This is a genomic window from Streptomyces sp. NPDC051214 (genome assembly GCF_040682375.1).
Lineage (GTDB): Bacteria > Actinomycetota > Actinomycetes > Streptomycetales > Streptomycetaceae > Streptomyces.
On sequence record NZ_JBFBAT010000016.1, the window covers coordinates 1 to 108961 of the forward strand.

Annotated in this window: 117 protein-coding genes (1 of these 117 cut by a window edge); 59 read left to right on the top strand and 58 right to left on the bottom strand. The window is 70.7% G+C overall.

From position 1 onward, the window contains the following. The 3 genes from AB0M70_RS34030 to glgB form a co-directional block, all read left to right on the top strand. Window positions 1-368 (top strand): alpha-glucosidase C-terminal domain-containing protein (locus AB0M70_RS34030; protein ID WP_365826231.1); only part of this gene is annotated, 368 nt, incomplete at its 5' end. 14 nt (window positions 369-382) lie between these two features. Further along, on the top strand, window positions 383-1729 hold the full coding sequence (locus AB0M70_RS34035; RefSeq protein ID WP_365826233.1) for a maltokinase: 1347 nt from the start codon (window positions 383-385) through the stop codon (window positions 1727-1729). A 59-nt stretch (window positions 1730-1788) separates the two neighbouring features. After that, window positions 1789-4086, top strand: coding sequence for a 1,4-alpha-glucan branching protein GlgB (gene glgB, locus AB0M70_RS34040; RefSeq protein WP_365826235.1), 2298 nt, complete (start codon window positions 1789-1791; stop codon window positions 4084-4086). Here the strand turns inward: glgB and AB0M70_RS34045 are convergent. The 4 genes from AB0M70_RS34045 to AB0M70_RS34060 form a co-directional block, all read right to left on the bottom strand. Next, window positions 4037-4639 (bottom strand): hypothetical protein, encoded by a 603-nt coding sequence (locus AB0M70_RS34045; RefSeq protein ID WP_365826237.1) that lies wholly within the window; start codon window positions 4637-4639, stop codon window positions 4037-4039. The genes glgB and AB0M70_RS34045 overlap by 50 nt on opposite strands. Window positions 4640-4693: 54 nt before the next feature. Continuing rightward, window positions 4694-5101, bottom strand: a complete 408-nt coding sequence (locus AB0M70_RS34050; protein WP_365826239.1) for a RidA family protein — start codon at window positions 5099-5101, stop codon at window positions 4694-4696. A 173-nt stretch (window positions 5102-5274) separates the two neighbouring features. Next, entirely contained in the window at window positions 5275-6378 is a 1104-nt protein-coding gene (locus AB0M70_RS34055; RefSeq protein ID WP_365826241.1) for a winged helix DNA-binding domain-containing protein, read from the bottom strand. A gap of 88 nt (window positions 6379-6466) precedes the next feature. After that, a complete protein-coding gene (locus tag AB0M70_RS34060) occupies window positions 6467-7057 on the bottom strand; it encodes a DinB family protein (protein ID WP_365826243.1) in 591 nt (196 codons plus the stop codon). Between the two features lie 102 nt (window positions 7058-7159). Here AB0M70_RS34060 and AB0M70_RS34065 point away from each other — a divergent pair, with 102 nt between their 5' ends. Next, window positions 7160-8206 carry a WYL domain-containing protein gene (locus AB0M70_RS34065; protein WP_365826245.1) on the top strand — a complete coding sequence of 349 codons (1047 nt, stop codon included), beginning with the start codon at window positions 7160-7162 and terminating at the stop codon, window positions 8204-8206. 38 nt (window positions 8207-8244) lie between these two features. Here the strand turns inward: AB0M70_RS34065 and AB0M70_RS34070 are convergent, their stop codons facing one another. After that, window positions 8245-9396 (bottom strand): hypothetical protein, encoded by a 1152-nt coding sequence (locus AB0M70_RS34070; protein ID WP_365826247.1) that lies wholly within the window; start codon window positions 9394-9396, stop codon window positions 8245-8247. Between the two features lie 264 nt (window positions 9397-9660). Here AB0M70_RS34070 and AB0M70_RS34075 point away from each other — a divergent pair, with 264 nt between their 5' ends. Beyond that, window positions 9661-10272, top strand: a complete 612-nt coding sequence (locus AB0M70_RS34075; RefSeq protein ID WP_365826249.1) for a dihydrofolate reductase family protein — start codon at window positions 9661-9663, stop codon at window positions 10270-10272. A gap of 24 nt (window positions 10273-10296) precedes the next feature. On the opposite strand, the gene AB0M70_RS34080 is transcribed toward AB0M70_RS34075, so the two are convergent. After that, entirely contained in the window at window positions 10297-11520 is a 1224-nt protein-coding gene (locus tag AB0M70_RS34080; RefSeq protein ID WP_365826251.1) for a hypothetical protein, read from the bottom strand. Window positions 11521-11856: 336 nt separating this feature from the next. Between AB0M70_RS34080 and AB0M70_RS34085 the strand changes: the two genes are divergently transcribed. After that, window positions 11857-12309, top strand: coding sequence for a hemerythrin domain-containing protein (locus AB0M70_RS34085; RefSeq protein WP_365826253.1), 453 nt, complete (start codon window positions 11857-11859; stop codon window positions 12307-12309). A gap of 123 nt (window positions 12310-12432) precedes the next feature. Here the strand turns inward: AB0M70_RS34085 and AB0M70_RS34090 are convergent, their stop codons facing one another. Next, a complete protein-coding gene (locus AB0M70_RS34090) occupies window positions 12433-12591 on the bottom strand; it encodes a hypothetical protein (RefSeq protein ID WP_365826255.1) in 159 nt (52 codons plus the stop codon). A gap of 124 nt (window positions 12592-12715) precedes the next feature. Further along, window positions 12716-13699 carry a helix-turn-helix domain-containing protein gene (locus AB0M70_RS34095; RefSeq protein ID WP_365826633.1) on the bottom strand — a complete coding sequence of 328 codons (984 nt, stop codon included), beginning with the start codon at window positions 13697-13699 and terminating at the stop codon, window positions 12716-12718. 78 nt (window positions 13700-13777) lie between these two features. Between AB0M70_RS34095 and AB0M70_RS34100 the strand changes: the two genes are divergently transcribed. After that, window positions 13778-14734 carry an NADP-dependent oxidoreductase gene (locus AB0M70_RS34100; RefSeq protein WP_365826257.1) on the top strand — a complete coding sequence of 319 codons (957 nt, stop codon included), beginning with the start codon at window positions 13778-13780 and terminating at the stop codon, window positions 14732-14734. A gap of 106 nt (window positions 14735-14840) precedes the next feature. Here AB0M70_RS34100 and AB0M70_RS34105 read toward each other — a convergent pair whose 3' ends face one another. Beyond that, window positions 14841-15878, bottom strand: coding sequence for a Gfo/Idh/MocA family oxidoreductase (locus AB0M70_RS34105; RefSeq protein ID WP_365826259.1), 1038 nt, complete (start codon window positions 15876-15878; stop codon window positions 14841-14843). Window positions 15879-15994: 116 nt separating this feature from the next. Then, on the bottom strand, window positions 15995-16249 hold the full coding sequence (locus AB0M70_RS34110; RefSeq protein ID WP_365826261.1) for a DUF6479 family protein: 255 nt from the start codon (window positions 16247-16249) through the stop codon (window positions 15995-15997). Window positions 16250-16519: 270 nt separating this feature from the next. On the opposite strand from AB0M70_RS34110, the gene AB0M70_RS34115 reads away from it, so the two are divergent. Next, complete coding sequence (locus AB0M70_RS34115) at window positions 16520-17320, top strand: VOC family protein (RefSeq protein WP_365826263.1); 801 nt, start codon at window positions 16520-16522, stop codon at window positions 17318-17320. Between the two features lie 15 nt (window positions 17321-17335). Here AB0M70_RS34115 and ligD (AB0M70_RS34120) read toward each other — a convergent pair whose 3' ends face one another. Both ligD (AB0M70_RS34120) and AB0M70_RS34125 read right to left on the bottom strand, forming a co-directional pair. Further along, window positions 17336-18247 (bottom strand): non-homologous end-joining DNA ligase, encoded by a 912-nt coding sequence (gene ligD / locus AB0M70_RS34120; RefSeq protein ID WP_365826265.1) that lies wholly within the window; start codon window positions 18245-18247, stop codon window positions 17336-17338. A gap of 55 nt (window positions 18248-18302) precedes the next feature. After that, window positions 18303-19184 (bottom strand): SDR family oxidoreductase, encoded by an 882-nt coding sequence (locus AB0M70_RS34125; RefSeq protein WP_365826267.1) that lies wholly within the window; start codon window positions 19182-19184, stop codon window positions 18303-18305. 296 nt (window positions 19185-19480) lie between these two features. On the opposite strand from AB0M70_RS34125, the gene AB0M70_RS34130 reads away from it, so the two are divergent. Beyond that, a complete protein-coding gene (locus AB0M70_RS34130) occupies window positions 19481-20176 on the top strand; it encodes a DNA polymerase ligase N-terminal domain-containing protein (protein ID WP_365826269.1) in 696 nt (231 codons plus the stop codon). Continuing rightward, window positions 20173-21177, top strand: coding sequence for a non-homologous end-joining DNA ligase (ligD, locus tag AB0M70_RS34135; protein WP_365826271.1), 1005 nt, complete (start codon window positions 20173-20175; stop codon window positions 21175-21177). The genes AB0M70_RS34130 and ligD (AB0M70_RS34135) overlap by 4 nt, the downstream gene beginning before the upstream one ends. Here the strand turns inward: ligD (AB0M70_RS34135) and AB0M70_RS34140 are convergent. Together AB0M70_RS34140 and AB0M70_RS34145 are read right to left on the bottom strand one after the other, a co-directional pair. Continuing rightward, on the bottom strand, window positions 21161-22312 hold the full coding sequence (locus AB0M70_RS34140; RefSeq protein WP_365826635.1) for a DUF6596 domain-containing protein: 1152 nt from the start codon (window positions 22310-22312) through the stop codon (window positions 21161-21163). The genes ligD (AB0M70_RS34135) and AB0M70_RS34140 overlap by 17 nt on opposite strands. 8 nt (window positions 22313-22320) lie before the next feature. Beyond that, window positions 22321-22728, bottom strand: coding sequence for a YciI family protein (locus AB0M70_RS34145; RefSeq protein ID WP_365826273.1), 408 nt, complete (start codon window positions 22726-22728; stop codon window positions 22321-22323). A gap of 148 nt (window positions 22729-22876) precedes the next feature. Here AB0M70_RS34145 and AB0M70_RS34150 point away from each other — a divergent pair, with 148 nt between their 5' ends. The 4 genes from AB0M70_RS34150 to AB0M70_RS34165 all read left to right on the top strand — a co-directional run bounded on the left by AB0M70_RS34150 (window position 22877) and on the right by AB0M70_RS34165 (window position 26140). Then, window positions 22877-23605, top strand: a complete 729-nt coding sequence (locus AB0M70_RS34150; protein WP_365826275.1) for an alpha/beta hydrolase fold domain-containing protein — start codon at window positions 22877-22879, stop codon at window positions 23603-23605. Between the two features lie 28 nt (window positions 23606-23633). Next, a complete protein-coding gene (locus AB0M70_RS34155; protein ID WP_365826277.1) occupies window positions 23634-24098 on the top strand; it encodes a hypothetical protein in 465 nt (154 codons plus the stop codon). 141 nt (window positions 24099-24239) lie between these two features. Next, window positions 24240-25181 carry a VOC family protein gene (locus tag AB0M70_RS34160; RefSeq protein WP_365826279.1) on the top strand — a complete coding sequence of 314 codons (942 nt, stop codon included), beginning with the start codon at window positions 24240-24242 and terminating at the stop codon, window positions 25179-25181. Between the two features lie 35 nt (window positions 25182-25216). Beyond that, the gene (locus tag AB0M70_RS34165; RefSeq protein ID WP_365826281.1) at window positions 25217-26140 is read left to right on the top strand and encodes a SigB/SigF/SigG family RNA polymerase sigma factor; all 924 of its coding nucleotides are present in this window, start codon (window positions 25217-25219) and stop codon (window positions 26138-26140) included. 104 nt (window positions 26141-26244) lie between these two features. On the opposite strand, the gene AB0M70_RS34170 is transcribed toward AB0M70_RS34165, so the two are convergent. From AB0M70_RS34170 to AB0M70_RS34185, 4 genes are all read right to left on the bottom strand, one after another. Then, window positions 26245-26751 (bottom strand): SRPBCC family protein, encoded by a 507-nt coding sequence (locus AB0M70_RS34170; protein ID WP_365826283.1) that lies wholly within the window; start codon window positions 26749-26751, stop codon window positions 26245-26247. A gap of 81 nt (window positions 26752-26832) precedes the next feature. Beyond that, a complete protein-coding gene (locus tag AB0M70_RS34175) occupies window positions 26833-27339 on the bottom strand; it encodes a DUF3291 domain-containing protein (RefSeq protein WP_365826285.1) in 507 nt (168 codons plus the stop codon). Between the two features lie 32 nt (window positions 27340-27371). Continuing rightward, window positions 27372-28049 (bottom strand): helix-turn-helix domain-containing protein, encoded by a 678-nt coding sequence (locus AB0M70_RS34180; protein WP_365826287.1) that lies wholly within the window; start codon window positions 28047-28049, stop codon window positions 27372-27374. Between the two features lie 73 nt (window positions 28050-28122). Next, complete coding sequence (locus AB0M70_RS34185; RefSeq protein ID WP_365826289.1) at window positions 28123-28701, bottom strand: hypothetical protein; 579 nt, start codon at window positions 28699-28701, stop codon at window positions 28123-28125. 263 nt (window positions 28702-28964) lie between these two features. Between AB0M70_RS34185 and AB0M70_RS34190 the strand changes: the two genes are divergently transcribed. Continuing rightward, entirely contained in the window at window positions 28965-30050 is a 1086-nt protein-coding gene (locus AB0M70_RS34190) for a DUF5937 family protein (protein ID WP_365826291.1), read from the top strand. Here the strand turns inward: AB0M70_RS34190 and AB0M70_RS34195 are convergent. Next, window positions 30047-31492, bottom strand: a complete 1446-nt coding sequence (locus AB0M70_RS34195) for an amidase (protein WP_365826293.1) — start codon at window positions 31490-31492, stop codon at window positions 30047-30049. The genes AB0M70_RS34190 and AB0M70_RS34195 overlap by 4 nt on opposite strands. Before the next feature lie 136 nt (window positions 31493-31628). On the opposite strand from AB0M70_RS34195, the gene AB0M70_RS34200 reads away from it, so the two are divergent. From AB0M70_RS34200 to AB0M70_RS34210, 3 genes are read left to right on the top strand one after another with little or no spacing between them, the layout of a single operon-like run. Beyond that, entirely contained in the window at window positions 31629-32228 is a 600-nt protein-coding gene (locus AB0M70_RS34200; protein ID WP_365826295.1) for a helix-turn-helix domain-containing protein, read from the top strand. 52 nt (window positions 32229-32280) lie between these two features. After that, entirely contained in the window at window positions 32281-32781 is a 501-nt protein-coding gene (locus AB0M70_RS34205) for a hypothetical protein (protein ID WP_365826297.1), read from the top strand. Window positions 32782-32837: 56 nt separating this feature from the next. Continuing rightward, on the top strand, window positions 32838-33275 hold the full coding sequence (locus AB0M70_RS34210) for a glutaredoxin domain-containing protein (protein WP_365826299.1): 438 nt from the start codon (window positions 32838-32840) through the stop codon (window positions 33273-33275). 241 nt (window positions 33276-33516) lie between these two features. Here AB0M70_RS34210 and AB0M70_RS34215 read toward each other — a convergent pair whose 3' ends face one another. Next, window positions 33517-33933 (bottom strand): CBS domain-containing protein, encoded by a 417-nt coding sequence (locus tag AB0M70_RS34215; RefSeq protein ID WP_365826301.1) that lies wholly within the window; start codon window positions 33931-33933, stop codon window positions 33517-33519. Between the two features lie 324 nt (window positions 33934-34257). Here AB0M70_RS34215 and AB0M70_RS34220 point away from each other — a divergent pair, with 324 nt between their 5' ends. Continuing rightward, window positions 34258-35154, top strand: coding sequence for a GAF and ANTAR domain-containing protein (locus AB0M70_RS34220; RefSeq protein WP_365826303.1), 897 nt, complete (start codon window positions 34258-34260; stop codon window positions 35152-35154). A gap of 30 nt (window positions 35155-35184) precedes the next feature. On the opposite strand, the gene AB0M70_RS34225 is transcribed toward AB0M70_RS34220, so the two are convergent. Further along, entirely contained in the window at window positions 35185-36066 is an 882-nt protein-coding gene (locus tag AB0M70_RS34225; RefSeq protein ID WP_365826305.1) for an NAD(P)-binding domain-containing protein, read from the bottom strand. Window positions 36067-36114: 48 nt separating this feature from the next. Between AB0M70_RS34225 and AB0M70_RS34230 the strand changes: the two genes are divergently transcribed. From AB0M70_RS34230 to AB0M70_RS34250, 5 genes are all read left to right on the top strand, one after another. After that, window positions 36115-36522 (top strand): MerR family transcriptional regulator, encoded by a 408-nt coding sequence (locus tag AB0M70_RS34230; protein WP_365826307.1) that lies wholly within the window; start codon window positions 36115-36117, stop codon window positions 36520-36522. A 205-nt stretch (window positions 36523-36727) separates the two neighbouring features. Continuing rightward, window positions 36728-38077 carry an AMP-binding protein gene (locus AB0M70_RS34235; RefSeq protein WP_365826309.1) on the top strand — a complete coding sequence of 450 codons (1350 nt, stop codon included), beginning with the start codon at window positions 36728-36730 and terminating at the stop codon, window positions 38075-38077. 83 nt (window positions 38078-38160) lie between these two features. Then, window positions 38161-38643 carry a MarR family transcriptional regulator gene (locus AB0M70_RS34240; RefSeq protein ID WP_365826311.1) on the top strand — a complete coding sequence of 161 codons (483 nt, stop codon included), beginning with the start codon at window positions 38161-38163 and terminating at the stop codon, window positions 38641-38643. Beyond that, complete coding sequence (locus tag AB0M70_RS34245) at window positions 38640-39110, top strand: MarR family transcriptional regulator (protein WP_365826313.1); 471 nt, start codon at window positions 38640-38642, stop codon at window positions 39108-39110. The genes AB0M70_RS34240 and AB0M70_RS34245 overlap by 4 nt, the downstream gene beginning before the upstream one ends. Before the next feature lie 527 nt (window positions 39111-39637). Then, window positions 39638-40039 carry a nitroreductase family deazaflavin-dependent oxidoreductase gene (locus AB0M70_RS34250; protein WP_365826315.1) on the top strand — a complete coding sequence of 134 codons (402 nt, stop codon included), beginning with the start codon at window positions 39638-39640 and terminating at the stop codon, window positions 40037-40039. 98 nt (window positions 40040-40137) lie between these two features. On the opposite strand, the gene AB0M70_RS34255 is transcribed toward AB0M70_RS34250, so the two are convergent. Both AB0M70_RS34255 and AB0M70_RS34260 read right to left on the bottom strand, forming a co-directional pair. After that, window positions 40138-40917 (bottom strand): NAD(P)-binding domain-containing protein, encoded by a 780-nt coding sequence (locus AB0M70_RS34255; protein ID WP_365826317.1) that lies wholly within the window; start codon window positions 40915-40917, stop codon window positions 40138-40140. Window positions 40918-40937: 20 nt separating this feature from the next. After that, a complete protein-coding gene (locus tag AB0M70_RS34260; protein ID WP_365826319.1) occupies window positions 40938-41891 on the bottom strand; it encodes an alpha/beta hydrolase in 954 nt (317 codons plus the stop codon). A 77-nt stretch (window positions 41892-41968) separates the two neighbouring features. Between AB0M70_RS34260 and AB0M70_RS34265 the strand changes: the two genes are divergently transcribed. Further along, window positions 41969-42550, top strand: a complete 582-nt coding sequence (locus AB0M70_RS34265) for a TetR/AcrR family transcriptional regulator (RefSeq protein ID WP_365826321.1) — start codon at window positions 41969-41971, stop codon at window positions 42548-42550. Window positions 42551-42582: 32 nt separating this feature from the next. Here AB0M70_RS34265 and AB0M70_RS34270 read toward each other — a convergent pair whose 3' ends face one another. Beyond that, window positions 42583-43227: a DNA alkylation repair protein gene (locus tag AB0M70_RS34270; RefSeq protein WP_365826637.1), complete on the bottom strand. Its 645-nt coding sequence runs from the start codon at window positions 43225-43227 to the stop codon at window positions 42583-42585. Window positions 43228-43667: 440 nt separating this feature from the next. On the opposite strand from AB0M70_RS34270, the gene AB0M70_RS34275 reads away from it, so the two are divergent. Beyond that, window positions 43668-44036 carry an STAS domain-containing protein gene (locus AB0M70_RS34275; RefSeq protein WP_365826323.1) on the top strand — a complete coding sequence of 123 codons (369 nt, stop codon included), beginning with the start codon at window positions 43668-43670 and terminating at the stop codon, window positions 44034-44036. A gap of 34 nt (window positions 44037-44070) precedes the next feature. Here AB0M70_RS34275 and AB0M70_RS34280 read toward each other — a convergent pair whose 3' ends face one another. Continuing rightward, window positions 44071-45447: an FAD-linked oxidase C-terminal domain-containing protein gene (locus tag AB0M70_RS34280; protein WP_365826325.1), complete on the bottom strand. Its 1377-nt coding sequence runs from the start codon at window positions 45445-45447 to the stop codon at window positions 44071-44073. Window positions 45448-45678: 231 nt separating this feature from the next. Here AB0M70_RS34280 and AB0M70_RS34285 point away from each other — a divergent pair, with 231 nt between their 5' ends. Together AB0M70_RS34285 and AB0M70_RS34290 are read left to right on the top strand one after the other, a co-directional pair. Further along, window positions 45679-47499: a GAF domain-containing protein gene (locus AB0M70_RS34285; RefSeq protein ID WP_365826327.1), complete on the top strand. Its 1821-nt coding sequence runs from the start codon at window positions 45679-45681 to the stop codon at window positions 47497-47499. Window positions 47500-47509: 10 nt separating this feature from the next. Then, complete coding sequence (locus AB0M70_RS34290) at window positions 47510-47908, top strand: VOC family protein (RefSeq protein ID WP_365826329.1); 399 nt, start codon at window positions 47510-47512, stop codon at window positions 47906-47908. 139 nt (window positions 47909-48047) lie between these two features. On the opposite strand, the gene AB0M70_RS34295 is transcribed toward AB0M70_RS34290, so the two are convergent. Beyond that, window positions 48048-49181, bottom strand: coding sequence for an alpha/beta hydrolase (locus tag AB0M70_RS34295; protein WP_365826331.1), 1134 nt, complete (start codon window positions 49179-49181; stop codon window positions 48048-48050). A gap of 94 nt (window positions 49182-49275) precedes the next feature. Here AB0M70_RS34295 and AB0M70_RS34300 point away from each other — a divergent pair, with 94 nt between their 5' ends. Next, a complete protein-coding gene (locus AB0M70_RS34300) occupies window positions 49276-49842 on the top strand; it encodes a TetR/AcrR family transcriptional regulator (protein ID WP_365826333.1) in 567 nt (188 codons plus the stop codon). 1 nt (window position 49843) lies between these two features. On the opposite strand, the gene AB0M70_RS34305 is transcribed toward AB0M70_RS34300, so the two are convergent. After that, window positions 49844-50248, bottom strand: a complete 405-nt coding sequence (locus AB0M70_RS34305; RefSeq protein ID WP_365826335.1) for a hypothetical protein — start codon at window positions 50246-50248, stop codon at window positions 49844-49846. 213 nt (window positions 50249-50461) lie between these two features. On the opposite strand from AB0M70_RS34305, the gene AB0M70_RS34310 reads away from it, so the two are divergent. Continuing rightward, complete coding sequence (locus AB0M70_RS34310) at window positions 50462-51562, top strand: polyprenyl synthetase family protein (protein WP_365826337.1); 1101 nt, start codon at window positions 50462-50464, stop codon at window positions 51560-51562. A gap of 12 nt (window positions 51563-51574) precedes the next feature. Here the strand turns inward: AB0M70_RS34310 and AB0M70_RS34315 are convergent, their stop codons facing one another. Together AB0M70_RS34315 and AB0M70_RS34320 are read right to left on the bottom strand one after the other, a co-directional pair. Continuing rightward, complete coding sequence (locus tag AB0M70_RS34315; RefSeq protein WP_365826339.1) at window positions 51575-52714, bottom strand: winged helix DNA-binding domain-containing protein; 1140 nt, start codon at window positions 52712-52714, stop codon at window positions 51575-51577. A 2-nt stretch (window positions 52715-52716) separates the two neighbouring features. Further along, entirely contained in the window at window positions 52717-53940 is a 1224-nt protein-coding gene (locus tag AB0M70_RS34320) for a helix-turn-helix domain-containing protein (protein WP_365826341.1), read from the bottom strand. Window positions 53941-54047: 107 nt separating this feature from the next. On the opposite strand from AB0M70_RS34320, the gene AB0M70_RS34325 reads away from it, so the two are divergent. The 6 genes from AB0M70_RS34325 to menC all read left to right on the top strand — a co-directional run bounded on the left by AB0M70_RS34325 (window position 54048) and on the right by menC (window position 60136). Then, a complete protein-coding gene (locus tag AB0M70_RS34325; RefSeq protein ID WP_365826343.1) occupies window positions 54048-54908 on the top strand; it encodes an SGNH/GDSL hydrolase family protein in 861 nt (286 codons plus the stop codon). Between the two features lie 29 nt (window positions 54909-54937). Next, window positions 54938-55891 carry an acetylxylan esterase gene (locus AB0M70_RS34330; protein WP_365826345.1) on the top strand — a complete coding sequence of 318 codons (954 nt, stop codon included), beginning with the start codon at window positions 54938-54940 and terminating at the stop codon, window positions 55889-55891. 117 nt (window positions 55892-56008) lie between these two features. Beyond that, window positions 56009-57046 carry a membrane dipeptidase gene (locus tag AB0M70_RS34335; RefSeq protein WP_365826347.1) on the top strand — a complete coding sequence of 346 codons (1038 nt, stop codon included), beginning with the start codon at window positions 56009-56011 and terminating at the stop codon, window positions 57044-57046. Then, the gene (locus AB0M70_RS34340; RefSeq protein WP_365826349.1) at window positions 57043-58179 is read left to right on the top strand and encodes a M20 family metallopeptidase; all 1137 of its coding nucleotides are present in this window, start codon (window positions 57043-57045) and stop codon (window positions 58177-58179) included. Before AB0M70_RS34335 ends, AB0M70_RS34340 begins: the two co-directional genes overlap by 4 nt. After that, the gene (locus tag AB0M70_RS34345) at window positions 58176-58994 is read left to right on the top strand and encodes a GNAT family N-acetyltransferase (RefSeq protein WP_365826351.1); all 819 of its coding nucleotides are present in this window, start codon (window positions 58176-58178) and stop codon (window positions 58992-58994) included. Before AB0M70_RS34340 ends, AB0M70_RS34345 begins: the two co-directional genes overlap by 4 nt. Window positions 58995-59035: 41 nt before the next feature. Continuing rightward, window positions 59036-60136: an o-succinylbenzoate synthase gene (menC, locus tag AB0M70_RS34350; protein WP_365826639.1), complete on the top strand. Its 1101-nt coding sequence runs from the start codon at window positions 59036-59038 to the stop codon at window positions 60134-60136. 30 nt (window positions 60137-60166) lie between these two features. On the opposite strand, the gene AB0M70_RS34355 is transcribed toward menC, so the two are convergent. From AB0M70_RS34355 to AB0M70_RS34370, 4 genes are all read right to left on the bottom strand, one after another. Further along, the gene (locus tag AB0M70_RS34355; RefSeq protein ID WP_365826353.1) at window positions 60167-61819 is read right to left on the bottom strand and encodes a helix-turn-helix domain-containing protein; all 1653 of its coding nucleotides are present in this window, start codon (window positions 61817-61819) and stop codon (window positions 60167-60169) included. Between the two features lie 104 nt (window positions 61820-61923). Further along, complete coding sequence (locus AB0M70_RS34360; protein ID WP_365826355.1) at window positions 61924-62610, bottom strand: GNAT family protein; 687 nt, start codon at window positions 62608-62610, stop codon at window positions 61924-61926. Next, complete coding sequence (locus tag AB0M70_RS34365; protein WP_365826357.1) at window positions 62607-63470, bottom strand: class I SAM-dependent methyltransferase; 864 nt, start codon at window positions 63468-63470, stop codon at window positions 62607-62609. Before AB0M70_RS34365 ends, AB0M70_RS34360 begins: the two co-directional genes overlap by 4 nt. Before the next feature lie 161 nt (window positions 63471-63631). Further along, window positions 63632-65221: an MFS transporter gene (locus AB0M70_RS34370; protein WP_365826359.1), complete on the bottom strand. Its 1590-nt coding sequence runs from the start codon at window positions 65219-65221 to the stop codon at window positions 63632-63634. A 348-nt stretch (window positions 65222-65569) separates the two neighbouring features. Between AB0M70_RS34370 and AB0M70_RS34375 the strand changes: the two genes are divergently transcribed. Together AB0M70_RS34375 and AB0M70_RS34380 are read left to right on the top strand one after the other, a co-directional pair. After that, the gene (locus AB0M70_RS34375) at window positions 65570-66196 is read left to right on the top strand and encodes an XRE family transcriptional regulator (protein ID WP_365826361.1); all 627 of its coding nucleotides are present in this window, start codon (window positions 65570-65572) and stop codon (window positions 66194-66196) included. 127 nt (window positions 66197-66323) lie between these two features. After that, complete coding sequence (locus AB0M70_RS34380) at window positions 66324-67187, top strand: class I SAM-dependent methyltransferase (RefSeq protein ID WP_365826363.1); 864 nt, start codon at window positions 66324-66326, stop codon at window positions 67185-67187. Window positions 67188-67367: 180 nt separating this feature from the next. Here the strand turns inward: AB0M70_RS34380 and AB0M70_RS34385 are convergent, their stop codons facing one another. Beyond that, the gene (locus tag AB0M70_RS34385; RefSeq protein WP_365826365.1) at window positions 67368-68033 is read right to left on the bottom strand and encodes a histidine phosphatase family protein; all 666 of its coding nucleotides are present in this window, start codon (window positions 68031-68033) and stop codon (window positions 67368-67370) included. Window positions 68034-68187: 154 nt separating this feature from the next. Further along, window positions 68188-69321, bottom strand: a complete 1134-nt coding sequence (locus tag AB0M70_RS34390; RefSeq protein WP_365826367.1) for a PQQ-dependent sugar dehydrogenase — start codon at window positions 69319-69321, stop codon at window positions 68188-68190. 400 nt (window positions 69322-69721) lie between these two features. Between AB0M70_RS34390 and AB0M70_RS34395 the strand changes: the two genes are divergently transcribed. Beyond that, window positions 69722-71038, top strand: a complete 1317-nt coding sequence (locus AB0M70_RS34395) for a phosphatase PAP2 family protein (protein ID WP_365826369.1) — start codon at window positions 69722-69724, stop codon at window positions 71036-71038. Window positions 71039-71084: 46 nt separating this feature from the next. Here AB0M70_RS34395 and AB0M70_RS34400 read toward each other — a convergent pair whose 3' ends face one another. Together AB0M70_RS34400 and AB0M70_RS34405 are read right to left on the bottom strand one after the other, a co-directional pair. Then, a complete protein-coding gene (locus tag AB0M70_RS34400) occupies window positions 71085-71534 on the bottom strand; it encodes a DinB family protein (protein ID WP_365826371.1) in 450 nt (149 codons plus the stop codon). A gap of 4 nt (window positions 71535-71538) precedes the next feature. After that, a complete protein-coding gene (locus AB0M70_RS34405; RefSeq protein ID WP_365826373.1) occupies window positions 71539-72264 on the bottom strand; it encodes a class I SAM-dependent methyltransferase in 726 nt (241 codons plus the stop codon). 130 nt (window positions 72265-72394) lie between these two features. Between AB0M70_RS34405 and AB0M70_RS34410 the strand changes: the two genes are divergently transcribed. After that, entirely contained in the window at window positions 72395-72991 is a 597-nt protein-coding gene (locus AB0M70_RS34410; protein ID WP_365826375.1) for an XRE family transcriptional regulator, read from the top strand. 33 nt (window positions 72992-73024) lie between these two features. Here the strand turns inward: AB0M70_RS34410 and AB0M70_RS34415 are convergent, their stop codons facing one another. Next, complete coding sequence (locus AB0M70_RS34415) at window positions 73025-74056, bottom strand: Ku protein (RefSeq protein WP_365826377.1); 1032 nt, start codon at window positions 74054-74056, stop codon at window positions 73025-73027. A gap of 163 nt (window positions 74057-74219) precedes the next feature. On the opposite strand from AB0M70_RS34415, the gene AB0M70_RS34420 reads away from it, so the two are divergent. Next, entirely contained in the window at window positions 74220-75062 is an 843-nt protein-coding gene (locus tag AB0M70_RS34420) for a restriction endonuclease (RefSeq protein ID WP_365826379.1), read from the top strand. A 51-nt stretch (window positions 75063-75113) separates the two neighbouring features. Here the strand turns inward: AB0M70_RS34420 and AB0M70_RS34425 are convergent, their stop codons facing one another. The 3 genes from AB0M70_RS34425 to AB0M70_RS34435 all read right to left on the bottom strand — a co-directional run bounded on the left by AB0M70_RS34425 (window position 75114) and on the right by AB0M70_RS34435 (window position 77407). Beyond that, on the bottom strand, window positions 75114-75374 hold the full coding sequence (locus AB0M70_RS34425) for a GlsB/YeaQ/YmgE family stress response membrane protein (RefSeq protein WP_365826381.1): 261 nt from the start codon (window positions 75372-75374) through the stop codon (window positions 75114-75116). Between the two features lie 80 nt (window positions 75375-75454). Then, window positions 75455-76714 (bottom strand): cation:proton antiporter, encoded by a 1260-nt coding sequence (locus AB0M70_RS34430; RefSeq protein ID WP_365826383.1) that lies wholly within the window; start codon window positions 76712-76714, stop codon window positions 75455-75457. Between the two features lie 93 nt (window positions 76715-76807). Next, complete coding sequence (locus AB0M70_RS34435; protein ID WP_365826385.1) at window positions 76808-77407, bottom strand: NAD(P)H-dependent oxidoreductase; 600 nt, start codon at window positions 77405-77407, stop codon at window positions 76808-76810. 258 nt (window positions 77408-77665) lie between these two features. Here AB0M70_RS34435 and AB0M70_RS34440 point away from each other — a divergent pair, with 258 nt between their 5' ends. Then, window positions 77666-77794 (top strand): LPFR motif small protein, encoded by a 129-nt coding sequence (locus AB0M70_RS34440; protein WP_263973004.1) that lies wholly within the window; start codon window positions 77666-77668, stop codon window positions 77792-77794. 30 nt (window positions 77795-77824) lie between these two features. On the opposite strand, the gene AB0M70_RS34445 is transcribed toward AB0M70_RS34440, so the two are convergent. Continuing rightward, complete coding sequence (locus AB0M70_RS34445; protein ID WP_365826388.1) at window positions 77825-79036, bottom strand: aromatic acid exporter family protein; 1212 nt, start codon at window positions 79034-79036, stop codon at window positions 77825-77827. A 112-nt stretch (window positions 79037-79148) separates the two neighbouring features. Continuing rightward, complete coding sequence (locus AB0M70_RS34450; protein ID WP_363206802.1) at window positions 79149-79304, bottom strand: DUF6131 family protein; 156 nt, start codon at window positions 79302-79304, stop codon at window positions 79149-79151. Between the two features lie 294 nt (window positions 79305-79598). On the opposite strand from AB0M70_RS34450, the gene AB0M70_RS34455 reads away from it, so the two are divergent. The 3 genes from AB0M70_RS34455 (at window position 79599) to AB0M70_RS34465 (ending at window position 81890) form a co-directional block, all read left to right on the top strand. Further along, window positions 79599-80252, top strand: coding sequence for a YceI family protein (locus AB0M70_RS34455; protein ID WP_365826389.1), 654 nt, complete (start codon window positions 79599-79601; stop codon window positions 80250-80252). A gap of 100 nt (window positions 80253-80352) precedes the next feature. Continuing rightward, window positions 80353-81009, top strand: coding sequence for a maleylpyruvate isomerase N-terminal domain-containing protein (locus AB0M70_RS34460; RefSeq protein ID WP_365826391.1), 657 nt, complete (start codon window positions 80353-80355; stop codon window positions 81007-81009). A gap of 170 nt (window positions 81010-81179) precedes the next feature. Next, window positions 81180-81890, top strand: coding sequence for a hypothetical protein (locus tag AB0M70_RS34465; protein ID WP_365826393.1), 711 nt, complete (start codon window positions 81180-81182; stop codon window positions 81888-81890). A gap of 21 nt (window positions 81891-81911) precedes the next feature. Here AB0M70_RS34465 and AB0M70_RS34470 read toward each other — a convergent pair whose 3' ends face one another. Continuing rightward, window positions 81912-83633, bottom strand: coding sequence for an ABC-F family ATP-binding cassette domain-containing protein (locus tag AB0M70_RS34470; protein ID WP_365826395.1), 1722 nt, complete (start codon window positions 83631-83633; stop codon window positions 81912-81914). Between the two features lie 3 nt (window positions 83634-83636). Then, window positions 83637-84119, bottom strand: coding sequence for a hypothetical protein (locus AB0M70_RS34475; protein ID WP_365826397.1), 483 nt, complete (start codon window positions 84117-84119; stop codon window positions 83637-83639). A gap of 285 nt (window positions 84120-84404) precedes the next feature. On the opposite strand from AB0M70_RS34475, the gene AB0M70_RS34480 reads away from it, so the two are divergent. After that, window positions 84405-85022 (top strand): GNAT family N-acetyltransferase, encoded by a 618-nt coding sequence (locus AB0M70_RS34480; protein ID WP_365826399.1) that lies wholly within the window; start codon window positions 84405-84407, stop codon window positions 85020-85022. Window position 85023: 1 nt separating this feature from the next. Here the strand turns inward: AB0M70_RS34480 and AB0M70_RS34485 are convergent, their stop codons facing one another. From AB0M70_RS34485 to AB0M70_RS34520, 8 genes are all read right to left on the bottom strand, one after another. Further along, window positions 85024-85665, bottom strand: coding sequence for a class I SAM-dependent methyltransferase (locus AB0M70_RS34485; protein ID WP_365826401.1), 642 nt, complete (start codon window positions 85663-85665; stop codon window positions 85024-85026). Window positions 85666-85676: 11 nt separating this feature from the next. Beyond that, window positions 85677-86123 (bottom strand): response regulator, encoded by a 447-nt coding sequence (locus AB0M70_RS34490; protein WP_365826403.1) that lies wholly within the window; start codon window positions 86121-86123, stop codon window positions 85677-85679. Further along, window positions 86120-87691 carry a CHASE3 domain-containing protein gene (locus AB0M70_RS34495; RefSeq protein WP_365826641.1) on the bottom strand — a complete coding sequence of 524 codons (1572 nt, stop codon included), beginning with the start codon at window positions 87689-87691 and terminating at the stop codon, window positions 86120-86122. Before AB0M70_RS34495 ends, AB0M70_RS34490 begins: the two co-directional genes overlap by 4 nt. A 70-nt stretch (window positions 87692-87761) precedes the next feature. After that, the gene (locus AB0M70_RS34500; protein WP_365826405.1) at window positions 87762-89033 is read right to left on the bottom strand and encodes a fused response regulator/phosphatase; all 1272 of its coding nucleotides are present in this window, start codon (window positions 89031-89033) and stop codon (window positions 87762-87764) included. Between the two features lie 343 nt (window positions 89034-89376). After that, window positions 89377-89946 carry a DUF664 domain-containing protein gene (locus AB0M70_RS34505; protein ID WP_365826407.1) on the bottom strand — a complete coding sequence of 190 codons (570 nt, stop codon included), beginning with the start codon at window positions 89944-89946 and terminating at the stop codon, window positions 89377-89379. Between the two features lie 32 nt (window positions 89947-89978). Next, window positions 89979-90365, bottom strand: coding sequence for a VOC family protein (locus tag AB0M70_RS34510; RefSeq protein ID WP_365826409.1), 387 nt, complete (start codon window positions 90363-90365; stop codon window positions 89979-89981). Continuing rightward, on the bottom strand, window positions 90362-90655 hold the full coding sequence (locus AB0M70_RS34515) for a metalloregulator ArsR/SmtB family transcription factor (protein WP_365826411.1): 294 nt from the start codon (window positions 90653-90655) through the stop codon (window positions 90362-90364). Before AB0M70_RS34515 ends, AB0M70_RS34510 begins: the two co-directional genes overlap by 4 nt. A 77-nt stretch (window positions 90656-90732) precedes the next feature. Further along, the gene (locus AB0M70_RS34520) at window positions 90733-91578 is read right to left on the bottom strand and encodes an IclR family transcriptional regulator (protein ID WP_365826413.1); all 846 of its coding nucleotides are present in this window, start codon (window positions 91576-91578) and stop codon (window positions 90733-90735) included. Between the two features lie 119 nt (window positions 91579-91697). Here AB0M70_RS34520 and AB0M70_RS34525 point away from each other — a divergent pair, with 119 nt between their 5' ends. From AB0M70_RS34525 to AB0M70_RS34535, 3 genes are all read left to right on the top strand, one after another. Then, window positions 91698-92657 (top strand): 5-dehydro-4-deoxyglucarate dehydratase, encoded by a 960-nt coding sequence (locus AB0M70_RS34525; RefSeq protein ID WP_365826643.1) that lies wholly within the window; start codon window positions 91698-91700, stop codon window positions 92655-92657. A 68-nt stretch (window positions 92658-92725) separates the two neighbouring features. Beyond that, complete coding sequence (locus AB0M70_RS34530; RefSeq protein ID WP_365826415.1) at window positions 92726-94063, top strand: gluconate:H+ symporter; 1338 nt, start codon at window positions 92726-92728, stop codon at window positions 94061-94063. Between the two features lie 54 nt (window positions 94064-94117). Next, window positions 94118-95449, top strand: a complete 1332-nt coding sequence (locus AB0M70_RS34535) for an enolase C-terminal domain-like protein (protein ID WP_365826417.1) — start codon at window positions 94118-94120, stop codon at window positions 95447-95449. A 9-nt stretch (window positions 95450-95458) separates the two neighbouring features. On the opposite strand, the gene AB0M70_RS34540 is transcribed toward AB0M70_RS34535, so the two are convergent. Then, window positions 95459-96361: a GntR family transcriptional regulator gene (locus tag AB0M70_RS34540; RefSeq protein WP_365826420.1), complete on the bottom strand. Its 903-nt coding sequence runs from the start codon at window positions 96359-96361 to the stop codon at window positions 95459-95461. A gap of 115 nt (window positions 96362-96476) precedes the next feature. On the opposite strand from AB0M70_RS34540, the gene AB0M70_RS34545 reads away from it, so the two are divergent. The 5 genes from AB0M70_RS34545 to AB0M70_RS34565 all read left to right on the top strand — a co-directional run bounded on the left by AB0M70_RS34545 (window position 96477) and on the right by AB0M70_RS34565 (window position 101521). Beyond that, complete coding sequence (locus AB0M70_RS34545; RefSeq protein WP_365826422.1) at window positions 96477-98081, top strand: MFS transporter; 1605 nt, start codon at window positions 96477-96479, stop codon at window positions 98079-98081. Between the two features lie 219 nt (window positions 98082-98300). Further along, the gene (locus AB0M70_RS34550) at window positions 98301-98873 is read left to right on the top strand and encodes an HPP family protein (protein ID WP_365826424.1); all 573 of its coding nucleotides are present in this window, start codon (window positions 98301-98303) and stop codon (window positions 98871-98873) included. A 99-nt stretch (window positions 98874-98972) separates the two neighbouring features. After that, the gene (locus tag AB0M70_RS34555; RefSeq protein WP_365826426.1) at window positions 98973-99806 is read left to right on the top strand and encodes an aldo/keto reductase; all 834 of its coding nucleotides are present in this window, start codon (window positions 98973-98975) and stop codon (window positions 99804-99806) included. A 105-nt stretch (window positions 99807-99911) separates the two neighbouring features. After that, a complete protein-coding gene (locus AB0M70_RS34560; protein ID WP_365826429.1) occupies window positions 99912-100109 on the top strand; it encodes a DUF6479 family protein in 198 nt (65 codons plus the stop codon). Window positions 100110-100120: 11 nt separating this feature from the next. Beyond that, window positions 100121-101521: an NADP-dependent succinic semialdehyde dehydrogenase gene (locus AB0M70_RS34565; RefSeq protein ID WP_365826431.1), complete on the top strand. Its 1401-nt coding sequence runs from the start codon at window positions 100121-100123 to the stop codon at window positions 101519-101521. Here AB0M70_RS34565 and AB0M70_RS34570 read toward each other — a convergent pair. Then, the gene (locus tag AB0M70_RS34570) at window positions 101515-102195 is read right to left on the bottom strand and encodes a TetR family transcriptional regulator (RefSeq protein ID WP_365826433.1); all 681 of its coding nucleotides are present in this window, start codon (window positions 102193-102195) and stop codon (window positions 101515-101517) included. The two genes, AB0M70_RS34565 and AB0M70_RS34570, sit on opposite strands and share 7 nt — an antisense overlap. A gap of 152 nt (window positions 102196-102347) precedes the next feature. Here AB0M70_RS34570 and AB0M70_RS34575 point away from each other — a divergent pair, with 152 nt between their 5' ends. After that, window positions 102348-103475 carry an NAD(P)/FAD-dependent oxidoreductase gene (locus AB0M70_RS34575; protein WP_365826435.1) on the top strand — a complete coding sequence of 376 codons (1128 nt, stop codon included), beginning with the start codon at window positions 102348-102350 and terminating at the stop codon, window positions 103473-103475. A gap of 25 nt (window positions 103476-103500) precedes the next feature. On the opposite strand, the gene AB0M70_RS34580 is transcribed toward AB0M70_RS34575, so the two are convergent. The 3 genes from AB0M70_RS34580 to AB0M70_RS34590 all read right to left on the bottom strand — a co-directional run bounded on the left by AB0M70_RS34580 (window position 103501) and on the right by AB0M70_RS34590 (window position 105940). Continuing rightward, entirely contained in the window at window positions 103501-103923 is a 423-nt protein-coding gene (locus AB0M70_RS34580; RefSeq protein WP_365826437.1) for a hypothetical protein, read from the bottom strand. A gap of 121 nt (window positions 103924-104044) precedes the next feature. Then, window positions 104045-105010, bottom strand: a complete 966-nt coding sequence (locus AB0M70_RS34585) for an LLM class F420-dependent oxidoreductase (protein WP_365826439.1) — start codon at window positions 105008-105010, stop codon at window positions 104045-104047. Window positions 105011-105112: 102 nt separating this feature from the next. Further along, window positions 105113-105940, bottom strand: a complete 828-nt coding sequence (locus AB0M70_RS34590) for a glycoside hydrolase family 16 protein (RefSeq protein WP_365826441.1) — start codon at window positions 105938-105940, stop codon at window positions 105113-105115. Between the two features lie 341 nt (window positions 105941-106281). On the opposite strand from AB0M70_RS34590, the gene AB0M70_RS34595 reads away from it, so the two are divergent. The 4 genes from AB0M70_RS34595 to AB0M70_RS34610 all read left to right on the top strand — a co-directional run. Next, window positions 106282-107097, top strand: a complete 816-nt coding sequence (locus AB0M70_RS34595; protein ID WP_365826443.1) for an SAM-dependent methyltransferase — start codon at window positions 106282-106284, stop codon at window positions 107095-107097. A gap of 140 nt (window positions 107098-107237) precedes the next feature. Then, window positions 107238-107771 (top strand): 2Fe-2S iron-sulfur cluster-binding protein, encoded by a 534-nt coding sequence (locus AB0M70_RS34600; protein ID WP_365826445.1) that lies wholly within the window; start codon window positions 107238-107240, stop codon window positions 107769-107771. Next, window positions 107768-108763 (top strand): xanthine dehydrogenase family protein subunit M, encoded by a 996-nt coding sequence (locus AB0M70_RS34605; RefSeq protein WP_365826447.1) that lies wholly within the window; start codon window positions 107768-107770, stop codon window positions 108761-108763. Before AB0M70_RS34600 ends, AB0M70_RS34605 begins: the two co-directional genes overlap by 4 nt. A gap of 39 nt (window positions 108764-108802) precedes the next feature. Then, window positions 108803-108961, top strand: the 5' portion of a protein-coding gene (locus AB0M70_RS34610) for a xanthine dehydrogenase family protein molybdopterin-binding subunit (protein WP_365826449.1). The gene runs 1938 nt beyond the window's last position; the window shows 159 of its 2097 coding nt (coding positions 1-159); its start codon is at window positions 108803-108805; its stop codon lies off the right edge, out of view.

Below are 108961 nucleotides of genomic sequence, written 5' to 3' on the forward strand. Positions count from 1 at the left end.
AAGCCTCCATGTCATCGCCCTCCTCCCTCCTGCACTGGACCCGCAGGATGATCGAGATCCGCAAACAGAACCCCGCCTTCGGACTCGGCTCCTACCTCGAGCTCGCCTCCTCCAACGCCGCCGTCCTCGCCTTCCTGCGCGAGTACAAGGACGACCTGGTCCTGTGCGTGCACAACTTCTCCCGCTTCGCGCAGCCCACCGAACTCGACCTGCGGGCCTACGACGGCCGCAGCCCCGTCGAGCTCATGGGCGGCGTCCGCTTCCCCGCCATCGGCGAACTTCCCTATCTCCTGACCCTCGCCGGGCACGGCTCCTACTGGTTCCGACTCTGCGAAAGAGCGCCTAGGACCGTGCGTTCCACAAAGTGATCGGACGTGACGTCATGTCTTCGCCCCTGCTGCTGTCGTACGGCACCAAGCCTCATCCGCTCGCCGGCCCCACGCTGGCGACCCTGCTGAGTCGCTGGCTGCCACGGCAAAGATGGTTCGCCCACCGGGAGCGTGCCGTGACCGGCGTCTCCGTGACGGCCGCGACGGAGCTGACCCCCGACGTCTTTCACCTGCTGGTGCGGGTCGAACAGACCGGACTCCCCCAGGACACCGCCTGTTACCAACTGCTGCTCGGCGCCGTCACCGACCTGCCGCCCCGCCTGAAGGACTGCCTCCTGGGCCGCATGGAGGGCTCCCAGGGACAGGATCTGTGGGTCTACGACGCGCTCTACGACCCCCGGGCCACGATCCTGCTCCTCGACCGGATCCGGCGCGGCGGCGTCATGGGGGACCTGCGCTTCGAGTCCTTCCCCCGCTCAGCGGTCCCGGCGGGTCTCATGCCGCGCGTCCTGGACGTCGAGCAGTCGAACACATCCATCGTGTACGGCGACGAGATCATCCTGAAGCTGTTCCGCCGCATCCAGCCCGGCATCAACCCCGACCTGGAGATTCCAGGGGTGCTGGCCCGGCACGGGTACACCCGCGTTCCCGAGCCCGTCGCCTGGTTCCACACCTCCCAGCCGTTCTGGGGCACCTTGGGCGTCGTGCAGCGCTTCCTGCCCGGGGCGACGGACGGCTGGACCCTGGCCATGCAATCAGCCGTCGCGCAGGGCAACTTCTCCGACCAGGCATACGAACTGGGCTGCCTGACGGGCGAGTTGCACGTGGCGCTCGCCGAGTCGTTCCCGGTGGCCGAGCCCACCGCGGACCACCACACGCGGCTGGCCGACCAGATGACCCACCGGCTTCTGCAGGCGGCGGCCAGCGTGCCGGCCCTGCGCTCGCACGTGTCGGGCCTGCGGGAGGTCTTCATCAGGCTCGCCGCGACGGACGGCGGTCTGCACCTGCAGCGCATCCACGGCGACCTCCATCTGGGGCAGGTGCTGCGGGCCGACGGCCGCTGGCATGTCGTCGACTTCGAGGGCGAGCCCGCCAAACCCCTGGCGGAACGGCGCGCCGACCGCTCCCCGATCCACGACATCGCCGGCATGCTGCGCTCCTTCGACTACGCCGCCCACGTCGAGAAGGCGGCGCGCCCGGAGTGGGCCACGCGCTGCCGCACCGCGTTCTGCGACGGATACGGCGCGACGGGCCTCTTCGATCCGCAGGACATCCCGGTGCTGCTGCACGCACACGAGGCGGACCGGGCCGTCTACGAGGTTCTCTACGAGGCGACGCACCGCCCCGACTGGATCACCGTCCCTCTCCGGGCCGTCGCCCGGCTCGCCCGTCACCACTGATCGCCCCCACCACTGATCACCCGCCACGGTTCGTCCGCCGGGTTCGAGGAGCAGTACATATGTCCGTCACCGAGGTGTCCCCAGCCGCCACCCCCGCAGCAGCCGTCCGCGGGGCATGCGCGCTGCCCCCACTGGCCGCCGACGACCGGGCCCGGCTGTTGCGCGGCGCACATCACGACCCGCACGCGGTCCTGGGTGCGCATCCCGTGCCCCACGGCGTACACCTGCGCTGCCTGCGCCCCGGCGCCCAGGCCGTGTGCGTGGTGCTGGACGACCTGGTGTGGGAGCTGCACGACGAAGGGGACGGCCTGTTCTCGGGCGGCATCCCGGTGCAGCCGACCGCTCCCCACCAGCTGCGGGTGCGCTACCCCGAGGCCGTCGTGGAGACGGAGGACCCCTACGCCTTCCTTCCCACCCTGGGCGAACTGGACCTGCATCTCATCTCCGAGGGCCGCCACGAGGAGCTCTGGACGGCCCTGGGCGCACACGTCAGTGAGCACCAAGGGGTACAGGGCACTCGATTCGCTGTATGGGCCCCGAACGCGATCGGCGTGCGCGTCTGTGGCGACTTCAACCACTGGGACGGAACATCGCTGCCCATGCGATCCCTGGGGTCATCGGGCATCTGGGAACTCTTCGTGCCCGGCCTGGGCGAAGGGGCCATGTACAAGTTCGAGATCACCCGGGCCGACGGCTCCCGGACGCAGCGCGCCGACCCAATGGCGCGCGCCACCCAGACCCCTCCGGCGACGGCTTCCGTGGTGACACACAGCCACCACGTGTGGGGCGACGCCCACTGGATGGAACACCGGGCCGACCGCCCGACCCACGCGGCCCCCATGTCCGTCTACGAGGTCCACCTCGGCTCGTGGAGACCTGGCGCCACCTACCGTGAGCTGGCGGTGGAACTCACCGACTACGTACGCATGTTGGGCTTCACGCACGTCGAGCTGATGCCCGTGGCCGAGCACCCCTTCGGCGGCTCGTGGGGCTATCAGGTCACCGGGTTCTACGCCCCCACGGCCCGCCTCGGCACACCCGACGACTTCAAGTACCTCGTCGACACACTGCACCAGGCGGGCATCGGCGTCCTCCTCGACTGGGTCCCCGGCCACTTCCCCCGCGACGACTGGGCGCTGGCCGCGTTCGACGGCCAACCCATGTACGAGCCGCAGGATCCGCGGCAGGCCGAGCACCCCGACTGGGGCACCCTCGTCTTCGACTACGGGCGCAAGGAGGTGCGCAACTTCCTCGTCGCCAACGCGACGTACTGGTGCCAGGAGTTCCACATCGACGGCCTGCGCGTCGACGCCGTCGCCTCGATGCTGTACCTGGACTACTCCCGCGAGGACGGCTCCTGGTCACCCAACGCCCATGGCGGACGCGAGAACCTGGACGCGGTGGCTTTCCTCCAGGAGATGAACGCCACCGTCTACCGTCGCTGTCCGGGCGTCGTCACCATTGCCGAGGAGTCCACCGCGTGGGACGGGGTCACCCGGGCCACGGATGACCCCTCGGCGGCCGGGCTCGGCGGCCTGGGCTTCGGGCTCAAGTGGAACATGGGCTGGTCCCATGACTCCCTGGGCTACATCGCCCATGAACCCGTGCACCGCAAGTATCACCATGACGAGATGACGTTCTCGATGGTGTACGCCTACAGCGAGAACTACGTCCTGCCGCTCTCGCACGACGAGGTCGTGCACGGCAAGCAGGCACTGGTGTCGAAGATGCCCGGCGACTGGTGGCAGCAACGCGCCAACCACCGCGCCTACCTGGCCTACATGTGGGCGCACCCGGGCAAGCAACTCCTTTTCATGGGGCAGGAGTTCGCCCAGGGCGCCGAGTGGTCGGAGGCCGAGGGACCCCAGTGGTGGGTGCTGGAGGAGAACAACCCCGCCCACCTGGAACACCGCGCGATCCAGCACCTCGTGGCCGACCTGAACCAGCACTACCTCGCGGCACCGTCCCTGTGGGAGCAGGACACCTCCCCGTCCGGCTTCCGCTGGATCACCGCCGACGCCGCCGAGGACAATGTCCTCGCCTTCCTGCGCCACGCCTCCGACGGCAGCCCGCTCCTTGCCGTCTTCAACTTCTCGCCGGTGGTGCGCCACGACTACCGGCTCGGCGTACCCCCCGAGGCGGGCGAGGCCTGGGAGGAGATCCTCAACACCGACGCGTCACGCTACGGCGGAAGCGGCATCGAGAACGCCGCGCGCCCGCAGGAATCCCAGGCGGGCCACGGCTTCGCCGCGTCCATCAGCCTGACGCTCCCGCCCCTGACGGCCCTGTGGCTGCGGCCGGTCGCGGCTACTCCTGTGGCTCCTGCCCCTGCGGATCCTCGCTCAGGAACTCCGTGACCAGCTCGGGCGGGTTCGCGGCACGCGTCAGGGCGAACATCGCGTCGCGGTCGACCATGTCGTAGAGGATCACGGGCACGGGCCGCCCGAGGACGCCGACGAGCCGGCCGTCGGCGTGGAGGCCGCGGGCGAGGTCGACGCAGAGCTCGTGGAACTGTTCGGCGAGCGCCTCGCCTCGCTCGTCCTCCTCCTGCTCGGTGAGGTCGTCCTCGTACCAGAGGCCTTGGGCCACCGACTCGGCCCGGTGCAGCTCGGAGCCGGCCGGATCGTGCGCGGGATCGTGGCCGATGACGCGGATACCGTCCAACCCCACGGGCCCGAAGTAGGCGTAGTGCCAGCGGCTCTCCCATGGCTCCGTGCCACCCCCCTGGGCGAACTCCCGGGCCACGTCGATCTCGGTGTTGTAGCCGATCGCCAGGTACGGGAACCTCGGGTCCTGGTCGACGCTGTCGATCCGGAACGTGACCGCGTAGATCTCGGCGGTCACCTCCTGCGAAAACTCCGCCAGGGCACGCGCTGCCATCTCCGTCATGTGCTGCCGGAAGGTCGTCAACGGCTCTTCTCCTCACCGGGAACTCCTGCCGATCACCCTAGTTCAGCAGGTGGTTCAGTCGATGACCGCGGTGGCCTCGACCTCCACCAGGTGCTCGGGGACATCCAGGGCCGCCACGCCGATCAACGTGCCCGGCGGCACCGGCGTGACCCCCAACTTCGCGGCGGCCCTGGCCGCCCCCTCCAGGAAGACGGGCATCTTGTCGGGGGTCCAGTCGACGACGTACACGGTCAGCTTCGCCACGTCGTCGAAGGAGGCACCGACTCCGGCGAGGGCGGTGGCGACATTCAGATAGCACTGCTCGACCTGGGCGGCGAGGTCGTCTTCGCCGACCGTGACTCCCTCGGCGTCCCAGGCGACCTGCCCGGCGAGGAACACCAGCTTCGAGCCCGTCGCGACCGACACCTGCCGATAGGCGTCAATCTTCGGCAACCCGTCGGGATTCACCAGAGTGATGGCCATGATGTGCTCGCTCCTCATCCTTGGAAACTGGGGGATTGATGCCACCGGGGCGCCGCGTCCTCGCTCTCCGGTGGTTACTTGAGAACCCTAGGAGAGTGAACGCTGACGTGGAAGAACGCACTTTCCGGTGACTGAGGAACCCTTTGGTTACCAAGGAGTTCGCGCTGCCTGCCTCACTGCGGCGGACCCGCGGCCGAGATCCGTACGCGGTCGCTCGTGTTGCCGGAGAGGAACGCCGCAAGGGCCTGCCCCTCCTCGGTGACCGCGACGCGCTCGGCGCGCGAGAAACGGCGCAGCGGGACGACCGTCACCGTGTCCGCCTCCACGGTCCAGGTGGCGGCGACCCGGCCGTCCACCAGGACGACGCGGGCTCCGGCAACCGACAGGCCGCGGTGGGCGTCGTCGATGATGCGGGTGCGGTCCTGAAAGCCGAGGATCGCGTTGTCGAAAGCGGGCAAGAAACGCACCGGTGCCGGCGTCTCGGGGTCCGGGCGCGGCGCGTCGGGCAGGTCGAGCAGCTCCCTGCCCCGCTCGTCCCTGAAAGTGATCAGCTCCCCGCGCAGCGCGGCCACAGCCGCCGGCAGTCCGGCAAGGCCGCACCAGGCGCGCAGGTCAGCCGATGCGGCGGGTCCGAACGCCGCCAGGTAGCGGCGCAGCAGCGCCTGCCCCACGGGGTCGGAACCGTCCGGGGACAGCGGGGCGACCTCGCGCTCCAGCCACGCCGACAGCGGAACGTTGCGCACCCCCGCCTTCGTCCGCCACAGCCCTCGCGGCGGCAACTGCACCATGGGCACGACGGCCATCAGCATCTCCCCCAGCGCCCGCGGCCCCGGCTGCGGCCAGCGCTCGGCGAGGGCACGCGCGAGCTGGGTCAGGGAGCGCGGCTCACCGTCGGCCATGACCGCCCGGCCCGCTGCCGCGAGCTCGTCGAGGTCCGTCCCTTCGAGCTCGCCGCGGTAGACGCCGAGGACCCGTTGGCGCAGCATCGTGTCGTGGCGGGCGCGCCAGACCAGGGCGTCGTCGGCGGTGACGAGGTGGACGGTGCGGCGCATGAGGTGGGTGCGCACCACGCGCCGCCGTAGAAGGTGCTCGGAGAGCTCCGCCGGGTCGAACGCCCGCAGCCGCGACCAGAGGCCGAAGAACGGCTCCTGCGGCTCCTGCGCCTGCAGACCGCCGAGGTGCGCGACCGCGTCGAGGACCGGTGTGTCGGCCCGCTCCAGCAGCAGCTGCCGGGCGAGTGTCGCCCGGTTGAGCGCTCTGGTGTCGAGAACGGTCATCGGAGGCCTCCTGCGGCGGGTCTTGACGGTCACGCCGTTCCCTTCGGTCGGTTTCATCCTGCACCCGCGTCCCTCGTGCGGCCCTCGCTCAACTCGCCGTCCGACCGTCGAGCGCCTCGCGCAGGATGTCCGCGTGCCCGGCGTGCTGGGCGGTCTCGGCGATGACGTGCAACAGCACCCCACGCACGCTGCGTACGGCTCCCGGCTCGTGCCAGGGGGCTTGGGGCAGGGGGTGCGTGGCCGAGAGGTCGGGCACGGAGGCGATGATCTCCTCGCTGCGGGCGGCGACTTCCTCGTAACGCGCCAGGATCGCGGCCAACGTCTCGCCGGGCAGCATCCGAAAGCCGTGTCGGTGGTCGATCGCCCACTGCGGGTACTCGCGGGCGGTACCGGCGGCGAGGTCCTCCCAGGTGACACCCTCGGGCAGGTCGTAGCGCAGCGCCGACGGGCCGTCGAGGACGAAGCGCAGCCAGCCCTCCTCGACGGACGCGAGGTGCTTGACGAGCCCGCCCAGGCACAGTGCGCTGACGGTCGGCTGCCGTCCCGCCTGCTCGTCGCTGAGCTCACGCACCGTGTCGATCAGGGCGGTTCGCGCGCCGGCGAGTCCGGCGAGCAGGTCGGTGCGCTCGGCGTCGAGAGTCGAGGTGGGGGTGCTGGATGTGGTGGGCGTGGTGGTCACAGTCGTCGCGCCTTCCGGTCGGTGGTGCTCGTGGTCTGGCAGGTCCGACCCTCGCAAGAGAAGCGGTCAGTTTGTGGCCTCTTCTCGGGGCACCATGGAGACATGCCGAAAACCTCGGGGCGACTGCTCGCGCTGCTCTCTCTGCTCCAGGCGCGGCGGGACTGGCCAGGGGCGCTGCTGGCGGAGCGCCTTGGCATCAGCCCGCGCACCGTACGCCGGGACGTCGACCGTCTGCGTGAGCTCGGCTACCCCGTCGCGGCCGTCAAGGGACCCGACGGGGGCTACCGCCTCAACGCGGGCGCGGACCTGCCGCCGCTGCTGTTCGACGACGAGCAGGCCGTCGCCCTCGCCGTGGCCCTCCAGATCGCCACCACTTCCGGCGCCGGCATCGAGGAGGCCGCGGCGCGCGCGCTGACCACGGTCCGCCAGGTCATGCCCGCCCGGCTGCGTCGCCGCATCGACACCCTCCAGGTGACCGCCGTCGAGCGGCCGTCCGTCGCGCCGAACCCTCAGGTGGCCGGTCATGTGTTGATGGCGCTCAGTGCCGCCGTGCACGCCCGCGAAGTACTGCGCTTCGACTACGCCCCCGTGACACCGCCCGGAGCCGTCGGCGCCGACCCCGCCGGGCTCCCTCCTCGCCGGGTGCAACCCCACCACCTCGTCACCTGGGGCGCGCGCTGGTATCTCGTCGCCTGGGACCTCGACCGCGAGGACTGGCGCACCTTCCGCGCCGACCGGATCACCCCGCGCACTCCCACGGGCCCCCGCTTCACGCCGCGCGAGGTGCCCGGCGGTGACGTGGCCGCCTTCGTCGCCGGCAGGTTCCAGGGCTTCGACGGCTCGGGCGACTGGCCCTGCCGCGGCGAGGTGATCCTTGACCTGCCCGCGGCCGAGGTGTCGCGCTACAGCCGCGAGGGGATCGTCGAGGAACTCGGCCCCGACCGCTGCCGACTCGTCCTCGGCTCATGGTCATGGGCCGCGCTGGCCGCCGCCATCGGCAGGTTCGATGCCGACATCGAGGTCATCGGCCCGCACGAACTCAAGTCCGCCTTCGCCCACTTGGCCCACCGCTACGCCAACGCCGCCTCCCCCGCACCCAGTTGCGAAGCCCCGCCCGCCTCCGGCGGACAGGGGCAGCGGCCAGGGTGACCTCCGGAGGCACCGGCGGGGACCGACGCCGCCGGTGCCTACTTGTTCGGGTCCCGGAAGCGGCCGAACGCCTTCGTCAGGGCGCTCAGCGGTGAGCCGTCCGCCTTGACGTGACCCGGCGCCGAAGGCCGGGGCACACCGTCGCCGCCGGTCACCTCGGCCAGCGCGGCCTGCGCCGCCTCGGCCGCCTGCTGGTACAGGTCACGGGAGGTCGTCATGGCCTCGAGGGCCTCGGCGTACCTGGTGACCATGCCCTGGGCGTGGGTCAGCTCCTCGTCCGGGGTGAGCAGGTGCCAGCCTTGGCGCAGCCGGGTAAGGGCCTGCTCGGCCTCGGCGCTCAGCGGTCGCGGCAGCGCCGCGAACTCCTTGATCCTGTCGAGGAGTTCGGTCGGTTCCGAGCCGTCCAGGAACACGGTGCGCACCGTGAAGCGCTCCGCGTCGTAGTCCGGGCTCTGCGGCGCCGTGGGCAGCACGACGGCGCCGCCGCGCGGCATGCGCACGCTCAGCTCCCGCTTCATCGCGAAGTCGGCGATCTGTGCCTGTTCGGGTGTGCCCCGGTGCTCGACCACCTGGTGGCGCAGGCTCGGCGGCAGGAACACGGACAGCGGCCGCTCCCCAATGGCGTCCGGCGTCATCGCCTCGTGCACCACGAGATGGATGAACCAGCTCTGCCGGGTGCAGTCACGAAGCCGGTGGCGCAGCTCGTCGTCGTCCTTCGGCAGGTGGTTCGCCGTCCGCAGGCGCACACCCGCCGCCGTGTCGTGGTCCCAGGCGACCCGGTCGCTGTCCGGCCAGAACATGAGGGCGGGCGACGGCCAGTGCATGTCCCACACCCCCTCCGCCTCGGCGGCGAGGACCCAGGTGACGCCCTCGGCTTCCTTGCGGCGGCTCTCGGGGTCGTACAGGGTCAGCTGCGCGCGCACCGTGACATCGTCGGCCACCCGCCAGCGGGCCTCGAAGAGGCGGCGGGCCGAGGGGCCGGGGTCGGCGGACTCGTCCCGCGGGTGCAGGACGGTGGAGCGGGCCGCGTCGACGGGGTCGAGGTCCAGGAAGTCGTCGAGCACCCCGGCCGCCTTGAGGGCGATCAGGTTGCGCCGGACGTCCTGCTCGGGCTCGGGCCCGATGTGGCGCCCGCGCCCCAGCCACGCGGTGTCGGGGACGGTGGTCGAGGAGCTGCTTTTCTTGGCCATAAAGTCGTTCTGTGAGTGATCGGGGCCCGACCAGTATGGCCCTTGAGGCTCAGAGGGGAAGCGGGACCCCGCCTGCGGCCGTGTCACGCCGGACGGACCGTACGTAAGGCGCCAAGCCGCTCCGAACCCGCCATCGCAGGTCAAACAGGGGCGTGCACTTCTCGAGAACCAGACCGGTGTCGCCCTGACCGATGAGTCCTCGTGCGGCACGCTGTCTGAAGGGTGAGAGGGACGGACGGTCCCCGATCACGAAAGTGGTGCGCGATGAGGTTGGTACTGCAGCAATTCCTGTCGCTCGACGGTGTGTACCAGGGCCCGGGGGCGCCGGACGAGGACACCAGTGACGGGTTCACCCGGGGCGGCTGGTTCGTGCCGCATCTCGACGAGGAGTTCGAACGGCTGGCGGGTACATGGCTCGGTCAGGCCGACGCGTTCCTGTTCGGCCGCCGTACGTATCTGAACTTCGCGCGGGACTGGCCCAAGATGACCGAGCACCCGGCGGCCGCCATCCTGAACGGCCTGCCGAAGTACGTGGCCTCCCACAGCCTGACCACCGCCGAGTGGGACCCGACCACCATCCTGTCCGGCGACATCCCCGCCCAGGTCGCCGAGCTGAAGCGACGGCCCGGCCGCGAGCTGCAGATCCACGGCAGCGGGCGGCTCGGCCAGTCCTTGCTGGCCGCCGGCCTGGTCGACGAACTGCGCCTGGCCGTCGCGCCCGTGGTCGTGGGGACGGGCCGCCGCCTGCTGCCGGACGGTGGCGCACCGGCCGGCCTGCGGCTCCTGAGCAACGAGACGACGCCGGGCGGACTGGCGATTCAGATCTACGAAACGACGGGACGACCGGAGTACGGGACGTACGGCGCCGACGCGTAGCCCCCGGCGACACCGCTCCCTCGGTCAGCCGGCTCGCTTCAGACGTACGACGACGGGGGCGCCGAAGGGGTCTCCCGACTGGTTGACCTGGACGTGCCCGGCGCCCAGCCACTCGTCGGTGCCCGGCACCCGGTGGATCTCCTTCAGCCACAGCGACTGGTCGGACTCCTTGCGGGCTCCCGTCGACAGCGGCAGGCGTTGACGCTTGATCTTCACGCAGCGGCCTCCATCGGTCATGTACCAGTTGCCGTCGAGGAACAAGCCCTTGTCGTCCTGACCCATCGGGGTCCGCAGCTCGCACCCGCCGGGCGCGGCCTTCTGCTCGGCCCATTTCGAGCCGTCCCAGCGCAGCCGGATGTACTGCTCCGCGGGTTCGTTCTCGACCTCGCCGTGGTTGAAGGAGTTGATGCCGTACGCGCGCACCTCACCGCTGTCGAGCGCGAAGACCTGGCTGAGGCCGGCGCCGGGCTCCGGCGGGAGCGGCTCCTCGAAGCGGGACTGCGGAGTCTCCACCGCCTTCCAGGAGGTGCCGTCCCAGTGCATCGACGCGGGCTGGCTGTACCCGTCACCGGAGCCTCCCAGCTCCGTGCCCGGCCCGGTCGAGCGGCTGCCGACGGCCCAGACGTCGTCCGGTCCCACCACGGCGAGGTCGGACGCCTCGTACGGCATCCGGGTCGCGACCCAGCGGGTGCCGTCCCAGTGCTGGGCGGTCCGCTCGCCGCCGAGGGCCCAGATGTCGTCCGGGCCCGAGGCATCGAGCTCCCCAGGGTTGCCCGGCGCGGGATCGGCCATCGCTGACCAGCGACTGCCGTCCCACTTGGCCCAGCGGTTCACGGCGGAGGCATCCTCCGAGGTCTGCGGCCGCAGCCAGAGTTCGTCCCCTCCGGCCTCTTCGAGCAACGGCGGGTAAACGCTGTCGCCGAGAGCATCGGGAAGCGGCTCGCGCTTCCACGTCGAACCGTCGTAGTGCAGCAGGCGGGCGTTGGCCTCGCCGTTGTTCTCGCTCCCGACGGCCCAGATGTCGTCCTCGGCCAGGACAGCGACATCGGAGAGCTCGCCACTGAAGTCCGCGATGTGCTCGAACTCCCAGGCAAGCGAGCCCTTGGGCCGGTCACCTTCCCCGGCAGAGCCCGTACTCCGCGACGCACCGGGCTCGGCTCCTGCCCCACACCCCGCAGCCCCGAACACAACGGCCAGCACGAAACCGACCGCCACTCCCCTGCTGCCGATACCCCTGATCCCCACCACGCCGCGAATGATCGCTCCCCCTCGTCGTCCCACCTCAGCGACCGGGCAGCCTACCGGGTCACCCTCCGACCGGTGTCAGCCCGTCACCCAGTCGGTCATCCAGTCGAGGAGGTCCCACACCCGGGACAGGGCACCGCCCTTTCGCCGATGCTTCCGGCAGCAGTAGCGGCGCTTGCGCCAACGACGCGTCTGCTCGACCCCCACCCCACACCAGCCACACGGCCGCACCCCACCCACACGCCTGCCCCACCCGACCCACCCCATGGCGCGACGCTAGTTGCCCGGCACGCGCGTGGCGCCCCTCGATCCCGGCCGAGGCTCGTTTAGAAACAGCCCATGTGCCACTACTGCGGTTGTCGAGAGATTCCCCTGATCAAGGAGTTCATCGCCGAGCATGAGCGCGTCACCGATGCGGCGGGGGACGCGGTCCGGGCTCTGGAGCGAGGGGACACCGATCGGGCGCGCACGCTCGTGGATCTCATGGCCCGCGAACTGGAGACGCACTGGCGGGGCGAGGAGAACGGGCTGTTCGCGGTGATGCGCAAGGACCCCGAGTACGCCGGCTACATCGCGAACCTGGAGCGCGAACACCGCGAGCTGGCAGCCCTGTTGCCCGCTCTCGACCTGTCCGATCCCGACGACGTACGCACCCTCGTCGAAGCCGTCGACGAGCTGCACCGGCACATCGCCAAGGAGGAGGACGGTCTGTTCCCGGCCTCGCTCACCGCGCTGGACGGCGAGGAGTGGAACCTCTCCATGGCGGCCTGGCGCGAGGCGCACCCCGCCTGAGCGTCGCAGGAGGCGGGTTGGTCCCTGGCGGGCTAGGGGGCCGGCTCTGGTCGCCGTGAGGTGCGGCGCCCCACCGAACCCCTCGGGAGTTCAAGTGAGGCGCCGCGTCCAGGCCCTGGGGGCCTAGAAGTCCATGTCGCCGCCCGGCTTGCCGCCGCGTTCGGGGCGTCGCCCCTCGACCCTCTCGACGTCGGTCTGCTCGTCCTGCCTGCGGGGCTGCTGCTTGCTGCGCTCCTGGTCGCGAGCGCGGCGCTTGTCCCGGGGAGACTGACGTTTACCCATGGCCGATCCTTACTTTCGGTGCACGCACCCTTGCGTGCGGTAGCCATTCCAGTGCAACCCCACGCCTGACAGCTGGCCGTTACATGTACCGCACCGGACGGAGATCGGCGCCTATCAGTGCTGGTCAGGGCCTCGCGTCGCCCGCGACCGCTCCCGCCTGGAACGTCTTCCGGTACACCTGCGGCGACACCCCGATCGCCGCGTGCAAGTGCTGCCGCAACGACGTGCCGGTGGCGAAGCCCACCTCCGCCGCGATCCGGTCGACCGGCAGGTCACTGGACTCCAGCAGGTGCCGGGCCCGGTGCACCCGCTGCTGGATCAGCCACCGGCCGGGGCTCGTGCCCGTCTCCTCCTGGAAGCGGCGGGCGAAGGTGCGCGGGCTCAGCCGGGCATGCGCGGCCAGCTCCCGCAGGGCCAGCGGCCTGTCGAGGTGCTCCAGGGCCCAGGCGCGGGTGGCGGCGGTGCCGGTGGCGCCCTCGTCCGGGATCGGCTGCTCGATGTACTGGGCCTGGCCGCCCTCCCGCCACGGGGGCACGACACAGTGCCGGGCGACCCGGTTGGCGACCGCGCTGCCGTGATCGGAGCGCACGACGTGCAGGCACACGTCGACCCCGGACGCGGCCCCCGCGGAGGTGAGGACGTCGCCGTCGTCGACGAACAGCACGTCGGGGTCCAGGTCGACGTCGGGGAACATCTTTCGGAAATGGTCCGCGAGCGCCCAGTGCGTCGTCGCGGGCCGCCCGTCGAGGAGCCCGGCCGCGGCGAGCGTGAACGCCCCCGTGCAGATGGAGACGAACCGCGTGCCCGGCCTGATCCGCGCGAGCGCGTCGCGCACCGGTTCCGTCAACTCGGCGGTGATGCGCCGCAGGTCGTACGGCGGCAACACCACCGTGTCGGCGCTCGCCAGTGCCTCCGGACCGTGCCCGACGGTGATGGTGAAGTCGGCGTCGGTGGCCACCGTGCGGTCGTCCGTCGCCGTACAGGTCACCACCTCGTAGGCCCCGGGGACCAACGGAAAGACCCTGTTCGCGATGCCGAGCTCGAAGGGGTAGACGCCGTCGAGGGCGAGCACGACCACGCGGTGCGGGCGACCGGGGAGAAAGTCCATCGAAGCCATGGCACGATTCTATCGCTTAATGGCAATCTTGCCATGGCCCAGGTCAGGCACTTGCCGCACGCTGGAGTCATGACCAACGACACCGTGACCATGAAGGCCATCAGCCAGGACGCCCTGGGTGACCCCGACGTACTCAAGGAGATCGAGGCCGCCCGCCCCGAGCCCGGCGTCGGCCAGATCCTCGTCGCCGTGCACGCGGCGGGCGTGAACCCGACCGACTGGAAGCACCGCAGGTTCGGCGCCTTCCTGGGACAGCCGCCGTTCACACTCGGCTGGGACGTGTCGGGCGTCGTCGAGGCGGTCGGCATCGGCGTCTCGCTGTTCGAGCCGGGCGACGAGGTGTTCGGCATGCTGCCCTACCCGTACGGGGCCGGTTCGCACGCCGAGTACGTGACCGGCCCCACCCGCGCCTTCGTGCCCAGGCCCGCGGGGTTGAGCCACGTCGAGGCGGGCGCCCTGCCGCTGGTCTCGCTGACCGCCTGGCAGGCCCTGGTCGACAACGCGCAAGTAGAAGCCGGCCAGCGGGTGTTGGTGCACGCGGCGGCCGGTGGCGTGGGCCATGCGGCGGTGCAGATCGCCAAGGCGCGCGGCGCCCATGTCATCGGCACGGCCTCGGCCGCCAAGCACGACTTCGTGCGCGGCCTGGGCGCGGACGAGGTCATCGACTACCGCACCGCAGACTTCGTCAAGGAGGCCCGCGACATCGACGTCGTCCTCGACCCGCTGGGCGGCGAGGACCGGCTGCGCTCCCTGGAGGTGCTGCGGCCGGGCGGCATCCTGGTCTCGATCCTGCCCGGCAACTTCGGTGAAGTGGCCGAGCGCGCAGCCGAGTTGGGCGTACGCGCCACGGACATGCTCGTGGAGCACGACCAGGCGGGCATGAAGGCCGTCGCCGCGCTCGCCGAGTCCGGGCAGCTGCGGGTCCACGTGTCGCAGACGTACCCGCTCGCCGAGGCCGCCAAGGCACACGCGGAGGGGGAGACGGGCCGCGTCACGGGGAAGCTGGTGCTCACCGTCCGCCCGTAGGCGCACCCGATCTGATCGGCACGACGGCCCTACAGGGCACGAAGGCGGGGTGGGCGGGCACCGGATCGGTGCCGCCCACCCTGCCTCGCCACTCAGTCCCCTCCCCTCAGTCCCGCCGCACGGCCTGCCCGTAGAACTCCGGGCGTTCGACCAGCTCCACCTCGACGCGGCCGCCCTCCCGCTGGGACACGACGCCCGCCTCGCACACCGCCGCGGCCGCATAGCCGTCCCAGGCGCTCGGTCCCGTGACCTCGCCCCTGCGGGTGGCGTCCACCCAGGCCTGCACCTCACGGTCGTAGGCGTCCTCGAAACGCTCGACGTAGTCCGGGGGAACATGGCCTCCCCACCGGCCGTCGACGCTCACCCGGGGCCCTTGTTCGTCACCGATGCGCACGGTTCCCCGCTCACAGACCGCCTCGGCCTGGACCTGGTAGCCGTAACCGCAGTGGCCGAAGATCTCGACGTCGACGAGCGCGCCCGCCGCGGTCTCGAACAGGACGAGCTGGGGATCGTTCATGCCGGCCGGGGCGAGCGACGACGGCGCCGGCTTGTGCACGGTGACCGCCACAATCTCCTGGTCGAGCAGCCAGCGGGTCGCGTCCACCTCGTGGGCGACCGAGCTGGTGATGAGCATGTCGTCGGTGAACCCGGGCGGCATGGCCAGGTTGCGGTGGCGCTGGTGCAACATCAGCGCCCGGCCCAGCTCACCGCTGTCGAGCATCGCCTTGAGCTTCACGTACTCGGAGTCGTAGCGCCGCATGAAGCCCACCTGGATGCGCCGGTGCCCGTGCCGTTGCTCCGCCTCCAAGATGCGCAGGGAGGAAGCCGTGTCCGGAGTCATCGGCTTCTCGCACAGCACCGGCAGGCCATGGCCGAGCGCCTCGATCAGGGCCGCCTCGTGGGCAGGACCGGGAGAGGCGATGAGTACGGCGTCCACCTCTCCCGACGCCATGGCGGCCGCCGGATCCGTATAGGCCGTGCAGCCGTCGATCGTGGCGGCCAGGGACTTCGCCCGCTCCGCCTCGATGTCGGCGACGGCCGCCACCCGCGCCCCGCTGATCACGTCGTGGAGCCGGCGGACATGATCCGCGCCCATCTTCCCGGTGCCGATGACGGCCACACCGAGTCCTCGCTGAGATGGCATGACGGTGGTGTCTCCCCTCCTGGTGGCGGGTTCTCCCGCACGCGTCTCCGGCGAGAGAACCCTCCCTCGCGGCACACCGTCAACGCCAGCCCCCGTTCACCGCCCCACCCCGGCGGTCAGGGGTGCGGGTGTCCCTGGTCGGGGTCGTCGTCGGGGGTCTGCCAGGTGGTGCCGCGCTGGGCTTCGCCACTGGGCGGATCGACGTTGTGGGGAGGCGTGGTGGGCTCGGTGCGGCGGGCCGCTCGGCGCCGCCCGCTGACGAACATGGCGAGCAGGCCGATGACCACGGCGAGGCCGACGATGATGAAGATCAACGAGCCGCCGCCCTCGACGGCCAGAACGGTATAGCTGTGAGTGCGCATATCACTCATGTACCCCATTTGGTGAGAAAACGCGCCCGCCAGTCGCCTGATGCGTGCTGACGTTGCTGTTTGCCCCGGGTTCCCGGCCCAAGGTCATTCATGCAGGCGTATTGGTCGCCTGTGCCTGGCGCGACGTGAGGGCCCTCTGTGGGGATGATGGAGCCGACAGGGATCACGGGCGCGGGCCGCCGATGCGGGTCGCCTCCCGGCCGCACAAGGTCGGGCGCCGGTAGCCCGAAGAGGGCGGGGCGCCCTTCGACCTCGGAACGGTACAAAAAGATGAGCAGCCAAAAGGCATCCGCAAGCCGCAACGTCCCCAGCAGCTCGGTGTTCGGCGCACCCTGTTGGGTCAGCCTGACCACGCGGGATCTTCAGACCGCACAGGCCTTCTACCACGCCGTACTGGGGTGGGACTGGCGCGTAGGCAAGCTGGGCGACCAGTACAGGTTCGCGAGCGTGAACGGAGTTCCGGTGGCGGGCGTGTCCGCCGTCGAGGCCGTCGGGCAGGCGGCCGTGGCCTGGACCCCCTTCTTCGCCGCGTCCGACGCGAACGAGACCGTGGCCCGCAGCCAGGAGCGCGGCGGGACGACCGCGGTGGGACCCATCTCGTTCCCTCCGGGCCGGGCGGCGCTGCTCGCCGACCGCGAAGGAGCCGTCTTCGGCATCTGGGAGGGCGAGCTGGTGTCCGACTGGGAGGCATGGCGCCGCGCGGCCCCGGTCTTCGTGGAGCTCTACACCCGCGACGCCTTCGACGCGGCGATCTTCTACGCGGAGGTCCTCGGCTGGGCGTCCACGTCATCGGGCTGCTGCGAGGTCCATTACGAGGACGAGCGGGTCGTGCTGCGCAGCCAGGGCGACACCGTGGCCCGCATCCATTCGGGCGCGGTGGAATCAGCGCCCGATCCGGAGATCCGGCCCCACTGGCAGATCCACTTCACGGTCGACGACGTGGACGCCTGCGTCCAAGCCGCGCGCGCCCACGGCGGCAGCGTGCTGCAGGGCGCGCAGGGGGCCACGGAGGCACTCCTGCGCGACCCCGACGGGGCGCACTTCGTGGTGAACTCGAAGCCGGCCCGCTGAACTCACGCGCGCCGGTCACTGTGCCTGCAAGCGTTCCAGGCGCCTGGCCGCGGCGCTCACGCCGCGCGCGTGCCGGGCGAGTCCGACCCAGGGGTCCTTGTCCAGGCGGTCTCCGAGGTCGGCCACCGTCCAGCGGCGGGCCGTCAGCCCGGGAGTGTCCAGTTCGTCCCAGCCCAGCGGCACGGCCACGGGGGCGCCGGGCCGGGACCGCACGGCGAACGGGGCGACCACGGTCTGGGCGTAGCCGTTGCGCGCGACATCGAGGTACAGCCGCCCCTTGCGCGCGTCCTTGCGGGGCTCGGCCGTCAGTTCCTTGTCGTGCCGCGCGGCCAGGGTCTCGGCGGCGGCGCGGGCGAACGCGAGCACGTCGTCGGCGTCGTCACGCCGGTTCAGGGGGACGACGACGTGCAGACCGCGTGAGCCGGTGGTCATCAGGCCCGACGGCAGGTCCAGTTCTTCGAGCAGTTCGCGCAGTTGGTGGGCCGCACTGCGCACGGGTTCGAAGTCGTCGCCGGGTGGGTCGAGGTCGAAGACCAGGCGGTCGGGGCAGCGGGGCCGGTCGGCCCGGCTCAGCCAGCGATGCGGGGTGATGCAGGCCTGTCCCGCGAGATAGACGAGCGTCGCCGCGTCCTCACAGACGACATGCGTGACCTTGCCGCCCTCCTTGGCCATCGTGGCGCGCTGGATCCAGTCAGGGAAGTAGTCGGAGACCTCCTTCTGATAGAAGCGGTCGCCGTCGATCCCGTCCGGCATCCGCTCCAGCATCAGGGGCCTGCCGCGCAGCTCGGGCAGCATGCGCGGTGCCACACGCCGATAGTGCTCGGCGAGGTCGGCCTTGGTGATGCCGTCCTGCGGGAAGAGCTCCTTCTCGGCTCGCTTGACCTCGATCGTGCGTCGTCCGACCTGCAGCTCAACAGTGGGGCTCACGTCACCGCCTCCTTCGCGCCGATGCTTCCGCGGTCCTCTCGCTCCCCCGGCCGGGTCACGGCAGCGGCGTGCCGCCGGTGGCGTTCATGATCTCGGCGGTGATGAAGCTCGCCTGCTCCGATGCCAGGAACACGTAGGCGGGCGCCATCTCGGCTGGCTGGGCCGGACGGCCGATGGGGGCCTGCTTGCCGAATTCCTTGGTGTCGGGCAGCGTGGCCGGGATCAGCGGCGTCCACACGGGGCCGGGAGCGACGGCGTTCACGCGGATCCCCTTCTCGATCAGCATCTGCGCGAGCCCCTGGGTGAAGGTGACGATGGCGCCCTTGGTCATGGCGTAGTCGAGCAGGTGAGGGCTCGGCTTGTAGGCCTGCACCGACGTGGTGTTGATGATGGATCCGCCCGACGGGATGTGCGGCACGGCCATCTTGCACAGCCAGAACATGCCGTACAGATTCGTGCGGACGACGCGGTCGAACTGCTCCGTGGAGATCTCCGTGATGCCCTCGGGCTGGGACATCTGGTAGGCCGCGTTGTTGACCAGCACGTCGATGCGCCCGAACTCCGCCACCGCACGCTCCACGAGGCGACGGCACTGCTCCTCCTCGCGGATGTCGCACGGCACGGCCAGACCGCGCCGCCCGGCCTTCTCGACGAGGCGCACCGTCTCCTGGGCGTCCTCCGCCTCCGTGGGCAGATAGGTGAACAGGACGTCCGCGCCCTCGCGTGCGTAGGCCAGTGCCACGGCCCGCCCGATGCCGGAGTCGCCGCCGGTCACGACCGCTGCCCGGTTCTGCAGCAGCCCGCTGCCCCGGTAGGACTCCTCACCGTGGTCCGGCGGCGGGTCCATCGGGCCGGTCCAGCCCGGCGGCTCCTGGTCCTGCGAGGCGAACTCGGGCTGCGGGTGCTTCGTCGTCGGGTCCTGCGGGGTGTCACCCATGGGTGCTCTTCCTTCCTCGGATCCACTCATCCCAGCTTGCTCCGCACCTCTGGGAGGCGCGAGCGCCTGACACCGCTCACGGTGTACGACCTGCGCGAACGCAAGCCATCGGTGCATCGGGTGTCCCGCGGGCCGCGGTCCCACACATACAAGTGCGCACAAAACACCGGCCGGGGCCACAGGACCGACGACCGAGGAGCGCTCGCCGTGCGGGCCGGATCGGGCGTGCATAACCTGGCCGGGGCCGAGCCAGCCCATGCCGGAACGGATCAGCGACCCGACGGAAGGGGCCCGCCGTGAGCGAGAAGGACGGTCTGCGGACCTACCGCGGCAAGCGGCACTTCGACAGGACGAGCGAGCCGAGCGGCGAGCCCGCGACGCGGAACGAAGCCCGCGCGGACGCGAAGACGGATGCGGGCGCGGACGCGGCCGATGAGCCCACCTTCGTGGTGCAGATCCACGACGCGAGCACCATGCACTTCGACTTCCGCCTGGAGGTCGACGGCGTACTGAAGTCCTGGTCGGTCCCCAAGGGACCCTCCACCGACCCGAACGACAAACGGCTCGCCATCCCCACCGAGGACCACCCCCTGGAGTACCGGGACTTCGAGGGGGTGATCCCCGCGGGCGAGTACGGCGGCGGGACCGTCATCGTCTGGGACCGCGGCACCTACCGGCCGACCAGCCACGACAAGCGCCACCGGCCGGTGCCGTTCGGCGAAGCCCTGGAAAAGGGCCACGCCACGTTCGATCTGCACGGCGAGAAGCTCCGCGGGCAGTACGCCCTCACCCGCTTCCACGGCCGCGAGGAGAAGAACGGGGGCTCCGCCGCCAAACCGACCTGGCTGCTGGTGCGGACCGGACACCGCTCGGGCGGCGGCACTCCCGACCCGCGGCGGGCGCGTTCGGCACGCAGCGGCCGTACGCTGCGCCAGGTCGCCGAGACGCCGGACGCGCCCACCTGGCACTCCGACAGCGGTGAGCAGGCATGACCGGCCTGCTCGACAACCTGCCGCCGGACCTTGACGGCCGGGTCCGCGAGGCGAGGCCGGGCGTCGAACTGGCCGCTTCCCCGATGCTGGCCACGCTCACCGACCTGCGGAACTTCCCGGGCGGCTGGATCTTCGAGCGGAAGCTGGACGGCATCCGGGCACTCGCGGTGCGCGAGGACGGCCGGGTGACACTCCGGTCCCGGTCCGGGCGACGGCTCGACGCCACGTACCCGGAGATCATCGAGGCCCTCGCGGGCCAGGACACCGAGGACTTCACGCTCGACGGCGAGATCGTGGCCTACTCGCACGGCAGGACCGACTTCGGACGGCTGCAGCAGCGCATGGGACTCACTCGGCCCGCCGACGTCGCGGCGAGCAAGGTCGCGGTCACGTACTACGTCTTCGACCTGCTGCGCCTGGACGGCATGGACGTACGGCGGCTGCCGCTGCGCACGCGTAAGTCCTTGCTGCGACGCTCGATCACCTTCACGGCCCCGTTGCGGTTCAGCACCCACCGCAACGAGGGCGGGCCCGAACTCCTGGCCGACGCGTGCCGCCGCGGCTGGGAGGGCCTCATCGCCAAACGGGCCGAAAGCACCTACCAGGCGCGCCGCTCGGGCGACTGGCTCAAGCTGAAGTGCTCCCGGGGCCAGGAGTTCGTGGTGGGCGGCTTCACCGAGCCCACGGGCAGCCGAGAGGGCATCGGCGCACTGCTCATCGGCTACTACGAGGGCGAACGGCTGCGGTACGCGGGCAAGGTCGGCACCGGCTTCGACCGGCGTACGCTGCTGGCCCTGCGCCGGCAGCTCGACGAACTCCGGCTGACGGCTTCGCCGTTCGATGACCCGGTGGCGGAGCGGACCGCGCACTGGGCACAGCCGCGTCTGGTGGCCCAGGTCGCCTTCACCGAATGGACGCGCGACGGCATGCTGCGCCACCCCCGCTATCAGGGACTGCGGGACGACAAGAACCCGGCCGATGTCGTCAGGGAGCGCGCTTGAGCACGGCGTTGAGCCGTGCGGCCTGGCGCGTCAGGTGGTCGCGTTCGGGCAGGTTGGGCGCCTTGCGGGCCGCCTCGGCGTAAAGATCTGCCGCCGTCGCCAGGTCACCGTCCCGTTCATGGAGGTACGCCGCCACGGCGGCGTGGCGGGGCAGGGAGGCGTCGAGCGCCGCGAGTGCCGCAAGACCGGCCCGCGCGCCGTCGGCCTCGCCGACGGCCACCGCGCGGTTGAGCCGGACGACCGGGCTGTCGGTCAGGCTCGCGAGTTCGTCGTACCACTCGACGATCTGCACCCAGTCGGTCTCCTCGGCGGTGGGCGCGTCGGCGTGGAGCGCCGCGATGGCGGCCTGCGCCTGGAACTCGCCGAGGCGGTCACGGGCGAGAGCTGTCTGCAGGATCCCGATGCCCTCGGCGATCGCCGCGGTGTCCCACCGGCCGCGGTCCTGCTCGGCGAGCGGCACCAGGCTGCCGTCGGGGGCGGTCCGGGCGGCGCGTCGGGCGTGGTGGATCAGCATGAGGGCGAGCAGGCCCGTCACCTCGGGATGGTCGATCACGGCCGCGAGCTGCCGGGTGAGGCGGATGGCCTCGGCGACGAGGTCGACGTCACCGGAGTAGCCCTCGTTGAAAACCAGGTAGAGGACACGCAGCACGGTGGCGACGTCCCCTGCTTTGTCGAACCGCACGCCGGAGACCGTCCGCTTGGCGCGGCTGATGCGTTGCGCCATGGTCGCCTCGGGCACCAGATAAGCCTGGGCGATCTGCCGGGTGGTGAGACCGCCGACGGCACGCAGCGTGAGCGCGACCGCCGAGGACGGTGTCAACGACGGGTGGGCGCACAGGAAGTAGAGCTGGAGGGTGTCGTCCACGGAGGGGGCGGGTCCGGCAGCCGGTTCCTCGTCGACGCGGTCCTCACGCCTGCGGCGTGCGGTGTCCGCGCGCGTCGCGTCGAGGAACTTGCGCCAGGCCACGGTGACCAGCCAGCCCTTGGGGTCCCGGGGTCGGTCGGCGGGCCAGACGCGGACCGCCTCGACCAAGGCGTCCTGCACGGCGTCCTCGGCCGCCGCGAAGTCGGCTCCGCGACGGACGAGAACACCGATCACGCTCGGCGTGAGGCTCCGGAGCCCGCCCTCGTCCATGTGCGGGCTCACTCCGTGACGGTGTGCTGCGCGCCCAGGAACGGGCGGACCTCGAGCCACTCATGGATCGGCTTGCCGCCCGCGCCGGGGGCCGCCGACAGTTCCCCGGCCAGTTCGAGGGCGCGGTCGTGGCTGTCGACGTCGATCACCATCCAGCCCGCGATGAGGTCCTTGGTCTCGGCGAAGGGACCGTCGGTGACCGGCGGCCGGCCCTCGCCGTCGTACCGGACGAAGGTCCCCTCGGGGGCGAGCGCCTGGCTGTCGACGAACTCACCGCTCTCCTCGAGCCGGGCCGCGAAGTCGTTCATGTACTGCACGTGTGCCGAGATCTCCTCGGGCGTCCACTGGCCCATCGGAACGTCGTTGACCGCAGCCGGGGCGCCACGGTAGTGCTTGAGCAGCAGATACTTGGCCATGATGTTCTCCTCGGTGCTGATGCGACCCATTGTGGTCGCGTTCACCACGGAGACGGAGCCGGTCAGGAGTTCTCGACATCTTCGTGCGGTTTTTTTCGGATACGAGGGCTGGTCGTCCCGCGACCCCGCCCGGCCTGGAGGAACGGACTTGACGATCACGACCCGGACAGTGCCCTACGCCACCGGCGGCGGCAGCAAACTGCTCGACGTGCACTCCTCCGGACGGCAGGACGACCGGTGTGTGCTGCTGTGGCACGGGACGGGGCCCGACGAGCGGCACGTGATGGCCGCGCTGGCCCGGGAGATCGCCGAGCTCGGGCCCACCGTGCTTGTCCCGGACTGGCGCTCGGATCAGCCCGACGGCGGACGGGAACACCTCGTCGACTCCCTGCGGTACGCACACGACCACGCCCGCCAACTCGGCGAGGGAACAAGCCGGTTGATCCTCGCGGGATGGTCGGCGGGGGCCGGCGCCGCGATGGGCGTCGCCCTCCAGCCGAAGGAATGCGACGGGCCGCCGCCCGCCGCGGTGGTGGGCATCGCGGGCGGCTACCGGCGTCCGGCACGCACCACGGGCACCGTGCCCCTCCAGGCAGTCGACCAGGCAGTGACGCCGATACCCGTCCGGCTCGTGCATGGCACCGCCGATGAGGCCGTGCCCGTCGAATCCTCGCGCGAGCTGCACGAAGCGCTGCTCTCCCACGGCTGGGACTCCCGGTTGACCCAGCCGGACACCAACCACGCCGGGGTGCTCGGCTGCGTGTACGACCCCACCGCGGGGCACTGCGTGCCGGCGAACGAGCCTGCCGTGTCGGCCCTCGGACGACAGACGGCGCACATGGTCGCGAACGCGGTGCCCTCGCCGGGGCGGCCGTGAGGACCGGCGGGCGCGGCTGAGGATCCCGGTGGACGAGTACCGACAGCTCCCGCGAGAGCTCGATCCGGCGCGTGTGGCGCCCGACGCCGCCGACGCGCGCCGGCGCGAGGTCTGGGCCGACGAACTCGGCGACCTTCTCGCGTCGGGGCGCCTGGAGCAGGGCGCCGCGGAGCGAGCCGTCGCCCGGCTCGTCCAGGTGGCGGTCGCCGACGCGGACCACGCGGTGCGGGAGTCCGCCCTGCATGCCGTCGGTGAAGGCTGCGCTCGCCACGAGATCCCCTACGAGGTCCTGGTTCCGCTGGCCGTCAACGTCGACGCCTTCGCACCTCAGCTGCTGGAGTACGTCCTGTTCAGCCTGTCGGCGACGCACGACAGGCGTGCGCTGCCGCCCATCGAGCCGTTCCTGGCACACCCCGACCCCGGCGTGCGCGAGGAGGCCCGGCTCGCGGTGGCCGAGCTCCATGCGTCCGGGAGCGGTTCACCCCCTCCCTGAGACCTTGGCACCGGCCAGGTCGGGCCCTTGGTCCCCGGGATGGGTGAAGAAGGTCCCGGTATAGCGCCTCCCGTCTGCGGAACCACTGGCGAGACCGCCGGAAACAGATGGGGAGAGGGCGCTGTGCCAAGGGACATCGGTGTGAGCAAAGAGCGTGAGCAGCAGCGGCAAGAGGGGGCCGCCCCGCACGCGAGAGTCCGGGGCCGGGAGGCAGGGCGCGCGGGGACCGGTGTCAGGCCGTTCCGCCGGGCCGGAGGGCTGCGCCTGGTCCCGCCGCCGGGCGAGTCGCAGGGCGCCCCGCACGGCAACGGCCCGCGGCCGGGCGCCGCGGGAACGACAGGTCCCACGGTCAGGAAGCGGGGCGCACCCTGCTGGCTGAGCCTGGCTTCGGGTGATGTCCTGGCGGCCAAGGAGTTCTACGCCCGGGTCCTCGGCTGGTGTCACGTCCCGCTGCTCGACCCCCAGGGCAGGACGCGGTATCTGGCGCTGCGGGCCGGCGCACCGGTGGGAAGCCTCAGCCAGACCACGTGTGACCTGGGCGTCTCGGCCGGGTGGATACCGTACTTCGGCGTCGATGACGTGGACGTCACGGTGGGCCGGCTGCGTGAGCGCGGCGCCACCGTCGCCGTAGGACCGCTGAGCACCCAGACCGGGCGGCTCGCCGTGGCGGCGGGCCCGCAGGAAGCGGTGTTCGGCCTGCGCCGACGCGCCCCCGACGACCGCTGGAAGGCGGGCGCGGGCCCCGTCGCCCGGCTTGAGCTGCGCACCCGGGACATCTTCGCCGCCGCCTTCTTCTACGGGGACGTACTGGACTGGGCCGGTACGGCAGGTGACTGCTGCGGGGTGGAGTACGTCCGCGGGCAGATCGAGGTGCGCGACGGGCTGCGCACGGTCGCGGCGTTCAGGGACGCCACGCCGTCCGGCTGGCACCCGTGCTTTCGCGTGGCCGACGTCGACCTGGCCGCCATGGCGGCCATCGGCTGGGGCGGACGCGTGATCGCGCCGCCCGAAGGAGCCCGCGACCGGCGCGCGGCCGTGCTGGCCGACCGAGAGGGCAACGCCTTCACGGTCACCGCGAGCTGAGCAGCGCAGAACGAGAGAGAGCGAGGAGTCAGACGATGTTTCTGCAGGCAGCGGCGGACGTGGACGAAACCGCCGAGCCGGCCGAGTGGGCACGGGTCGAGAGCCAGGGGTTGCGGGCACGGGAGGAGAGCGACGGGCTGCCGTGGATCGAGGAAGCCGACCAGGTGGCGCCCAAGGACGCCCGTGAGCTGTCGAAACTCTTCTTCGAGGAGCTCCGGACCCTTGAGGAGGACTCCCCCGCCTACCTGTACACGCGCAACACCCTGATCGAGATGAACCTCTCCCTGGTGCACTACGTGGCCGGCCGCTACCGCAGTCGCGGCAACGGCCAGCTGGAGGACATCGTCCAGGTCGGGACCGTGGGCCTGATCAAGGCGATCGACCGGTTCGACGTCGACCGCGGCTTCGAGTTCGTCTCCTTCGCCGTCCCCTACATCCTCGGGGAGATCAAACGCTACTTCCGTGACACGAGCTGGGCCGTGCACGTACCACGCAGACTGCAGGAGCTGCGCCTCCAACTGGTCAAGTCCCAGGAGCGGTTGTCCTCGACGCTCGGCCGCGAACCGACGGTCGCTGAGCTCGCGACCGAGCTCGCGGTGACGGAGGAACAGGTCCTTGAAGTGATCGTGGCGGCCAATGGCTACGCCGCCGGGTCCCTAGACAGCCCGCGCTCCGAGGGCGAGGAGGGCGGGGCCCACACCACCGGCCGCTCCCTCTCCGACACCATGGGCCAGGAGGACCCGGCCATCGCGGTGTTCGAGGATCTGCACGCCCTGGCCCCGCTGCTGGCCCGTCTCGACGAACGTGAACGCCGCATCATCGAGATGCGCTTCGGCCAGGAGATGACCCAGGCCCAGATCGGCGCCGCTCTGGGCCTTTCCCAGATGCACGTCTCACGCCTCCTGTCGAGCACGCTCGCCGCTCTGCGCACCGGCCTCCTGTGCCACGAAGAGGCGTAGGCGACTCACCACCGTGGGCCGGGCCACTCAGCACCTCGGGCCGGCCGGCATGACTGCCCGGCCCAAGGTGCTGAGTCCGCACGGCACGGAGTCGGGGCAGCCGGTCAGGTCCGCGTTGCCGACGCGGCGAGCTCGGCCAAGTGCTGCAGCGAGTTGGTCAGATGCTCGGGGCCGAACATCGGGAACTCGAGGTACTCCCGGATGAACTGCGGCACCGCGGTCCAGTCGTAGGTGAGCGTGACTTCCGTTGTGGACGGGCCGAGGGGCGCGAGGTCGTAGCGCCAGATCCAGCCGCCGAACTCCAGGCGGCCGCCTTCCTTCTCCTCACCCGTCCGCCAGCTGATGGAGCGGGGCGGGTCGAGGACTTCGATCTGGTTGGCCACCTGGTAGTCACCCTCCGGGTGGTCGGGGTGATACATGGCCATCCGGAAGATCTGCCCCTTCTCGGCCAACGGTGCGCGGTCGACGGGTTGTTGGACCCAACCGGTGCCGTCGATCGCGGAGTGCGTCGTCGGGTCCGCCAGCACCGCGAAGACTTCGGCGGCGGGCGCCTCGACGGTCAGGGTGGCGCTCACGTACTCCTGGTCCACGATGGGCACGCTCCTCGTCATCTCATGGGGCCTCCGCGGACGCGGAAGGGGTGCTTCCCCCCTGTAGACCACCCGGCGAGGCGGAACTCATCGGCGCCCGGCCTACACCACCGCCGCGGCTCCGGCGGACTCGGCCGCGACTTCGACGGACTCCGCCGCGGTGTAGGACGAGGTGAAGGTGAACGCGCGCGGGGACGGTCCGTTCGCCCGCAGGTCAGCCAGCCGCTCCAGGGCTTCCGCGACCGACGGCACATGACCGGCGGGCACCCACCAGAGGACCATGTGCGACTCGATGTGCCGCTCGAACCACTCGCGCCGCCGCCGCATCACCTCCAGGTGCCCGCTGCGGTAGGTGAAGTCCCACAGTGCCTCCTGGGTCTCCCACACCGACAGGTTGACGATGACGTCCTCGCCGGCCGGGCGCATGCCGGTGGCGTCGGCCGCGCCCTCCTCCACCAGCCGCCACACGAAGCCGGGGGCCTCGTCGGCGGCGGCGTTGATGGGGTTGAGCAGCTCGACGAACGGCGCGATGCGCTCGTCGTCGAAGGGGTGGAGGAGCGTGGCGACATTGAGCTCGGCGAGGTGGGCGGGATGCTCGGATGCGGTCATGGCCTCATCCCAGCACGCCCGCCTTTTCTATGTCAATCATCATTGTTTTTAGAAGAGTCGAGCACCACGCAGCACTCCCCCGGCCGAGCGTCCATGCGAGCGTGAACCGGTCCGTCCGCGCCGAGCAGCCCCTCCAGCAACGCGAGATTCATCCCGCAGACGAGCGGCGGGAAGCGCTCGGCCACGGCGTGAAAGGGACAGTTGCGCATGCGAACGACCGGCGCCCCGCCTTCCGCCCCCTCGGCGTCCTCCATGTGCGGTTCGTAGCCGCGTGCGGCCAGCATCTCCATGGCCTCCTCGAGGCCGCCGCAGGGCGTCGCCGCGCCCCGCAGGGCTTCGCCCCGGCGCCGGGCGGCCGCACAGAGCCCGGCGTCCAGTCCGGCCTGCTCGGCGGCCTCGGCGAGCAGTTCGGCGGCGGTGCGGTAGTCGCGGGCGGGCAGCGAGACCGACCGTTCGCCCGGCGCCCGCGTGTACACCTTGGCGGGGCGCCCCGCGCCCGGCCCCGAACGCCCCGTCAGGCGTCGACTGCCGCTCTCCAGCAGCCCGGCATCCGTCAGCTTGTCCAGATGGTGCGCGGCGAGGGTGCGCGCCACCCCGGCCGCCTCGGCGGCTTCGTTCCGGCCGACCTCCCGGCCCTGCGCCGCCACGTACTCGTACAGTCGGCGCCGCACAGGGTCCTGCAGCACCGCGATCGCATCGATGTCCTCCACCCGGCCATTCTAGGAACAACACAGGTTGGAGATAGAAAGGCGTGGCCCGTGGCGCCGAGCACCCTGTCTGGGCTCAGCGCACCGGAGGACACGTGCGCCCGTACGTCTGGCACTTGGTCTCGAAGTCCGGTGGCAGCCAGTTCCCGCCCAGGAGTCGAGGGTGGGCCGGGAAAGCGGCGTGGGCGGCCAGGACGAACATCAGCGACGCCCATGGCCCGTGGAGCTGGATCAGCTGGGGCGAGCCGTTGTACATGTCCCGGAAAGAACACTGAAAGACATCGGGCGCGACGAGTTCCGCGGTGTCGAGGCCACCCCATTCCAGGTCCAGCGAACTCTGCGGATGACCGAAGTAGGCCCGCCGGTCGGTGACCGTCACCTCTCCATGGCCGTCGGCCACCCAGCGCGGCCGGGCATCCGCGGCCGCCTGACGCCGGCGTGCCGCGTTGCCGAGCGCCGAACCGACCATGCTCCCGATCACGAAGCCGGGCCGCCCGACGGCCAGTGTCGTGTTGTACGCGTACGAGCCGTCCCCCACGGCACGCCAGGTGGAACGGGACGCGGGCCCCACCGCCACCGATGTCTCACCGGGTGACAGGCGGGCCATCGAGGGAACCGGCGGCCTCTCGCCGAGCTTGCCCTGCGTGAGGTCCATGACGACATGGCACGTGTAGAGGAGGTGATCGTCCAGGGCAGTCCAGGGAGTTGGGCCCCCGATGCGCGGCCACGCCGCGTATGGAACGTCGTTCACAACCCACCCCGCCCGTCGCCCCACATCGATGATCGACATCCTAAGGACCGTCGGAGCGCTGCGTCGACGCGTCGTCACAAATCGTTGCGGGCACGGCGACTCCGAACAATTGACGGAGTCCGTCAACCGACGCCGTCACGGGCCGTCCTGCCAGGGATGATGAGCGGATGACGCTGCGCATCGACATCACCGGCCTGCCGCCCGACCGGCTGCGGCTCGCCGCGTCTCCGCTGGCCGAACTGACCGCGATGCTGCACGCGTTGGCCGCCCCCGGGCATCATCCGCACCTCGCCGGCTGGGTCGCGGACGTCCGGGCCCGGCTGCGACCGGAGCTGGCCGAGCGGTTGCGGGAGGCGGAGTTCCTCTGGCGTTCCTCACAGGCCGATTTCCTGTTCCCCGCCCGCCCGCGGCCGGCCCTCGCCCAGGAACTGGACGACGTGGACCGGATCGACGACGAGACATACATGACCGCCGCACTCGTCACCACATGCGGCAGCAACCGCGCCCCTGTCACCGCACCCTCACCGCTCACCGACCCGAAGGCGCGCGAGAAGGCCCTCGACCTGGCCCAGGCCCGCGGCGCCCGGCAGGAGGCCTTCGCGGAACGGCTGCTCGCGGACCCGGCCGCCGTGCGGGCGCGCGTGCGTCACACCCTCGAACAGTGCGCCGATGCCTTCTTCGACGCCGCCTGGACCGGCGTGGCCGAACGGCTCGCCGCCGATCTGCGCCTGAAGAACGACCTGCTGAAGCACCAGGGCATCGGGGCGGCACTCGCATCGGTCTCCGGCGCCGTCGCGCTGGCGTCCGACGGCGCCTGCATCACCGTGGACAAGCTCCAGGACAAGTCAACCGCCGCCCACGGCACCGGAGTCACCTTCATCCCCAGCGTCTTCAACAGCCCGCACCTGGTGGTGGTCCACGCGCCCGGATGGCAACCGGTGGTGCAGTACCCGGTGGCCGAGCCGGACCCGCCGGAGCCGGTGCCCCTGGAGACGGTCAGGCTACGACTCGACGCGCTCGCCCATCCCGTACGGCTGCGTCTCCTGCGCACCCTGGCCCGCGGCCCGCACACCACCGGCGAACTGGCCCACACCTGGGGTCTGACACCCCCGGAAGTCTCCCGCCATCTCGCCGTCCTGCGCCGCGCCGAACTGCTGGCGGCCCGGCGGCAGGGTCGCTACATCCACTACACCCTGAACGTGCCCGCGATCTCGGCCCTGGGCCCGGACCTGATGTCCGCCGTGCTGCGCTAAGCCACCTCGCCTGCCCACACCCCCGGGGTCCGGCCCGACCACGGGCTTGCCTGTTCGAGTTGTCCCGCGAGGCGGAAGAGACGGTCCTCGCGTCCATATCCGGCGGCGAACTGCATGCCGATCGGGAGCCCCGTCCCGGCGTCGGCCGTCACGGGCACGGACATGGCGGGCGTGCCCGCCACGTTGAACGCCATGGTGAACGGCGAGCGGTCGTTGAGCCGGTCGATCCAGCCGAGGCCGTCCAGCGTCCGCGCACCCTCGCCATAGACGCCCAGGCGCATCGGGAGCTCCGGCAAGGTCGGAGTGAGCAGCACGTCGTGTGCGTCGAAGTGGTGGGCCAGGGTGCGTGCGACCCGGTTGCGGAGCGCGAGGGCGCCGAGGAGTTGGGGGCCGGTGACCCGCTGCCCGTAGTGGTAGCCGGCAAGGGTCTCCGCTTCGAGGGTCGAGGGGTCGACGGGCCTTCCGAAGGCGGCCGCCAGCTCGTCGACCAAGGCGGTGAGATTCGCCGTCATGAGGCGAGCGCAGGCCAGGACGAACTCCTCCCAGTCGACCCCGAGGCCGACCTCGGCCTCCTCCACCTGGTGCCCGAGGGCTTCGAGCAGACGCACGGTCCGCGCCAGAGCGTCGGCCACCGGTGGGGTCGTGCGGCGCCCGCCCCACGCCTGGCCGAGGACCCCGATCCGCAAGGTGCCCGGATCCCGGGTGACTTCGTCCGCGTACGGCCGGGCCGGTTCCTGGGCGAAGTAGGGGTCGCCCGGCTCGGGTCCGCGTATCTGGTCGAGCAGTACGGCACTGTCGCGTACGGTCCGGCTCACGCTGCCCTGCACGGCCAGGCCGTTGAAGATCTCGTCGACGTCGGGGCCCATGGAGACCCGGCCGCGCGTCGGCTTGAGACCGAAGAGCCCGTTGTGGGCGGCGGGGACACGGAGTGAGCCCGCGGCGTCAGTGCCGTGCGCGAGCGGAACCACCCCGGCCGCGACGGCCGCGCCCGCGCCCCCGCTGGAACCGCCCGCGCTGCGCTCCAGGTCCCACGGGTTGCGGACGGGCCCGTAGAGCTCTGGTTCCGTGGTGATGCTGTACGCCATCTCCGGTGTCGCGGTGCGCCCGAACGTGACGAGGCCCGCGCGGCGGAAGCGGCGCATCAGGGAGGAGTCGGCGCGGGCGATGTTGCCGACCGCGATTCGGCTGCCCAGCTCGGTGCGCCTGCCTGCCATGGAGACGCCGATGTCCTTGATCAGGAAGGGGACTCCGGCCAGCGGGGAGCTGCCGGGCGTGGGTCGGTCGTCGGCCGACCATGTCTCCACGACGGCGTTGATCCGCGGATTGACCGCCTGCGCGGCCTCGCGTGCGGCCGCCTCCAGTTCGGCGGGGGTCACCTCACCCGTGGCGACCAGGTGCGCGAGCCCCACCGCGTCGAAGTTCACGTACTCGCTGACTCTCACTTGTCACTCCCGACGGAAGGAAAGATACCGTTGAGTCCCTCACGATACCAAGCGGTATCACTCGGAACGGACTGGTACCGTAGCAGCACATGTGGGCTCCGACGCCCCACCACTGACCGGACGTCACGGAGTAGTCATGGCATCGACCGCAGGCAGGCCGAGCAGGGTGGCGAAACTGCCGCCTCGCGAGCGCATCCTCGACGCGGCCGAGGAGCTCTTTCAGCGCGAGGGGATCCGGCGGGTGAGCGTCCAGGCCATCGCCGAGCGGGCCGAGACCACCAAGATGGCGATCTACCGGCACTTCGAGACCAAGGACGCACTGGTCGCGGAGTGGCTGCGGATCGTCGCAGCCGACTACCAGGCCGCCTTCGACCAGGTCGAGGCAGCACACCCCGGCCGCCCCAAGCAGCAGATCCTGGGCCTTGCGCGCTTCATCGCCGAGGGATTGCCCGCGATCTCGCACCGCGGCTGCCCGTTCATCAACTCCCTCGCGGAGCTGCCCGACCGCGACCATCCCGCACGGCGGGTGATCGAGGAGCACAAGGCGCAACAGGCCCGCAGGCTGGTCGCGATGTGCGCCGAGGCCGGCCTGCCCGATCCCGCACAGACCACGGCCGAGATCACCTTCCTGCTCGAAGGCGCGCAGGTCAGCACGCAGAACGGAAGCATCGACCGGGTGGGGGACCGACTGATGGGAATCATCGAGGGGATCGTCGACGAGCGGCGGCCGCGCTGATGCCGACGCCCCGACCGCAGGCACCCGCCACGGCGTGCGGGGCGGCGGTCAAGTGAGCGACTGGTGGGGCCAGTTGACGGAACGGACCCGCGGCGAGGTCGACGCCGACGTACTGCGTGACCGCCGGCTGGCAGCGGTGAAGACCGTCTGGGAAGCCTTGCGTCCCGTGGGGTTGGGGCTGCTCGAGGCGCAGTGGGTGGTCCACTCGCGATTCGAGGCTCTCGGCGACCAGGTGCGGCGCAGGCCCCCCGACCCCCTGGACACCCCCGCCCTCGCCGCCCGCGCGGCGACTCTCCCCGGCCGCGTGGTCGCCGTGGAGGCACTCTGGGACGGCGACACCGTGCACGACTGGTTCGTGGAGCTGGTCGCGGTGCTCGACGAACCGCGGGGGGAAGGCCACTTGGCGGTCATCCACCGATCCCCCGACCGCTCGCCGGCAAGCGCGGCCACCCAGGCCGGCCAAGCGCTGGCCGACCATCTCGGCGTGCCCTTCCACTTCGCGTCACCGGACACCCCTGACGACCGGGCGCCGCGCTGGCGGACATCTGGGTGACACCCGCGTACGGGGGCGCTGCCGGGCACTCCCGCTCGTCGATACCCTGCGTCCTCATGATGCGCGCCTGGATTCTTCCCCTGCTGCTGATGATCTGCGGCTCCTTCGCCGCGGCCGGCTTGGCCTCCGGGGGCAATCCCGGCGCGGCGGCGGCACTCCTGCTGGTGTTCGTGCTGCTCGCGGGGGTGCACTCGCCGCTGTTCTTCCCCAAGTCGACCGGTGCGCTCGAGGCACAGCGCCGCGCCGCGGCCGACGGCCGGCCGATCGTCTACTGGCGGGCGGGCTGCCCGTACTGCCTGCGGCTGCGCATCCGGTTGGGGCTCGACGCCCGCCGGGCGCACTGGGTCGACATCTGGCGTGATCCGGCCGGGGCCGCCGCGGTGCGGGCGGTCAACGAGGGCAATGAGACCGTGCCGACGGTCTTCGTGGCGGGCCAACCGCACGTCAACCCCGATCCCGCATGGGTACGCGAGCAGGTACGCCCTTCCCCGTAGTTTCGTCCACCCCCCAGACAGGCCGCCCTCGCGGTGGGACGCTGTGAGTGTCCGGCCGCCGCCGCGCGAGTGCGGCAGCGTCCGGGGGCGCGAGGACCGAGGCTCCCCCTCGATCGGCTCTCGCGCGAAATGCCCCCGGCGGCGGGAGGTCGCGGGAGTTGCCTCGCCGCCGCGCACGGAGGGCGGAGGCTGGGGCCGTACGGTCGGTGATGCGGCCCCAGCCGACCCCGGCAGCGCGTCGTCAGTCGGTGGAGAGCGCGTCGAGGAGCTGTCCGGCCTTGGGGTCCTGCAGGGCCCGGGCCGCATCGGCGAGGGCCACCATGCCGACGAGCCGGTGCCCGTCGATCACAGGGAGCCGCCGCACCTTGTGATGCGTCATGGTCGCCACGATCTCGTCCGCGCTGTCGTCGGCGCCGATGGTGACGGCCTCACCCTGGGCGAGTTCACCGGCCAGGACGGTGGCCGGGTTCTTGGTCTTGCCCAGCACCTTGACCACGATGTCCCGGTCGGTCAGGACGCCCTTGAGCCGGTCGTCCGTGCCACAGATGGGCAGCGCGCCCACGCCCAGTTCGGCCATCTTGCGGGCGGCGTCGAGCATGCTCTCCTCGGCGCCCACACAGTGGGCGCCGCCGGTCATGATGTCGCGTGCGGTAGTCATGTCACTCCTCCGCTGAAGGTTGGGGGCCCACCGGGTGCCCTGCGGGGGTCGGTCAAACCCGGGAGCCGCACGGCTTCAGGCCGTTCTCGGACGCGCCCGAGGAGGCACCGGAGCCACCGGGCCCCAAATCCGGCACATCACCCCCAACCGTCACCGCGCGCGGCTGACTTCCAGGGCCGGTCGTCACAGTCTCCACACCTCGGGTTAAGGTCACCCCTGGTGTGAGCGGCGATCCTTTTTCAGCGAACGGAGCTGGGGTGGGGTGGCGTCAGCGACGTCGCGGCGCTGCTCACGATCGACGAGGAGTGCGGACCAGGGTGCCGCATGGGAGACAACGTGACGAACATTCCCTCTGCGCCTTCGCCCGAGGACCAGCCCTCGCCCCAGGACTCCCCCGCTCTCAGGGCAGAGACCGAAGAGCTGAGGGCCACCGCCGAGCAGTTGCGCGGCCAGGTGTCCGAGCTGGAGGTCCAGGCACGGACGCGTCCCAGGATCGCCATGGCCGAGGGTGTCCTGGTCGAGCGGTACCGCCTGGCGAACGCGGAGGCGGCCTTCGCGCTGCTGCGCCAGGCGTCCCAGCGAGCCAACATCAAGCTGCACCAGATGGCCGCCGCGGTGGCCCGGACGCCGGGACCGGCATCGGGCGCCAAGTCGTGGTTCGGCGGCCGGTCGCAGCAGCCCATACCCGACCTGACCACGCTCGAGGCAGGCACCCTCGACCCCGCCAACCAGGGCGAGGTGCTCGGCGCCGCCCTGCAACGCGTCCTGACCGTCACCGGTACGGACATGGGCAACGTCCAGTTGCTCGACGACGGTGTGCTGCGGATGGCGAAGCACACGGGCCTGCCCCGTCAGTTCACCGACTACTTCGCGTTCGTCGACGGGAAGACCTCCTGCTCGCGGGCCGCCGTCGCCAGCCAGCAGGTCACCGTCAAGGATGTGGCCTCCTCGGCCGGTTTCGACGAAGAGACGCGGCAGGTGATCCTCTCGGCCGGCAGCCGGGCCTGCCACAGCATTCCGCTGATCGACGAGCAGGACACCGTGCACGGCGTCATCTCCTCCCACCACGCCCGCCCCTTGGTCGGTTTCACCCAGGCGCAGTTGCAGTCCCTGGAAGCCATCAGCCGTGCCGTCGGCACCTGGATCAAGTGGCATCAGCACACCGTCCTCGTCGACGCCCTGGAAGACCTGCACCGACTGGCCCTCGCCTCCCGCCAGTAGCGGCAGGAGGCGGCGGGGGTCACGCGCCGGTCAGTCGGCGCTGGGCTTGACGAACTCCTCGATGAGTACGGGATATTGCTCGCCACCATGTCCGGCCGCGATCGCACGGTCGGCCATGGCCTTGAACAGCCGCGGCAGTTCGGCGTTGACTCCCACCGCCTCGCTCTCCTCGATCAAGTGCGTCATGGCCCGCGCGTCGGTCTCCAGGGCCGACGCCTCGGCCGGGAAGGACCCGTTGTCGATCTGCTCGGCATAGCCGGGCAGCCATTCGGCCACCCCGACGGCGATCTGTCTCGCGAACGGCGCGTACGTCGCGGCGTCGACACCGGCCGTCCTGAGCATGGCGGTGCCCTGGAGCCAGGCGTTCAGGACGCTCCACATCATGGCCAGGCCCGCCACGTCGTACAGGGACGCAAGGCCGTGATCCTCGCCGAGGTAGCTGACGGTGCCGAGTGCCTCGAGCGTCGCCTTGTGCGCCTCGAAGTCCGCCTGGGGTCCGCTGTGCAGGATGACCGCGTCGGCGGTGCCGATCCCTGCCGGGAGGGACATGATGGCGCCGTCCAAGTAGTGCGCACCACGCTGTTCGGCCAGGCGGGCGGCTTCCCGGGCCTGGGCCGAGTCGCCCGAGGTCAGGTTGACCAAGGTCGTGCCGTCCAGGGTGACGTCGCTCGCGAGCAACGCGTGCATGGCCTGATAGTCGGTGAGGCAGATGATCGTCAGGGGACTCGCCTTGAGGGCGTCCGCGACCGTGGGCGCCAACTGCGCGCCCTGAGCGAGCAGTTGCTCGGCCTTGGAGGCCGTGCGGTTCCATACGGTGGTGGGGTGGCCCGCCTTCAGGAACGCGCTCGCGAGGGCCTGGCCCATCAGGCCGAGTCCGATGACGGAAACAGGTGCTGCGGTTTCGTTGTTCATGGCAGCATCATCAACGTTCATACCGGTATGAAGGTCAAGCGAGGTTAGATGCGCATCGGGGAACTGAGTCGTCGTACGGGCGTCAACGCCCATCAGTTGCGCTACTACGAGGCCCAGGGCCTCCTGGAGGCGGACCGCAGGGCGAACGGCTACCGCGACTACGACGAGAGCGCCGTGCTGCGGGTGAAGCAGATCCGGCACCTGCTGGGTGCGGGCCTGTCCTCCGAGGACATCGCGTACGTCCTTCCCTGTGCGGTCGGAGAAGCACCTGAGCTGCCCGGGTGTTCCGAGCTCCTGTCCGCGATGCGCTCGCGGCTGGCGAGGCTCGAGGACCAGATGCACCGCCTTGCCCAGTCCCGTGACGCCCTCGCCGTCTACATCGAGGCGGCGGAGCGGACAGGCAGCGAGAGCTACCCGCCTTTCGACGAGGTGACCCAGGTACCCGTCCCCGCCTGAAGCCTTTCGCGGCCAGGGCGAGCACGCTGCGCCCCTGAACGGCGCGCTGCGTGCGGCGGCGGAGGGGCTGCCCTACTGAAGCCCGGCGAGAGGCGGCGCCCCCGCGGCCGTGGTGCACAAGTGCTGGTTGTCGCTTCCGCATCCAGCATGCGAGGGTGAGCGGCCGTGATCCACATGGTCACGCGCCCCGGAAGGAGTCTGGACCATGCTGGACGGCTGCACCCCGCACCTGCCCGAGACCATCGGCCGCCACTACGACCGGGGTTACTACCAGGGCGCCGCCCTCCCCCAGCTCCTCGCCGAGCACGCCCGCGTCCACACCACCCGCACCGCCCTCGTCCACGGCGAACGTCGCCTCACCTACCGCGAACTGAACCGCGGCGTCGACCGCATGGCCGCCGGGCTGACGCTCCGTGGCGTCCGCGCGGGCGACCGGGTCATCGTCCAGCTCCCGAACGTGCCCGAGTTCGTCATCGCCGTCTACGCCCTCATGCGCGCCGGAGCCATCCCGGTGCCGGTGCCCACCTCCCACCGTGCGGATGAGATCGGGCACCTCGCCCAGGTCACCGAAGCCGCCGCCTACCTGGGGCCGAGCGTCCACCACGGCTTCGACCACGCCAAGATGGTCTCGATGCTCAGCGACGACCATCCGCGTCTGCGCCGTGCCTTCACCCTCGACGGCCCCGACGGCGCGCAAGGCGGCTTCTCCACCGCGCCCAGCGGATGTCTGTTCTTTCCCTTCAGCTCCCTGGACGCCCCGCGCGACCCGGACCGCGCGTACGACCCGAACGACGTCGCGTTCCTCTTGCCGTCCAACGCAGTCGCGACCGCGCCCCGGCTGGTCCCGCGCACCCACAACGACTACGCGTATCAGACACGCGCCGCAGCCGAACTCGTCGGCCTCGGCCCCGAGGACGTCTACCTCGCGGCCCTGCCGGCCGCGACCAACTTCGCCCTCGGCTGCCCGGGCATCGTCGGCGCGCTCGGCGTCGGCGCCACCGTCGTCGTGATCGACGAGCCCGCCGGCACGTCACACGCGGCCGAGGCAGCCTTCCGCGCGATCGAGACGGAGAAGGTCACGGTCACCTCGCTCACTGCCGCCGACGCGCACCTGTGGCTCGACGCCCTCCCTCACAACCCGCACGCACTTACCAGCCTGCGTCTCCTCCAGATCGGCGGCGCCGGTCTCGACGCCGACCTCGCGGGGCGTATCCGCTCGGCCTTCGACTGCCGACTCCAGCAAGTCTTCGAGATGGCCGAGGGACTGGTGTCCCTCACTCGCCTCACCGACACGGACACCGACGACTCCATCCGGCACACGCGGGGCCACCCCCTCTCGCCGGACGACGAGATCCGCATCACCGCCCCGGACGGCACCGACGTGGCGACGGGAACTCCCGGGCACTTGTGGACGCGCGGCCCCTGCACTCCGCGCGGCTACTACAGGGCCCCCGAGGAGAACGCCCGCGCCTTCACCTCCGACGGCTTCTTCAAGTCCGGCCACATCGCCCGTCGCACCGATGACGCATACCTGGTCATCGAGGGCCGCATCTAAAGATCTGCACCGCGCCCCGGGCGGGAAGTGGGCCTCAAGAAAATAGTAGCCATGGACATAGTAGCCATGTACCGTACTTTGCTGTGAGTACAGCAACTGAAGGCGCCACGCCGGGATTTCTGGTCTGGCGCCTGTCGATGAAATGGCGGGTCGCCGTCGACCGGGCGGTCGGTCCCCTGGGCCTCACCCATGCGCAGTACGCGTTGATGGCGTCGCTGTACGGCATGTCGCGCTCCGGGCAGCAGCCCAGCCAGCGTCAGCTCGCCGACCACACGGGGCTTGAGGCGCTGTACGTCTCCAAGCTCGCCCGCGCCCTGGAAACCGCCGGGCTCGTCGCCCGTACCCGCGATCCGAACGACCCACGCGCCATGCGGCTTTCGCTCACCGAGCAGGGACGCGACGTCACGCGCCGCGCGATCAAGGTGGTCCAGGGCCTCCTGGACCAGATGCTCGAACCGCTCGGAGGGCAAAGCAGCCCGCGCACACGGCAGTTCATGCACGAGCTGGCGATCCTGCTCGACGCACCTCTTGATCCACACATAGAGAACAACGAGGAGCAGACATGACCACCACCGCACCGATACCGGCACCCGCACCCGCACCCACGACCAATGGCCGGGTGGTAGCCCTGGCCCACTACGCCTCGCGCGCCCTCCTGGAGCGCGCGCTGACCCGCCATGGCGCGACGTTCCAGCAGAATGTGACGCTCCAGGTCCTCGTGACCGCGGGCAAGTCCATGGGCCACGACGACCTCGTCGACGGCGTCACCGACTCACTGAAGGTCGACGCGTCGGTGGTGCGCGACGTGATCGAGGAACTGACGGCCACCAAGCTGCTGGAGCAGGACCCGGCGGACGCGTCCCGGATCCGCCTGACCGACGCCGGACGAAAGCTGCACGCCACCACCAGCGCAGAGGCCGCACAGATCGCCGCCCGGCTGTACGCCGGCATTCCGGCCGAGGATCTTGCGACCGCGGGCCGCGTGCTGACCCTGGTCACCGAGCGCGCGAACACCGAGCTGGCGAAAGCCTGAGGCCAGGGAGCGCCCGGTGACGGCTGTCGACGCGGCGCCCCTCACCTCGGGGTGAGGCCGTGGTCGTATTCCTGGCCGGCTCGGGTCCTGCCGGGTTCTTCGTGCGTCGCCTGCGTGCACCACATGCACGTGTCTCCCGCGTACACGAGGGAGTCCAACCAGTAGGCTCCGGTGAGGAGTTGACCTTGGGGCTGCGCGCTGTGCGTGACTCTCGTGTCATCGTCCATGTTCCGCCCAACGAGGCCTGAGGGCAGGGGTATTGGGGGCGCAAACCCAGTGCCTCCGCAAGCCGTCCATACGCCTGAAGTTCTCTCTGTGGTGTCTTCGGTCGGGGAGGAGTGGGTAGAAGGGCGCCTCCCCGTGCCGACCGGGCGGTTCGAGAGTGGTTGCCGCCCTCACCGGGGTGTCGTTAGGCCGGGCGCGCCGATTCGCGGCCACGCTGGCGGGAAACCGCAGAGTGACCATGAAGAGTTGGTCAGCGCAGGCAGAACACGCACGATCCAGCGAGTACACGAAGGAGACAGCAGATGCTGTTCGGCAAAGAGCACGTCGAGCGTTACGTCGAGACCGATGGCGAGGTGGGCCACGACTGGCAGAACACCACGGTGCTGATCCTCACCACCATCGGGCGCAAGAGCGGTGAGCAGCGCAGCACTCCCCTGATCTACCAGCCCTACGGCGACGACGTGCTCGTGGTGGCCTCCAACGGCGGAGCCGACCAGCCGCCCCTGTGGTTCCGCAACATCGAGGCGAACCCCGAGGTCCAGGTGCAGGTGAAGGGCGACCGCTACACCGCCCGTGCGCGTACCGCGACCCCGGACGAGAAGCCGGACATGTGGCGGACGATGGCCGCGACCTGGCCGGCCTATGACGAGTACCAGAGCAAGACCGACCGGGAGATCCCGGTGGTGGTCCTGGAACGCGTCTGAGGCACAGACCGACCGAGCGGAAACGTACGCGAGTTGCGGAGGCGCGCGGAGCGCGGAGCGCGGCCCGTTCTCGCGTACGTGTCCCTCTGCGTCCCCGGCTACCTCAAGTGGGCGAGCAGACCGTCCAAGGCCTTGTCGAGCGCCGCGGAGTTGGCCGGGTCGAACCATGTGGTGCGGATGCGTTCGTTGTTCCCGCCCGGGGTCTCGTGGTCGGCGGCGAGTTGCCGCAGGGAGCGGCTCTCGTCGCTCAGCGCGCGGCCGACGGCCTGGAAGAGCCCGCGGACGTAGCGGTCGGCGTCGTCGGGGGCGATGCCGTGGCCGACGGCCCACGAGGTGAGCGTGGCGAGGTATGCGTAGTGGGTGGTCAGCGTTCCCGTCAGCGCGGAGAAGACGTTGAAGGCCTCCTCGTCCGCGACCGGCTGTGCCCCGCCCAGCCGCTCGAAGAGCGCGTCCGCCACCGGGTGGGAGGGGAACGTCACGGTGACGGAACGGCGTTCGCGTATGGAGGGCAGGGGGATGGCCCGCACTAGCGCGGCGTCGGTGGCGAGGATCTGGCGCAGGTCGTCGTTGGCGACGCCGGCCATCACGTTGATCACCGTCTTGTCGTCGTCCACGCTCAGGCCCGCGAGTGCTTCGTGCCGGTCCTTCGCGCGTACGGCGACGATCACCACATCGGAGCGGTCCACCACCTCCTGGTTGTCGGCGCAGACCTGTACGCCCTCGTGTCGCGCGGCCAACTCCGCTGACGTGCGGGCCCCGCGCGGGGAGAGGAACACCTGCGGTGATGCTTCGGCGCCGTCGCGCTGACCCGTGTCGCACAGACCCGTCACGAGGGCCCGGCCGATCTCACCGACCCCGATGATGCCGATGCTCTTCACTGTGGCTTTCTCCTGTCCGCTCATGGGGCGAGGGCGGTGCGGAGGAAATCGAGGATCTCCGTCCGTGCCGCCTCGGCCTGTGGATCCACACCCGGGACGCTGAGGAACGCGTGCCCCGATCCGGGGTATTCGGTGAGCCTTGCAGGTGTCCCGGCCTCTCGCAGGCGTTCGGCGTAGAGGCGGCCGTGATCGGCCAGCGGGTCGTGCGTGGGCACCATCACGAGCGCGGGGGCGAGGCCGCCGAGGGTGTCGGCGTACAGCGGGGAGAGTGCGCGGGGGTCGCTTCCCGGCGGCACCGCGAGACGCCGGAACAGTTGCAGTTGGGGGACGGCGAGGAACGGGGTGTGGGCGTACTCGGTGATGGAGGCGTGGTCGAACAGCGTCTCGGTCACGTCGACGGCGGGGTTGACCAGCACCTGCGCCCGCAGGCGCAGGCCCGCCTCCCTGGACCGGATCGCGGCCAGAGCGCAGATCAGGGCGCCGCAGCTCTCGCCGAAGACGGCGGCCTGCGCCGGGTCGATGCCCCACTGTGCGGCGTGGCGCACCACGTGCTGGAGCACGTCCCAGCCGTCGTCGACGGCCGCCGACAGCGGTGTGTCGTGGGCGACGAGACGGTGCTCGACCGAGACGAGGACCGCGGGCAGCTGGGCCGCCAGGTGACTGTTCGCCCAGTCGCACTGCACCGCTGTTCCCACGAAGCCCCCTCCGTGGACGTGCAGCACGAGGGGCAGGCCGGTGGCCGGGGCGTCGTTCGCGGGTGACGGCCGGTACACCCGGACCTGGATGCGGCGGCCCGGCAGCTCCACCTCCAGCCATTCGATCGAGGCGCCGGGGTCCGGTTCGCCGGTGAACGCCCGTGCGGCCTCGGATGCCCGGAAGCGGTTCTCCTTGTCGCGGTAGGCGATCAGCTCTTCGGCCGTCATCGTCGCCCAGTCCGGTTCCGACGGTCGCTCCGTCGCAGTGCCCTCACTCATGTTCTTCTCCTTGCCCAGAGAGTTACGCGACTTCAGGTATCGATACTCAAGGTAGCGAAAAGGGGTAGCATGTGGCTATGACGTCGACCACATCCGCATCCGCCAGGCCGCCCGGGCGCCCCCGCGCCGGGGTCAACGCCGCAGTGTTCGCGGCCACGTTGAGCACCGTGCGGGAGTTGGGCTACGCGCAGGCCACGGTCGAGCGCATCGCCGCCGCGGCCGGTGTCGCGAAGTCGACGGTCTACAGGCGCTGGCCCTCCAAGGGCGCACTGATCGTGGACTGCCTGCTCGACGCGTTCGGCCCGGCGCCGCTGGAGGGCGCGAACCGCGCCGAGCTCATGTCATCGACCATCCGCTGGGTGGCGGCGAAGATCGGTGAGCCCGGGGTGGGCGACGCGTTCGCCGGCGTGTTCAGTGACGCGGTCAGCGACCCCGCCCTGCGCGAGATCCTCTCCACGCGGCTGCAGGACCCGTACCGGATCGCGCTCCAGGAAGCGCTCGGCGAGCCCGAGAACCGGGTCCTGTTCTTCATCGACGTCGTCGTCGGGGTCCTGCTCCACCGGATGGGCATGACCGGCGAGCCGATGGTCGACGCCGACGTCGACGCGCTGGTCGAGATGGTGCTGCCGCACTTCGCCGACGCTCCCGGCCCCGCGTGACCCCGGCTCCCGCAGCCGGTCAAGTCACCGTCTCAGCGCGCTTGTTGTCGGCGCACCATCTCGGAGATCCAGGTGGGCGCGAACGGTGACGTACAGCCCGGGGATGTCGGGTAGTCCTTGAGCACCTCGAGGCGCTCACCGATGGCGACGGCCCGGGTGCGGTGCTCGGGGTGCTCGATCCCGATCTGGGCCAGGCAGTGGTTCATCGCCCACTGCAGACGCTCCGGCGCGTCCCTCATCTCCGCCTCGATGACGTCGAGCAGCTCCGCCAGGTCCAGGCCCTCGGGCTTCTTCGCCACGCGTTCGGTGGTCAGCGCCCAGCCCGCACTCGCGACGACGGGATCCGGGTCGGCGAGCCAGGCCACGCGCAGCTCTTGCGCGTGAGGGTTCTTCTTCACGACGTAGTTCACGAGCCAGTCGTGCACCTTGGGTGCGCGCGCCTCGCGCAGCATGGCATCCAGTTCGTCGCGCTCGAACGCCTTCGGGCGACAGATCAGGAGCGCCAGCAGTCTCGCGGCGGTGTCCTCGGTCTCCCAGAGCCGCAGCGCGAGTTCCTGCTGCGTCTTCAGCCGCTTCGCGAGCGCGCGCAGCTTGCCGAGGTTCACGCCGTGATCGTCACCGCGCTTCTCGTTCGCCGCGCGTACCTGCGGGTCCTCGAGGTCGGCCAGCTCGGCCATCACCTCGGCCAGCGCCGTCCCGGCCACCTCAGCCTCCCGTTCGTCACGTACGGGAAAGCAGCCTAGCCGCCCGCGTGAGCAGTGCCTCCGCTTGACGCGATCTGGCCCGCCTACCTGCCGCCGACGAGGGCAGGCATGCCAGCGAGGGCAGCCTCTCAAGTGCCGCACCGACCGGGAGTCGCGCGGGCTCCTGAGCACTTGGTCGAGGGAGCGGGCCCCGCCTCTCGAGGAGGGAGCACTCCGGGCGGGGCCCGCGCAGACGCACCGTATGATCCGGGGGTCTGCCCACCCCAGCACGGCACCGACTCCGCCCGGGGTGTTCCTGGAAGCAGCGTTCCACTTCTGCCGTGCGTGCGGCGCAGCATTTCGGGGCATATTCATGCGCGACGGAGGAGTAGCCACCGACCGACCGGTCCATGCACCCGAGGAGACCACGAAGCATGGCTCCCGCTTCACCCCAACCCCTGCATGTGGATGCGGTCCTGGGCCTGGAACCCGTCCTGATCCGTGTGTGCGGGGACCTGGACATGGACAGCGTGCCGTCGCTGACGACGGTGCTGGAGCCCGTGGTGACCAAGAGGGTCGAGCTGGATCTCGCCAACGTCACCTTCATCGACTCCTCCGGGGTGAACGCGCTCCTGTCGCATCACGAACGGAGCCGGGCAGCGGGCGGCCGCCTCGTCGTGCTCCACCCCTCCAAGGCCGTACGGCAGATCCTTCAGCTCCTCGGCGTGGACCGACTGCTGGCGGAGCAGCCCAGGACCGAGCGCAGGCGCGACCCGGGAGAAGGCACCCCGGGTCTGCCGTAGGCCCCGTCTGCGAGCCGTCGGCCGATGGTGACGTTCAGGACAGCACCTTGCCGGGGTTCAGCACGCCGTACGGGTCGAGGGCCTGTTTCACGGCCCGCTGCATGGCCATCACCTCCGGCGTGACCTCCGCGGCGAGCCCCGGGCGCTTGAGCAGGCCCACTCCGTGCTCGCCGGTGACCGTACCGCCCAGGGCGATCGCGTCGGCGATGATCTCCTCGAAAGCCGCCTGAGCGCGCGTACGGGCGACGTCGTCACCGGGCTCCGTGATCAACAGGGGATGCAGATTGCCGTCACCCACATGCGCGATGTTGGCGATGAGGATGTCGTGCCGGGCGGCGGTCTTCTCGATGCGGCCGAGCATCTCCGGGATACGCTCCTTGGGCACGCAGACGTCCTCGGTGAGCACCGGGCCCAGGCGTTCCAGCGCGGGATAGGCGAGCCTGCGGGCCGCGAACAGAGCATCGGCCTCGTGCTCGTCGGTGGACCGCTCGGCCCAGGAGGCGCCCGCCCCGCGGAAGCAGTCGACCATGCGCTCGGCCTGGGCGGCGCCGATCTCGCCCGGCTCGTCGATCCGGCCGAGGAGCACCACGTCCGCGTCGAGCGAGAGGCCCATGTTCTTCCACGCGTCCACGGCGCGCAGGCAGTGCCGGTCGATCAGTTCGAGCGCCGAGGGGGTGAGCCCCGCCTCGGCGACGGCGCGTACGGCGGCTCCCGCGTCCACGACGGAACCGAAATGACCGGCGACCGTGACCGCGGGCGGCGGCAGGGGCCGCAGGCGGACGGTCACCTCCGTGATGATGCCCAGCGTCCCTTCCGACCCGACGACGAGACCCGTGAGGTCGTAGCCCGCTACGCCTTTCGCGGTGCGCCGGCCCAGCCGCACGATCTCACCGAGTCCGTTGACCATCTCCAGGGCCAGCACGTAGTCACCGGTGACGCCGTACTTGACGCAGCAGACGCCTCCGGCGTTGGTGGCCACATTGCCGCCGATGGTCGACCACGGAGAACTGGCCGGATCGGGCGGGTACCAGAGCCCGTGCTCGGCCACCGCGCCCCTCAAGTGGTCGTTGACCACCCCGGGTTGGACGACCGCGAGCCGCTCCAAGGGACTCACCTCGACGATCCGGTCCATGGCATCCAGCGCCACCACCACGTGCCCCTCGCCCGAGTTGGCTCCCCCGGACAGGCCGGTGCCCGCCCCGCGGGCCACGACCGGGGTGCGGTGACGGATACAGGCGCGGACCGTGTCGGCGACTTCTCGGGTGGATGTCGCGCGGACGACGGCCGCGGGGCGACCACTGGGCGCCCATGCCGCTTGGTCACGGCGGAAGGCCTCGACGCTGTCCGGATCGGTGAGCACCTGGTTGGCGGGAAGGTGCTCGAGGATCGCTCGAACGACCGTGGTACTCATCGTGTGTCCTCTCGGTGGGTTCGCCCCGAGGCGGGCCTTACGGTGGCGTGCATACCTGTATCCGTCCCCTCGGGCAGTGCCGCCGGGCCGGCGCGGGCGGTGCTGCTGATGTCGATCGAAACACGGCGGCACGGCGATCCGTACGGAGACAATCTCCATGCTCCCGCCCCTGCCACGGAGAGACCCTCCACAGTGGGCTAGCGCGGCGCCCTGCATCATGAAGGCGTGCACATGGGTGAGAACCGCTGGCTGCGGCTGCTTTCCGAGGCTCCGTCGCCCGACGAGATCGACGCGCTGCGCCTCGCGCTGCTCGCCGAGGGCCAGCCCGCCGCGGACGTCGAGGACTCCGCCGCGCACGCCCGCGAGATCCTGCGGCGCATGAACCGCCAGCAACGCGAGTCGGCCGAGCTCGCGGCGCTCAACGACCTGGCCCGGCGCCTGGGAGCACTGACCGCGTCCAGCGGAGTGCTGCGGGAGGTGGCGGCGCACGCGCGGCGCCTGCTTTCCGTGGACCTCGCCTACATCATGGTGCTCCACGACGACCGGCGGCTGCGGATCGAGACCGTCGACGGCTCGATGGGCTCGACCCTGCGGGGCATCGAACTCGAACCGGGCACGGGCCTCGGGGGACTCGTCCTGCGCAGCGGTGCTCCGCAGTCTACCGTCCGCTACCGCGAGGACCCGGCCATCAACCGCTCCCCCGCCGTCGACAGGGCCGCGGCCGCCGAGCAGCTCGGCGGGATCCTGGGCGTGCCGATGCTCGTCGACGACGAGCCGGTCGGGGTGCTGCTCGCCGCCGACCGCAGCCCGCGCCGGTTCACCGACCGCGAGGTGGAGCTGCTCGCCGCGCTGGCGGCCCACGCGGCGGTGGCCCTGCGCAACGCCGCCCTCATCGCGGATCTGCGCGCGGCCAACCTGACGCTGCGCGGCAACGATTCCCTGCGCCGGGCCGAGGCCGAGCTCCGCGACCGGCTCACCGACGTCGTGGTCGGCGGGGGCGGCTATCGCGAGGTGGCGCAGGCCATCGCCGGCGCCACCGGCCTGACGGTGTCGGTCCTCGACTCGCACGGCGAGCTGGTCGCCGGGCCGCGGTGCGAACACCCGCGGCCCTGGACGGGCGACGAGCCGCACTCCCCACGCCGCTTCGAGCACGATGGCCGCCACGGCGTCGCCCTGCCCGTGGTGTTCCGCGGAGGGCACACGGGCTCGCTCGTGGCGAGCGGGGAACGCGCGCTGCACGACGAGGACGTACGGCTCCTTTCGATCGGCGCGGTCACCGTCGCGCTGGTGGCCGCGCTGGAACGCTCGGTCCTGGAGACGCAGTTGCGCACCCGCGGCGAGGTGCTGACCTCGTTGCTCTCCGCCGAGGCCGACGAGTCCGGTGTACGGCGCCGGGCGCTGGGCGCGGGCATGGACGTGGACTCCGTGGCGGCTGTCGCCGTCGTGGACGCCCGCGACACCGACCAGACCGCCGACCAGATCGCGCGGCTCGCCCAGGAGACAGCGGGCTGGAGTGCCCAGCTCGGCGACCAGATCACGTTCCTGGTGCCGGGTCTCGACCTACCCGCGCTCAGGGCGCTGGTGGAACAGCGCCCTCTCGCCGGTCCCGTAGGTCTGGCCGCGTGCGGGCGGGGCGTCGCGGAGATCCGCCGGGCGCACCGGGAGGCGAGGCGGACGGCGACGATGCTGCGGGCTCTCGGCAGGCACGGCGTGGTGGCCGAGCCGGCCGAACTGGGCGCCTACCGTTCCCTGTTCACGCAGGCCGGGGCCGACGAGGCCCAGGTCTTCGTCCGGACGACCGTGGGCCCGCTGCTCGATCACGACCGGGCACGGGGGCGGGGCGGCGACCTGGCGGCCACGGTCGGGGTGTACCTGGCCAACGCTCAGCACCACGCCCGCACGTGCGCGGACCTGCACATCCACGCCAACACGCTCTACCAGCGCCTCAACCGGGCCGATGGCCTGCTCGGCGAGGGCTGGCGCAGCGCGGACCGGGCCCTTGACATCCAACTCGCCCTGCGGCTGCACAAGCTGGCGGGCCGACTCGCCTAGGCTCCCGCCCATGCTGAAGCTCGGAATCCCCGTCCTCGGAGTCACCGACATTCCCCGCGCTGTCGCCTTCTGGACGCAGGCCCTTGACCTGGTCGCCACCGCGGAGTGGGAGAGCGAGACCTGGCGGACCCTGGACCACGCCGACGGAAGGGGCCGCGCCCTCGGCCTGATGCACAGCGCGTCGCCGGCGGAGCCCCGGCCGCGTCTGCACCTGGATCTGTTCACCGAGACCACCGAGGAACAACGGACCGAGGTCCGCCGGCTGATCTCGCTGGGCGCGCGAGCCGTCGACTGGGACCTGTATCCGCCCGACCCCGACTTCGTCGTCCTCGCCGACCCCGACGGCAACCTCTTCTGCGTGGTCGACCTGAGCCGCGCGCCCAGCGGCAGCAACCGGCCGCCTACCTGACGCTCGCCCCTCCCCGGCCCCCTTGGGCGGCCGAACCCTCCGGCCTCGGGAAGGGGCGATGGAGAAAACGTCCACCCAGGCGAAGGGACACGGAAACCGTAGGGCCGGGCGCGGTGAGCTCGTCGATCCGACCGACCCGCTAGACCGCCCTCTCTTGCGAGCTGACCCACGCGGCGAAGTCCTCTATGCCGTCGATGAGCGCCTCGAAGCGGAAGGAGTGGAAAAGATCGAAGGCGTGGTGTGCGCCGGGGAGTTCGGCGTAGACGACCGGGGAGGTGGAGACGGAGCGCAGGGCGGTGACGAGGGCCCGGGGGTTGTCGGTCTCCACCAGTTCGTCCAGGTCGCCGTGTGCGATGAGGAAGGGGGGCGCGTCCGCCCTGACGAGGTTCACGGGCGAGGTCGCGGGATCTCCGTCGAAGTACGTCCCCAGGTAGCCGTTGAGGGCGATGGCGGCGGTCACCGAGGTGTCCGCCTCCTCGAAACCGGGCTGGTAGGAGGGGTCGTTGGGGGTGAGGGCGGCGAGCGCCGCCATGTGGCCGCCCGCGGAACTTCCCGACACGAACACAGCCGCCCTGGGGTCCGCGCCGTACTCCTTGGCGTGCTCGCGGGCCCAGGCAATGACCTTCTTCGCGTCGATCAGATGGTCGGGGTGGGAAAAGGCGGGCCGCAGACGGTAGTTGGCGCTGACGCAGATCCAGCCCTGGCCGGCGAGCCGGTGGAGCAGGGGCAGCGCCTGGGTGTTCTTGCGGCCCTGGTCGTAGTGGCCGCCATGGAAGTGGATCAGTATCGGGCCACCCTCGGGGCGCGAGCGGTGGTGGTAGACGTCCAGGAGGTTACGGCGGCCCGCCTCCCCGTAGCTGAGGTCGGCCACCCGCCTGACATCGCCGCGACGACGGAAGAAGGGCCTGAGCAGGATGCGCGCCAGCGGCGGCCTGCGGCGCGTGCCGGTACCGGCACCGAGCGCCTCGTCCAGGGCGAGCCTGACCACGGACGCCGCGCGCATCCCCCGTCGGGCGACCACCACGAGCCCGGCAGCCGAGGCCGCGGCCAGAGCGACGACCAGCCAGTCGGCGACCGTTGCGATGTCGCCCTCCGCGAAGGCCAGTGCCGTCGAGGCCACCAGCGAGTAGATGACGAGGAACGGCATCTCGTTGAAGACCAGACCGAGCCGGTAGCTGACGTAGAAGAGCGGCTTCGGCCCGCGGACGCAGGTCAGGCAGAACACCACGATCAGCGCGGCCAGCACGACGGTCACCAGATATCCCACAGCCACCAGAGCCACTCCCCGTCAGGCACTCGATCCCGAAAAAAGTACCCCATCCGTGGTACCTCAATTGTGGTACCACGGATGAGGTACTTTTGGATACGTGAATCGGGAAAGAAGAGATCGCCTGCGCGACGCGGCCATCGACGTCCTGGCGCAGGCCGGCAGCCGGGGCCTGACGCATCGGGCCGTCGACGCCGCGGCCGACGTGCCGCTGGGCACCACCAAGAACTACTTCCCCACCAGGGACGCTCTGCTACGGGCCGGCACCGAGCGCATCGTCGAGCTGTACGGAGCGATCCCCAGGACCACGCCCGCGGACCGGCAGGGCCTGACCACCCTGCTGCGCACCCTCCTTGAGCACGCCCAGGGGGCCGGCCGCGTACGGGTGCTCGCTCTTCTGGAGCTGCAGCGTGAGGCAACACGGACTCCGTGGCTGGCGACCCCGCTCGACGCCTTCGCCGCGGCCGACTTCGCGTACTTCGAGCACGCCCAGCGCAGCGCCGGCCTACCCGTCACCCCACAGCGCGCCGCCGCCGTCACGATGACCCTGCACGCCTCCCTCCCCCACCTGGTGGCCGAAAGCCCCGCCACGCGGACGGCGGCCGGACTCGACGACCTCGACAGCTTCGTCACCGGCCTCCTGGACACGGTGTACGGAGCAGCCTGACTCAGGGCACGAATACGCAGAGCGAGACGATGACACCTTCGTTTCCACCGCCGGTGAAACGGAAGGACGCGATATCCCCCTTGGGGAAGTTCGCGAAGTAATAGGAGTTGGGTTTGTTGGCGGAATAGGTGTGCACGGTGGTGCCGTTCGGGTCGATGGCTTCGATGGTGAACGCGGTGTTGAACTGGCCCACGTGCATGCGCGCCCACGGAACGACGGTGGGCAGGGTGACCTCGAGCCCGACGTCACCGAACTGCAGGCCGTTCAGCCCGGCAGTGCGGTTGACGAAGGAGGTGAACTTGCTGCTCGGGGCATCCTGGAAGTCCATTCCCGACAGGGTGAACATCGGCCCCAGTTGCAGGTCGTCGGGAAAGATCGTGAAGTCCGAGCACAGGACGAACGGCATGGCACTCTCCTCACGCCTCCGGTAATGCGGGCACGTTATCGAAAGGGGCATCGGCCAGCAATCCTTGTTTCCAGGAACAACCCACTCCAATTCCCTTCAGGAATAAGGCACTTGGTGGCTTGTTGACGACCCTTCCGATGCCGGTGGCGGACCCTATGTCGCCGAATGGCAGGCTGGGCACCGCACCCGTACAGGAAGGTCGGCCGAACGTCCATGAACAGCAGCACCGTCAGCACCGTCAGCGCCTTCGAGCGTGCCGCAGGCTACCGGCGGCAATTCGACGCGTCCTTCGAGAAGTACTTCGCCGCGCTCGCAGGTGACCTCAACGGCGCACATCTCGGCCGCTTCCCGCCTCGCTGCCTGGAACTCTTGGCGCAGTTGTCACTGCGCGGCGGGAAACGGATCCGGACCACCCTTCTCTACGAGGCTGCCGCCCTCGTCACCCGGGAGGAGATACCGGGGCTCACGGAAGCCGCGCTGAGTCTCGAACTGCTGCACAGCCACGCGCTCATCCTCGACGACATCATGGACGACTCGCCCATGCGCCGTGGCGGCCCCTCGACGTACTACGCGTGCCGCGAAGACCTCCCCGACCACCCGCAGGCCGCACTGGGCCTGGCCATGATGGCGGGCGACCTCGCCGGTTTCCTTGCGCTGCGCGTCCTGTTCGACGCCGACCTGCCCGCCGACCGCAAGCAGGCCATGCTCGACGTCCAGCTCGGGGTGACGACCGACACCGTCGTCGGCCAGGTCCTCGACCTCGAACGCGACGTGCACCCCCGCGAAGGCGAGGAGGGCGAGGAGGGGCTGTTGGAGACGGTGTGCGAGTACAAGACCTCCCGCTACACCATCCTCGCGCCCATGCGCCTGGGTCTGCTCGCCGCCGGCCAGGACCTGGCCGAACACGAGGAGAGCCTGCACCGCTATGCCCGACTGGCCGGTCTCAGCGGCCAGATGCGCGATGACTACCTCGATCTCTTCGGTGACCCCGACCTCACCGGCAAGCCCAGCGGCGCGGACCTGCGGGCAGGCCGCCACACCTACCTGACCCGCGAGCTCCTGGCCGCCACCGACGGCAACGACCACACCACGGTCCGAGCCGCCCTCGCCGACCCCGACTGCACCCCGGAGATCATCGACCGCGTCCGGGACATCGCCCACCGCCACGACGTCCACACCCGCCTCCAGGCGACCATCGACCGGCACGCCCACGCCGCGGCCGCCGAAGCCGCCTCCTGGCACCGGCACTGGAACAGCGAGGCCGTCGCCCTCTTCGAGCAACTGCCGCTGTGGAACACCCGAAGGACCCACTGAGCGACACGCCGGCTACAGCATCCGCACCTCGCCCGTGGTCTCGGGAAGCTTCGCCCACCAGTGGTGGTATCTGCTGTAGACGGTCATCTCGCGCTCGCCGAGGAGGGCCGTCAAGGCCTTTGCCTCCGCGGCGAGTTGGTCCCAGGTCGCCGGTGACAGCGGGTGAAAGGCCGTGGCCTCGATGCCGTCGTCCAGCGGACGCCACACACCGGCGACATGACCGTCGACCAGCAACGTGGGCAGTACGTCACCGTTGCGCCGGATGACCCACGGCCGGTAGGCCGGGGGTATCACCCGGCCGCGGTCGGAGTACGCCAGCAGAACGCTGTCCCACATGGCCATGAGGCGGGCAGGAGCGGGGGTTTCGGCGGGGGGCCGGGATGCGCCAGGGATGTCGAAGAGCACGTCCCCGTCCGGTCCCTCGAGCTGCTCGACGCTGTCGCCCAGCGCGAGGAACGCCGCACGGACGGGCGCCCTCTGCACCATGGCGAACTGCGCCACGTCCGCGACCGACGCGGGCCCGAACCCCGCCAGATAGCGCAGGATCAAGGATCGCAGCGCCTGCGGGTCCGCCGCCCGGCCCGTAGGGACGAACCCGTGCGGGGCCGCGACGAAGGACGGCCGGTGACCGAAGGACCAGGGATGCTCCGTCGGGGCGTGGTGCAACGGCGCGTACGCCTTCAGCCCCCACCACGCCCCTTCCTTCTTCTCCGCGCCGAGGCGTTCCTCGACCCACGCCTGCATCTGTGCCGAGGTCCGCGGCCGTGCGGCGAAGTCGAGGAGCTCCGGGACCAGTTCGTCGGCGTCCGCCGGGCTCAGCCCCGAGGCGGCGAAGCGGAAGCCGAGCCGGGAGGCGTACAGGGTGGGCTGCACCGCGGCACGGAAGACGGAGTAGTCCTCGGCGTGTACGGCGTGCAGCGTGATCCGCATCAGGGTCGCCTTGACCAGCGCACGCTCGGTGAACGCGGCGTCGAGGTCCGCCGCGGTGAAACCGGTGAGCCGGTTCCACAGGGCGACGTAAGGAGAGGCAGGCTGCTGCGCCTGGAGCGCGACGACGCGCCGCATGCCTTCGGGAACGGTCAATGGCTCGCGTTCAAGGAGCAGTTGGCGGCTGAGGGTGGCCCGGTTCAGTTCGCGCGCGGTGATCGTCACAGTCAAGGATTCTGCCCTTCCCGCGCTCCCGCGTCGTACGCGCTCAGCGCGGCCCGCAGGGTCAGCAGATCGGTGTGTGCGGCGAGGTCGAGGCCCGTGAGGGCGGCGATGCGGCGCAGGCGGTAGTCGACGGTGTTGGGGTGCACGTGCAGGCGGGCGGCCGTCTCGCGGCGGTCCAGGTTCGACGTGAAGTACGTCCGCAGGGTCACGGTCAGATCGGGGCCGTCCGCCAGCGGGGTCAGCAGTGCGGCCAGGTGCGCGCGGGCGGGGCTCGCGCGGGTGAGCTGGTAGTCGAGGAGCAGCGCGGTCAGGGGGTAGACGCCCGGCGGCCGCCCGGTGCCCGTCGCGGTGTCGCGCAGCTCGGTGGCCAGGCGGACGGCGTGCGGGACGTCGGCCGGGGTGCTCGCGGCGACACCCGCGACCAGGGGCACGCCGCTGACGGTGATGAGGGATGCCGTCAGCCTCTCCAGGCGGGCCCGGTCGCCGTCGGCAGCGCGGTCCGGCGCGAGGTCGGAGGGGATGAGCGCGAGCCCCTCGTCGGCCGAGAGGCGGGAGAGGACGGGGTGGCCGAGGGCGCGGTCGAGCTCCGTGCGCAGGCGTCTGATCTTGCGCCGGGAGGCCACGGTGGCGTCGACGTCCGCGCGGTCCTCGTCGGGGTGACGGCCGATGGTGAAGGCGAGCACCAGGTAGCACGGCGGGAGGCGTATCCCCAGCTGGGCGGAGTCGAGTTGCGGGCCTTCGCCGTCGAGCAGGGCGGACAGGACGGTGTGGCGGGCCGCGTCGCGCTCCCCGATCAGCGACTGGCTCTCCTCCACGTATCCCGACGTGACGGCGGCCGTGATCTCGCGCAGGCAGTCGAGCAGCAGCCGGTGGGCCTCGATCAGGTCCTGCGGTTCGGCCCTGGCCGTCACCTCCTCCACGCAGATGCGGGCCCCGTAGTAGTAGGCGCTGACGACCGCCTCCACCGGGATGCGTTCTTCCGCGCGCCTGGCCGCCGAGCGGCGCACCGTCCGGAGGAACTCCGGGGGCGGCATGCGCTCCGTGCGCAGCACGTCGGCGAAGACCCGGATCGTCATGTCGACGATGGCGCGGACGTCCCCGTGCAGTTCCTCGGCGGGCAACCGCCCGTAGACCGGCAGGTCGTCCGCGAGGCGCCGGGTGACTGTCGCGGCGAGCCCCGGTACGTCGGCGCTCAGGAAACGGCCCACGCTTTTGTCACCGGTCACAACTGACCCCTCGGAAAATCTGGATGCGCGCCTAGAACACCAAGGCGTCGATGGCCCGGATCATAAGGGCGTCCGTTACCCCCGGTACACCCCCCTCAGGAGAGCCCGTGCGCCCCACACGCGCCCGCACCACCGCGGTCATGGCCGCCGCCCTGTCCGCCTGCGCCCTCGGCGTGTCTCCGGCCGGCGCGACCGCCTCGCAGGCCGAGGAGCCTTTGGAGTACGTCGCCATCGGCGATTCCTTCGCGGCGGGACCTCTCATCCCGAACCAGAGCCAGTGGTCCTGTCTGCGCTCCGCACGCAACTACCCGGCGGTCGTGGCCGAGGCGCTGGACGCGCGGCTCACCGACGTCAGCTGCTCGGGCGCGAAGGTCGGCGACTTCTCCGGCCGCCAGTTCGGCCTGCTGCCGCCCCAGTACAACGCCCTCAAGCCGAGCACCGACCTGGTGACACTGACCATCGGCGGCAACGACGTCAGCCTCGTCAGCACCGCGCTCGGCTGCGTCAACCTCCTGCCCAAGCCCGCCGGCATCTCCTGCGCCGACACCGCCGCGGCCAAGGGCGACCCCACCGCGAAGGCCATCGAGGCCTGGCGCGCCTCCTTCGGCCAGGCCCTCGACGAGGTCCACCGGCGCGCCCCGAACGCCCGGGTCGTTGTCGCGGGCTACGCCACGTACATCCGTAAGGACGGCTGCTGGCCCACCCAGCCGATATGGGACAAGGACGGCAACTACCTCCAGGCACGGGTGAACCAGCTCAACGGCGTGCTCGCCGAGCAGAGCAAGGCCCACGGCGCCACCTACGTCGACACCGCTGCCGTCAGCGCCGGGCACGACACCTGCGCCGCGCCGTCCGAGCGCTACATCGAGGGCCTGGTCCCCACCAGTGTCGCGGCGCCGCTGCACCCCAACGCCCGCGGCATGGCCGCCTTCGGAGCGGCCATCGCTAAGGCGGCGGCGCGCCCGTGACGGCCGACATCCCGGGAGGGGAGAACCCCATGCCGATGAACCACCGCATCCGGCGGTCCGCCGCCGTAACGGCCACGTCCGCGGTGCGGCGATATGCCACCGTGCTGGCCGCGTCACTTATGTTGTCCGTCGCGCTCACCGGCCAAGGCCTGGCGCATTCGGACGGCACCGGTCCGGCAACGGCCGTCCGTGCGGCCGACAGCTGTCCGTCGGTCGGCGGCAACTGGGCCGACGAAGGACCTTTCGCCGTGACCAAGGAGCGCGCCGGGCTGAGTCACACCATCCTGCGCCCCACCGAGCTCGGCAGCCAGGGCTGCACACGGCACCCGGTGATCATCTGGGGCAACGGCTCGTTCGTGACGCCGGTCATCTACGACGGACTCCTGAAGCACCTCGCGTCCCATGGGTTCATCGTGGTCGCCGCCAACACCACGCAAGCGGGATCCGGCAGGGCCATGCTCGACGGCCTCGACGTACTGAAGAAGGCCGACACCGACCCCCGCAGCCCGTACTACGGGAAGGTCGACCTGGGCAAGGTCGGAGCGTCGGGGCACTCGCAGGGCGGCGGCGGAGCGATCAACGCCGGCGCGGACCCGCGCGTGGATGTGACCGTCCCCGTCGAGCCCGGCCCCCAGGGCAGGGTCGGCGACCTCAAGGGACCCACGTTCTTCCTGGGCGGTGAGCGCGACCTGGTGGTCATCCCCGAGCTCCTGGTGATTCCCCGCTACAACAGCGCCGATCACGTCCCCGCCGTCTACGGCGAGTTGGCGGGCGCCTCACATGTGACGCCCGCGGGCGACGGCGGCGGGTTCCGCGGCCCGATCACCGCCTGGTTCCGGTACTTCCTGATGGGCGACCAGGAGGCGCGCGCCGAGTTCTTCGGCGCCGACTGCGGCGCCTGCTCCTCACCGGCCTGGTCGGACTTCCGGCGCAACGCCGAGGCGATCGGTCACCAGGGCGTGGGAGGTGGGGGGAGCGCTTGACGCCGGGCTGGTCGTCCGGAGATACGGAGAACGTGCTTGATCTTGGTTCTCCGCCACGAACCGTGCCCCTCCAAAGTCGCATAGCGTCGCACGCATGCAACGGAGGAGGAGTCGAAGGTGACCGAAGATCTGCACAGCCGAACGGTCGTCGCCGACACGCACAACGACCTGCTCATGTCGGTGGTCGAGCGGCCACCGCACCGATGGGCGGAGTTCTTCCGCGAGCGCTGGCTCCCGCAACTGCGCGACGGCGGCGTGAACATCCAGGTCCTGCCGGTGTTCGTGGACGACCAGTTCCGGCCGGAAGGCGCACTGCGCCGCACCCTGCGGATGATCGAGTGCGCGCACGCCCTCGCCGAGGGCAACCCCGCGCACGTACGCCTGTGTCTGGACGGCGACGACATCGACGCCGCCCTCGCGGCGGACCAGATCGCCCTGGTGCTCGCACTGGAGAGCGCGCCCGGCGTCAGCGCGGACGTGGAGCTGTTCCGGACCCTGCACCGTCTCGGCGTACGCATGGTCTCGATCGCCCACTGGGGGCGGTCCGCGCTCGGGGACGGCAGCGGGGAGGACTCCACCGGATCCAGACTCACCCACGCCGGTGCCGAGGCGCTGCACGAGCTGCAGCGCCTCGGCATCGTGTTCGACATCTCCCATCTGGGCGCGGCCGGTGTGGCACACGTCCTCGAGCTCTCCACCCGGCCCCTGATCGCCTCGCACTCCGCCGTACGCGCGCTGTGCGACCACCATCGCAACCTGACCGACGAGCAGATCCGCGGCGTCGCGGCCACCGGCGGCGTCGTCTGCGTCAACTTCTTCCCCGCCTTCCTGGCCACGGAACGGGAGGCGCGGACCATCGAGCGGATCGTCGACCACATCGCCCACGTCATCGAGCTGGTCGGCGTCGACCATGTCGGCATCGGCCCGGACTTTTTGCGGGAGGTCGCCCAGGACATCACCCCGCCGTGCTGCGACGACGGCGGCTACGACGGCATCGCCCTCGACGCCTCGCTCCCCGGTCTGGACGGACCGGCACAGCTCCCCGCCCTCACCGACGCCATGGTCAAGCGGGGCCTCGACGAGAACACCATCCGCGCGGTCCTCGGCGGCAATGTCTGGCGCCTCTTCCGCGAGCAACTGGGGAGGACCCGATGAACGACGCGACACAAGGACAGCGCACACCCCACCTTCCGGCGATGCTCGCGGACCTCGAGGAACTGGTGGTGTGCGAGTCCTTCTCCTCCGACCTGACCGCGGTGGCACGCAGCGCGGACATCGTGGCCGCGCAGGGGACCCGTCACCTGGGCGTCCCGCCCGAACGCATCGTCGTCGACGGTGTCACCCACCTGCGCTGGACGTTTGGCACACCCCGGGTGCTGCTGCTCGGTCACCACGACACGGTGTGGCCGATGGGCTCGCTGGCCACGCACCCGTGGTCGGTGGCCGACGGCGTCGCGCGCGGTCCGGGGATCTTCGACATGAAGGCCGGGCTCGTGCAGATGTTCCACGCGCTGGCCTCGCTGCCCTCCCTGGAGGGGGTCTGCGTCCTGGTGACCGGCGACGAGGAGGTCGGTTCGGACGCGTCGAGGCCGCTGATCGAGGAGGCGGCGCGGCAGTGCGCGGCGACCTTCGTCCTCGAGGCCGCGGCCGACGGCGGCGCGCTGAAGACGGCCCGCAAGGGCACCTCCGCCTACGAGTTGGTGGTGCACGGCAAGGCGGCCCACTCCGGCCTTGAGCCGGAGAAGGGCATCAACGCGGCGGTGGAGGCCGCGCATCTGATCCTCGCCCTCGAGGGACTGGCCGAGGAGATCAACGTCGGGGCCCCGCAGGACTGGCGCACCACCGTGGTCCCCACGGTGGTCGGTGCCGGCACGACGACCAACACGGTGCCCGCGGAGGCACGCGTCTCGGTGGACGTCCGCGTCCCGACCCTCAGTGCGCAGGAACGGGTGGACGCGGCGATGCGTGCGCTCAAGCCCACGGTGCCCGGAGCACGCCTCGACGTGCTCGGTGGCCCCAACCGGCCGCCGCTGGAGCTGACGTCCTCCGCCGAGCTGTTCGAGCGGGCCCATCGCCTCGGCGCGCAGCTCGGGCTCGAGCCGTTGTCGTCGGCGGCGGTCGGCGGAGCGTCCGACGGGAACTTCACCGCCGGTCTCGGCTGTCCCACCCTCGACGGCCTGGGCGCGGTGGGCGGCGGGGCGCACGCCGATCACGAGCACCTGATCGTCGCCGAGATGGTCCCCCGCGCCCGCCTGCTGGCCGCCCTCGTCGAGGAGGTCGCCCGATGAGCGCCGACACCGTGACCGAGCCGCCCGCAGCGCCCGGCCTCGTCGTCCGGGAACTGCACGACCTGCGTGCGCTGGAGGGCGCCAACGCCCTGTTCGAGGAGATCTGGGGCAGCTCCCCCGGCGCCTCCCCCATGGGCGTCGAGCAGATGCGGGCCCTGTCCCACGCCGGCAACTACGTCGCCGGAGCCTTCGACGACGGCCAACTGGTCGGCGCGTCCGTCGCCTTCTTCGCGGCCCCGGTCGGCGAGGCCCTGCACTCGCACGTCACCGGCGCCCTGCCCGGCCGCCGGGCGGGCCTGGCCCTCAAGCTCCATCAGCGCGAGTGGGCCCTGGAACGTGGGCTGCGACGGATCACCTGGACCTACGACCCGCTGGTGCGGCGCAACGCCCACTTCAACCTGACCAAGCTGGGCGGGCGGCCGGTGGAGTACCTCACCAGCTTCTACGGACCGATGGACGACGTGATCAACGGCGGTGACGACACCGACCGGGCGCTCGTCGCCTGGGAGTTGAACGATGCCGCGGCGGTCGCCGCCGCAGCCTCGCGCCCCGTGTCCGTGCCGGTCCCCGACGACGCCGCGATCGCGCTGTCCGTGCGCGACGGCCTGCCCGTCGTCGGCCGCACCGACGCCGCGACCCTGCTGGTCCAGGTTCCGCCGGACATCGAGGGACTGCGTCGCACCGACCCCGGCGCGGCCAAGGCGTGGCGTCTCGCGATGCGCGACGTGCTCGGCGGTCTCCTGGCCGACGGCGCCCGCGTCACCGGCTTCCACGACCGCAGTTTCTACGTCGTCACGCGCGCCACCACCGCGTGACGCCCGAACCACTCCTCCAGGAGCCCATGAGCATGAGCAGCATGAAGATCAACGGAATTGAACTGCGCCGGATCGCGATGCCCCTGCGGGCGCCGTTCCGCACCTCGTTCGGAGTCGAGACCGCACGCGACGTCCTGCTCGTCCGCGTGGTCACGCCCGACAGCGAGGGCTGGGGCGAGTGCGTCGCCATGTCCGAACCGCGCTACTGCTCCGAGTACGTCGACGGAGCGGCCGACGTGCTGCGCCGCTTCTTGATCCCGGCGCTGCCCGCCGTGGCGGACGCCCACGCGGTCAAGCGCGCCATGAAGCCCTTCAAGGGCCACAAGATGGCCAAGGCGGCCCTGGAGACGGCCGTCCTCGACGCCCAACTGCGCGCCACCGGGCAGTCCTTCGGGTCCTACCTCGGCGCCGACCGCGAGCGCGTTCCGTGCGGTGTCTCGGTCGGCATCATGAATTCGATCCCCGAACTCCTCGACGCCGTCGGCGGGTTCATCGACGAAGGCTACGTACGCATCAAGCTCAAGATCGAGCCGGGCTGGGACATCGAGCCGGTCCGCGCGGTGCGCGAACGCTTCGGCGACGACCTGCTGCTCCAGGTGGACGCCAACGCCGCCTACACCCTGGCCGACGCCCGCCAGCTCGCCAAGCTGGACGCCTTCGACCTCCTGCTCATCGAGCAGCCGCTGGCGGACGACGACCTGGTCCAGCACGCCACGCTCGCCAAGCAGTTGCGTACGCCCGTGTGCCTGGACGAGTCGATCGAGTCCGCCGAGGACGCCGCCGCGGCCATCACCCTGGGCGCGGGATCGATCATCAACGTCAAGCCGGGCCGGGTCGGCGGCTACCTGGAGGCCAAGGCCATCCACGACCTGTGCGTGGCCCACGGCGTCCCGGTGTGGTGCGGAGGCATGCTGGAGACCGGGATCGGCCGCGCCGCCAACGTCGCGCTTGCCGCGCTGCCCGGCTTCACCCTCCCCGGCGACACGTCGGGATCCAGCCGCTACTTCGCCACGGACATCACCGAGCCCTTCGAGCTGGCCGACGGCCACCTCGACGTCCCCACCGGGCCGGGACTGGGCGTCGAACCGCTCGACGAGATCCTTGAGCGGGTGACCACGGCCAAGGAATGGATCCAGCTGTAGCGGCGCTCGGCCGGCCCGCGTGCTCCCGTCCTACTCTCGCGCGTCCGGGCCCGGGGAGCGCATCAACCGCAGCTGCAGCATGAGCGCGAACCGCACCGACGGGTCCTGCAGATCGGCCTGCGCCACCTCGGCGACCCGTCGGATGCGGTAGCGGAAGGTGTTGGGGTGGACGAACACGTGCGCCGACGCGGCGATGATGTCGCCGAAGGCGTCCAGCCACGCGCGCAGCGTCTCCACCAGATGTGAGCGGTGCCTGGCGTCGTACTCCACCAGCCGGGCCACCGGGCTCAGCAGTTCGTCCCCCTGCACCGCGGCCAGATCCCTCAGGTCGAGGAGCAGCGCGTCGATGTACACGTCGCCGATCGAGGCCACCCGCCTGCTGCCCAGGTCGCTCATGAGCACACGCAGCGCGCGGTCCGCCCTGGTGCGTGAGCGGCCCAGCGCCGACGGGTCGGTCGCCACCGAGCCGACGCCGATCACCACCCGCGACCTCTTGCCGGCCCGCTCCACGAAGTTGGCCGCGATCTGCTCCGCACGCTCCCGGCCCGCCACGGGGTCCGCCGGCACCGGGACCACGGCGTAGGCCACGTCACCGAGGAGCGCGAGCGCCGATCGCGGCTGCACCGCGTTGAGGTGGATGCCCAGGGCGCTGGTCAGCCGTTGGCGTTCCGCCGCGAGCTGAGCGTGATCGCCCTTCTCCCCGGCGACGCCCATGGCCATCACCACCGTGGGCTCCTTGACCAGACCGAGCCGGTCCAGGGCGTCCACCGTGCCCGTACCGCCTTCGAGCACCGTGCTCACGAGGTCGGCCCGCAGCCGGTTCTGCGCGTCGGCGCCCGCCCGGTGGCGCAGCAGGTGCAGGGCGACGAGCTTCGCCGCGTCCTGGAACGCCTGTTCACGGTCGGGGGTCAGCGGCTCCTCGACCGCGGCCCACACCGAACCCAGGAACTCGTCACCGGCACGCACCGCGACGGCCACCCGCGGGATGGCCGTCTCCCCCTCCTCGACCGTCGCCGGGGCGATGTGCACCGGGCGGTCGCTGCGGTACAGCTCGCTGAAGACGCCCCGGCTCTCCAGGATCCGCAGATAGCGGTCCGGCACCTGGCGGGCCAGGATCGTGGCGACGCGCGACTGGTCGGCCTCGTCCTGACGGCCCGAGAAGGCCAGGATGCGCTGGCGACGGTCCTCGATCGTGATCGGCGCGTCCAGCAGGGTCGCGACGGCGTTGGCCAGCGCGAACAGATCGCCCGAAGGGACTCCCCCGAGCGACTCGACCCCCGCCTCACCGATGTCTCCTTCGGTGAGCAGCGTCCGCAGGAGCTCCGTGAGCTGCGACCAGGAGGCGCCCTGGGTGAGGCTGATCAAGGCCACCGAGGAGGCCGCCGACGCCTCGGCCAGCGCCTCGTCCCGCTCCACCGGGCCGCGCACCACCAGGGCCGCCGCACCGTGCTCGCCGAGCTCGCACAGGAGCCGGGCGATCTCCTTCGCCCCATAGACGCCGACGCCAAGGACGATGGCGCACGGCGGGTACGCCACCGCGTCCCCCGGGTCGTGGATGACGACCCCGCCGACCGCGTCGGCCGGTCCGGGGCTGCCGTGCACGAGATCGAGCAGGGCGGGACTGAAGTCCTCGAGCACGCGGGCAAGGCTCGTGCGAAGGTTCGCGGGCACGTCACTGATCACCACCTCAGGTTAAGAGGGTGACTGTCACTGACGTTCGTACGGGGAAGCACGTTGGCCGCAGGCATTCGTCGCCACGTACGAAAGAAGCGTGGTGAACCGCGCGCTCAGCGGCCGCGCAGGGCCTTCCAGTCGTCCTCGAGAATCGAGTACTGGACGATGTCGTGCCACACGCCGTCCACATGGCCGTAGTGGCGCAGCCGCCCCTCGCGGACCATGCCGGCCTTCTCGATGGCCCGCTGCGCGGCGACGTTCGAGGGCATGAAGCCCGACCACACGCGGTGCAGGCCGAGCCGGTCGAAGCCAAGGACGCCCAGCAGGAAGCCGATCTCGACGCTGTGGCCCACGCTGACCCGGTCGGCACGCAGGGCCAAACCCACCTCCGCGCTGCGGTAGCCGACGCGGACCATTCCGCCCTCGCCCGACTGGTCCTCGACGATCAGCTTCGCCGAGCCGATCAGCTCACCCGTGGCGATCTCGCTGACGCCCAGGCGGTAGTGCGTGCGGGGGGTCCGCCGGGCTCCCGCCCGTGCCTGCTCGACCAGCGCCGCGGCGTCGGCGTGCCGGAAAGGCGGCATACCGAACTCCCGGGTCGTACGGGGGTCGCCGAAGATGCCGAGCACGCCCTCGACGTCGCCGGGCAGGAACTCCCGCAGGCGCAGCGTGCTGCCCTCCACGAGGACCGCGCGCTGCTCCGGCACCGGCGGCGGCCGTTCGCCGACCCGCGCCTGGGGCGATGTTCGCGGGGGCCACAGGTGGGCCTGCTCCCGCGCGGCTTCCAGGCGTTCGGTCATCGGGTGACTCCTTGGGGCTGATTCGTCGGGCCGAACGACACGCGCGTGACCCAGAGTGGTTTTCGCGTACGGATCGCAGGAAGGAAGTTGGCCAGCGGCAGGAGCCATCCGCAGAGGAATCCCCGGCCCCGTGGTTCGCGCACGGCCCGCACGGCGGTGATGTTGGGGTGGACCGTGCGCAACTCGCGCTGTTCCGTCGGCGTCATCCCCCAGAGCATGGGCGGCGGGCGGTATCCGGCGGGGTACTTCCAGCGGCCGGCTTCGGTGCGGGCGGCCATCCAGGCGGGCGGGGTGTCGAACACAAGATCCGCCTGCGGGAATCGGGCGGCGCAGGCCTCGATGAGCCGGTGGACCTCATCTCTCGGGAGGTACATCAGCATCCCCTGAGCGATGATCAACAGCCCGCGCGAGGCATCCACTTCGTCCATCCACCGCATGTCGGTGGCCGAACAGGGCAGAGTGCGGTGGCGTGGCGCGTCCGGCAGCAGCCGCTGGCGCAGCTCCGCGACCTCGGGCAGGTCCACCCCGAGCCAGCGCACCCTGCCGTTGTCCACCCGCCAGAACTGCGTCTCCAGACCCTCACCGAGCGAGACGACCGTGCCGTCCGGATGGTCTTTGAGGAAACGTCCCACCTCGCGGTCGTAACAGCGCGCCCGTACTGCCATCCCCTGCGCAAAGCCCCAGTTTCCGGTGCCGAACCGCCCCTCGAAGGGATAGTCGACGGCGTCGATCACCTCGATCGCCTTCGGGTCCCGCAGAGCCGAGCCAGGATCTTTCGCGGCCAGAGCGCGGTGGTGCAACGTCCATAGCGTCGTCTCGGCGACGCCATCCAACTCGGCCTTCCGCTTCTGTCCGTTCATCCCGCGATGGTCACAACTCGGTCGGCGCCCCAGCAAGGAGCGTCACTCCTGCGAGCGCATAGATCACTCCTTCAGTTGGGATTTCCCGGATGGGCCCCCTTTCCCGGCCCTGAGTGCGGCGCGGAGGCAGCGTGTTGACCCCTCACGCCCGACGGCCCCGCTCAACTCCCCGGGCGCCGCGGCCCTCTCGCCAGGATGAAGAGGAACAGGACGGCCATGACGCCGACGCCCGCCCACATGGCCTGCTGCCAGCCATCGACGAACGACTCCTGGGCAGCGCGCACCAGCGCCTGTGCGCGGGCGCCGGAGCCGTCCGCCGCCCCGATGGCGTTGGCGACACCCTCGCGTGCGGTGTCGGCGACACCGTCGGGCACGCCGTCGAGCCGGTCGTCGATGGCGCCGCGGTAGCCGGCGGAGAGCAGCGCGCCGAGCAGGGCCACGCCGAGCGCGGTGCCGAACTCCCGTGTGACGTCATTGAGTGCGGAGGCCACGCCTTGGTGCTCGCGCGGCAGGGACGTGGTGATGGCCTCGGTCGAGGGCGTCATCGACAGGCCCATGCCGGTGCCCATGGCGAGCATGCCGGGAAGGACGGAGAGGTAGCCGCCGTCGACGGAGACGAAGAGGGCCATGAGTGCGAGACCGGCCCCGGCCAGCAATATGCCCGCCGCCATGGTCGAGCGTGCGCCGATTCGCGTGGCCAGCTTGAGGGCGAGGCCCGAGGCCGCCATCATCAGCACGGCCATGGGCATCAGCGCCAGCGTGGACAGCAGGCCCGACCCGCCGAGCACGGCCTGGAAGAACGGGAAGAGCACGACGAAGATGCCTGCCTGGACACCGAAGACCACGAGAAGCGTGATCGAGCCGCCGCCCAACGAGCGCTCGGCGAACAGGCGCACGTCCAGGAGCGCCGCGTCCCGGCGGCGCAGTTCCCAGGCCACGAATCCGACGGCGGCCGCGGCACCCACGACGAGGCCGAGCAAGGTCGCGGGGGCGGTCCAGCCCCGCTCGGGTCCCTCCTGCAGCACGAAGATGAGCCCGACCACCGCGACGACGGAGGTCAGCGCGCCGACGGTGTCGAAGCTGCGCACTGACTCGTCGCGGGAGTTGGGAACGGACCGCAGCGCCATGGCGAGGGCGACGACGATTAGCACGATCGGCAGGACGAAGAGCCAGCGCCAGCTCGCCACGTCCACCAGCGCGGCGGAGAGGAACATGCCCAGGATGCCGCCGCCTCCGGCCACGCCGGTCCATACGCCGATGGCCCGCCCGCGTTCCTCGGCGGGGAACGTGGAGGTGATGACGGCCAGGGTGATGGGCATGATCATCGCCGCGCCGACTCCGCTGAACAGGCGTGCGCCCAGCATCACTTCGGCCGACGGGGCGAGACCGGCCACCACATTGGCGATGCCGAAGACGGTCAGCCCGGTGAGCAGCATGGGCTTGCGGCCCCAGCGGTCACCGAGCGCGCCGAGCGGCAGGAGCAGGGCGGCCAGACTGAGGGTGTAGATGTTGATGATCCACAAGATGGTGCTCTGCGAGGCGCCGAAGGCGATGGCGAGGTCGGGCTGGGCGACGTTGAGCCCGGACACCGAGGCGATCACGGCCATCAGGGCGATGCAGACAGCGATCAGGATCGTGCGGCGCTGCCGCGCGTCCGGCGCCCCAACGCCGGGGGCGCCGGCGGGATCGGCGGGATCGGCGGGTGGAGCGGCAGCGCCCGGCTGTGGGGGCTGGGGGTGGTTCGTGTTCATGGGTTCCTCTCCAAGGGCGAGCGTCAAGGGGCGTCCGCGGGCGTGCAGGATCAGTGCCGGATCGGACGAGGGGCGCGAAGGGGTAGGGCCGCAGCCCGCACGCGGCGCCGTGCGACGGTGGGCTGGAGGGCCGCGGTATCAGGAGGTGCGGCGGAGGGGCTCAAATGCGGGCGGCGCCGCGCCGTGTGACGGCGAGGATCGACTCGGCGTCGGCGGCGGCCACGTCGGCCTTACTCGCGGGCATGGCGGTGCGCCCCCTCCTTGCACGTGCTTCCCGCAACCCCCAGCGGTTCAGGGCTACGTCACGAAGATAGGCATGCCTTGCGGCCAGGGCATACGATGTTGCCCATGACGCAAGACAATGGCGAGATGGACAGCCTGGTGCGCAAACGCATCCGTGCCCTGCGGGTGGCACAGGGCTGGTCCCTGGAGGAACTGGCCACCCGCGCCTCCGTCAGCCAGTCCACGCTCAGCCGCATCGAGAACGGCCAGCGCCGTCTGGCCCTTGACCAGCTCGTCACCCTCGCCCGGGCCCTGGACACTTCCCTGGACCAACTCGTCGAGACCGCCACCGACGACGTCATCGCCAGCCCGACCATCGACGCGGCCCACGGACTCATGCGCTGGCCGATCAAGGCGGAACCCGGCATGAGCGTCGTACGTCAGCGGATGACGAACCCGCCGCCCGACAACCCCGCCCGCATGCGCGCGCATCCCGGCCGCGAATGGCTCGTCGTGCTGTCCGGCACGGCGGTCCTGCTGCTGGGCAACCGGCGCTTCCGCGTCGAGACCAACCAGGCCGCGGAGTTCCCCACGATGCTTCCGCACGCCATCGGCGCCGAGGGTGGACCGTGCGAAATCTTGGGCATCTTCGACCGCGACGCCCGCCGTGGTCATCAGCGCGCGGAGAAGGCGGACGACGCGGAGAAGGCGGACGAGGCCGTCAAGGACGACGACCAGCGCTCCGGCCCGTGACATTCCGGCCTGAGGCGAGACGCGAGGGGCATGCCGGATTGCGCGTAACGCAGCGCAGCGCGCCAGCTTCTTGCGCACCCCGGGATACTTGCTGCCCCAAGCGCATGAGGCGCCTAGCGTCGTCGGCATGAACCACGCTCCCTCGCACGCAGGCCACCACGGCGCCGACCACTCACACCACGCACCGGACTCCGACAGCCAGGCCGAGATCCTCGATCTGGACGCGGAGGCGCTCGCCGAGCACATCGCGTCCATCACCGCGTGGCTGCCCGTCGAGCAGACGCCGCGGCACATCGTGGACCTGGGGTGCGGGACCGGCGCGGGCACCTTCGCTCTGCTGGCCCGTTTCCCCGAGGCGCAGGTGACCGCCGTCGACGCGTCGGCCGATCATCTGCACCGGCTGGGAGCGAAGGCGGAGGAACTCGGCACGGCCGACCGGGTGCGCACGGTGGCGGCCGATCTCGACGCGGACTGGCCCGACCTCGGCCGGCCCGAGCTGGTGTGGGCGTCGGCGTCGATGCACCACATGGCCGACCCCGACCGCGCCCTGCGCATGGCCCATGACCTGCTCGCGCCCGGTGGTCTGTTCGCCGTCGTCGAGCTGGCGGGCTTCCCGCGCTTCCTTCCCGCCGACGCCCCGGCCGACCGGCCCGGCCTCGAAGAGCGCTGCCACGCCGCGCTCGATCATCAAGCAGCCGAGCACGTGCCGCACCGCGGCGCGGACTGGGGACCCAAGCTGGCGGCCGCCGGGTTCTCCGTCGAGGCCGAGCGCACGATCAGCGTGCACGTCGACGGCTCCCGCAGCCCGGCGGTCGGCCGGTACGCACTGAGCAGCCTCAAGCGCCTGCGTGCCGGCGCCCAGGCGCTGACGGCCGAGGACCGCGCTTCCCTCGACCACCTGCTCGACACCGACGGCCCGCTCAGCGTCCTGCGGCGCGGCGACCTCGCGCTCCGCACCGAGCGCACCGTCTGGGCCGCGCGCCGCGCGTGAGCCGAGCACCGCACGCAAGAAAAGGGGCGGGCCCGTCACGTGCGAACGGAGACGGGCCCACCCACAGCGTCCTCGGGAACGCCTTCGGCCACCGTACGGTCACTCGCGCCCCCGCGCCCGCCGGGCAAGCCACTGGGGCGGGGTCGCACGGCGGGCGGTGAGTTCACGCCCCTCCGTGTCTCAGGCCACCGGCACGGGTGCCTCTCCCGTCGGACCGCTGTCCTCGGGTGCCTCGCCTTCGGGGCCCAGCGGGCGCCCCTCCCACACCAGGGCCTGCCAGCCCTCGTCGGGTGACCCTTCGAGGATCACCACGCCGGTGTTGGCCAGCGGGTGGTTCGCCGCGTACTCCACGTCGACGTTGACCGCCCGGGCCGCCACCCACGTACGGATCACGGCACCGTGGCTGACCAGCGCCACCGTCTCGGCTCCCGTCGCGGCAGCCTCCGCGACGACGGCGTCGAAGCGTCCCAGAGCCTCCACGCCGTTCTCACCGCCGGGTATCCGGCGCTCGACGTCGCCTGCGGACCAGGCGAAAGCGGTGGACATGTAGACGGCGGCGGCCTCCTGGTCGCCCCGCATCTCGAGGTCCCCGGCGGACAGCTCCCGGATGCCGTCCCTGATCCGCGGCTCGAGACCCGTCGCGGCGGCGAGCGGCGCGGCCGTCACCTGGGTGCGCAGCAGCGTGGAGACGTACAGGGCATCGATCTTCTCCGCCGCCAGCGCCTCCGGCAGCGCGGCCGCCTGGTCCTGCCCCAGCGGCGTCAGCGCCGGGCCCGGGACCCCGGTGTCCAGAAGGTGCTTGAGGTTGGACGGGGTCTGGCCATGGCGTATGAGCAGCAGGCGCATGCGGGGACTACCTTCCCTGGGCGGCGACGGAACAAGCTCTTCCACTCTGCCACCGAAATCCGGCAGCACGGCAGCACGCTCGTCCTGACGCCGTCCGGGCGGGCGTGCTCACACCCTCCCGGACGGCTCTGCCGCGTGGCCTGCGAGGCAGGACCTACCCGCGAGCGATGCGATAGACGCTGCCGCCGATGTCGAGCACGTACAGCTCGCCGTTGCCTCCCTGCACGAACGAGACGACCTCCCCGGCGCTGACTCCGAGGTCGTTCACGCCGGTCACCTTGCCGTTCTGCATCCGCAGGGAGCGGATGGTGCCGTCGCAGTAGTCGCTGAACACGTACTGGCCCCTGAGTTCCGGGATGGCCTTGCCCCGGTAGACGTATCCACCGGTGACCGAGCAGCCGAGGCCGGTGCGGTCGTACTCGTGGACCGGCGGCACGTGGTCGGCGGGTTCCGTGCCGCCCCTGAAGGGGTGGGTACCCTCCATCTGGGACCAGCCGTAGTTCTCGCCGCCCTTGCTGTTCGCCGGGGCCCAATCGATCTCCTCCCACGCGCTCTGGCCGACGTCACCGATCAGCAGGTCGCCCGTGCCGGCGTCGAAGGAGAACCGCCACGGATTGCGCAGCCCGTACGCCCAGATCTCGTCCCTGGCCTTCGGGTCGTCGACGAACGGGTTGTCCCGCGGGATCGCGTACGGCTCGCCGCCTCGGGGGTCGATGCGCAGCAGCTTGCCGAGCAGGGTGTCGAGGTTCTGGCCGTTTCCGTGCGGGTCGCCGCCCGCGCCGCCGTCGCCGAACGCGACGTAGAGATAGCCGTCGGGGCCGATCTTGATGTCGCCGCCGTTGTGGTTCGGGTAGGGCTGTGGCTGCGTGAGGACGGTGCGTCGGGTGTCGAGCCGGATCTTGCCGTGCCGTACGGCGAACTCGTCCACCGTGCTGGTGCCTTCGAGGTTGGTGTAGGAGATGTAGAAGTGCGCGAACTTCTTGTCGAACGCGATGCCCAGCAGGCCGCGTTCGCCGTCGGTGGTCGTCTCCTTGGATATGTCGAGGACGGGCTTTCCCAGGCCGTTGCGGTCCAAGGCCCGTACGGTGCCCGCGCGTTCGGCCAGCCAGACCGTGCCGCCGGGTCCGGCGGTGCCCGCGGTCGGGTTCGTGGCCGTGGTCACTTTCTTGAGTGCGACCGTCGGGGCCTGTCGTGGGGTGGGCTCGTCGGCGGATGCGTTGGCCAAGGCGAGAGAGGCGACGAGGCAGAGCGTGCCGATGATCGCCGAGCTTCTGGTGCGAACTTTCACCGTGATCCTCCTGGAGGCGGCGAAGGGGGAGGTCACCCGGCTGCTGGGGCAGAGTTCGGTGGGTGTTCGCCCGCGCCAGCACGCAACCTGGGTGGGGGTGGTGTGCCACTGGCACGCATGAGGATACTGGGGCAGCGGTTGCTGGTATAGACCAAGAAGTAGCCTTCTGGGAGCGGATGTTGAAGGCGGGGTTGAAGAGGGGGGAAACTCTTATGTCCCGTCTTCCGTACTGCTCCGCTAACATGATCGAACTCACGACGAGTGCCCTGATCGCCCATACTTCACCAGGAAACAACGCTTTCCAGCACGAAGAGTGAGCTATTACCCGCAACTAACAAAACGGCCAAAACAATTGATATCTAGAGAATCGCGAAGCTCTTCGCGCATCGATTACAGGTCAGTGCTCGCTGCGTGGCGCCGGCCACGCGCGCTGGCGTGGACCGCGGCGGCCGTGGTGGCCCTCGGGTTCCTCGTCGCGCTGGAGATCGCCGCGCGCCACTACGGCGTGGCCGGGCCGATCACGAACCAGGCGCGTGAGGTGATCTTCGCCCCCAAGTCAGGGCCTCTGCTGTACGCGGGCATGGCGTTGATGATGGTGGTGTTCACCTGGCGTCAGCGGTTCATCGCGCTGGGTGTCGCGGTCGGCATCGATGTCGTCTTCTTCCTGGTGCGATGGGCAGTCGACGCCAAGATGATGTTCGGCAACGGCGCGTTGTGGGTGATCTTGGGTTGTGCGGTCATCGCCTTCACGCGCCGCACCGGACAGGAACGTGTCCTGCTGCTGAAGGGCATCGGCCTCAGCCTGCTCCTCGTGGCCGGCCGCAAGACGGGCGACACCTGGCTGCTCATCACGTCGAAGACCCGCCCCGCGGTACTCGACCAGTACGTGGCCACCGCGGACCACGCACTGGGCAACCCCTCATGGGTGGTGGGCCGGATGGTCTCGGCCACCGGGTCCGTCGGCGCCCACGTGCTCGACTACGTCTACATCCAGCTCGCGGTGGCCGCGGTCATCGTGGCGCTGTACCAACTGCGCAACGTGTCGGTCGAGCGCCGCTTCCCGGCCCACCATCTGGTGCGTACGTTCCTGGTGATCGGCCTGGTCGGACCGGCCATCTACATGATCTTCCCGGTGGTCGGGCCGATCTTCACCTACGGCGACGGCGCCTTCGGCACCGGTGGCGAGCACTGGGCCCTGGCCAACCTGTGGCCCCACACGCCGCCGCCGCTCGCCACCCCGGAATCGATGCCGTTCGACGAGATCACCCCGCGCAACTGCATGCCCAGTCTGCACACGGCGTGGGCCACCACGATCTTCATCCATTCCCGCAAGGGCCCACGAGCCCTGCGCTACGCGGGCGTGTTCTGGCTGGTCGCCACGCTCGGCGCGACGCTGGGATTCGGCTACCACTACGGCGTGGACATCATCGCCGGTGTGGTGTTCGCGTTCACGATCGACGCGGCGCTGCGCTCGCTCGCCCGTGGCTGGGACCGAGCGGGAATCCAGCTCGTCGCGTACGGCACGATGGTGTTCGCGCTGCTTCTGGTGTCCTATCGCTTTCTGCCGATGCAGATGGCCAAGCACCCGTGGATATTCGGTCCGCTTCTCGTCCTTGCGATGCTCTCGGTGGTCCAGGGTTATGTACGGACCACCAAGCTGTGGGAGCCGAAGGCCGTGCCGGCGCAGCAACCGGAACCCCAGCCCGAACCGGTCTGAGTCCGGGGCGCGGGCGGTTGATCGGCGGGTCGTGGGCCGGGTGCGGTCAGCGGCCGGTGGACCCGTCGATCTGTTCGCGGAGGATGTCGGCGTGACCGGCGTGCCTGCCGGTCTCCTCGATCATGTGCACCAGGACCCAGCGCATGGACGGCGCCGCCCCTCGGCGCCGGGCGCGTGGGGCGGGCCCCGCCAGGTCCAGGCAGGCGGCGATGACCTGGTTCGCCCGCTGGACCGTCTCCCGGTAGTCGGCGAGCAGGCCCTCGACGGAGTCCTTGGCCGTCGGCCGCAGGGTCGCGGGCCAGTCGCCGGCGTCCTCGCCGAGGAAGTAGAAGCGTTCGACGCACGCCAGGTGCTTGAGCAGCCCGAGAAGACTGGTGCCCGAGGGCACCATGGCCGTCCGGACCTGCGGCTCCGGCACGTCCGCCACCTTGTTCGCGACCGAGTTCCGCAGGTGATCGAGGACTCCTCTCAGGGTGTCCTTCTCGCTGTCGGACATCGGGTCACTCCGTTCCGACGTGCTGTACGGGGGCGTGAGGTACGCGGGCGTGCTGGACGAGCAGCACGTTGTCGACGACGGTGGCGCTCTCACCGGCGGGTCCGGTGGCCCGGCGCTCGGGCATGTCGGCGCGCAGAACGGACCAGCGCGCCGGGTCGAGATCGAGTTCGGCGGCGATCGCGGCAGGGGTGGGGTAGTGGATGTCCGGGTCCTGGTTCCACGACCAGGGCGCGGTGGAGCCGTGATCGACGATCAGCAGGAACCCACCTGGCCGCAGGGCACGCGCGGCGGTGCGCAGGACCCGGGCGCGGGGCAGCTGCAGCGGGGTGTGGAAGTACTGGGCGGAGATGAGGTCGAAGCGCCCGGCGGGAAAGCTCTCGGCCAGGTCGTGCTGTTCGGCGGTGACCCGGTCCGCGATGCCGAGCTCCCGGGCGCGTTCCCGCACGCGCTCGACGGCGGTGGTGGAGATGTCCACGGCGGTGACCCGCCAGCCCCGCCGGGCGAGCCAGATGGCGTCACCACCCCCGCCGCAGCCCAGATCCAGGGCGGTGCCGGGGTTCAGTCCTGAGACGGTCTCGGCGAGCAGCGGGTTGACGCGTGCCGCTCCGGGGCGCCGGGAGCGGTAGTGCCGCTCCCAGAACTGTGCGGCGTTCTCGTCCGCCGCGCCGTGCTCCTGGTCGTCCCCGGCGGCCGTGTCAGCCACGGCCCTGCGGTCTTCGGTGGAATCCATCCAGCTCCCCTTCGTCGGCCGACGTACCGGGCGCGAAGCGATGCGCGCCTTGCCGCCGGTGATGTACCGACAGCTTCGGCAGCGCCCTTCCACCCTTGCAAGAAAAGTTGCGGATCCGCATGATCGGGGCATGAACACCACGGACAGCGGCAGCAACCCCACAGGAGACGTCCTGGCCGGGGTCGGGGCGCGGCTGCGGGCCCTGCGCCAGGCGCGGGGCGCCACACTGGCGGCACTGGCGGACGAGACCGGCCTCACGGCGAGCACCCTGTCCCGTCTGGAGAACGGCAAGCTGCGCCCCACGCTGGAACAGTTGCTGCCCCTGGCGCGGGCGCACGGCGTCCCGCTCGACGATCTCGTCGCGGCGCCGCCCACCGGCGACCCCCGCGTCCATCTGCGGCCGGTGCGGCACTCCGGCCTGGTGATGGTGCCGCTGACCAGGCGCGCCGGGGGCATCCAGGCGTACAAGGTGATCTACCCGCCCGCAGGCCGGGCGCCTACCTCGAGCCTCCAGACGCACGAGGGGTACGAGTGGTTCTACGTCCTCAACGGACAGGTCAGGTTCGTGCTCGGCGAGCAGGAGTTCCGGCTCGGCGAGGGCGAGGCCGCGGAGTTCGACACCCGCGTACCGCACTGGATCGGCAGTGCCGACAGCCGGCCCGCGGAGCTGCTCGCCCTGTTCGGCCCGCAGGGTGAGCGCGCGCATCTGGCGCCGTCGAGCCCCTGACCGCCTGGGCCCCGCGGACCGAGGGCCCGCGGCTCAGGCGGTGCGCCTCGGCTTTCTCGCGGCAGTCTTCTGGGCGGTCGCCTTCTTGGCGGTGGTCTTCTTGGCGGTCGCTTTCGTACCGGCCGCCTTCTTGCCGGCGGTCTTCTTCGCCGCCGAGGTCTTGGTGGCCGAAGACTTGGCCGCGGAGGTCTTGGCCGCCGTCTTCTTTGTGGCCTTCTTGGCGGCCGCCGTCTTCTTCTTGGGCATCTCGTGGACGGTGGCGTCCTTGCCGGTCTCGCCCCGGGACGACTGAGCCTTCTGCACGGACTCCTGGAGCGCGGCCATCAGGTCGAGGACCTGCCCGGCCGGCGCTTCCTCCTCGTCCGGCTTGGGCGGCTTCTTGCCTCCGGCCTTCGCCTCGATGACCTGTTCCAGGGCTTCGGTGTAGCGGTCGGTGGCCCACTCCTGGCCCGCGATGCCGTCCGTGGTCATGGAGTCGATGAGGAGGATCGCCCGGTCGATCTCGTCGTCGTCCAGGTCGATCGCCTTGGGTGCCAGTTCCTGGGGACTGCGGACCTCGTCGTCCCACTTCATGGCGTGCAGCAGGATCACGTCGTCCTGCACGCGCAGCAGGCCGAGGCGCTCCCGCCCGTGCCAGGCGAACTTGGCGACGGCGGCCTTGCTGTTGCGCTCCAGAGCCTTGCGCAGCAGCGTGTAGGGCTTGTTCGCGACCTGTCCGTCGGCCTGCAGGTAGTACCCCTCGCCGATCCTGATCGGGTCGATCGATTCATAGGGCACGAAGCCGGCGATCTCGATCGCCTTCGCGGTCGGGAGGGGCATCTCGTCGAGCTCGTCGTCGGTGACCGCGACGATCGTGTCCTTGCTGACCTCATAGCCCTTGCCGATCTCGGCGTTCGTGAGCTGCTTGCCGTCGAGGTCACAGATCTTCCGCGTACGAACCCGGCCCATGTCCTCCAAGTGGTACTGGTGGAAGCTGATGCTGTGGTTCTCGGTGGCGGGCAGAACCTTGATCGGGATCGTGACCAGGCCGAACGAGATCGCGCCTGACCAGACGGGTCGGGGCATGCGGTACCTCCGTGACAGCCCCGAGGACACCAGCCTAGGAGCGACCGAGGCAGGCGGCACGCGGAGCGCACCCGCAGGCATGGCATCGAGGGATCTTCAGGTCGTTGATCTTGGGCACACGGAGACAAGTGATCTTCGTTGTCGTCCTCCGTGAGGGAGAACAATGACCGTACCCACGCGCCCGGTTCGACGTGCCGACCGTGAGCGACGCTTCAATCTGCGGGCGACCGCCCTGTTCTTCGTCCTGCTCGCGATCATCCTGTGCGTCCTGGCGTTCGTGGTCCGCACCGCGGCGGACATCGTCAAGAGCCGTCCGCTGTGGGCGGGCTCGATCGTCGTGGTGGCCGTCGCGGCCGCGCACCTGTGCCGCTCCAGGTGGCGGCGCTTCTCCGCCGCGAGATACGCGCGCCGCGCGGCCGAGGCGCTGGAGGAGGCCGCCGAGCGAGCCTCCGAGAGCCTCGACGCCAGGGCCACCTACGACGGGGCGCAGCCCGAACCGATACCGGCGGGCCCTCCCGAGCGGGAGCTTCTGCTCGACGTTCCCCAACCCGCCCCCGCGGCAGAGGTGTTGGACGGGGAAGAGGCCACGGTCGTCCTCGACGCTCCGGACGACTTCACGCAACTCGACCCCGACGGCTTCGAGGAGGCCATAGCCGAGCTGTGCGCCCGTGACGACTGCCGCGAGGTGGAAGTGGTCGGCGGCGCCTGCGACTTGGGCGCCGATGTCCTGGCCGTCACCCCTGACGGGCTCCGCGTCGTCATCCAGTGCAAGCGCTACGGCGACGACAACAAGGTCGGCTCGCAGGACCTGCAGCGTTTCGGCGGGACATGCTTCACCGTCCACGAGGCCGACATAGCGGCGCTCGTCACGACGAGCGACTTCACCGCTCCCGCCCTGGAGTACGCGCAGCAGTGCGGCATCGTGTGCGTGAACGGCGACGACCTGCGGGCCTGGCTCGACGGCACCGGCCCCACCCCCTGGGAGGCGGCGGGCGTCGAGGTCTGACCAGGCCGGGATTCCCCCGGCCTGCTTCTCGGCACCGCCGACGTACCGCCGCTAGCGCAGCTTCACCTTGCTCAGCGCGGCAACGCCCAGCGCCGCCAGACCGATCTGGATGAGCCATTCGATCCAGTCCACGCCGTCGGTGTCCGCCACGTCCAGACCCGCCGCGACAGCCGTGCCGATCAACGCCGCCACGATGCCGACGACCAGCGTCCAGAGGATGCCGATGCGCTGGCGTCCGGGCACGACGAGTCGCCCCAGTATCCCGATGACGATTCCGATCACCACAGCGCTGATGAGACCCGAAATCTCCACGATTTCCCCTTTGTTGGCGTCCTGTCGCCAACCGAGTGCCCCTGCGCCGGACGGATAGGCCCCGCTTTCCCGCCGCCCTCTCATCGGTTGCGGCGGCCGACCCTGTCCAGGCGCCTGAGCACAGGTGAAGCCGCGGTTCCGTGCAGCACCACCGACAGCAGGACGATGAACGTCACCACCGCCCACAGTTCCTCTTGATACGCCTGGAGGTCCCCCTCCCCCAGTGCGTACGCGAGGTAGAACACGGACCCGATGCCCCGGATGCCGAAGAAGGAGGTCACCACGCGTTCCCTGGGGGTCGTCCGGCCCCGCAGCTGCGCGACCCAGCCGGTGAGCGGGCGGATCACGAGCAGCACCAGGACGGCGGTCGCCGCGCTGCCCCAGGAGAGTGCGGAGAGCCCGCCGCAGGCGATGAACCCTCCGATGAGGAGCAGCACACCGGCGGTGAGGAGCCGCTCCACCTGTTCCATGAAGGTGTGCATCACCACGTGGTAGCCGTGGGCGCGCTCGGCGGCCCGGATCGCGCAGGCCGTCGTGAACACCGCGAGAAATCCGTAGCCGTGCAGCAATTCTGTGAGGCCGTACGAGATGAAGGTCGCCGCCAGTGCGACGAACCCCTCCCGGTGCTCGGACAGCCGCAGCGCTTCCCAGCCGGCCCGGAAGAACATCCACCCCAGCAGCCGGCCGACCAGCAGCCCCACCGCCACACCGACCGTGACGCGAACGATCACGTCGCTCCACAGCCAGTGGCCCACCCAGTCGCCGGACCAGCCCGTCCGCGAGGCGGCGAACATCGCGAGGGCGGCCATGACCAGCGGAAAGGCGAAGCCGTCGTTGAGGCCCGCTTCCCCCGTGAGGGCGAAGCGCACCTCGTCCTCGTCGTTCTCGGCGTCCGTCGGCTCACCGACCCGTACCTCCGCCGCGAGCACCGGGTCGGTGGGGGCGAGCACCGCGCCCAGAAGCAGGGCGACGGCCGGCGGCCAGTCCACCAGGCCCCAGGCGACGAGCGCGGTGACGACGACGGTCAGCGGCATCGTGATGCCGATCAGACGCCAGGCGGTGGACCAGGACCGTCGGCCGAACGGCCGGTTGATCGCGAGACCCGCGCCCATCAGGGCCACGATGACGCACACCTCGGTGAGGTGCTCCAGCCACGCCCGGTGCTCGTAGGGGTCGAGGTCGGGCAGCCCGGTCGGCAGCAGGTACACGAGGAAGCCGACGGCGAGGAAGACCATCGGCATCGACATGGGCTGGCGCGCCACCAGGCGGGGCAGCACCGCCGCGAGCAGCGCGCCGATGCCCATGCAGGCGTATCCGATGTCCGCGGCACTCACGTCCATCTGCCGGCGCCCGCCTTCGTGCTCATCTCACGTCCTTCCGCCGCCTGGTCCGCCTCGCCTCGCTCTGGCCGGGGGCCGCCCGGTGAGGGGGTGTCAGGGTGCCGGATAGGGCTTGCCGGCGAGCAGCTCGGCCAGGTGGAAGGCGTTGACGGCGAGGGTGTGGGTGGCGGAGGCGACGGACTCGGGGGTCTCGTCCAGATCCTGGTAGTCGGTGCCCTGTTTCGCCTCGCCCACCCAGTAGGTGACGGCATAGGGCGCCAGCGAGAAACCGAGGTCGTTGAAGCCCTGGAAGACGTCCGCGCTCACCTTGTGGGCGCCGTCCTCGTTGCCGACCACGGCCAGCGCCGCGACCTTCCCGTACATCAGGGGCCGGCCGTCGTCATCGGTCTCCGACATGTCCGCGTTCAGCCGCTCCAGGACGCGCTGACAGATGCTCGACGGGTGGCCCAGCCAGATCGGCGTGGCCAGGAGCACGATGTCGGCCGCCAGCACCTTCTCCCGCAGGGCCGGCCAGGCATCGCCGTCGCCCAGGTCGGCCGAGATGCCGGGGTGGATGTCGTGGTCGGCCACCCGGACCGTCTCCACCTCGACCCCCAGCTTGTCAAATTCGGCCATGACCTGATCGGACAGTGTGTGGCTGCTGGACGCGGTGGGCGAGGAATTCAGCGTGCATACCAGGGACAGCGCGCGCATGGGGTGCTCCATTCTTCGGTGCCGGGGGCGGGTGTATCCCTGGAGGCGTTCCCGATTGGATCAGCCCTAATCAAGCGCGTTTTAAGGAACGCAGTCATCACGGCATGCGGACCCCGTAGAAAGCGGCCCATGTTTTCGTCGTCATTCGCAGGGCAACCGGTAGAGAACAAGCCGTTCGGCAGTTAACGATCTGACGGTCGGCAAGAAGCCCGACACACGGCAAGACGAGCGCGTAAAGACGTTCTTTGGAGGTCCCTCATGCTGAAGGCCATTGCAGATGTACTTCGATCCATCGGTGGAGCCATTGCCACGGTGGTCACCCTGCCCTTCCGCGCCGTCGCGCGGCTCTTCGGCGGCGCCTCCTCCAGCGCCCACGGCCACCACTGACCGCGAGGTCGGTGGTGACCGAGGGCCCGGTCACGCCTTTTCATCGACGTACCGCTGAAGGACGTCACAGGCGTACCGGAACTCCTCCATCAGCCGGGTGGACTCCACGACGAGGACCCCGTAAGGACGAGCCGGGTCGGCCAGCGGAAGGCCGCCCCGGCTCGCTCCGTCCCGCACCTTCCGGCAGGCCTCCTGGGCCTCGTCGGCGAGCCGGCACAGCTGCTGGGCCTGCTCCGTCAGGGAGTCCTCGTCCAGCTGGGAAAGCACCTCGCCGATCTTCGCGAGGGATTCGAGGAAGCCTGCGTAGTCGTCGAGAAAGGCCTTGTCGTCGTACCGGCCCCCCTCGTCCTCCTGCCACTGGTGCAGGCCGCGCGTCAGTGACGCCACCTGGTACAGCGAACGTTCGAGGGCACCGAGCACCGCGCCGTACCCCTCGAACGAGGCCCGCCCCCGGTGCCTGCCCAGCAGACGCCGAGGGTTGAAGTAGAGACTCTCCTCCGCCGTGCGCAGCCCTTCCTTGGCCTGCGTGATCTGGCCTCCGGTCTGCTCCGCCCGCCGGCGCCACTGCCGGCAGCGCTCCTCGTCCACCTCGCCCTCGCGCAGCGCCGGATACATGTCGCTCACCAGCTCGTTCAGAGCGGTGGACAGGGAGCGGATCCCGTACTCGGCACTGCGGTAGCGCATCGGCGGGGCCACCGTGACGTTGACGACGACGCCGATGCCGCAGCCGATGAGGACCAGCACGATGATCTCCCCGAGCTGGGTGAGCTTCTGCGTGGCGGACGTGGCCGCGGCATACGTGGAGAAGGCGAAGAAGGCCGCGGTGGCGACCTGTGAACCTTGCGCGCCGAGCGCGGGCCAGCGTCCGATGGACAGACCCACCAGCGCGACCAGGACGAACGTCAGCAGGTCGGGTCCGCCCAGGAACCCCAGGGCCGCCACCATGGCCACACCGACGGCCACCGCGCCGAGGTAGCGCAACGACTGCAGCAGGGACTGGTACACCGTCACCTGCATGATCAGCACCGCGGAGAACGGCGCGAACGCCGGTGACGGTGCGTCGAGCAAGTAGTAGGAGACCACCCAGGACAGTGTCGCGGCGAGCGTGCTCTTCAGGACGAGGAGCAGGGTGTGGCGTTCATAGCCCGGTGTGTCCAGGGCCCGCCGCCACCACTGGTGCACACGGTCCAACCACCCCTGGGCCGCGGACTGCGTCCGCTGCCCTCCGCCCTTGCCGGCCATGCACCGACTCCATTCCGTCCAACAGGTTGATCGAGTTCAGCCTGCTACCCGGAGGAGCCGTCCGCATGCGCACTTCGGGCCATGGGGCCCGCGGGGCACATCGAGGATGCGCCTACCAGTAATGCTTTCGCCCGCCCACCGCGTGACCGACAGATCCGAGAATCCACAGGACCACACCGATGACGAGGAGAATGACACCGATGGTCCACAGGATGGAGATGCCTGCCACTAGACCGATGATGAGCAGGATGATTCCGAGTGCGATCATTGCGCCTCCGACCCTCAGAATTATTTCAAGTATGCACCTTCCGAATGCCGATCACAGCTTCGGCGTCGGTGGGGTCGAACGGCCGAACATTCCCTGCCCAGCGGACCATTCGGACACGAGGTGACGGTGTGTGATGCCGGACCATCCATTCGTGCATTCACATCCGTGGCGATCTTGTGCATCTTTCCGGTCCGGGGCCTCGAACCCGGACGAGACCTCCCATCTCGCTGAGTGGCCATTGTCGTCGGCGTGATAACACGGAGTGATCAATTCCGAAGGAGACGACGCGACATCATGGGTATCTTCAGCCGTCGCCAGACCCCGACCCTCGAGCCGATACCGGCGGTCGGTCCCAGTACGCCCTTCTCGGCAACCTCCGGCGCCGCACTCGACCCGGCGCTGCGCGCGCTGACCGGGGAGTGGACCATCGACCGCCCGCACAGCCGCATCGGATTCTCCGTGCGGCACGCGATGGTGACGACGGTGCGAGGCGCCTTCGGTGACTACGACAGCACGCTGTACTTCGACGGCGCCCGGCCCTCCGAGTCGCGGGCCGAGATCGTCATCCGGGTCGGCAGCGTCGACACCGGCGTGGAACAGCGGGACGCGCACCTCGTGGGCGGCGACTTCTTCGACGCGCGCCGCCACCCGGAGATGTCGTTCCGCAGCACCTCCACGGTCCATGAGGGCGGGGAGACCTTCCGGATGGCCGGGGACCTGACCATCCGCGGTGTCACCCGGCCCGTCGAGCTGCAGCTCGACTACCTCGGTTCGGTCGTGGACCCCTTCGGCTTCGAGCGGGCCGGCTTCGACGGCACCACCACCATCGACCGCACCGACTGGGGCCTGGTCTACAACCAGCGCCTGGAGACGGGCGGCGCCATGGTGAGCGAGAAGGTCCGGCTGCAGTTCGACATCTCCGCGATCCGCGCCACGCCGCTGAGTTAGCTCTCCGACGCGAAGGAGGGCAGGGAAAGCGCGGGCGGGCCCTGCGCGGGCCCGCATGGCAGCCTTGTCCCCCTTCGCCGCGCCGCACTACGTTGGCGCCGTGGATCTCTTCTCGCGTTCATGGACGGCATTGCGCACGGCGGTCGCCGAGCTCCCCGACGAGGACTTCGCGCGGCCGTCCGGCTGCACGGGCTGGCTCGTGCGGGACCTGGTGTGCCATCTGGTCGTCGACGCCCAGGACGTCCTGATCACCCTCGTGACGCCCGCCGAGGGAGAGGCAACCCGCGACGCGCTGACCTACTGGGACGTCTCCGCGACACCGCCGACCGGCGAGGACCCGCTCGACGCGCTGACCGTCCGGCTGGCCGCCGCGTACGAGGAGCCCTGGCTGCTCAAGTTCCACCTCGACGACGTGGGTTCGGCCGCCGGCCGCGCCGCCGCACTCGCCGATCCCGATGCCCGCGTGAGCACGCGCGACGAGGTCCTCACCACAGCCGACTACCTCACCACGTACGTCATGGAATGGACCCTGCACCACCTCGACCTGATCGCCCACCTCCCGAACGTGGCCGGGCCGCCCGCCGAAGGGCTCGCCCGAAGCCGCGCGATGCTGGAGCAGATCGCCGGCGCCGCCTTCCCCTCGTCGTTCTCGGACACGGACGCGCTGCTGGTCGGCACCGGGCGGCGCGCCCCGACCGAGGCGGAGAAGTCCGACCTGGGTGAGCTGGACGGACGACTGCCGCTCGTCCTGGGCTGATCACCGCTCCGGCGGATGTGCCCCGTGCGGCAGGCTCCCGCCGGGCACCAGACACCGTTTTCTGCATCAAGGCGCCCAACTGCCGCTACACCCTTGAGTGTTCAGACACGACCGTGCTAGAAACCGCTTACCACGCGAGGCTCTCCCCCCCCCACTTGCAAGGAGCCCCCATGCGCAAGCGAACCGGCACGCTCACGGCCGCCGCGTCCTCCCTGGTCCTGTTCACCGCCGCACCCGCCGACGCCTCCGTCATCTGGGACGGCGACGCCTCCGGTGGGACCGGCGTGTTCTCCTCGACCTTGTGCGAATCGCCCGGCAGCGTCACCACGCAGGACAACAGCGACGGCCGCGGCCAGGTCTTCAAGTTCAACAAACCACTCGGCCTCGAACGGTGCGAGGCGCACGGAATCAGCGTCGGCGGCTCGCGGTACGTCTTCAAGAACAACTCGACGTACTGGATCGGCTGGGACACCTCCACCAACACCCCGGACGCGGGCACGATCTTCCAGTGGAAGTCGTACGGCACCAACGACCAACACCAGCAGAACTACCCGGTGTTGATGAAGGTGGAGGGCGGCGTTCTCAAGCTGTTCCACATCGAGACCGGCGAGAAGTGGACCCTCAAGTGGTCCACTCCCGTCACCACCAGCACGTACAAGCGCATCGTGCTCGGCATCCACACCTCCTCCGATGCCTCGGCGGGGTGGGTGTCGGCCTTCTACAACGGCACCAAGGTCGCCGAGTTCTCCGGCCGCACCTGGGACGACCTGGGCAATGACACCCGATTTGGTTCGTACGGCTCCGAGGTCAAGGACAAGCGGGTCATCAACTGGATCGACGGGCTCAAGGTCGGCACGACGTACGGAGACGTGGACAACTGAGAGGGGCGGCGACCGCCCCCTTCAGCCCTGCTCGACCAGCCGTCCCCCGGACAGTTCCAGCAGGCTGCCCCGGTGGCGCTCGCGCAAGGCCCGGTCGTGGGTGACCATCACGACCGGCCCCGTGAACTGCGCGACGGCCTCCTGCAGTTGCTCGACCAGCGCCAGGCTGAGGTGGTTGGTCGGCTCGTCGAGCAGCAGGAGGTGCGGGCGCCGCGCGAACAGCAGCGCGAGTTCGAGGCGTCGCAACTGGCCCACGGAGAGCCGGTCGACCGGCACATCGAAGTCCGAGGTCGTGAACAGCCCGAACCGGGTCAACTCCCTTGCCGCGTCGTCGTGATGGGACGCGCGGTGGGCGGCGAAGGTGGCCAGCACACCGCGCTTCTCCTGGGCGAAGTCGCTCTCCTGCGGCAAGTAGCCGACGCGCAGGCCCGGTTCCCGTACCACCACCCCGGCGTCGGGCTCCCGTAGCCCTGCCAGGACGCTCAGGAGGGTGGTCTTGCCCGCGCCGTTCGCTCCGGTGATCACATGCAGCGCACCGGGAGCGAGCTCCAGGTCCACGCCCCGCACCACATCGCCGACGACCAGGCCCTCCGCCCGCAGCAGCACACCACTGGTCTGCGCGGCCTGATCCGGCGCCTGCCCCTTCGCCGGGAACGGCGGCCGGAAGGACAGCGGTTCGGGCGGGCGTCGCACTTCCTCGTCAAGCAGCCTCCCCAGTTGCTGCCGGGCCGCGCGGGTGGCGCGGGACGCGGCGGCCTGGGCACCGCCTCCGGCGAGGTTGTACGACAGCTTGTCGCTGTCCCGCATCGCGCCGAAGGTACGGCCCGTCCGGCCCGCCCTGTCGAGCCTGCGCCGCGCCTCGGCCAGTTCCTGGCGCCAGTCGCGGTACTGCTGCCACCAGCGCGCCTGGGCCGCGGCCCGTTCGTCGAGATAGTCGCGGTAACCGCCGCCGTAGCGGACGGTGGAGCCGCGGAAGCCGTCCAGGTCGACGATGGCGGTGACGGCCGTGTCGAGCAGCAGCCGGTCGTGCGACGCGATGAGGCACGGCCCCTGGTACTGGACCAGCCACTGGACGAGCCAGTCCACCGCACGGTCGTCGAGGTGGTTGGTCGGCTCGTCGAGGAGCAGCCCGGCGGGTTCGGTGAGGACGAGTTCGGCGAGCGTCAGTCGGGACCGCTCGCCTCCCGACAGTGTCCCGGTGGGCCGGCTCCGGTCCAGGCCGCCCAGGCCGAAGACATCGAGGACCTCGCCGACGCGGGCGTCGAGTTCCCAGCCACCGCGTCGGGCGAATTCGTCCTGGAGACGGCCGTACTCGCCGAGCACCTCGCTCAGGTCCTCCGTGGCGGACGACATCAACTCCTCGGCGGCCCGCATCCGTTCGGTCATCTCGGCGAACTCGGCGGTCGCCCGCGCGATGACGGTCTCGATGGTGGCCCCGGCGGGGAAGCCGGGCTGCTGCGGCAGGAATCCCACGTGGCCCGCGACCGCCCGTACGACCTGGCCGCGCTGCGGCACGAGGTCACCGGCGAGGGCGCGCAGCAACGTCGACTTTCCCCGGCCGTTCTCACCGATCAGGCCCACGCGCTCGCCACGGGACACCTTCAGGGAGACATCGCGCAGCACCATGCGGTCCCCGAGGACGCAGTGCACGTTCTCGGCCAGGAGGTGCGCGGAGCGGTGGTCGCCGGCCAGGACGTCCTGCGCACCGGGCTTTTCGGGCCGGCCCGCCTTCGCTTGAGCCATCGGTCAGTCCGCCAACGGCGTGCCGCAGCGGGCACAGTACCGGGCGTCGCCCTCGGTGGCGAGGCGGCCGCAGCCGGGGCAGACGCGGCCGAGCAGGCAGACCGGCTCGCCCGCGTCGGAGGCACCGTCACGACCGGCGCCGAGGGCGGGGCGTCGGCGATGGGTGGTCGTGTAGACGAGCCCTCCCTCTCCCGCGTCCACGGACCGGGTGAGGCCCGCGGGGAGCCAGGCCAGGGCGCCCGGTGCGAGCGGCCAGGCGTGGCCAGGCGTGCGGAGTTCACCCGTACCGGCCAGGACGCTGAACAGGAGCCCGTACTCCTCCAGGTGGTCGCCGAGGCTCGCGCCCGGGGCCAGCCGGACGACGGCTGCGTCCAGATCCCTCGTTCGTTCGCCGAGCGACCACAGGACGCTGATCTGCCCCCGCCCGACGGCCGCGGTCTGCTCCGGTCCGACGAACACCGCGGCGGCGGGGACGGGCGTGCTCATGCGAACTCCAGTCGGCGGAGGCGGACGTACGGCTCTGACACGGGTCGGCTGCGACACCGGCGGGATGCGAACCCGCGGAGGGAGAGGCAAGGCCCGCCCGGCTCCCCTTCAGTCGACATGCGGAGGGCTTCCCGCACGCCGATCGCAATGGGCCGCTCTGCCACGGCGCCGCAACCTGCGGGACCGCGCGGCCCCGCTTCGCCGAGGATAGATTCAGCGCGCGGCGCGAGCGAGTCGATTGTCGCGGTGGACCCGGCCCGCCAGTCCAAGATCATCGGGTGGAGAATGACCTTTATGTCAACGACGACTACGCCCAAAACAGCCACCATCGACGATGCTTCGCGGATCGGCCGGACCCTGGCCCGCGCCTTCGACGACGACCCGATGATGCGCTGGTTCTTCCCCGACGACGCCACGCGCGAGACAGGGCTCGGCCGCTACTTCTCGACGCTCTTCACCCGCCAGTACGTCCACCACGGCGTCTGCGAACACACCGCGTCCGCGGCCGCGTACTGGGTGCCGCCGGGCGCGCAGGACAAGGCCGTTCCCGACGCGGAGACGATCCAGGAGCTCGTGGAGATCCTGGGCGACCGGGCCGCGCTGTTCCAGGAGGCCGCGGCGGCCGCCGCCGCGCACGGCCCCCAGGAGCCGCACTGGTACCTGGCGGTGGTCGGCGCGGACCCGGCCGCCCAGGGCCAGGGGCAGGGCGCCGCACTCCTGCGCTCGGGCCTCGCCAAGGCCGACGCGGACGGTCTGCCCGCCTACCTGGAATCTTCCAAGCCCTCGAACCTGCCCGTCTACGAGCACTTCGGCTTCACGGTGCTCGGCGAGGTCCAACTGCCGGGCGGCGGGCCGACCTTGTGGTCCATGCGCCGCGCGCCCCGCCACCCGGCCGGCGCCTGAGCTAGTCGCCCGCGCGCATCAGGAGGTGGCCGCGGCGGAAACGTTCGTTCTCGCCCGGCTCGCGCAACATCCGTCCGATTTCCACGAATCCGGCCTCGCGGGCCAAGTCCGCGAGGCCGTCGACCGGCCAGCGGTAGGCGGTCGTGACCTTGTGGTCGAACGCCGTGACCGGCCCGCCCTCCGACTCGAAGAACCCGAGCAAGAGGTGGCCGCCGGGGGCGAGGACCCGCCGGAACTCGGCGAAGTACGGAGGCAGCTCCTCCGGCGGGGTGTGGATGACCGAGTACCAGGACAGGATGCCGCTCAGCTTGCCGTCGGCCAGGTCCAGGGCGTCCATGGAGCCGACCTCGAACCGCAGATCCGGGTGATTCTCGCGGGCGAGATCGACCATCACCGGCGACAGGTCGATGCCGAAGACCTCAAGCCCCAGGTCCCTCAGGTGCGCCGTCGTCCACCCGGGGCCGCATCCCAGTTCGGCGACCGGCCCGGCGCCGGCGGACGCGAGTTCGGCGAACGCCGCGAGCACCGCGCGATCCAGCGGGAAGGCGTCGAGCGCGCCGCGGGCGAGTTCGTCGTAGAGGGGGGCGATGGAGCCGTAGGCGTCCGCTGTCGTGGCGAGGTAGGAGGGGGAGATCTCAGTCATGAACGAGGAATCTACTGGCGGCGTGGCAGGCGTACCACCTGGACGAAGAAGTCATCGATCTGCCGTACCGCGGCGATGAACTGGTCCAGGTCGACCGGCTTGGTGACGTAGGCGTTCGCGTGCAGTTTGTAGCTGCGCAGGATGTCCTCCTCCGCCGCCGACGTGGTGAGCACCACCACCGGGATGTCCTGCAGGTCCGGGTCCGACTTGATCTTCTCCAGGACCTGGCGCCCGTCGTACTTGGGGAGGTTGAGGTCGAGCAGGATCAGATCGGGACGCGGCGCCGAGGTGTGCTCGCCGCGCCGGTAGAGGAAGTCGAGCGCCGCCTCGCCGTCCCGCACCACGTGCAGGTTGTTGCGGATCTTGTTGTCCTCGAACGCCTCGCGCGTCATCAGCTCGTCGCCCGGGTCGTCCTCCACGAGGAGCACGTCGATCGGCGCGGCATCAGGGGTGGTCATGTCAGGGCCTTTTCCTCGTTGCGGGATGCGGTGTTCTCGGTGGCGTTCTCGGCGGTGTCAGTGTCGGCGTCGGTCCCGGCCTCGGACGGCAGAGTGAAGCACAGGCGCGTTCCCTCGTCCTGTCCGCTGTCGATCCAGATGTGTCCGCCGTGATGCTCGACGATCTTCTTGCACAGCGCCAGGCCGATGCCGGTGCCTCCGTAGGCGTCCCGGCCGTGCAGGCGCTGGAAGATGACGAACACCTTCTCCGCGAACTCCTCGGGGATGCCGATGCCATTGTCGGTGACGCTGAAGCTCCAGATGCCCGAGTCCTCGTCCTCCTCGCACGTGATCCGGATGCGCGGGGTGCGTTCGGGGTGGTGGAACTTGACGGCGTTGCCGACGAGATTCTGCCAGAGCATCGTCAGGAGCGTCGGGTCGCCGACGATCTCGGGGAGATTGTCGGGGCGTTCGACGATCGCGCCGGTGTCACGGACGGAGGTCTCCAGATTGGCCAGTGCCTTGCCGAGGGCCTGGTCGAGGTCGACGGGCACACTGGCGTCGTTGAGACGCCCGACGCGGGAGAAGGTCAGCAGGTCGTTGATGAGGACCTGCATGCGCTTGGCGCCGTCGACCGCGAAGTCGATGTACTGCCTGCCGCGGTCGTCGAGTGTGTCCCCGTACCGCTTCTCGAGGAGCTGACAGAAGGAGGCGACCTTGCGCAGGGGCTCCTGCAGGTCGTGGGAGGCGACGTAGGCGAACTGCTCCAGTTCGGCGTTGGAGCGGCGCAGTTCCACCGCCTGGGCGTCCAGTTCGGCCGCCTGCTTGGTCAGCGCGTCGCGCCGGCTGCGTGAGGCGCCCAGTTCCTCCACTATCTGCTGCCGCATGCCCTCGACGTCCGCGGCCACCGCCCTGAGGTCCGCAGGGCCGTCGATCGTGATGACGTGGTCGAAATCACCGCGCGCCACCTGGCGGGACGAGACGCGCAGCGCGTCCAGGGGCCGGACCACCAGCGCGCGCACCAGGAACGCCAGGATGATCCCGGCCAGTACGAAGACCACGACCATGGCGCCCAGGATCACGGTGCGCACCGTGCGCGAGCTGTCCAGCTCGTCCTTGCCGTCGTCGACGGCCGCGGCCAGATCGGAGTTCTGCGTGGCCCATGCGGTGCGGATCTGGTCGAAGACCTCCTTGCCGCGCTTGGTGTCCTCATCGGCGACGGCGCGTGGCCGGCCGGGTGTGACCTCGTCCACCAGTGGCTGGGCGTAGGCGCGCCGCCAGTCCGCCGCCTCCCGCTGGACCGTGTCGAGGTCCGCCAGCAACTGTGGCTGGTCCGCGAGGAGCCTGCGGAGTTCGGCGGCGGCGCGGACCTCGTCCCGCTTGCCCTGGGTGTAGGGCTGCAGGAACTGCCGGTCGGCGGTGATGGCGTAGCCCCGGACACCGGTCTCCTGGTTCACCAGGGCGGCCTGCAGGCGGTAGGTCTGCGTGCGGGCCGGCTGCAGGCGGTCGACCAACTTGTCCGTCACGTCCGCGGTCTGCCCCAGCAGCCGGACGCCGATCACGGTGCCGGCCACCACCAGGAGCACCATCAGGGCCAGCACCAGCTGGAACCATCCCTGCACGGTCAGCCGCCGGCCGATCCGTGTCCTGCTCGTCGTCTCAACCACGGCGCTGTTCTCCGATGCTGCTCTTGTACCGGCCCTCGACGACAGATCTCGTCGGGCCTTCCTTGTCCCCGTGCCAGTGCAGGTGAACCACGGCCACGTCGTCGGCCAGGCCGCCCTGCTCCTCGGCGAGGTCTTCGGCGCGCTGGATCAGCGTGTCGACGAATGTCTCGGGTTCCAGGTCGCCCAGCTCGCGCGCGAGCCCCAGCAGCCCTTCTTCGCCCAGTCGCTCGCGTCCGTTTCCTATGTGCCCCTCGAAAAGGCCGTCGGTGAACAGCACCAGGGCCGACCCCGCGGGCAGGGCCACTTGCTCGACCGGCCAGAGCGAGACACCGGGTGCGACGCCCAGGGCCGGGCCTCCGGACGTCTCCACCCACTCGACACCGCCCTCCGCGCTGCGCAGCAGCATTCCGGGGTGGCCCGCGCGCGTCACCTGCGCGTGCGCCGCCCCGACCGGCACGGAGAGACTCGTCAGCGTGGCGAAGACATACGGCTTGACCCGCTCGGCCAGCATGATCTCCTCGAGTCGGCCCACCTGCTCGGCGCCGGTGACGCCGCTGAGCACCAGGGTGCGCCAGGCGATGCGCAGGGCGACGCCGAGGGCGGCCTCATCGGGGCCGTGGCCGGAGACGTCCCCTATGAGCGTGTGGACGGTGCCGTCCGCGCCCTGGACGATGTCGTAGAAGTCGCCGCCCAGCAGAGCCTGGGCGCGGCCGGGGCGGTAGCGGGCCACGACCTCCACGCCCGCGCTGTTCAGGAGCGGCCTGGGCAGCAGTCCGCGCTCCAGGCGGGCGTTCTCCTGTGCCTGCATGTGGCTGGCCTGCAGGGCGACGGCTGCCTGCTCGGTCTGCTTGCGCTGGATCGCGTAGCGCACGGCCCGGCCGAACAGTTCCGGTTCGACGCGGCCCTTGACGAGGTAGTCCTGGGCTCCGGCGGCCACGGCGGCGGAGCCGGTCTCCTCCTCGGCGAGGCCCGTGAGCACGACGATCGCGACCTGCTCGGCGCGGGACCGGATCATGGAGACGGCTTCGAGGCCCTGGGCGTCCGGCAGGTGCAGGTCGAGCAGCACGCAGTCCGGCACCTCCATGGTCAGTGACTCACGCGCCTCGGCCATGGAACGCACCCACTGCAGCCGCATCTTCAGGGCGCTGTCGGCTACGAGCTCCTCGACCAGGAGTGCGTCGCCGGGATCGTCCTCGACCAGCAGCACCAGCGGCGGCGACAACTGACGGGCCGCCGCAGAGTCACTTGCGCCGGCCGAACGCACGCCGGAAGTCCATGGCTGTGACGCCACCGCAATTCTCCCGCCCTTCCCACCCGGTAAGTTCGCCTGGCCATGCGGCCGTTGCCTTCGGCATTTCCGCTGTGACTATGCCGCAACGGCTGTCAAACGGTCTCCGGATCTTCGCACAATGCGCACACGGCTCGGTAGCCGACCGTCAAGGACGGGGAGCTGCCACCGATCGGCGCATGAGGGCGGGACAGGGACAGGAACGAACACAGGTGGCGCATACCGCGAAAGCCTATGAGCAGGGCATTTCCGTCATCCAGTCACCCCAGCCCCTTCGCACTTGACACCTGACACCTGACACCTGGCCTGGCATCACGCGTCACTGTCCCACCCTGCCGTCGATGCATTCGCGCAACAGGTCGGCCTGCCCGCAGTGGCGGGCGTACTCCTCGATCCGGTGCACCATCAGCTCGCGGACGGCGAAGCCGTCCTTCCCCAGGCGCTCGCCCAGGTCGGGGTGCTCGGCCAGTTCGGCGTCCAGTGCCGCCTGCTCGCGCGCCAGGTCGGCATACGCGGCATCGACCACGGCCTGCTCGCCGACGGCACCGTGGAAGTCGGCGTCGCGCTCGCCGTACAGCTTCGGCAGGGGCTCGCCGTCCCTGATCCAGTTGCGCCAGTCCCGTTCGACCTCGGCGAGGTGGCGCAGCAGCCCGAGCAGCGAGAGCGTCGACGGCGGGACCGAGCGCCGGGCCAGTTGCTCCGCGTCCAGGCCCTCGCACTTCATCTTCAGGGTCATGCGGTAACTGGTCAGGAAGTCCCGCAAGGTCGCCGGCTCGCCGTCCGGACTGACTCCGTCGCTGTTGCGGGGGTCGTCCTCCGGGTCCGCCCACATGTCGGGGTAGGTGGTGGCCTTGCTCCAGCGTTCAGGTCGCTCGCTCATGCGGGCCATGGTCGTCCGCGCGGGCCCGGCGCGCCACCGACTTAACCGCCGTGCTGGATCTGGATGAGGTTGCCGCAGGTGTCGTCGAACACCGCGGTGGTGACCGGGCCCATCTCCGTCGGCTCCTGGGTGAACGTCACGCCGAGCTCACGCAGCCGGGCGTACTCGGTGGCCACGTCCTGCACGGCGAAGGAGGTCACCGGGATGCCGTCCGCGACCAGTGCCGTCTTGTACGGCTGCACGGCGGGATGGCCGGAGGGCTCGAGGAGCAGTTCCGTGCCGTCCGGGTCCTCCGGCGAGACCACGGTCAGCCACCGGTCCTCGCCGACGGGGACGTCATGCTTCTTCACGAAGCCGAGCACGTCGGTGTAGAAGCGCGCGGCCTTCTCCTGGTCATCGACGAAAACGCTGGTCAGGTGGATCCTCATGGTGTGTGCTCCGGTGCTTGGGGCCTGAGCCATCGGGTCACAATGTGCTCAAGCGGTTCGGTGTTCAGGTCGTGGAACTTGTAGCGGCCCTCGCGTCGCGAACGGACCAGGCCGGCGGACTCCAGGACGGCCAGATGCTGGCTGATCGCCTGGCGGGACAGCCCGAGACCGTAGTTGTTCACCAGCCTGGCGCATATCTCGAACAGGGTCTGACCGTCCCGTTCCACCAGCCCGTCAAGGATGTACCGACGGGTGGGGTCGGCCAGCGCCTTGAACACATCGTCCGACATGACCACCACCATAGGCAAGTGAGGACTTGCCTATCAAGTCGGAGCCCTGCCGCCGTCCACCGGTCCGCTTCGGGCGGTCAGCGCCAGTCGGGAGCGCCCGAGACGGGCGACTGCAGGCTTTCGATCTTCGTCTGGATTTCTTGCATGACGGACACGACGCGGCTCTGGTGTGCGTCGGTGAGCCGGGCCACGGGCACCGAACAACTGATGGCGTCGACGGCCGGGGCGTCGTACCGCAGGGCGAATCCGAAGCCGGCGATGCCGGTCACCGTTTCCTCGCGGTCGATGGCGTAGCCGCGCTCACGCACGCGTCCGAGGTCGGCGATCAGGGCCGCGCGGTCGGTGTGCGTGCTCGGGGTGCAGGACTCCAACGGGCCGTCAGGGAGCGGGAGTTCGCCGTCCAGGCGCTCGGCGAGCAGCGCTTTTCCCAGGGCTCCGGCGTGCACGGGGACCCGGCGGCCGACCCGGCTGATGGTGCGCAGATACTCGTGCGACTCACGGGTGGCGAGGTACACCACATGCGGGCCATCGAGCCGCGCCAGGTGGATCGTCTCGCCCAGGGCGTCCGAGGCCTCGTCCAGATACGGGCGGATGGCACGCACCCGCGCGTCACCGTCCAGATAACTCGTGCCCGTGAGCAGGGTGCGGATCCCGATGCCGTAGAGGGATCCGGTGGTGTCCGTGCGCACCCAGCCGCAGTCGACGAGGGTGCGCAGCAGTTGGTACATGCTGCTGCGCGGCACGCGCAACTCCTCGGCGAGCTCGTCCAGGCGGGCGGGCCGGTCGGCGCGCTCGGCGAGCAGTTCCAGGAGCGCCACGGTGCGCAGCGCCGACTTCACTCCGCGGACGCCCGCGCCCGCCCCGGAATCCACCCCAGGGCCCGCCCCGGGGACCGCTCCGGGGGCCGTCTCGCTCTGCGCCATGCGCCCATCGTAGATCCGCGGCGTCCGGCCATTGACCCCGGTCGTTCATGACTCTAGCCTCCATTCTCATACGTGGACGTCATCTGCATATAGAGATGAGATTCGTGAGCGCGCTCAGCATGGACAAGCTCAGTACGACGCCCCAGGACATCGCCCGCCGACTGCGGGAAGGCATGGCACGCGGCGTGCTGTCCTTCCCCCTCACGAGCATGGGAAGCGACGGCAGCCTCGACGCGGAGGCCTACCGGACTTACCTGACCGCCCAGTTGGCGACGGAGCCCGGTGCGGTGTTCCCCGCGTGCGGGACCTGCGAGTTCTTCTCACTCGACGAGGAGGAGTACCGCACGGTCGTCAGGATCACCGTCGAGGCCGCCGACGGCCGCCTGCCGGTGGTGGCGGGCACCGGATACGGGTGGGCCCAGTCCCTGCGGTTCGCCAGGATCGCCGAGGAAGAGGGCGCCGACGCCCTCCTGGTGATGCCCCATTACCTGGTGGAGGCCTCGCAGGCCGGCCTGGTGGAACAGCTGCGCCGCATCTCCGCCGGCACCCGGCTGCCCCTCATCGCCTACCAGCGCGGCCAGGTCACCTTCACCGCCGACGCCCTGCGCGAGATCGCCGACATCCCCACCGTCATCGGCCTCAAGGACGGGCACAGCGACCTCGACCGGCTGCAGCGCCTGACCCTGGCCGCCCCCGAGGACTTCCTCTTCTTCAACGGCGCCGCCACCGCGGAGATCCAGGCCCGCGCCTACGCCACCGTCGGCGTACCCGCCTACTCCTCCGCCGTGCACGCCTTCGCCCCCGAGATCGCCGACGCGTTCTTCGCCGCGCTGCGGCAGCGGGACGACACGGCGGTGGACCGGCTCCTGCGGGAGTTCTACGTCCCCCTGGTCGAACTGCGCGACCGGGCGCCGGGCTACGCCGTCGCCCTGGTCAAGGCCGCCGCCCGGCTGCGCGGCCTGCCGGTCGGCCCGGTGCGCGCGCCCCTCACCGACCCCGGACCGGCCGACATCGCCGACCTGGAGAAGGTCCTGAACGCCGGACTCGAGCTGGTCTCGGCCCCTCGCAGCAGGGCCTGAACGCCCTGCCCTTGCTGAACTCCCCACCCCCCACACCGACTTGAACCACAGTTCAAAGGGGAACTGAAATGCCGCTCGTCGTAGTCGGGGTCAGCGTCTTGATCCTGTTGTTCCTCATGACCCGCCTGAAACTGAACGGCTTCGCCGCCCTGCTCCTCGTGGCGGTCGGCGTCGCGCTGGTGCAGGGGATACCGGTGGCCACGATCCCGGACGTCCTCTCCGAGGGCATCGGCGGCCAGATCGGCGACACGATGCTGGTCATCGGGCTCGGCGCCATGGTCGGCCGTGTCATGGGGGACTCCGGTGCCGCCCAGCGCATCGCCAACAAGATGCTGGACGCGTTCGGACCGCGCTGGGTGCAGGTGGCCATGGTGGTCACGTCCATGCTCATCGGCGTCACCATGTTCTACGAAGTCGCCTTCATCATCATCGTGCCCATCGCGTTCACCCTCGTACGCGTCACCGGCGCGAAGCTGCTGTGGATCGGGCTTCCGATGTCGATCACGCTCTCCACGATGCACAGCTTCCTGCCGCCGCATCCCGGCCCCACCGCCGTGGCCGCCACGTTCCACGCCTCCGTCGGACTGACCCTGGTCTACGGCCTGTTCATCGCGATACCCGCCGGCGCGCTGATCGCACTGGCGTGGCCCCGGCTTCCGTTCGTCAAGGCGATGAACCCCACCATCCCCACGGGCCTGGTCAGCGAGCACGAGTTCACCGACGAGGAAATGCCCGGCATGGGCTGGTCCCTGGCCGTGGCCCTCTTCCCCGTCGTACTGATCGCGGGCGCCTCGGTCACCGAGATGGCCACCTCCGCCGAGAGCCCGTTCCTGCACTTCGTCACCTTCATCGGCTCGGCACCGATCGCCCTGCTCCTGACCCTCCTCCTGGCGATCTGGGCGTTCGGGCCGCGCATCGGCCGCAGCCTCTCCGACGTCAGCGCTTCCTGTACGTCCGCGGCCAAGGCCATGGCCATGATCCTCCTGGTGATCGGAGCGGGCGGCGCCTTCAAGAACGTCCTCGTCGAAGGCGGCATCTCCGACCACATCAAGGACACCACCGACGGCTGGGCCATCTCACCGCTCATCCTCGCGTGGCTGATCGCGGTGATCCTGCGCATCGCCCTCGGCTCCGCCACGGTCGCCGTCGTCACCGCCTCCGGTGTCGTCCTGCCGCTCCTGGCGGGCAGCGGCATCCACCCCGAGATGCTCGTGCTCGCCGTCTCCTGCGGATCGATCGCCTTCTCCCATGTCAACGACCCCGGGTTCTGGCTGTTCAAGGAGTACTTCAACCTCTCGGTCATCGAGGCGATCAAGGTCCGCACCACCTATACGACGGTGCTCGCGATCCTCGGCCTCGGCGGCGTCCTCGCGGTGGAGTGGGCCCTGGACGTCCTGAGCCTCTGACCCCCGCCCCCCTTACATCCCACCCCCGCTCTCACACCCAAGGAATCGCCGATCATGAACAGGCAGCCGACCGTCACCGCGTTCAGCGTCTACCCGGTCGCCGGCCGGGACTGCATGGAGCTCAACCTCTCCGGCGCCCACGGCCCCTACTTCACCCGCAACATCGTGGTCCTCAAGGACTCCGACGGCCGCACCGGCCTGGGCGAGGTACCGGGCGGCGAGAAGATCACCCAGACCCTGCGCGACGCCGAGTCCCTCGTCGTCGGCGCCCGCCTGGGTGACTACAAGCGCGTCCTGCGCGAGATCGGCGACCGCTTCGCCGACCGCGACTCCGGCGGCCGGGGCGCCCAGACCTTCGACCTGCGCACCGCCGTCCACGCCGTCACCGCCGTCGAGTCCGCGCTGCTCGACCTCCTGGGCCAACACCTGGAGGTGCCCGTGGCGGCGCTGCTCGGCGACGGACAACAGCGCGACTCCGTACGCGTGCTCGGCTACCTCTTCTACGTCGGCGACCCCGACCGCACCGACCTCGACTACGTCCGCGAGCCCGACGCCCCCGTCGACTGGCACCGCATCCGGCACGAGGAGGCCCTGACCCCCGAGGCGATCGTCCGGCAGGCCGAGGCCGCCTACGACCGTTATGGCTTCCGCGACTTCAAGCTCAAGGGCGGCGTCCTGGAAGGCGCCCAGGAAGTCGCGGCCGTACGCGCCCTGAAGGACCGCTTCCCCCAGGCCCGCATCACCCTCGACCCCAACGGCGCCTGGTCCCTGCGCGAGGCGATCGAGCTGTGCGCTCCCCTGACCGACACCCTCGCCTACGCGGAGGACCCCTGCGGCGCCGAGGGCGGCTACTCGGGCCGTGAGGTCCTCGCCGAGTTCCGCCGCGCCACCGGACTGCCGACCGCCACCAACATGGTCGCCACCGACTGGCGCCAACTGACCCACGCCCTGGCCCTGCAGGCAGTCTCCATACCCCTGGCCGACCCGCACTTCTGGACCATGCAGGGCTCCGTACGCGTGGCACAGCTGTGCAACGCCATGGGTCTCACCTGGGGATGCCACTCCAACAACCACTTCGACATCTCCCTGGCCATGGTCACCCACTGCGGGGCCGCGGCCCCCGGCGACTACAACGCCCTGGACACCCACTGGATCTGGCAGGAGGGCCTGGAGCGCCTCACCACCACCCCGCCCCGCATCGTCGACGGGGAGATCGTCGTACCCGAAGCACCCGGTCTCGGCGTCGAGCTCGACATGGACCGGCTCCTTGCGGCCCACGACCTCTACAAGGAGAAGGCCCTGGGCGCACGCGACGACGCCACCGGCATGCGCCACCTCATCCCCGACTGGCAGTTCGACAACAAGCGCCCCTGCCTGGTGCGGTGACGACTGCGCTCACTGCTTGGCGATGAGCGCCTCGACCCCGTCCAGGAAACGCTGGAGCCCGAACTCGAAGAGCGTGCCCAGTTCGAGATCGAAGTCGTCGTCGCCGAAGAGGTCGAAGAGGACCGGATAGGCCCCGCTGGACTGGATCGCGTCCATGCGGGGCTCGTTCGACGCCATCCACTCCTCGGGGGTCATGCCGGTGTCCTGCCGCGCCTGGGACTCCAGCTCCATGGCCAGCGTGACTCCCTGGGCGTACCCCAGCAGCGTGAGATGGACATGGATCATCTGGTACGGCGAGAGCCCGAGCCCGCTCAGGGCGGCCAGGACCCGCTCCGTGTAGCGCATCGCATGAGGGGAGGCCATCGGCCGGGTCAGCCCGGCCATGGCCCGCCCCAGCCAGGGGTGACGCTCGTAGCGTTGCCACAACCACCGCGCCTCCTGCGCCAGTTGGGCCCGCCAGCCGTGCGGCCGCGGACCCGACGGTTCCTCGCTGAACACCGTCTCGGACATCAGCCGTACGAGCTCACCCTTGCTCGGGACATGCCGGTACAGGGCCATGGTGGAGACCCCGAACTCGGCCGCGACGCGCCGCATGGACAGCGCCGCCAGACCCTCCGCGTCGGCGAACGCGATCGCGGAGCGGATGATGCGCTCACGCGTCAGCCCCTGCCCCGACGCGGCACGGCGTTCGCGCACGGGCTCCGCCACGACCGTGCCGACACCGGGCACGGCGCGCACCAGACCCTCCTGCTTCAGTGCGGCGAGCGCCTTCGTGGCGGTCGCCATCGCGACACCCCATTCCTGGGTGATGTGCCGGGTGGAGGGGACACGGTCGCCCGGGGCGAGAGCGCCGGAGTCGATCCGGTGACGGATGTCTCGTGCGATACGGAGATAGGGCGGATCGGTGGCCATGACCGCACTGTACTAGTGCACTTCATCCCCACTCCCCCAGTACAGCAGCGGCATGAACGGAGGTGCACTAGGCCATTGTTTGCGGCGTACGCGTCGACCCGATTGCGTGTCGGTCATGGAGAACACCCCCGGCCCCCTCGCGGGCCGCAAGGAATGGTCCGCCCTCGGCGTCCTGATGCTGCCGCTGCTGCTGGTCTCGATGGACGTCTCGATCCTCTACTTCGCGATTCCCTACATCAGCCAGGACCTGGAGCCCAGCGCCACGCAGCAGTTGTGGATCCTGGACATGTACGGCTTCGTCCTCGCCGGGCTGCTCATCACCATGGGCGCCCTCGGCGACCGGATCGGCCGGCGCACGCTGGTCCTCACGGGCGCCGCCGTCTTCGGCGCCGCCTCGGTCGCCGCCGCCTACGCGCACTCGGCCGAACTGCTCATCGCCGTACGGGCGTTGCTCGGGCTCGGCGGCGCCGCCCTGATGCCCTCGACGCTCGCCCTGATCCGCAACCTCTTCTGGGACGAGAAGCAGCGCCGCAAGGCGGTGACCGTGTGGACGGCCGTCATGACCACCGGCATCTCGCTGGGCCCGGTGGTCAGCGGTCTGCTCCTGGAACACTTCTGGTGGGGCTCGGTCTTCCTGATCAATCTGCCCGCGATGGTGCTGCTGCTCGCCCTGGTGCCGTTCCTGGTGCCGGAGTTCAAGTCGCCGCAAGAGGGCCGCTTCGACGTCCTGAGCGCGGTGCTCTCCCTCGCCGCCCTGCTCCCGGTCATCTACGGCATCAAGGAGATGGCCCAGCACGGCTATGAGCCCCTGCCCGCCCTCGGCGTCACCTCGGGTCTTGTGCTCGGCTACGTCTTCGTGCGGCGCCAGCAGGGTCTGGCGCACCCGATGATCGACCTCGGGCTCCTTGGCCGCCGGGCCTTCGGCGGCCCGATGGTCGCCAATCTCCTCGCCATGTTCGCCACGGTGGGCATGGCCGTCTTCCTCACGCAGTATCTGCAGTCCGTCCGCGGCATGAGCCCCTTCGAGGCCGCCCTGTGGAGCATGGTGCCGGCGGCGGGCATGGCCGTCATGGCTCCGACCGCGGCGGTGTTCGCGCAGCGTGTCGACCGCGCGTATGTCATGGGCGGCGGCTTCCTCATCTCCGCCTGCGGATTCCTCTGGCTGACCCAGGTGCACACCGACACGGCTCTCTGGGTCACCCTGGCCGCGGCCTCGGTCTACGCGGGCGGCCTGGTCGCCGCCATGACGCTCGCCAACGAGCTCGCCCTGGGAGCCGCCCCTCCGGAGCGTGCGGGTTCGGCGGCGGCCGTCCTGGAGTCGGGCCAGGAGCTGGGCGGGGCCCTGGGCATGGCGATCCTCGGCTCCATCGGCGCGGCGGTCTACAGCCGCGACATGGCCGACGCCCTGCCGGCCGGCATCCCGCAGGCCGACGCGGTGCGCGAAACCCTGGGCGGGGCGACGACCGTGGCCTCGCACCTCCCGGCCGAGACGGCGCGGAGCGTGCTGTCGGCCGCGCGCGACGCCTTCACCCACGGCATGGGCTACGCCGCGATCGGGGCGGCCACCGTCATGGCGGCGGCGGCCTTCTTCTCCTTCGCGCGGCTGCGGGGCGCGGGCAGCACCGGAGCTGGCGCCGGTGCTGGTGTAGGTGCTGGTGCTCCCAGCGAGCCGCACAGTGCGCCCGACGCCGCGCAACCGGCCGGAAGGGCACACCGCTGATTCCGTGTCACGCCTGGTCAGGGCGGTGATCGCGGGACCTGGCCGCAGGTCCCGCGACCGGGCTTCGTAGGATCTTGGGTGAGTACGCGGACGCCCCGACCCCGGGCCGCCGATGCTGCCCGCGCTCCCTGCCGACCGCAGGGGCGGCCGTGGCGACTCCTGCCCTTTGTCATCCCGCCGTCCGGGTCTCCCGCCGGCTGAAGTCCGGAACGTCCTTACTTGAGCACCGACGAAATCATCGAGGCGCCGCCCGCGCCTGCCTCGCCGCGCCCCACTCCCCCTGTCCGTCCCCGCATCCTGCCCCGCCTGGCGGGCCGCGCCCCCGCCCCGCCGCCGACGAGCACCACCCTGCACAACATCAGCGCCGTCACCGCGGTGCTGCTGGCCCTGGTGGCGGTCGGTTCCGTCGTCCACGAGCCGGTGCTCATACCCCCGCTGGCGGCCTCCGCTGCGATCGTGCACAGCGCCCCCGGGCTGGCCCTTGCCCAGCCGCGCAGTGTGATCGCGGGCCATCTGCTGTGCGCCGGTGTCGGGTACGCGATCCTGGCGGTGCTCGGCAGCGCCCCGTGGGCCGCGGCGCTGGCCGCGGGCATCGGCCTCGCCGTGATGACCGTGGCGCGCACCCCGCACTCGCCGGCCTGCGCCACCGCGGTCGTCATCGTCCTGCACCATCCCCGGCCGGCGACGTTCGTGCCGCTGCTGGCCGGGGCGGTCGTCGTGGTCGTCCTCGCGGGATGGGCGGCCTCGTGTGCCCGGCCCGGCGCGCCGCGCTATCCCGCGTACTGGTGGTGATCGCTTGTGCGTCGGCGTCGGGCAGTGTGAAGTTCTCGGCGTGACGTCCGTGGCCCGCACGCGCAGACGTACGCACAGAGACACGAGAAGGGACATGCGATGACAGTGGCCAAGACGGTGACGTTCCCCTCGGGTGTGAGCGTGCCCGCCCTGGGCCAGGGCACCTGGCGCATGGGCGACGATCCCGCGCGCCGCGCCGAGGAGCTCGCCTCCCTCCGCCGGGGCCTGGACCTGGGCATGACGCTGATCGACACCGCCGAGATGTACGGCAGCGGCGCCTCGGAGGAGCTGGTCGGCGAGGCGATCCGCGGGCGGCGGGACGAGGTGTTCCTGGTGAGCAAGGTGCTGCCGTCGAACGCCGACGCCCGCGGCACCGTCGACGCCTGCCGGGCCAGCCTGCGCCGCCTGGGCACCGACCGGATCGACCTGTACCTGCTGCACTGGCGGGGTGGGGTGCCCCTCGCCGAGACCGTCGAGGCCCTCGAAGGTCTGGTGAGCCGCGGCAGCATCGGCGCCTGGGGCGTGAGCAACCTCGATGTCGACGACCTCTCGGAACTCCCCGAGGGCGCCCTTCCGCAGACCGATCAGGTGCTCTACAACCTCACCCGCCGCGGCCCCGAGTACGACCTCTTTCCCTGGTGCCGTGAGCGTGCGGTGCCTCTGATGGCGTACTCACCGCTGGAGCAGGGGCGCCTGCTCGGTCAGCGTGCCCTGGAGTCCGTGGCGTCCGCGCACGGCTGCACCCCGATGCAGGTGGCGCTCGCCTGGGTGCTGCGGCACGACGACGTCATCGCCATCCCGAAGGCTTCCACCCCGGCGCACGTGGAGGAGAACCACGGCGCTCTCGACGTCAGCCTCACCGAGGCGGACCTCAAGGCTCTGGACGCCGCGTTCCCGGCGCCGGTCCGCAAGGAGCCGCTGGAGATCCTCTGATCCGACGCGGGCGGGGGAAGTGTGCGCTCCGCATGTCAGGGCACCCGCAAGTCCTGCGCATGCTTCCCCGCGCAGGTCGCTCTAGGGTGAATTCGGAGGCCGTACATGACCCTCGCCGCAGGCGGATCCTCGTCACTGTTGCTGATCATCGGCGTGGTGATCGTCCTTGTGCTGCTCGCCCTCTTCTGGTTCGGACGGCGGCAGGTCACCCGACGCCCCAACCCACCGCAGGAGCCCCAGCCGCGCGCGAATTCCTGGGAGGAGCCCCACGAGGGCCCCTCGCACTCGCGTCAGGCGTCTTGAGGAGGAACGGCATGCCCATCGCCACGGTCAATCCCGCCACCGGTGAGACGCTCGAGACCTTCGAGCCGCTCGAGGACGCCGAGGTCATGCGCCGTGTGGCGGCGGCCCACGCCGCGTTCGGCGAGCACCGCACCAGCAGCTTCGCCGAGCGTGCCCGGCTCATGAACCGGGCGGCCGATCTGCTGGAGGAGGACAACGCGTTCATCGCCCGGACCATGACCACCGAGATGGGCAAGCCCATCAAGGCGGCGAGGGCCGAGGCGGCCAAGTGTGTGAAGGCCATGCGCTGGTACGCCGAGCGCGCCGAGGGGCTGCTGGCCGACGAGCACCCCGCGCAGGAAGACGTGGAGGACTCCGGGGCAAGCCGGGCGATCGTGCGCTACCGCCCGCTGGGCGTCGTGCTCGCGGTGATGCCGTGGAACTTCCCGCTGTGGCAGGTCGTACGGTTCGCCGCCCCCGCCCTCATGGCGGGCAACGTCGGTCTGCTCAAGCACGCGTCGAACGTGCCGCAGACCGCCCTGTACCTCGAAGATCTCTTCCGCCGCGCCGGGTTCCCCCAGGGCTGCTTCCAGACGCTGCTGATCGGCTCGGGCGCCGTCGAGGCCATCCTGCGCGACGAGCGGGTGGTCGCCGCGACCCTCACCGGCAGCGAACCGGCAGGACGCTCGGTGGCCTCCACCGCGGGTGACGAGATCAAGAAGACCGTCCTGGAACTGGGCGGCAGCGACCCCTATCTCGTGCTGCCGAGCGCCGACGTCGAGCGTGCCGCCGCGACCGCGGTGACCGCCCGGGTGCAGAACAACGGACAGTCCTGCATCGCCGCCAAGCGCTTCATCGTGCACACCGACGTCTATGACGCCTTCCGGGACCGGTTCGTCGCGGGCATGCGGGAGCTGACCGTCGGTGACCCGGCGAGCGAGGACACGGACATCGGTCCGCTCTCCACCGAACAGGGCCGCGCCGATCTGGAGGAGCTCGTCGACGACGCGCTCGCCCATGGCGCCACCGCACTGTGCGGCGGGCAGCGCCCCAAGGAGCAGGAGCGGGGCTGGTACTACTCCCCCACCGTCCTCGCCGACGTGACCGAGCACATGCGCATCCACCGCGAGGAGGCGTTCGGCCCGGTGGCCACGCTCTACCGCGTGGCGGACCTGGACGAGGCCGTCACCCTGGCCAACGACTCGCCGTTCGGGCTCAGCTCGAACGTGTGGACGCGCGACGACGCGGACATCGAACGCTGCGTACAGGACCTCCAGGCGGGCGGCGTCTTCTTCAACGGCATGACCGCCTCCCACCCCGGCTTGCCCTTCGGCGGCATCAAGCGCTCGGGCTACGGACGTGAGCTGGCGGGCCACGGCATCCGCGAGTTCTGCAACGCCACGACGGTCTGGTACGGCCCGACCGATCAGTGACCGGCGGTGATGCCGGTCAGGATGAGGTCGATCCCGGCGAGGAACTCCGTCCGGTCGTCGTGCACGCGTAGCTGATCGGCGACGCTGCGGAGGAACGCGTACTCCTCGGGGTCGAGAGCGGACCACGCGGCCGCGGCGGCGTCGAGGAAGTCGGTGCGGCTGGTGTCGGGTCGGCGTGCCTGGTGGGCGCGGGCGTCGGCCGCGTTCTGGCCGCCCACGCCGAGGATGTAGTTCAGGAACGCGGACGCGGCCGTGAACTGGTCCTGGCGGGGGACGCCGAGCGCCTGGACCTGGCGACCGATGTGTTCGAAGACCCGCAGCATCGGCGACTGCCCCGGAGCGCGGGAGAGTTGTGTGCCGACCCACGGATGCGCCTCGATCGCGTCGAACACGCCGAGCGCGAGGGCGCGGATCGCCTCTCGCGGCGTCGCCTCGGTGGTGCCGGCGGCCACGGTCCGGGTGATGACGGCGTCGGTGGCGGCGTTGAGCAGCTCCTCCTTTCCCGCGACGTGCCAGTAGATCGCTCCGGGGCCCGTGGCGAGGCGCTCGGCCAGCACGCGGAAGGTGAGCCCGCCCTCGCCCGCCGAGTCGAGCAGTGCGATCGCCGCCTCGACGATGCGCTCCCGGGAGAGCGGTTCCTCTCGTCGCTCCGCACGACGCGTCCTCGTTGCCATGCACACATCCTGGCATATCTCTGGAACCTCGTTCCAGCTTGACATCTCTGGAACGAGGTTCCAGTGTGTTGGTGGAACGTTTGTGGAACGTCATTCCAGAGGTGCTGCTCCGTCGGAGGCCACCCGGGAGGCGCATGACCAGAGGAGCCCCCATGAACACGCACACCACCGACATCGCGATCATCGGCGCCGGCCTGGGCGGTCTGACCCTCGCCCGCGTCCTGCACATCCACGGCATCGCGGCCACGGTCTACGAGGCGGAGGCCTCACCCACGGCCCGGTCACAGGGCGGGATGCTCGACATCCACGACGACACCGGCCAACCGGCGCTCCAGGCCGCGGGCCTCATGGACGAGTTCCGGGACCTCATCCTGGAGGGCCGCGAGGCGACACGGGTCCTGGCCACGGACGGCACCGTCCTGTACGACGACGACAGCGCACGCGGACGCCCCGAGGTGCAGCGCGGCGCGCTGCGCCAGATGCTGCTCGACTCCCTCCCGGACGGCACCGTCCGGTGGGGCCACAAGGTCAGTGGGGTTCGCTCCCTGGGCGACAGCCGCCACGAAGTAGCCTTCACCGACGGCAGCAGCGTCGTCACGGGTCTGCTGATCGGCGCGGACGGCGCCTGGTCGCGGGTGCGGCCACTGCTCTCCGACGCCACGCCCGAGTACATCGGCAGATCGTTCGTCGAGACCTATCTGTACGACGCCGACGCCCGGCACCCGGCCGCCGCGAAAGCGGTGGGCGGCGGATCGCTGTTCGCGCTCGCGCCGGGGAAGGGGATCCAGGCACACCGGGAAAGCGGCGGGACCCTGCACACCTACGTGGCGCTCACCGAACCGAAGGAGTGGTTCGCCGCCATCAATTTCACCGATGCCGCGTCGGCCACCGCACGGATCGCGCAGGAATTCGACGGCTGGGCGCCCGAGCTCACCGCACTGATCACCGACGGCGAGACCGCCCCGGTCCTGCGCACGCTCAACGACCTGCCCGCCGCGCACCGGTGGGAGCGCGTGCCGGGCGTGACCCTGCTCGGTGACGCCGCCCACCTCGCGGCGCCGAACGGCGAGGGCGCCAACCTCGCCATGTACGACGGCGCCGAACTCGGCAAGGCCATCGCCACCCACCCGCGAGGCATAGAGGCCGCCCTCACCTCGTACGAGCAGGCCATGTTCCCCCGCAGCGCCGCCGCCGCCACCGACGGCGCCCAGCTCCACGAGCTCCTCTTCGGCGACGACGCGCCGCACGGCCTGGTCGGCATGTTCGACGGAGGCGCGTAGCCCCCGCCGGAATCCGCGCTGCCGCTCAGTGGCCCGGCAGCGGCGGCTCGCCCTCTTCGGCGCCCGTCAGGCGCAGTTGGACCTGCACCTCCTGGTCGCCCGACACGTTGCCCCTCGGCGAGACGACGAAGGCCGATTCGAGCGTGGACCGCAGCCGGTCCACCGCCACCGGGCTGCCCTGGAGGTCGGCGGTGACGGGCCCCGCGAGCAGCACACCGCGCACCGGACCCGGACTGTCGGCGGCGAGGAACCCGCCGGTCCAGACGGCGGGGCGGGGCTGTTCCGTGCGGTGGGGCGCGTCCTCGCCGCGGTCGGAGGGGAAGTGGGCGCGCAGCACCCCGAAGACGGCGTCCGCGTCGGCCGCGGAGCACTCGCCGAGTACCACTTGCACCAGGTCCGGGGAGTCGGACTGCACGGTGGGGGTTGCCGGGTCGGGTGTGTCGTTCACGCTGTGCTCCAGTGGGATCGCGGGGCCTGATGTGTGATCACGGGTACCCGATGTGCGGGCAGGTATCTGGGGGTGACGGCACCCGAACTGCTCAGAGCTGCTCAGAGGTCGCGCGACCTGCTCAGAGATCGCGCAGCGCGGGCAGCAGCTTCTTCTCCGCCCAGTCGATGAAGGGGCGTTGCTGGTCGCCGCCCACCTGGACGAGGGCGACCTCCGTGAAGCCCGCATCGACGAAGGGGCGTACGGCGTCCACGAAGGTGTCGACGTCGTCGCCGCACGGGACCTGCTTCGCCATGTCCTCGCGGGTGACGAACTGAGTGGCGCCCGCGAAGCCGGAAGGGCCGGGCAGTTCGGAGTTGACGGGCCAGCCGCCGACCGACCAGCGGAACTGGTCGTGGGCGCGGGCGATGGCCGCGTCCTTGTCGGTGTCGTAGCAGACGGGCAGCTGACCGACGCGGGGCTTGCCGCTGCCGCCGTGCCGGTCGAAGGATTCGACCAGGTCGCCCTTGGGCTCGGTGGCGATGACCAGGTCGGCCTTGCGCCCGGCCAGCGCGCAGGACCGACCGCCGGAAACAGCCACTCCAATGGGCGGCAGCTTGTCGGGGACATCCCACAGGCGGGCGTTCGACACGTCGAAGTGGGTGCCCTGGTGGTTGACGTTGTCGCCGGTGAACAGCGCGCGGATGATGTCCACCGCCTCCTCCAACATCTCCAGGCGGACCTGCGGCGCAGGCCAGCCCGCGCCGACGACGTGCTCGTTGAGGTTCTCGCCCGAGCCGAGGCCGAGCCGGAAGCGGCCCTCGGAGAGCAGCTGCATCGTCGCGGCCTTCTGCGCCACCACGGCCGGGTGATAGCGCACCGTCGGGCAGGTCACGTACGTCATGAGCGGGATCCGCGAGGTCGCCTGCGCCGCCGCGCCGAGCACGCTCCACGCGTAGGGCGCGTGCCCCTGCGAGTCGAGCCAGGGGAAGTAGTGGTCCGAGGTGACGGAGAAGTCGAACCCGGCCTGCTCCGCCGCGACGAGGTCGTCGACGAGCGCACGGGGGCCAGCTTGCTCGGTCATCATCGTGTAGCCGATTTGCACCATATTTGTACGCTTTGCCGAACTGCTCCCGCTGAAACCTCACCGTTCGCGGGCGCGTAAGCCTGCCACCCCCGCCCCATGGCAGTACTCGGGTGCCCTCCCGGCCTACTTCCAGTCGTACGCGTAGGCGGCGACCCAGGTGATCTCCAGCTGCGCGCTGCTGCCGGGCGCCGCGCCAGGCCCTTCCAGCGCGCTCTCGTTCTGCAGGATCCAGGACAGCGGCCGGTCGGGGACGCCCCGGGTGTCGTGTCCGGTCTCCCGTCCGTCCACGAAGAAGCGCACATGCCCCGGGGTCCATTCGGTCGACACCGTGTGCCATTCGGTCCACTTGTCGGCGCCGCGGAAGTAACCCTGTTCGCCGCCGCCGCACGGATGATGGAAGGCGGTGAGGGATCCGGACCAGTTGCCCTCGGGGTGGTCCATCTCGCAGCCTCCGCCGTAGTGCAGCCAGGCCGACTTGTAGCCGGGGGCCGGCTTGGTCACCTTGATGCGGGCGCTGTACTTGCCGTACTTCATCTGCATGACGGCGCGCGGTACGACAGCGGCGGCGTGCACGGGACCTCCGTCGGCGGGCCGCCACATCCGGACGCGCATACGGCCGTCGCCATTCTCCGCAGGGCCCACGCTCACGGTGTCCTCCGGGTGGTAGACACCGACGACGTCACGGCCGCGGTCGTTGGAGGTGTCACGCCAACCGGTCGGGTAGGCCCACCAGTTGTCGCGGTAGGCACCTTCGAGACCGTCGCAGTACGCGGCGGAGGTATCGGCATGATGGTCACAGTCACTGAAAGCGCCCAGCGGCACCCGGTCACCGTTGAAGTCCTCGGCCACGACCTGCCAGAACGGCCCACAGTCGCCCCGCGGCAGCTCGACCCCGACGCTGCCACAGGCATCGGCCGAGCGGGGAGCTCCCCCGGCACTCGGAATGGACAACAAGGCAGCAACCAACGCACCACCGAGCGCCACAGCCACGACCGGCCTACGCCGCCGGCCCGCCGCATGCAATCCCATCGCGCTGCCCTCCTTCCCGGACGCCGAGACCCCACAGAGCCCGACGGGGCGCCCGCGCGAAGGGGGACATCCTCGCGGAGGGGGCGGGGTCCTGCCATAGGGCCGACGCGAGGTCCTGCGGACGAAAAGCCGGCCGGTTCTTTCGGATAGCGGAACAGGTAGAGAACGCGCCGAGAGCTTGAACTGGTGTACGCGTTCGTACCGTTGGGACGTAGGTTGTGCGTTGAACAGTTCTCGCCTCGGTGGAAAGACGGACGCTACCCATGACCGACCACGCCACGACGCCCGGACCTGCGGCGCATCAGAAGATCGACTCATCGGTGCCGCACTCGGCCCGGATCTGGAACTACTGGCTGGGCGGGAAGGACAACTACCCCGTCGACGAGGAGGCCGGTGACGCCTACAGCGCCGTCTTCCCCGGCATCGTCACCGTCGCCCGCAGCAGCCGCGCGTTCCTGCGCCGCAACATCACCTATCTGGTGTCGGAGGCGGGCATCGGGCAGTTCCTGGACATCGGGACCGGTCTGCCAACCGTGGACAACACCCATGAGGTGGCCCAGCGGATCGATCCAAGCACCAGGATCGTGTACGTCGACCACGACCCGATGGTCCTCGCGCACGCCCGCGCCCTGCTGACCTCGACGCCCGAGGGCGCGACGGCGTACGTGGACGCCGATCTCTCCGACCCGGACCGCATCCTGGCGGCCGCGGCCGAGACGCTCGACCTCTCCCGCCCCACCGCGCTGATCCTCAGCAACATCCTGGGCCACGTCGCTGACTACGACCAGGCGCGTGCCATCGTCACCCGCCTGGTGGACGGCCTGCCCTCCGGCAGTTATCTCTCCATCAACGACGGCTCCCGAGGCACCGATGCCACCTACGAACAGGCCCAGGACGCCTACAACGAGACGGGCGCCGTCCCCTACTTCCTGCGCCCCGTCGACCAGATCACGGCGTTCTTCGACGGCCTGGAACTCCTTGACCCCGGTGTGGTCTCGGTCCCCTTCTGGCGCCCCGCCCCCGACTCCCCCACCCCGGAGCCCATCGGCGAGCACGGCGGCCTCGCCCGCAAGCCGTGACGTACGTGACGTGAAGTGACGCGTCCGCGGGCCGTGAGCGGCGGCCCGCGGGCGCGCACGACATGCCGGAACGTGTGTCCTGACTCAGGCTGGTTACGCGGTCAACCGCAGATCCCGCTTCGACGAGGGAGCAGAGCGCCATGGGGACCGATGTGTACCGGTCGCAAGTGCCCCTGACGGTGAACGGCACGCCCTGCCGTCCCACCGTCGACCACCGTTCGACGCTGCTCGACGTCCTGCGCGAGCAGATGGGTCTCACCGGCGCCAAGAAGGGCTGCGATCACGGGCAGTGCGGTGCCTGCACCGTCCTCGTCGACGGGAGGCGCGCCAACAGCTGCCTGCTGCTCGCCGTCGCCCACGAGGGGTGCGACATCACCACCGTCGAAGGGCTGCGCGACGGCGACGGCCAGGGCCTGCACCCCGTACAGCGTGCCTTCCTGGAGCGCGACGCCTTCCAGTGCGGCTACTGCACCCCCGGTCAGATCTGTTCGACCGTCGGCGCCCTGGCCGAGGCTGCTGCGGGCCACGCCTCGCATGTGACCGATCCGAGCGCGGACACCGGGGCCCCCGTGGAGCTGACCCGGGACGAGATCCGTGAGCGGCTCAGCGGCAACCTGTGCCGCTGCGGCGCCTATCCGCACATCGTCGAGGCCGTCGAGGACGTGACCCGGTGAAGCCCTTCCGGTACGTGCGCGCCTACAGCGTCGAAGAGGCGACCGCCGCCCACGCGGGCCGCCCCGGCTCCTGTTATCTGGCCGGCGGCACCAATCTCGTCGACCTGATGAAGCTGGGCGTCGAACGCCCCGGGACGTTGATCGACGTCAGCAGGCTGCCGCTGGACGCGGTGGAGGAGCTGCCCGACGGGTCCGTCCGGGCCGGCGGGACGGTGCGCAACAGCGACCTCGCCGCCCACCCGCTGGTGCGCGAGCGCTACCCGGTGCTCTCCCGGGCCCTGCTCGCGGGAGCGTCGGGCCAGCTGCGCAACGTCGCCACGACCGGCGGCAACCTCCTCCAGCGCACCCGCTGCCCCTACTTCCAGGACCTGGGAAAGCCGTGCAACAAGCGCGAGCCCGGCACCGGCTGCGGCGCACGCGACGGCGTCCACCGCGACCACGCGATCCTCGGCCACTCACCGCAGTGCATCGCCACGCACCCCTCCGACATGGCGGTCGCACTCGCCGCGCTCGACGCCCAGGTGGAGCTGCACGGCGTACGGGGCCGGCGCACCCTGCCCGTCGCCGAGTTCCACCGCCTGCCCGGCGGCCGGCCGGAGCAGGACACCGAGATCGCGCCCGGCGAGCTGATCACCGGAGTGCTGCTCCCGCCCGCGACGGCGGGACTGCCCTCGGCCTACCGCAAGGCCCGCGACCGCGCCTCGTACGCCTTCGCGCTCGCCTCGGTGGCCGTGGTCCTGGACGTCGAGGACTCCGTCGTACGCCAGGCGCGCATCGCGTTCGGCGGCCTGGCCCACCGGCCCTGGCGCGCCCGGCGCGCCGAGGAGGAACTGCGCGGCGGCGCGGCGAGCGACCAGGCGTTCGAGGCGGCCATGGACGCCGAGCTCGCCGCGGCCGAGCCGCTGCACGACAACGCGTTCAAGGTGCGGCTGGCCCGCGACCTCGCGTGTGACGTCCTTCGGCACCTGGCGGACTCGCCCCCCGTCGCCTGAACCCAGCCCCGCCTGCCCTCCGCTTCCAGGGAGATTCCCATGCCGGACACCGTCAACGCCCTCGGAGCGCCCGCCGAGCGCAGGGAGGGCCCCCAGAAGGTGACCGGGGCCGCCCTCTACGCCGCCGAGCACACCCCCGAAGGGTGCGCCTACGCCTGGCCGGTGCCCGCCACGGTGGCGCGCGGCTCCGTCAGCGCC

What these genes read in the sequence shown, in the direction of transcription:
- AB0M70_RS34145 (WP_365826273.1), bottom strand. Translation starts at nt 22,728, where the DNA reads ATGGCCAAGTATCTGCTGCTCAAGCACTACCGTGGCGCCCCGGCTGCG.
- AB0M70_RS34600 (WP_365826445.1), top strand. Translation starts at nt 107,238, where the DNA reads ATGGGGACCGATGTGTACCGGTCGCAAGTGCCCCTGACGGTGAACGGC.
- AB0M70_RS34410 (WP_365826375.1), top strand. Translation starts at nt 72,395, where the DNA reads ATGAACACCACGGACAGCGGCAGCAACCCCACAGGAGACGTCCTGGCC.
- AB0M70_RS34570 (WP_365826433.1), bottom strand. Translation starts at nt 102,195, where the DNA reads ATGGCAACGAGGACGCGTCGTGCGGAGCGACGAGAGGAACCGCTCTCC.
- AB0M70_RS34280 (WP_365826325.1), bottom strand. Translation starts at nt 45,447, where the DNA reads ATGAGTACCACGGTCGTTCGAGCGATCCTCGAGCACCTTCCCGCCAAC.
- AB0M70_RS34420 (WP_365826379.1), top strand. Translation starts at nt 74,220, where the DNA reads ATGACCGTACCCACGCGCCCGGTTCGACGTGCCGACCGTGAGCGACGC.
- AB0M70_RS34450 (WP_363206802.1), bottom strand. Translation starts at nt 79,304, where the DNA reads ATGATCGCACTCGGAATCATCCTGCTCATCATCGGTCTAGTGGCAGGC.
- AB0M70_RS34415 (WP_365826377.1), bottom strand. Translation starts at nt 74,056, where the DNA reads ATGCCCCGACCCGTCTGGTCAGGCGCGATCTCGTTCGGCCTGGTCACG.
- AB0M70_RS34440 (WP_263973004.1), top strand. Translation starts at nt 77,666, where the DNA reads ATGCTGAAGGCCATTGCAGATGTACTTCGATCCATCGGTGGAGCCATT.
- AB0M70_RS34560 (WP_365826429.1), top strand. Translation starts at nt 99,912, where the DNA reads ATGACCCTCGCCGCAGGCGGATCCTCGTCACTGTTGCTGATCATCGGC.
- AB0M70_RS34510 (WP_365826409.1), bottom strand. Translation starts at nt 90,365, where the DNA reads ATGAGGATCCACCTGACCAGCGTTTTCGTCGATGACCAGGAGAAGGCC.
- AB0M70_RS34095 (WP_365826633.1), bottom strand. Translation starts at nt 13,699, where the DNA reads ATGGACTTTCTCCCCGGTCGCCCGCACCGCGTGGTCGTGCTCGCCCTC.
- AB0M70_RS34375 (WP_365826361.1), top strand. Translation starts at nt 65,570, where the DNA reads ATGACGCAAGACAATGGCGAGATGGACAGCCTGGTGCGCAAACGCATC.
- AB0M70_RS34075 (WP_365826249.1), top strand. Translation starts at nt 9,661, where the DNA reads ATGAGGTTGGTACTGCAGCAATTCCTGTCGCTCGACGGTGTGTACCAG.
- AB0M70_RS34400 (WP_365826371.1), bottom strand. Translation starts at nt 71,534, where the DNA reads ATGTCCGACAGCGAGAAGGACACCCTGAGAGGAGTCCTCGATCACCTG.
- AB0M70_RS34330 (WP_365826345.1), top strand. Translation starts at nt 54,938, where the DNA reads ATGCCGATGAACCACCGCATCCGGCGGTCCGCCGCCGTAACGGCCACG.
- AB0M70_RS34525 (WP_365826643.1), top strand. Translation starts at nt 91,698, where the DNA reads ATGGACAAGCTCAGTACGACGCCCCAGGACATCGCCCGCCGACTGCGG.
- AB0M70_RS34250 (WP_365826315.1), top strand. Translation starts at nt 39,638, where the DNA reads ATGCTGTTCGGCAAAGAGCACGTCGAGCGTTACGTCGAGACCGATGGC.
- AB0M70_RS34520 (WP_365826413.1), bottom strand. Translation starts at nt 91,578, where the DNA reads ATGGCGCAGAGCGAGACGGCCCCCGGAGCGGTCCCCGGGGCGGGCCCT.
- glgB (WP_365826235.1), top strand. Translation starts at nt 1,789, where the DNA reads ATGTCCGTCACCGAGGTGTCCCCAGCCGCCACCCCCGCAGCAGCCGTC.
- AB0M70_RS34365 (WP_365826357.1), bottom strand. Translation starts at nt 63,470, where the DNA reads ATGAACGGACAGAAGCGGAAGGCCGAGTTGGATGGCGTCGCCGAGACG.
- AB0M70_RS34185 (WP_365826289.1), bottom strand. Translation starts at nt 28,701, where the DNA reads ATGGACCTCACGCAGGGCAAGCTCGGCGAGAGGCCGCCGGTTCCCTCG.
- AB0M70_RS34125 (WP_365826267.1), bottom strand. Translation starts at nt 19,184, where the DNA reads ATGGGTGACACCCCGCAGGACCCGACGACGAAGCACCCGCAGCCCGAG.
- AB0M70_RS34380 (WP_365826363.1), top strand. Translation starts at nt 66,324, where the DNA reads ATGAACCACGCTCCCTCGCACGCAGGCCACCACGGCGCCGACCACTCA.
- AB0M70_RS34505 (WP_365826407.1), bottom strand. Translation starts at nt 89,946, where the DNA reads ATGGCCCGCATGAGCGAGCGACCTGAACGCTGGAGCAAGGCCACCACC.
- AB0M70_RS34270 (WP_365826637.1), bottom strand. Translation starts at nt 43,227, where the DNA reads ATGGCCGAGCTGGCCGACCTCGAGGACCCGCAGGTACGCGCGGCGAAC.
- AB0M70_RS34345 (WP_365826351.1), top strand. Translation starts at nt 58,176, where the DNA reads ATGAGCGCCGACACCGTGACCGAGCCGCCCGCAGCGCCCGGCCTCGTC.
- AB0M70_RS34225 (WP_365826305.1), bottom strand. Translation starts at nt 36,066, where the DNA reads ATGAACAACGAAACCGCAGCACCTGTTTCCGTCATCGGACTCGGCCTG.
- AB0M70_RS34565 (WP_365826431.1), top strand. Translation starts at nt 100,121, where the DNA reads ATGCCCATCGCCACGGTCAATCCCGCCACCGGTGAGACGCTCGAGACC.
- AB0M70_RS34540 (WP_365826420.1), bottom strand. Translation starts at nt 96,361, where the DNA reads ATGGCCACCGATCCGCCCTATCTCCGTATCGCACGAGACATCCGTCAC.
- AB0M70_RS34065 (WP_365826245.1), top strand. Translation starts at nt 7,160, where the DNA reads ATGCCGAAAACCTCGGGGCGACTGCTCGCGCTGCTCTCTCTGCTCCAG.
- AB0M70_RS34055 (WP_365826241.1), bottom strand. Translation starts at nt 6,378, where the DNA reads ATGACCGTTCTCGACACCAGAGCGCTCAACCGGGCGACACTCGCCCGG.
- AB0M70_RS34530 (WP_365826415.1), top strand. Translation starts at nt 92,726, where the DNA reads ATGCCGCTCGTCGTAGTCGGGGTCAGCGTCTTGATCCTGTTGTTCCTC.
- AB0M70_RS34305 (WP_365826335.1), bottom strand. Translation starts at nt 50,248, where the DNA reads ATGCCGTTCGTCCTGTGCTCGGACTTCACGATCTTTCCCGACGACCTG.
- AB0M70_RS34360 (WP_365826355.1), bottom strand. Translation starts at nt 62,610, where the DNA reads ATGACCGAACGCCTGGAAGCCGCGCGGGAGCAGGCCCACCTGTGGCCC.
- AB0M70_RS34515 (WP_365826411.1), bottom strand. Translation starts at nt 90,655, where the DNA reads ATGTCGGACGATGTGTTCAAGGCGCTGGCCGACCCCACCCGTCGGTAC.
- AB0M70_RS34275 (WP_365826323.1), top strand. Translation starts at nt 43,668, where the DNA reads ATGGCTCCCGCTTCACCCCAACCCCTGCATGTGGATGCGGTCCTGGGC.
- AB0M70_RS34475 (WP_365826397.1), bottom strand. Translation starts at nt 84,119, where the DNA reads ATGAGCACGCCCGTCCCCGCCGCCGCGGTGTTCGTCGGACCGGAGCAG.
- AB0M70_RS34545 (WP_365826422.1), top strand. Translation starts at nt 96,477, where the DNA reads ATGGAGAACACCCCCGGCCCCCTCGCGGGCCGCAAGGAATGGTCCGCC.
- AB0M70_RS34265 (WP_365826321.1), top strand. Translation starts at nt 41,969, where the DNA reads ATGACGTCGACCACATCCGCATCCGCCAGGCCGCCCGGGCGCCCCCGC.
- AB0M70_RS34490 (WP_365826403.1), bottom strand. Translation starts at nt 86,123, where the DNA reads ATGACCACCCCTGATGCCGCGCCGATCGACGTGCTCCTCGTGGAGGAC.
- AB0M70_RS34220 (WP_365826303.1), top strand. Translation starts at nt 34,258, where the DNA reads ATGGGAGACAACGTGACGAACATTCCCTCTGCGCCTTCGCCCGAGGAC.
- AB0M70_RS34595 (WP_365826443.1), top strand. Translation starts at nt 106,282, where the DNA reads ATGACCGACCACGCCACGACGCCCGGACCTGCGGCGCATCAGAAGATC.
- AB0M70_RS34535 (WP_365826417.1), top strand. Translation starts at nt 94,118, where the DNA reads ATGAACAGGCAGCCGACCGTCACCGCGTTCAGCGTCTACCCGGTCGCC.
- AB0M70_RS34110 (WP_365826261.1), bottom strand. Translation starts at nt 16,249, where the DNA reads ATGAGTGATATGCGCACTCACAGCTATACCGTTCTGGCCGTCGAGGGC.
- AB0M70_RS34480 (WP_365826399.1), top strand. Translation starts at nt 84,405, where the DNA reads ATGACCTTTATGTCAACGACGACTACGCCCAAAACAGCCACCATCGAC.
- AB0M70_RS34170 (WP_365826283.1), bottom strand. Translation starts at nt 26,751, where the DNA reads ATGACGAGGAGCGTGCCCATCGTGGACCAGGAGTACGTGAGCGCCACC.
- AB0M70_RS34140 (WP_365826635.1), bottom strand. Translation starts at nt 22,312, where the DNA reads ATGGACGAGGGCGGGCTCCGGAGCCTCACGCCGAGCGTGATCGGTGTT.
- AB0M70_RS34090 (WP_365826255.1), bottom strand. Translation starts at nt 12,591, where the DNA reads ATGGGTAAACGTCAGTCTCCCCGGGACAAGCGCCGCGCTCGCGACCAG.
- AB0M70_RS34485 (WP_365826401.1), bottom strand. Translation starts at nt 85,665, where the DNA reads ATGACTGAGATCTCCCCCTCCTACCTCGCCACGACAGCGGACGCCTAC.
- AB0M70_RS34085 (WP_365826253.1), top strand. Translation starts at nt 11,857, where the DNA reads ATGTGCCACTACTGCGGTTGTCGAGAGATTCCCCTGATCAAGGAGTTC.
- AB0M70_RS34435 (WP_365826385.1), bottom strand. Translation starts at nt 77,407, where the DNA reads ATGCGCGCGCTGTCCCTGGTATGCACGCTGAATTCCTCGCCCACCGCG.
- AB0M70_RS34340 (WP_365826349.1), top strand. Translation starts at nt 57,043, where the DNA reads ATGAACGACGCGACACAAGGACAGCGCACACCCCACCTTCCGGCGATG.
- AB0M70_RS34100 (WP_365826257.1), top strand. Translation starts at nt 13,778, where the DNA reads ATGACCAACGACACCGTGACCATGAAGGCCATCAGCCAGGACGCCCTG.
- AB0M70_RS34070 (WP_365826247.1), bottom strand. Translation starts at nt 9,396, where the DNA reads ATGGCCAAGAAAAGCAGCTCCTCGACCACCGTCCCCGACACCGCGTGG.
- AB0M70_RS34465 (WP_365826393.1), top strand. Translation starts at nt 81,180, where the DNA reads ATGCGCAAGCGAACCGGCACGCTCACGGCCGCCGCGTCCTCCCTGGTC.
- AB0M70_RS34230 (WP_365826307.1), top strand. Translation starts at nt 36,115, where the DNA reads ATGCGCATCGGGGAACTGAGTCGTCGTACGGGCGTCAACGCCCATCAG.
- AB0M70_RS34430 (WP_365826383.1), bottom strand. Translation starts at nt 76,714, where the DNA reads ATGGACGTGAGTGCCGCGGACATCGGATACGCCTGCATGGGCATCGGC.
- AB0M70_RS34235 (WP_365826309.1), top strand. Translation starts at nt 36,728, where the DNA reads ATGCTGGACGGCTGCACCCCGCACCTGCCCGAGACCATCGGCCGCCAC.
- AB0M70_RS34035 (WP_365826233.1), top strand. Translation starts at nt 383, where the DNA reads ATGTCTTCGCCCCTGCTGCTGTCGTACGGCACCAAGCCTCATCCGCTC.
- AB0M70_RS34470 (WP_365826395.1), bottom strand. Translation starts at nt 83,633, where the DNA reads ATGGCTCAAGCGAAGGCGGGCCGGCCCGAAAAGCCCGGTGCGCAGGAC.
- AB0M70_RS34210 (WP_365826299.1), top strand. Translation starts at nt 32,838, where the DNA reads ATGATGCGCGCCTGGATTCTTCCCCTGCTGCTGATGATCTGCGGCTCC.
- AB0M70_RS34165 (WP_365826281.1), top strand. Translation starts at nt 25,217, where the DNA reads ATGTTTCTGCAGGCAGCGGCGGACGTGGACGAAACCGCCGAGCCGGCC.
- AB0M70_RS34115 (WP_365826263.1), top strand. Translation starts at nt 16,520, where the DNA reads ATGAGCAGCCAAAAGGCATCCGCAAGCCGCAACGTCCCCAGCAGCTCG.
- menC (WP_365826639.1), top strand. Translation starts at nt 59,036, where the DNA reads ATGAAGATCAACGGAATTGAACTGCGCCGGATCGCGATGCCCCTGCGG.
- AB0M70_RS34575 (WP_365826435.1), top strand. Translation starts at nt 102,348, where the DNA reads ATGAACACGCACACCACCGACATCGCGATCATCGGCGCCGGCCTGGGC.
- AB0M70_RS34495 (WP_365826641.1), bottom strand. Translation starts at nt 87,691, where the DNA reads ATGGTGCTCCTGGTGGTGGCCGGCACCGTGATCGGCGTCCGGCTGCTG.
- ligD (WP_365826271.1), top strand. Translation starts at nt 20,173, where the DNA reads ATGACCGGCCTGCTCGACAACCTGCCGCCGGACCTTGACGGCCGGGTC.
- AB0M70_RS34445 (WP_365826388.1), bottom strand. Translation starts at nt 79,036, where the DNA reads ATGGCCGGCAAGGGCGGAGGGCAGCGGACGCAGTCCGCGGCCCAGGGG.
- AB0M70_RS34215 (WP_365826301.1), bottom strand. Translation starts at nt 33,933, where the DNA reads ATGACTACCGCACGCGACATCATGACCGGCGGCGCCCACTGTGTGGGC.
- AB0M70_RS34260 (WP_365826319.1), bottom strand. Translation starts at nt 41,891, where the DNA reads ATGAGTGAGGGCACTGCGACGGAGCGACCGTCGGAACCGGACTGGGCG.
- AB0M70_RS34385 (WP_365826365.1), bottom strand. Translation starts at nt 68,033, where the DNA reads ATGCGCCTGCTGCTCATACGCCATGGCCAGACCCCGTCCAACCTCAAG.
- AB0M70_RS34245 (WP_365826313.1), top strand. Translation starts at nt 38,640, where the DNA reads ATGACCACCACCGCACCGATACCGGCACCCGCACCCGCACCCACGACC.
- AB0M70_RS34555 (WP_365826426.1), top strand. Translation starts at nt 98,973, where the DNA reads ATGACAGTGGCCAAGACGGTGACGTTCCCCTCGGGTGTGAGCGTGCCC.
- AB0M70_RS34190 (WP_365826291.1), top strand. Translation starts at nt 28,965, where the DNA reads ATGACGCTGCGCATCGACATCACCGGCCTGCCGCCCGACCGGCTGCGG.
- AB0M70_RS34585 (WP_365826439.1), bottom strand. Translation starts at nt 105,010, where the DNA reads ATGGTGCAAATCGGCTACACGATGATGACCGAGCAAGCTGGCCCCCGT.
- AB0M70_RS34285 (WP_365826327.1), top strand. Translation starts at nt 45,679, where the DNA reads ATGGGTGAGAACCGCTGGCTGCGGCTGCTTTCCGAGGCTCCGTCGCCC.
- AB0M70_RS34290 (WP_365826329.1), top strand. Translation starts at nt 47,510, where the DNA reads ATGCTGAAGCTCGGAATCCCCGTCCTCGGAGTCACCGACATTCCCCGC.
- AB0M70_RS34175 (WP_365826285.1), bottom strand. Translation starts at nt 27,339, where the DNA reads ATGACCGCATCCGAGCATCCCGCCCACCTCGCCGAGCTCAATGTCGCC.
- AB0M70_RS34310 (WP_365826337.1), top strand. Translation starts at nt 50,462, where the DNA reads ATGAACAGCAGCACCGTCAGCACCGTCAGCGCCTTCGAGCGTGCCGCA.
- AB0M70_RS34200 (WP_365826295.1), top strand. Translation starts at nt 31,629, where the DNA reads ATGGCATCGACCGCAGGCAGGCCGAGCAGGGTGGCGAAACTGCCGCCT.
- AB0M70_RS34455 (WP_365826389.1), top strand. Translation starts at nt 79,599, where the DNA reads ATGGGTATCTTCAGCCGTCGCCAGACCCCGACCCTCGAGCCGATACCG.
- AB0M70_RS34405 (WP_365826373.1), bottom strand. Translation starts at nt 72,264, where the DNA reads ATGGATTCCACCGAAGACCGCAGGGCCGTGGCTGACACGGCCGCCGGG.
- AB0M70_RS34050 (WP_365826239.1), bottom strand. Translation starts at nt 5,101, where the DNA reads ATGGCCATCACTCTGGTGAATCCCGACGGGTTGCCGAAGATTGACGCC.
- AB0M70_RS34105 (WP_365826259.1), bottom strand. Translation starts at nt 15,878, where the DNA reads ATGCCATCTCAGCGAGGACTCGGTGTGGCCGTCATCGGCACCGGGAAG.
- AB0M70_RS34370 (WP_365826359.1), bottom strand. Translation starts at nt 65,221, where the DNA reads ATGAACACGAACCACCCCCAGCCCCCACAGCCGGGCGCTGCCGCTCCA.